This window comes from Bartonella bovis 91-4, assembly GCF_000384965.1.
Taxonomy (GTDB): Bacteria; Pseudomonadota; Alphaproteobacteria; order Rhizobiales; family Rhizobiaceae; genus Bartonella; species Bartonella bovis.
The window spans coordinates 970,042-1,085,384 of the sequence record NZ_CM001844.1; the positions used below are offsets into that span (position 1 = coordinate 970,042).

General features: G+C 37.4%; 100 protein-coding genes, 2 tRNA genes, 2 other RNA genes and 5 pseudogenes (1 of these 109 running past the window's edge). 57 read left to right on the forward strand and 52 right to left on the reverse strand.

The features are described 5' to 3' along the window. From BBBE_RS04210 to BBBE_RS04225, 4 genes and pseudogenes are all read right to left on the reverse strand, one after another. Positions 1 to 271, reverse strand: a pseudogene (locus BBBE_RS04210) (antA/AntB antirepressor family protein); the annotation flags it as partial. A gap of 67 nt (positions 272 to 338) precedes the next feature. Next, the gene (locus tag BBBE_RS04215; RefSeq protein WP_022708680.1) at positions 339 to 650 is read right to left on the reverse strand and encodes an antA/AntB antirepressor family protein; all 312 of its coding nucleotides are present in this window, start codon (positions 648 to 650) and stop codon (positions 339 to 341) included. Further along, on the reverse strand, positions 650 to 1,045 hold the full coding sequence (locus tag BBBE_RS04220) for a hypothetical protein (protein ID WP_010701350.1): 396 nt from the start codon (positions 1,043 to 1,045) through the stop codon (positions 650 to 652). The genes BBBE_RS04215 and BBBE_RS04220 overlap by 1 nt, the downstream gene beginning before the upstream one ends. Positions 1,046 to 1,321: 276 nt before the next feature. Next, positions 1,322 to 1,939, reverse strand: coding sequence for a LexA family transcriptional regulator (locus BBBE_RS04225; protein ID WP_010701351.1), 618 nt, complete (start codon positions 1,937 to 1,939; stop codon positions 1,322 to 1,324). Positions 1,940 to 2,022: 83 nt separating this feature from the next. Here BBBE_RS04225 and BBBE_RS04230 point away from each other — a divergent pair, with 83 nt between their 5' ends. The 7 genes from BBBE_RS04230 (at position 2,023) to BBBE_RS04260 (ending at position 6,295) form a co-directional block, all read left to right on the forward strand. Continuing rightward, positions 2,023 to 2,412 (forward strand): hypothetical protein, encoded by a 390-nt coding sequence (locus BBBE_RS04230; RefSeq protein ID WP_010701352.1) that lies wholly within the window; start codon positions 2,023 to 2,025, stop codon positions 2,410 to 2,412. Then, on the forward strand, positions 2,409 to 2,930 hold the full coding sequence (locus tag BBBE_RS04235; protein ID WP_010701353.1) for a hypothetical protein: 522 nt from the start codon (positions 2,409 to 2,411) through the stop codon (positions 2,928 to 2,930). The genes BBBE_RS04230 and BBBE_RS04235 overlap by 4 nt, the downstream gene beginning before the upstream one ends. A gap of 212 nt (positions 2,931 to 3,142) precedes the next feature. After that, on the forward strand, positions 3,143 to 3,625 hold the full coding sequence (locus BBBE_RS04240) for a hypothetical protein (RefSeq protein ID WP_244428345.1): 483 nt from the start codon (positions 3,143 to 3,145) through the stop codon (positions 3,623 to 3,625). A 172-nt stretch (positions 3,626 to 3,797) separates the two neighbouring features. Next, a complete protein-coding gene (locus BBBE_RS04245; protein ID WP_010701355.1) occupies positions 3,798 to 4,145 on the forward strand; it encodes a DUF1376 domain-containing protein in 348 nt (115 codons plus the stop codon). Then, a complete protein-coding gene (locus BBBE_RS04250) occupies positions 4,135 to 5,256 on the forward strand; it encodes a DUF1376 domain-containing protein (protein WP_010701356.1) in 1,122 nt (373 codons plus the stop codon). Before BBBE_RS04245 ends, BBBE_RS04250 begins: the two co-directional genes overlap by 11 nt. Beyond that, positions 5,240 to 5,593, forward strand: coding sequence for a hypothetical protein (locus BBBE_RS04255; protein WP_051093574.1), 354 nt, complete (start codon positions 5,240 to 5,242; stop codon positions 5,591 to 5,593). Before BBBE_RS04250 ends, BBBE_RS04255 begins: the two co-directional genes overlap by 17 nt. A gap of 177 nt (positions 5,594 to 5,770) precedes the next feature. Next, positions 5,771 to 6,295 carry a hypothetical protein gene (locus BBBE_RS04260; protein ID WP_022708682.1) on the forward strand — a complete coding sequence of 175 codons (525 nt, stop codon included), beginning with the start codon at positions 5,771 to 5,773 and terminating at the stop codon, positions 6,293 to 6,295. A 275-nt stretch (positions 6,296 to 6,570) separates the two neighbouring features. On the opposite strand, the gene BBBE_RS04265 is transcribed toward BBBE_RS04260, so the two are convergent. Further along, entirely contained in the window at positions 6,571 to 7,392 is an 822-nt protein-coding gene (locus BBBE_RS04265) for a hypothetical protein (RefSeq protein WP_010701359.1), read from the reverse strand. A gap of 383 nt (positions 7,393 to 7,775) precedes the next feature. On the opposite strand from BBBE_RS04265, the gene BBBE_RS04275 reads away from it, so the two are divergent. The 3 genes from BBBE_RS04275 to hisS all read left to right on the forward strand — a co-directional run bounded on the left by BBBE_RS04275 (position 7,776) and on the right by hisS (position 10,348). Next, entirely contained in the window at positions 7,776 to 8,507 is a 732-nt protein-coding gene (locus tag BBBE_RS04275; protein ID WP_010701360.1) for an antA/AntB antirepressor family protein, read from the forward strand. Continuing rightward, a complete protein-coding gene (locus BBBE_RS04280; protein WP_010701361.1) occupies positions 8,504 to 8,779 on the forward strand; it encodes a hypothetical protein in 276 nt (91 codons plus the stop codon). Before BBBE_RS04275 ends, BBBE_RS04280 begins: the two co-directional genes overlap by 4 nt. A gap of 102 nt (positions 8,780 to 8,881) precedes the next feature. Next, on the forward strand, positions 8,882 to 10,348 hold the full coding sequence (gene hisS, locus BBBE_RS04285; protein WP_010701362.1) for a histidine--tRNA ligase: 1,467 nt from the start codon (positions 8,882 to 8,884) through the stop codon (positions 10,346 to 10,348). 87 nt (positions 10,349 to 10,435) lie between these two features. Here the strand turns inward: hisS and BBBE_RS04290 are convergent, their stop codons facing one another. Continuing rightward, on the reverse strand, positions 10,436 to 10,741 hold the full coding sequence (locus tag BBBE_RS04290) for a BrnA antitoxin family protein (RefSeq protein ID WP_010701363.1): 306 nt from the start codon (positions 10,739 to 10,741) through the stop codon (positions 10,436 to 10,438). Further along, complete coding sequence (locus tag BBBE_RS04295; protein ID WP_010701364.1) at positions 10,719 to 11,018, reverse strand: BrnT family toxin; 300 nt, start codon at positions 11,016 to 11,018, stop codon at positions 10,719 to 10,721. The genes BBBE_RS04290 and BBBE_RS04295 overlap by 23 nt, the downstream gene beginning before the upstream one ends. A 551-nt stretch (positions 11,019 to 11,569) precedes the next feature. On the opposite strand from BBBE_RS04295, the gene ssb reads away from it, so the two are divergent. Together ssb and BBBE_RS04305 are read left to right on the forward strand one after the other, a co-directional pair. Continuing rightward, positions 11,570 to 12,019, forward strand: coding sequence for a single-stranded DNA-binding protein (gene ssb / locus BBBE_RS04300; protein WP_010701365.1), 450 nt, complete (start codon positions 11,570 to 11,572; stop codon positions 12,017 to 12,019). Between the two features lie 14 nt (positions 12,020 to 12,033). Further along, entirely contained in the window at positions 12,034 to 12,579 is a 546-nt protein-coding gene (locus tag BBBE_RS04305; protein ID WP_010701366.1) for a hypothetical protein, read from the forward strand. A gap of 21 nt (positions 12,580 to 12,600) precedes the next feature. On the opposite strand, the gene BBBE_RS04310 is transcribed toward BBBE_RS04305, so the two are convergent. Both BBBE_RS04310 and BBBE_RS04315 read right to left on the reverse strand, forming a co-directional pair. Further along, a complete protein-coding gene (locus BBBE_RS04310) occupies positions 12,601 to 12,909 on the reverse strand; it encodes a HigA family addiction module antitoxin (protein WP_010701367.1) in 309 nt (102 codons plus the stop codon). Positions 12,910 to 12,919: 10 nt separating this feature from the next. Further along, entirely contained in the window at positions 12,920 to 13,198 is a 279-nt protein-coding gene (locus BBBE_RS04315; protein WP_010700799.1) for a type II toxin-antitoxin system RelE/ParE family toxin, read from the reverse strand. A 346-nt stretch (positions 13,199 to 13,544) separates the two neighbouring features. On the opposite strand from BBBE_RS04315, the gene BBBE_RS04320 reads away from it, so the two are divergent. The 11 genes and pseudogenes from BBBE_RS04320 to BBBE_RS04370 all read left to right on the forward strand — a co-directional run bounded on the left by BBBE_RS04320 (position 13,545) and on the right by BBBE_RS04370 (position 22,137). Further along, on the forward strand, positions 13,545 to 13,892 hold the full coding sequence (locus BBBE_RS04320; RefSeq protein ID WP_010701368.1) for a hypothetical protein: 348 nt from the start codon (positions 13,545 to 13,547) through the stop codon (positions 13,890 to 13,892). A 3-nt stretch (positions 13,893 to 13,895) separates the two neighbouring features. Next, the gene (locus BBBE_RS04325) at positions 13,896 to 14,483 is read left to right on the forward strand and encodes a phage tail protein (RefSeq protein WP_010701369.1); all 588 of its coding nucleotides are present in this window, start codon (positions 13,896 to 13,898) and stop codon (positions 14,481 to 14,483) included. Between the two features lie 257 nt (positions 14,484 to 14,740). Further along, positions 14,741 to 15,309 (forward strand): annotated as a pseudogene (locus BBBE_RS04330) (hypothetical protein). After that, a complete protein-coding gene (locus BBBE_RS04335; RefSeq protein ID WP_010700791.1) occupies positions 15,302 to 17,200 on the forward strand; it encodes a phage terminase large subunit family protein in 1,899 nt (632 codons plus the stop codon). Before BBBE_RS04330 ends, BBBE_RS04335 begins: the two are co-directional and overlap by 8 nt. Before the next feature lie 3 nt (positions 17,201 to 17,203). Beyond that, positions 17,204 to 17,452 carry a phage head-tail joining protein gene (locus BBBE_RS04340; protein ID WP_010700790.1) on the forward strand — a complete coding sequence of 83 codons (249 nt, stop codon included), beginning with the start codon at positions 17,204 to 17,206 and terminating at the stop codon, positions 17,450 to 17,452. Further along, positions 17,452 to 18,967, forward strand: a pseudogene (locus BBBE_RS04345) (phage portal protein). Before BBBE_RS04340 ends, BBBE_RS04345 begins: the two are co-directional and overlap by 1 nt. After that, positions 18,957 to 19,811 (forward strand): annotated as a pseudogene (locus BBBE_RS04350) (S49 family peptidase); the annotation flags it as partial. The pseudogenes BBBE_RS04345 and BBBE_RS04350, both read left to right, overlap by 11 nt. A gap of 42 nt (positions 19,812 to 19,853) precedes the next feature. After that, on the forward strand, positions 19,854 to 20,306 hold the full coding sequence (locus tag BBBE_RS07535; protein WP_010700787.1) for a hypothetical protein: 453 nt from the start codon (positions 19,854 to 19,856) through the stop codon (positions 20,304 to 20,306). After that, positions 20,303 to 20,668 carry a head decoration protein gene (locus tag BBBE_RS04360; protein WP_010701370.1) on the forward strand — a complete coding sequence of 122 codons (366 nt, stop codon included), beginning with the start codon at positions 20,303 to 20,305 and terminating at the stop codon, positions 20,666 to 20,668. Before BBBE_RS07535 ends, BBBE_RS04360 begins: the two co-directional genes overlap by 4 nt. 13 nt (positions 20,669 to 20,681) lie before the next feature. After that, entirely contained in the window at positions 20,682 to 21,758 is a 1,077-nt protein-coding gene (locus BBBE_RS04365; RefSeq protein WP_010700786.1) for a major capsid protein, read from the forward strand. Position 21,759: 1 nt separating this feature from the next. Beyond that, the gene (locus tag BBBE_RS04370; protein WP_010700785.1) at positions 21,760 to 22,137 is read left to right on the forward strand and encodes a head-tail joining protein; all 378 of its coding nucleotides are present in this window, start codon (positions 21,760 to 21,762) and stop codon (positions 22,135 to 22,137) included. Positions 22,138 to 22,216: 79 nt separating this feature from the next. On the opposite strand, the gene BBBE_RS04375 is transcribed toward BBBE_RS04370, so the two are convergent. The 4 genes from BBBE_RS04375 to BBBE_RS04390 form a co-directional block, all read right to left on the reverse strand. Beyond that, complete coding sequence (locus BBBE_RS04375; protein WP_010700784.1) at positions 22,217 to 22,522, reverse strand: BrnA antitoxin family protein; 306 nt, start codon at positions 22,520 to 22,522, stop codon at positions 22,217 to 22,219. Beyond that, complete coding sequence (locus tag BBBE_RS04380; protein ID WP_010700783.1) at positions 22,500 to 22,766, reverse strand: BrnT family toxin; 267 nt, start codon at positions 22,764 to 22,766, stop codon at positions 22,500 to 22,502. Before BBBE_RS04380 ends, BBBE_RS04375 begins: the two co-directional genes overlap by 23 nt. A gap of 78 nt (positions 22,767 to 22,844) precedes the next feature. Continuing rightward, a complete protein-coding gene (locus tag BBBE_RS04385) occupies positions 22,845 to 23,162 on the reverse strand; it encodes a type II toxin-antitoxin system HicB family antitoxin (protein ID WP_010700782.1) in 318 nt (105 codons plus the stop codon). Continuing rightward, on the reverse strand, positions 23,152 to 23,430 hold the full coding sequence (locus BBBE_RS04390; RefSeq protein ID WP_010700781.1) for a hypothetical protein: 279 nt from the start codon (positions 23,428 to 23,430) through the stop codon (positions 23,152 to 23,154). Before BBBE_RS04390 ends, BBBE_RS04385 begins: the two co-directional genes overlap by 11 nt. A 35-nt stretch (positions 23,431 to 23,465) precedes the next feature. Here BBBE_RS04390 and BBBE_RS04395 point away from each other — a divergent pair, with 35 nt between their 5' ends. The 19 genes from BBBE_RS04395 (at position 23,466) to BBBE_RS04485 (ending at position 41,216) form a co-directional block, all read left to right on the forward strand. Beyond that, a complete protein-coding gene (locus tag BBBE_RS04395) occupies positions 23,466 to 23,996 on the forward strand; it encodes a hypothetical protein (protein WP_010700780.1) in 531 nt (176 codons plus the stop codon). Beyond that, positions 23,980 to 24,765 (forward strand): phage baseplate assembly protein V, encoded by a 786-nt coding sequence (locus BBBE_RS04400; RefSeq protein WP_010700779.1) that lies wholly within the window; start codon positions 23,980 to 23,982, stop codon positions 24,763 to 24,765. The genes BBBE_RS04395 and BBBE_RS04400 overlap by 17 nt, the downstream gene beginning before the upstream one ends. Before the next feature lie 8 nt (positions 24,766 to 24,773). Beyond that, entirely contained in the window at positions 24,774 to 25,103 is a 330-nt protein-coding gene (locus tag BBBE_RS04405; protein ID WP_192812757.1) for a GPW/gp25 family protein, read from the forward strand. Then, complete coding sequence (locus tag BBBE_RS04410; protein ID WP_010700777.1) at positions 25,100 to 25,924, forward strand: baseplate J/gp47 family protein; 825 nt, start codon at positions 25,100 to 25,102, stop codon at positions 25,922 to 25,924. The genes BBBE_RS04405 and BBBE_RS04410 overlap by 4 nt, the downstream gene beginning before the upstream one ends. 3 nt (positions 25,925 to 25,927) lie before the next feature. Beyond that, complete coding sequence (locus BBBE_RS07540) at positions 25,928 to 27,139, forward strand: phage tail protein (RefSeq protein ID WP_010700776.1); 1,212 nt, start codon at positions 25,928 to 25,930, stop codon at positions 27,137 to 27,139. A 1-nt stretch (position 27,140) separates the two neighbouring features. Then, the gene (locus tag BBBE_RS04425) at positions 27,141 to 30,299 is read left to right on the forward strand and encodes a DUF4815 domain-containing protein (protein WP_010700775.1); all 3,159 of its coding nucleotides are present in this window, start codon (positions 27,141 to 27,143) and stop codon (positions 30,297 to 30,299) included. A 13-nt stretch (positions 30,300 to 30,312) separates the two neighbouring features. Then, positions 30,313 to 31,707 carry a Bgr_08870 family protein gene (locus tag BBBE_RS04430; RefSeq protein WP_010700774.1) on the forward strand — a complete coding sequence of 465 codons (1,395 nt, stop codon included), beginning with the start codon at positions 30,313 to 30,315 and terminating at the stop codon, positions 31,705 to 31,707. 48 nt (positions 31,708 to 31,755) lie between these two features. Beyond that, positions 31,756 to 33,102, forward strand: a complete 1,347-nt coding sequence (locus BBBE_RS04435; protein WP_010700773.1) for a Bgr_08870 family protein — start codon at positions 31,756 to 31,758, stop codon at positions 33,100 to 33,102. Positions 33,103 to 33,132: 30 nt separating this feature from the next. Beyond that, positions 33,133 to 33,354, forward strand: coding sequence for a hypothetical protein (locus BBBE_RS04440; RefSeq protein WP_010700772.1), 222 nt, complete (start codon positions 33,133 to 33,135; stop codon positions 33,352 to 33,354). A gap of 116 nt (positions 33,355 to 33,470) precedes the next feature. Then, positions 33,471 to 34,862 (forward strand): phage tail sheath C-terminal domain-containing protein, encoded by a 1,392-nt coding sequence (locus BBBE_RS04445; protein WP_010700771.1) that lies wholly within the window; start codon positions 33,471 to 33,473, stop codon positions 34,860 to 34,862. Next, a complete protein-coding gene (locus BBBE_RS04450; RefSeq protein WP_010700770.1) occupies positions 34,862 to 35,368 on the forward strand; it encodes a phage major tail tube protein in 507 nt (168 codons plus the stop codon). The genes BBBE_RS04445 and BBBE_RS04450 overlap by 1 nt, the downstream gene beginning before the upstream one ends. 1 nt (position 35,369) lies before the next feature. After that, on the forward strand, positions 35,370 to 35,630 hold the full coding sequence (locus BBBE_RS04455) for a phage tail assembly protein (protein ID WP_010700769.1): 261 nt from the start codon (positions 35,370 to 35,372) through the stop codon (positions 35,628 to 35,630). A gap of 23 nt (positions 35,631 to 35,653) precedes the next feature. Beyond that, complete coding sequence (locus tag BBBE_RS07230) at positions 35,654 to 35,767, forward strand: GpE family phage tail protein (RefSeq protein ID WP_022708604.1); 114 nt, start codon at positions 35,654 to 35,656, stop codon at positions 35,765 to 35,767. After that, positions 35,764 to 37,851 (forward strand): phage tail tape measure protein, encoded by a 2,088-nt coding sequence (locus BBBE_RS04460; RefSeq protein WP_010700768.1) that lies wholly within the window; start codon positions 35,764 to 35,766, stop codon positions 37,849 to 37,851. Before BBBE_RS07230 ends, BBBE_RS04460 begins: the two co-directional genes overlap by 4 nt. A gap of 5 nt (positions 37,852 to 37,856) precedes the next feature. After that, positions 37,857 to 38,246, forward strand: coding sequence for a phage tail protein (locus BBBE_RS04465; protein WP_010700767.1), 390 nt, complete (start codon positions 37,857 to 37,859; stop codon positions 38,244 to 38,246). Further along, positions 38,243 to 38,467, forward strand: a complete 225-nt coding sequence (locus BBBE_RS04470) for a tail protein X (protein WP_010700766.1) — start codon at positions 38,243 to 38,245, stop codon at positions 38,465 to 38,467. The genes BBBE_RS04465 and BBBE_RS04470 overlap by 4 nt, the downstream gene beginning before the upstream one ends. After that, entirely contained in the window at positions 38,464 to 39,783 is a 1,320-nt protein-coding gene (locus BBBE_RS04475; RefSeq protein ID WP_010700765.1) for a contractile injection system protein, VgrG/Pvc8 family, read from the forward strand. Before BBBE_RS04470 ends, BBBE_RS04475 begins: the two co-directional genes overlap by 4 nt. Then, complete coding sequence (locus tag BBBE_RS04480) at positions 39,780 to 40,967, forward strand: N-acetylmuramidase domain-containing protein (protein ID WP_010700764.1); 1,188 nt, start codon at positions 39,780 to 39,782, stop codon at positions 40,965 to 40,967. The genes BBBE_RS04475 and BBBE_RS04480 overlap by 4 nt, the downstream gene beginning before the upstream one ends. 33 nt (positions 40,968 to 41,000) lie before the next feature. Further along, entirely contained in the window at positions 41,001 to 41,216 is a 216-nt protein-coding gene (locus BBBE_RS04485; protein WP_010700763.1) for a hypothetical protein, read from the forward strand. Between the two features lie 402 nt (positions 41,217 to 41,618). Here BBBE_RS04485 and BBBE_RS04490 read toward each other — a convergent pair whose 3' ends face one another. The 5 genes and pseudogenes from BBBE_RS04490 to BBBE_RS04510 form a co-directional block, all read right to left on the reverse strand. Beyond that, complete coding sequence (locus tag BBBE_RS04490; RefSeq protein ID WP_010701371.1) at positions 41,619 to 42,494, reverse strand: DNA adenine methylase; 876 nt, start codon at positions 42,492 to 42,494, stop codon at positions 41,619 to 41,621. A gap of 37 nt (positions 42,495 to 42,531) precedes the next feature. Continuing rightward, positions 42,532 to 43,893 (reverse strand): ParB/Srx family N-terminal domain-containing protein, encoded by a 1,362-nt coding sequence (locus BBBE_RS04495; RefSeq protein ID WP_010701372.1) that lies wholly within the window; start codon positions 43,891 to 43,893, stop codon positions 42,532 to 42,534. 223 nt (positions 43,894 to 44,116) lie between these two features. After that, complete coding sequence (locus BBBE_RS04500) at positions 44,117 to 45,268, reverse strand: tyrosine-type recombinase/integrase (RefSeq protein ID WP_010701373.1); 1,152 nt, start codon at positions 45,266 to 45,268, stop codon at positions 44,117 to 44,119. A 747-nt stretch (positions 45,269 to 46,015) separates the two neighbouring features. Beyond that, positions 46,016 to 46,288 (reverse strand): hypothetical protein, encoded by a 273-nt coding sequence (locus tag BBBE_RS04505; RefSeq protein ID WP_010701374.1) that lies wholly within the window; start codon positions 46,286 to 46,288, stop codon positions 46,016 to 46,018. Then, positions 46,282 to 48,653, reverse strand: a pseudogene (locus BBBE_RS04510) (mechanosensitive ion channel family protein). Before BBBE_RS04510 ends, BBBE_RS04505 begins: the two are co-directional and overlap by 7 nt. Positions 48,654 to 49,249: 596 nt before the next feature. Between BBBE_RS04510 and secD the strand changes: the two are divergent. Together secD and BBBE_RS04520 are read left to right on the forward strand one after the other, a co-directional pair. After that, positions 49,250 to 51,751, forward strand: coding sequence for a protein translocase subunit SecD (gene secD, locus BBBE_RS04515; protein ID WP_010701376.1), 2,502 nt, complete (start codon positions 49,250 to 49,252; stop codon positions 51,749 to 51,751). Between the two features lie 834 nt (positions 51,752 to 52,585). Continuing rightward, the gene (locus BBBE_RS04520; RefSeq protein ID WP_010701377.1) at positions 52,586 to 53,539 is read left to right on the forward strand and encodes a lysylphosphatidylglycerol synthase transmembrane domain-containing protein; all 954 of its coding nucleotides are present in this window, start codon (positions 52,586 to 52,588) and stop codon (positions 53,537 to 53,539) included. Positions 53,540 to 53,940: 401 nt separating this feature from the next. Here the strand turns inward: BBBE_RS04520 and BBBE_RS04525 are convergent, their stop codons facing one another. Next, positions 53,941 to 55,518 carry a TerC family protein gene (locus BBBE_RS04525; protein WP_010701378.1) on the reverse strand — a complete coding sequence of 526 codons (1,578 nt, stop codon included), beginning with the start codon at positions 55,516 to 55,518 and terminating at the stop codon, positions 53,941 to 53,943. A gap of 474 nt (positions 55,519 to 55,992) precedes the next feature. Between BBBE_RS04525 and BBBE_RS04530 the strand changes: the two genes are divergently transcribed. Next, positions 55,993 to 56,068 (forward strand) — tRNA-Lys (locus tag BBBE_RS04530). Positions 56,069 to 56,809: 741 nt separating this feature from the next. After that, positions 56,810 to 58,210, forward strand: a complete 1,401-nt coding sequence (locus BBBE_RS04535) for an amino acid permease (RefSeq protein ID WP_010701379.1) — start codon at positions 56,810 to 56,812, stop codon at positions 58,208 to 58,210. Between the two features lie 85 nt (positions 58,211 to 58,295). On the opposite strand, the gene ilvC is transcribed toward BBBE_RS04535, so the two are convergent. The 10 genes from ilvC to BBBE_RS04585 all read right to left on the reverse strand — a co-directional run bounded on the left by ilvC (position 58,296) and on the right by BBBE_RS04585 (position 71,006). Further along, positions 58,296 to 59,315, reverse strand: a complete 1,020-nt coding sequence (ilvC, locus tag BBBE_RS04540; RefSeq protein ID WP_010701380.1) for a ketol-acid reductoisomerase — start codon at positions 59,313 to 59,315, stop codon at positions 58,296 to 58,298. Between the two features lie 705 nt (positions 59,316 to 60,020). Continuing rightward, positions 60,021 to 60,755 (reverse strand): pyridoxine 5'-phosphate synthase, encoded by a 735-nt coding sequence (locus BBBE_RS04545; RefSeq protein ID WP_010701381.1) that lies wholly within the window; start codon positions 60,753 to 60,755, stop codon positions 60,021 to 60,023. A gap of 84 nt (positions 60,756 to 60,839) precedes the next feature. Next, complete coding sequence (locus tag BBBE_RS04550) at positions 60,840 to 61,961, reverse strand: ATP-dependent DNA helicase (protein ID WP_010701382.1); 1,122 nt, start codon at positions 61,959 to 61,961, stop codon at positions 60,840 to 60,842. A gap of 524 nt (positions 61,962 to 62,485) precedes the next feature. Beyond that, complete coding sequence (locus BBBE_RS04555; protein ID WP_010701383.1) at positions 62,486 to 64,285, reverse strand: acetolactate synthase 3 large subunit; 1,800 nt, start codon at positions 64,283 to 64,285, stop codon at positions 62,486 to 62,488. A gap of 249 nt (positions 64,286 to 64,534) precedes the next feature. Further along, positions 64,535 to 65,410: a tRNA (adenosine(37)-N6)-dimethylallyltransferase MiaA gene (miaA, locus tag BBBE_RS04560; protein ID WP_010701384.1), complete on the reverse strand. Its 876-nt coding sequence runs from the start codon at positions 65,408 to 65,410 to the stop codon at positions 64,535 to 64,537. A 453-nt stretch (positions 65,411 to 65,863) separates the two neighbouring features. Beyond that, positions 65,864 to 67,348, reverse strand: coding sequence for a Do family serine endopeptidase (locus BBBE_RS04565; protein ID WP_035464670.1), 1,485 nt, complete (start codon positions 67,346 to 67,348; stop codon positions 65,864 to 65,866). Between the two features lie 197 nt (positions 67,349 to 67,545). Continuing rightward, a complete protein-coding gene (gene hflC / locus BBBE_RS04570) occupies positions 67,546 to 68,439 on the reverse strand; it encodes a protease modulator HflC (RefSeq protein WP_010701386.1) in 894 nt (297 codons plus the stop codon). A 2-nt stretch (positions 68,440 to 68,441) separates the two neighbouring features. Further along, positions 68,442 to 69,581 carry an FtsH protease activity modulator HflK gene (gene hflK / locus BBBE_RS04575; protein ID WP_010701387.1) on the reverse strand — a complete coding sequence of 380 codons (1,140 nt, stop codon included), beginning with the start codon at positions 69,579 to 69,581 and terminating at the stop codon, positions 68,442 to 68,444. Between the two features lie 124 nt (positions 69,582 to 69,705). Next, positions 69,706 to 70,215, reverse strand: coding sequence for a dihydrofolate reductase (locus tag BBBE_RS04580; protein ID WP_010701388.1), 510 nt, complete (start codon positions 70,213 to 70,215; stop codon positions 69,706 to 69,708). Continuing rightward, on the reverse strand, positions 70,212 to 71,006 hold the full coding sequence (locus BBBE_RS04585) for a thymidylate synthase (RefSeq protein WP_010701389.1): 795 nt from the start codon (positions 71,004 to 71,006) through the stop codon (positions 70,212 to 70,214). The genes BBBE_RS04580 and BBBE_RS04585 overlap by 4 nt, the downstream gene beginning before the upstream one ends. Positions 71,007 to 71,192: 186 nt before the next feature. Here BBBE_RS04585 and BBBE_RS04590 point away from each other — a divergent pair, with 186 nt between their 5' ends. The 8 genes from BBBE_RS04590 (at position 71,193) to BBBE_RS04620 (ending at position 80,752) form a co-directional block, all read left to right on the forward strand. Next, positions 71,193 to 72,500, forward strand: coding sequence for an MFS family transporter (locus tag BBBE_RS04590; protein ID WP_010701390.1), 1,308 nt, complete (start codon positions 71,193 to 71,195; stop codon positions 72,498 to 72,500). A gap of 442 nt (positions 72,501 to 72,942) precedes the next feature. Next, positions 72,943 to 73,298: a transfer-messenger RNA gene (gene ssrA, locus BBBE_RS07240) on the forward strand. 144 nt (positions 73,299 to 73,442) lie between these two features. Continuing rightward, positions 73,443 to 73,991 (forward strand): SspB family protein, encoded by a 549-nt coding sequence (locus BBBE_RS04595; RefSeq protein WP_010701391.1) that lies wholly within the window; start codon positions 73,443 to 73,445, stop codon positions 73,989 to 73,991. 9 nt (positions 73,992 to 74,000) lie between these two features. After that, positions 74,001 to 74,183, forward strand: coding sequence for a DUF4169 family protein (locus BBBE_RS04600; protein ID WP_010701392.1), 183 nt, complete (start codon positions 74,001 to 74,003; stop codon positions 74,181 to 74,183). 357 nt (positions 74,184 to 74,540) lie between these two features. Further along, a complete protein-coding gene (locus tag BBBE_RS04605) occupies positions 74,541 to 76,958 on the forward strand; it encodes an ATP-dependent helicase (RefSeq protein WP_010701393.1) in 2,418 nt (805 codons plus the stop codon). 471 nt (positions 76,959 to 77,429) lie between these two features. Continuing rightward, on the forward strand, positions 77,430 to 78,011 hold the full coding sequence (locus BBBE_RS04610) for an SCO family protein (RefSeq protein WP_010701394.1): 582 nt from the start codon (positions 77,430 to 77,432) through the stop codon (positions 78,009 to 78,011). Between the two features lie 27 nt (positions 78,012 to 78,038). Continuing rightward, the gene (locus tag BBBE_RS04615) at positions 78,039 to 78,908 is read left to right on the forward strand and encodes a 50S ribosomal protein L11 methyltransferase (protein ID WP_010701395.1); all 870 of its coding nucleotides are present in this window, start codon (positions 78,039 to 78,041) and stop codon (positions 78,906 to 78,908) included. Positions 78,909 to 78,925: 17 nt separating this feature from the next. Then, positions 78,926 to 80,752 (forward strand): aminopeptidase P family protein, encoded by a 1,827-nt coding sequence (locus BBBE_RS04620; protein WP_010701396.1) that lies wholly within the window; start codon positions 78,926 to 78,928, stop codon positions 80,750 to 80,752. A 160-nt stretch (positions 80,753 to 80,912) separates the two neighbouring features. Here BBBE_RS04620 and ligA read toward each other — a convergent pair whose 3' ends face one another. The 21 genes from ligA to ettA all read right to left on the reverse strand — a co-directional run bounded on the left by ligA (position 80,913) and on the right by ettA (position 110,201). Next, a complete protein-coding gene (ligA, locus tag BBBE_RS04625; protein WP_010701397.1) occupies positions 80,913 to 83,069 on the reverse strand; it encodes an NAD-dependent DNA ligase LigA in 2,157 nt (718 codons plus the stop codon). 107 nt (positions 83,070 to 83,176) lie between these two features. Next, a complete protein-coding gene (gene recN / locus BBBE_RS04630) occupies positions 83,177 to 84,844 on the reverse strand; it encodes a DNA repair protein RecN (protein ID WP_010701398.1) in 1,668 nt (555 codons plus the stop codon). Between the two features lie 6 nt (positions 84,845 to 84,850). Continuing rightward, positions 84,851 to 85,744, reverse strand: coding sequence for an outer membrane protein assembly factor BamD (locus BBBE_RS04635; protein ID WP_022708686.1), 894 nt, complete (start codon positions 85,742 to 85,744; stop codon positions 84,851 to 84,853). 162 nt (positions 85,745 to 85,906) lie between these two features. After that, a complete protein-coding gene (lpxC, locus tag BBBE_RS04640; RefSeq protein ID WP_010701400.1) occupies positions 85,907 to 86,779 on the reverse strand; it encodes a UDP-3-O-acyl-N-acetylglucosamine deacetylase in 873 nt (290 codons plus the stop codon). A gap of 196 nt (positions 86,780 to 86,975) precedes the next feature. After that, the gene (ftsZ, locus tag BBBE_RS04645) at positions 86,976 to 88,721 is read right to left on the reverse strand and encodes a cell division protein FtsZ (protein WP_010701401.1); all 1,746 of its coding nucleotides are present in this window, start codon (positions 88,719 to 88,721) and stop codon (positions 86,976 to 86,978) included. Positions 88,722 to 88,784: 63 nt separating this feature from the next. Further along, positions 88,785 to 90,083, reverse strand: a complete 1,299-nt coding sequence (gene ftsA, locus BBBE_RS04650; RefSeq protein WP_010701402.1) for a cell division protein FtsA — start codon at positions 90,081 to 90,083, stop codon at positions 88,785 to 88,787. Then, a complete protein-coding gene (locus tag BBBE_RS04655; RefSeq protein WP_244428346.1) occupies positions 90,083 to 91,000 on the reverse strand; it encodes a cell division protein FtsQ/DivIB in 918 nt (305 codons plus the stop codon). The genes ftsA and BBBE_RS04655 overlap by 1 nt, the downstream gene beginning before the upstream one ends. Next, a complete protein-coding gene (locus BBBE_RS04660; RefSeq protein WP_010701404.1) occupies positions 90,967 to 91,887 on the reverse strand; it encodes a D-alanine--D-alanine ligase in 921 nt (306 codons plus the stop codon). Before BBBE_RS04660 ends, BBBE_RS04655 begins: the two co-directional genes overlap by 34 nt. A gap of 227 nt (positions 91,888 to 92,114) precedes the next feature. Next, entirely contained in the window at positions 92,115 to 93,092 is a 978-nt protein-coding gene (gene murB, locus BBBE_RS04665; RefSeq protein ID WP_010701405.1) for a UDP-N-acetylmuramate dehydrogenase, read from the reverse strand. Then, complete coding sequence (gene murC / locus BBBE_RS04670; RefSeq protein ID WP_010701406.1) at positions 93,070 to 94,497, reverse strand: UDP-N-acetylmuramate--L-alanine ligase; 1,428 nt, start codon at positions 94,495 to 94,497, stop codon at positions 93,070 to 93,072. Before murC ends, murB begins: the two co-directional genes overlap by 23 nt. After that, positions 94,481 to 95,620, reverse strand: coding sequence for an undecaprenyldiphospho-muramoylpentapeptide beta-N-acetylglucosaminyltransferase (gene murG / locus BBBE_RS04675; protein WP_010701407.1), 1,140 nt, complete (start codon positions 95,618 to 95,620; stop codon positions 94,481 to 94,483). Before murG ends, murC begins: the two co-directional genes overlap by 17 nt. An 11-nt stretch (positions 95,621 to 95,631) precedes the next feature. Continuing rightward, positions 95,632 to 96,771, reverse strand: coding sequence for an FtsW/RodA/SpoVE family cell cycle protein (locus tag BBBE_RS04680; protein WP_010701408.1), 1,140 nt, complete (start codon positions 96,769 to 96,771; stop codon positions 95,632 to 95,634). A 125-nt stretch (positions 96,772 to 96,896) separates the two neighbouring features. After that, positions 96,897 to 98,303 (reverse strand): UDP-N-acetylmuramoyl-L-alanine--D-glutamate ligase, encoded by a 1,407-nt coding sequence (murD, locus tag BBBE_RS04685; protein ID WP_010701409.1) that lies wholly within the window; start codon positions 98,301 to 98,303, stop codon positions 96,897 to 96,899. Between the two features lie 4 nt (positions 98,304 to 98,307). Next, positions 98,308 to 99,378, reverse strand: coding sequence for a phospho-N-acetylmuramoyl-pentapeptide-transferase (gene mraY / locus BBBE_RS04690; RefSeq protein ID WP_010701410.1), 1,071 nt, complete (start codon positions 99,376 to 99,378; stop codon positions 98,308 to 98,310). 21 nt (positions 99,379 to 99,399) lie between these two features. Continuing rightward, the gene (locus BBBE_RS04695; RefSeq protein ID WP_010701411.1) at positions 99,400 to 100,821 is read right to left on the reverse strand and encodes a UDP-N-acetylmuramoyl-tripeptide--D-alanyl-D-alanine ligase; all 1,422 of its coding nucleotides are present in this window, start codon (positions 100,819 to 100,821) and stop codon (positions 99,400 to 99,402) included. Then, on the reverse strand, positions 100,818 to 102,269 hold the full coding sequence (locus tag BBBE_RS04700; RefSeq protein ID WP_010701412.1) for a UDP-N-acetylmuramoyl-L-alanyl-D-glutamate--2,6-diaminopimelate ligase: 1,452 nt from the start codon (positions 102,267 to 102,269) through the stop codon (positions 100,818 to 100,820). Before BBBE_RS04700 ends, BBBE_RS04695 begins: the two co-directional genes overlap by 4 nt. Before the next feature lie 17 nt (positions 102,270 to 102,286). Continuing rightward, a complete protein-coding gene (locus BBBE_RS04705) occupies positions 102,287 to 104,038 on the reverse strand; it encodes a peptidoglycan D,D-transpeptidase FtsI family protein (RefSeq protein ID WP_010701413.1) in 1,752 nt (583 codons plus the stop codon). Continuing rightward, positions 104,038 to 104,442: a cell division protein FtsL gene (gene ftsL / locus BBBE_RS04710; RefSeq protein ID WP_010701414.1), complete on the reverse strand. Its 405-nt coding sequence runs from the start codon at positions 104,440 to 104,442 to the stop codon at positions 104,038 to 104,040. Before ftsL ends, BBBE_RS04705 begins: the two co-directional genes overlap by 1 nt. Next, on the reverse strand, positions 104,439 to 105,437 hold the full coding sequence (gene rsmH / locus BBBE_RS04715) for a 16S rRNA (cytosine(1402)-N(4))-methyltransferase RsmH (RefSeq protein WP_420806248.1): 999 nt from the start codon (positions 105,435 to 105,437) through the stop codon (positions 104,439 to 104,441). Before rsmH ends, ftsL begins: the two co-directional genes overlap by 4 nt. Before the next feature lie 239 nt (positions 105,438 to 105,676). Beyond that, positions 105,677 to 106,067: RNase P RNA component class A (gene rnpB, locus BBBE_RS07145), an RNA gene on the reverse strand. Between the two features lie 2,484 nt (positions 106,068 to 108,551). Beyond that, the gene (gene ettA, locus BBBE_RS04730) at positions 108,552 to 110,201 is read right to left on the reverse strand and encodes an energy-dependent translational throttle protein EttA (RefSeq protein ID WP_010701416.1); all 1,650 of its coding nucleotides are present in this window, start codon (positions 110,199 to 110,201) and stop codon (positions 108,552 to 108,554) included. 739 nt (positions 110,202 to 110,940) lie between these two features. Between ettA and pncA the strand changes: the two genes are divergently transcribed. Then, entirely contained in the window at positions 110,941 to 111,549 is a 609-nt protein-coding gene (pncA, locus tag BBBE_RS04735) for a bifunctional nicotinamidase/pyrazinamidase (RefSeq protein ID WP_010701417.1), read from the forward strand. A 70-nt stretch (positions 111,550 to 111,619) separates the two neighbouring features. On the opposite strand, the gene BBBE_RS04740 is transcribed toward pncA, so the two are convergent. Next, on the reverse strand, positions 111,620 to 112,660 hold the full coding sequence (locus BBBE_RS04740) for a DUF475 domain-containing protein (protein ID WP_010701418.1): 1,041 nt from the start codon (positions 112,658 to 112,660) through the stop codon (positions 111,620 to 111,622). 364 nt (positions 112,661 to 113,024) lie between these two features. Between BBBE_RS04740 and BBBE_RS04745 the strand changes: the two genes are divergently transcribed. Beyond that, positions 113,025 to 113,561, forward strand: coding sequence for a helix-turn-helix domain-containing protein (locus tag BBBE_RS04745; protein ID WP_010701419.1), 537 nt, complete (start codon positions 113,025 to 113,027; stop codon positions 113,559 to 113,561). A gap of 1,417 nt (positions 113,562 to 114,978) precedes the next feature. On the opposite strand, the gene BBBE_RS04750 is transcribed toward BBBE_RS04745, so the two are convergent. Further along, positions 114,979 to 115,055 (reverse strand) — tRNA-Ile (locus BBBE_RS04750). Between the two features lie 171 nt (positions 115,056 to 115,226). On the opposite strand from BBBE_RS04750, the gene BBBE_RS04755 reads away from it, so the two are divergent. Beyond that, positions 115,227 to 115,343, forward strand: the start of a protein-coding gene (locus BBBE_RS04755) for an SIMPL domain-containing protein (protein WP_035464673.1). Its footprint extends 624 nt past the window's final position; the window shows 117 of its 741 coding nt (coding positions 1-117); it begins with the start codon at positions 115,227 to 115,229; its stop codon lies off the right edge, out of view.

The window sequence follows — 115,343 nt, forward strand, 5'->3', positions numbered from 1 at the left end:
GACCATAGCAAGTTCTTTCGCCATGTCTAAGGTGAGATGATATTTATTGCAAGACCACCCTAGATTTTGCGCTCCCCAATTTTGGGGACCGCAAATCTTGTGTTTTGATAAAGTCTTTTCCTTCTTCAAATTCATATTGATTAATACGATCTTTAATCCAAGTAGAAAAATCTTTTCCTACTTCCAAGAATGCATGCAACTCACGTGCATTGACTGTTTGTACAGTTTCTTGATTAATTGTATTGTTATGAATAGCGATAAGCGCTTCCATTGCAGACCTCATATTGCTTGGATTGATTTTTAGATGTGTTGGGAAGAAAGTGTTATTGCTTTATCTGTCAAACGCAAAACGCGAGGTGTTGATAGACTATTCTGGCTGCACCACTTTTCTCAGCTTGGGCAAGCTTTTTTGCCATGTCTACGGTAAGGTAGTATTTCTTTTTTGAATGGTCATTTGAATCTTCAAAAGGCAATATACGAAAGTCCTCCCCTTCCTCAAATTCATATTCTTGGATGCGTTTAGTAATCCAATCATTAAAGTTGGTTTTTATTTTCAAACGCTCATGTAATATATGAGCCTTCACCATTTTCACCATTCGCACGGTTTCTTGATCAGTTTTATTATTCTGATGAGTAATAGGAGCTTCCATTATTGCATCCTCCGATAATTCATGTTTAAAACATCGCAAGGACGTAAACGGTGTTGCTCTTCATAAGTACCGTAGACTTTATCAGCATATATCTGTTCTTCTACATCTTCTTTCAGAATATGATATGCATTACTATCAACTATAAAGGGATGTGTATTACGCTCTAAAAGAGAGGAGTCGCTATCCTTTACATAAATTTCAGCGATTTTTTCAGAAATATCATCATAGTGGTCTGAGTGAAGATCAATACGAAGAATTCTTACAACATCATCTACACCGTCAACAATGTTCATGATTTCAGTTCTATCCAGTGGTCCCGATCGAGCATCGTGATAACCATCATCACATATAACTAACAGAATCTCATGATCATCTACAAAAATCTGTTCGTTCATTTTTCATCCCCTCTAATCCGCGTTGGCAAATGGTTGTTTGTAGTGCATAGACACAATAAGTACGTTATGTACCAAATATAGTCAAGTACATAATGTACTTATTTGTAAAAAATGATAAAAAAGAGGAAATAATCTGTGTCTTCTTGTCGCTATAAGAATCACTTTATTATATAGAATGTAAAAAATGCTCAGGCTTGTTATTAGGAATCAACAAAATGCAACTGCGATTCCACTGATAGCATTTAATTTTAAGTAGACGAAAGATGATTGCAATATTTACATTTCAAGAATAGTACGCCGTACACGGCCTATTATTGAGATGGCGCCTTCGAGTTTTGGGGCTTTTATTGTTCTGTCATATGAAGCCGGTTGAAAAGGAGGGTTATCATTTGGTCTGTACCGCTTATATGTTGCTCTTCCAGTTTCATCTGCAATAACATAACAAGCATTTGGCACAAGTTTTTTATCGCGCATATTTACAAATATTATAGAATCTGGAGGGCTAATTTTATTCATAGACGAACCATCTACGCGTAAAGCAATCCACTCACCCGCTGGAAGGTTGACAGCTTCGATCATAGAACAATCTAAAAAATTCGTTATACCTTCTTGCTCACTTAATTCTCCAGCACTAACCCACGAAATTAAAGGAATGCTCTCATTGAGACTAGGATTATCCTGAGAAGACTCGCCATACAAAATCCATCCAGGATCTACATTAAATACCTCTCCATATCGCTTAGCCATTTTACGCGAGATATCACGATTTCCATTTTCATGACTAGTTAATGTATTAACATTGAGAATTGATAAAGCACGCGCGGCTTTGCTCGGTGTTGGATATCCAGCGCGCTTACGTGCCATTTTAAGTCTATCTTTTGGTAAAAGAATCATTTGTACATTATCCACTATTTTTTCTGTTCATTGTGTACGATTTTATCTTGATTTTAAATTGTACATAACGTACTGTAGCTATCATGGTTAATGATTTTTCTGTTAAAAATTTAATTGAGTCTTGGGGATCTATCCGCCAATTTGCGGAAGAAATTGGATGTAGTTATGAAGCCGCGCGTAAAATGCGCGATCGTAATAGTATTTCTCCAAAATATTGGAACATAATTATTCAATTGTCTAAATCTAAAGGGTTATCTTGGGTTACAATGAATTGGTTTCTTCATACATATGAGAATAAATCTCGTAAAGTCTACTTTCCAATGACAAAACACCATAAAGATGCTGTTTATTCCGAGAAAAATCTTACTGCACCAGATGGATCACAGTTAACAACATCTGCGTTTTTGGAAAGTTCCACAGATACTGAACATCAGCGAGATAATTCGCCTTGTCAAATAGAAGAAAGAATATGAAAGCAAAAGAGATGATAAAAGAAATTTATACACGATTTTACAGATTAGTAAGTCGTAACAAAAGAATTGAGAATGCCAGTAAGTTAATAGAAGGATACACAGATGCAACGTCATCTGAGGATAGTGCAGACGAGCTTATCATACAATCTTCTACGCAAGAAAATATTCGCTCACTACAAGAAAGTGCCCCTTCATTAAAAGAGAGGCTGCATAAGTTAAAAGTGAATAGTTGTCTAGAGCGCTATGAAGAAACTCTTGTAGAAGAAGATCAGTTGATTGAGGAAGAAAAAAGTGCACTTAAAACTCTATCCACTTTAATTGAGCAAAAAAATAAAGCATTACAAATGAGAAAGAAAAAATTAGCTTTAAATGTGAAGTTGTTTGATATTCTCAGTCAAAGCAATGGTAAAAGCAACATAGCAAAATCAGTTAAACCGATAGAGATTTCCCCACCAATAAAAGTCATTCCTTTTGAACAAAAGAAAAATCTGCAGACAAACAAACGTCTTCAAGCTTAACATCGTACTCCATTTAAACGTGGCCCTCTTATTATTTAGCGTTCAGAGTTTTTAGAAGGCTACTTTCAAAAACATTTTTTCAATAAAGCTACGCGCTAGACATTCTGTCATAGCGTGTATAGCCACGTATTACCTAAACTGAGGGGACAATTATGAAGATAAAATACGAGCTTACGGAAGAAAGTAAGCAAGTTCATATATTAAGATTTAGAATGGAGTACACCCACACTCTTTATCGAATTAGAGCATTAAGAAACTTTAGTAATGTTAAAGCTGGTGATTTGGGTGGTTTCATAAAAAAAGAAAACAATCTTTCTCACGAGGGTGATTGTTGGGTTGATGATGAAGCGCAGGTGTATGGTGATGCACGCATTTACGACAATGCTTTGGTTTCCGGTAAAGCAGAAGTTTACGACGATGTACGCGTTTACGAAAATGCACTCATTGGCGACCGTGCACAGATTTACGGTAATGCAGAGATTTTTGGTGATGCACGCGTTTACGACAATGCCTGGGTTTCCGGCAGTGCAGATGTTTTTGATAATGCACAGGTTTATGGTGATGCTTGGGTTCATGGCTTTGCAGAAGTTTCCGGCAAAGCGCGGGTGCACGGTGATGTTTTAGTTTACGACAATGCGCGAATTTCAGGCAATACAGAAATTTCTAAAGGTGCATATGGCTATGTGTACGGTTAACAACACCACAGAAACTGACACGAGTGCCTCTACTCAATGTGAGCACAACAGATAGGGTGTGATAATCGTCCCCATCAAAAAAGAAATTTAATTCACAAACCATTCCTTGTTTTGATCTAGGTGCGAAGACAGGCTTGGCAATTTTACATTTAAAGAAACAAGGAGGTATGTGATGTCAACGAAATCACCCTGGGTGAAATTTTATCCTAGTCAATTTTTAAAAGAGCTTATGGGTTTGAAGCCAGCAGAGACTGCTGTTTACACAATGTTGGTATTACTCATGATTGATAAGGGCACACCTATTTTTAACAATGCTTCTCATTTATCAAATTTGTGTGGCTGTTCAGTACAGACGTTTAACAAGATATTAGAAACTTTAATAAGCTGTGATCATATCACTCGTTTAGAGAATGGCCGTTTGTGGCACACATCATCAGCATTTGATCTTGATATCAACAGTGAAAATTCAAACACCGTAAAACGAAGTGAGAAAAAAGAGGAGGAAAATTATGGCAACTAAATTACCTTGGGTTCGAAATTTCTATGAAGAATGGATCATGGATTTTTCTGGTACGAGTGCAGCAGAGAAAGCTACTTATATGACACTCACTGCTCTCATGTATCGAGCACAAGAACCAATTTGGGAAGAAATTTCTACATTAGCACGTTGTATTGGCTGTTCAGTAAATACTTTGAATAAGGCATTAGATGTTTTGTTGCGTAAGAAAAAAATCACCCGTTTAGAAGATGGCCGTTTATGGAGTTTGCAAGTTGAAGAAGAACTAAAGAATTGCAATGACAATTTAAATAAGCTTTCAGAAAAAGCTATCAAAGCTGCAAATACCAGGAGAAATAAGCATCAAGATAACTCATCAAAAGATCACGATGACATAACAATGAAGTCATCACAAAGTCATGATGAGGTCATGATGAGTTCATCACGACAACACATTAACAATAACATATATAAAAAAACTAACACTATCGTGTTATCAAAAAAAGAAAATGTTTCAGAAGATTTAGCAACTGAAGTTTCGGTTCAGAGTGAAACAACCGATGAGATGGTTGAGAAGCATTTGGATCACGATACGTCCTCATCAGAAAATCAATCACCCGTTTCACAGCAAAAAAGCACTGAAAAGAAAACCAAGCGGTCTAGGAGTGAACGAGGTTGTCGCTTGCCTGAGGATTTCGAACCTGATCTGCAATACGCAATCGACAGAGGCTTAACGCATGATGAGGCGTTGTTAGAGTTTGAGAGGTTTAAAAACTACTGGCTAGCAAGACCAAAAAAATGTGCAGAGATCAAGGATTGGCAGCTGACATGGTACAACTGGGTTACTTCTGACTATGGAATTTTAGCTAAGAAAAAAGCGAAATTGGAAAAGGAAAAACAAAATGGTAGGGATGGAAATTATTCTCAGCGACAAAAAAGTTTCACCGAACGTCTTACAGAAAGTTTCGAAAGCTCCAGACATGATTTTTCATCTGGAGATGATCATGAAGAGGATCAGCCGAGGGTATCCATCGACCTTCAAGAGTGGGAGCGAATTGACGAAGCAGGAGGAGATGACAGCATTAGAAGCTTGCAACCGTCTGCAGAGACTGTTCAGTGTGAAAGCTTCGGATGAGCAGATTAAGAAAGCAGGTTTTTTTCTCTCAAGTTTGAGAGTTCCAGCCAACACAGATCCCAATGCAGTTGCTTCGTCTTACAAGCTAACACTCAAGCATGTTTCAGCATACGCTCTTGCAAAAGCCGTTGAAAATATTCTCACTGGTCAAGTTGAAGAGATGTCAAAGGTATTCATGCCCACATGTGCAGAACTTGTTTCTTACTGTCAGAAGCTAGAAAGTGATGTGCTTGCAAGAGCTTGGTATGTGCACAGAGCGATTGAAAATACACAAGCAAAGGCTCTGAAAGAGCAAGAGAGACGAGAGAACGTCATTCCATTCACAAAAACAGGTTGATGATTTTAAGAACAGCAAAGTAGAGAAAAGTGCTGATCATTTTTGGATTAGATATGCGTTTAAATCAACAGAAAGGTACCGTAGAGAAAGATTGAGAAGTTTTTTGATGGAATTCTCACAAACACATCTGAAACATAAAACGTTCTGTACGAAGTTAATTTAAGAAAAATAGAACAGATGCAAAAATTAGGGCAATTGGATATGTTTAAAAAAATTAGAACTGTAGTAATATACAGCGTAGGATTTGCGGTGTTACAGTTTTTGCAAATAGAAAAAAACACCGAATTTATTCAAGCTGTTTTAATATTTTCATCTCTTGCTATTTTGGTAACCATGGTTTTCATAGCAGCTTTCTTTAGATCTCGAGTTTCTTCAGAGTTGCATCACAATCCTCAACATCAACATAAAACAACAACAGATCTGAATATCCTAACAGTTTATTTGCGCGAATATTTGTATAGTTTTTTGCATATAGTCTTTATAGCACTTTTGTTGTTACTTTTACCAAGCAATCTCAGACAAGACATTGTTTTACCTTTTTTCTCTTGGGATTCAAAATGGGAGTTTCATTTTTATTGGGATGTCTTGTTATGGTACTTTTTTCTAATTTTTGTGTCTGATATTGCCTTGCAAATGCGTGGTTTCATAAACAGTCTTGTACATTTGTTTAACTTAAATGCTGTCTACTCTCCTTTAGAGTAAATGGTATTATGTTTGAAGGATTATACCCTGCAAGCACTGACCTCAAATTTGAGGGCACCTATATTTAGACAAGCAAAGAAAGACGCAAAACTGCTTTAATCTTTCCAAACGTGAATGTTAATTAATGAAAAAAAAGACTTTATAACCGCGGTAAATTTTTACCGGGGTGGAGAAATAAAAACTACTACCTTACTTACCTAACTATTTATACAGTGCGTCAATATTTCATTGAATGCGAACGACGTGCAAAACAGCCTTTAGACCTCTTTTTAGAATTAATGATATCTTTCAAGAATTCGAACCACTGCAGCAAATCTGGGGATTGCATTGAATTCATAATTCCATGCTATACCAGAACGGCGATTGATCTGACATCCTTGGTATGTAATACTAGCTGATGCAATTTGTGTCCAAGTAATTCGTTCATTCTTTTCAGGGCTTTCAAATACAATAGCTTGATTTGTTACTAGGAGACGACCAAAAGGCTTGGTCTTTTTACTGCTAATGAAGGTAACGTATTCTTGAATACCCAACAATTTTTCATTGCGCATTAAACGGTAATCATATTCATACGCGTCAAGTTCAGGAAACATCTCACTAGCTTCGGAAAAATTAGAAGGAGAGACGTTTGAGAGTAACATTGAAACTTGTTCTTCAAAATGTTTTTTGCGTTTATATTGTCTGTAATGATATAAAGTGGACAATGTAAAAAGCGTGAGTATTACTAGTAAAAACCATCCTAAAAAACCTATTCCATCATTATTTTTTGATTCCTCGATTTGAGGTTTGGTGACTTGATCATTAGTATCCTCAGTTGGTGTATGAATAGCGTTTTCGTCTTGATTGTTGATGTCTATTAATGCTGTTAACGATGAAGCGGTAATTTCATTATTGTGGGTAATTTGATCTGATTTAATTTTATCTACAAGAGCCACACCTGCTATTAAAGAGCTTAAAAACAAAAAAATACCGAGCCCAAGAGTTTTTAATCCGTTTTTTCTGTGTTTTTTTATGCACACTAGAACCAATCCGGTAATCATTACCGGTAAAGATAATAACCATATAATCATCATAATTATGTTAAGTGTGGTGTACATCGCCTCTCCCTTCGCTACAAATAAGAAAGCGGACTAACAGATTCACAGTGGGCTGGCAAACAAAAGTGCCGATTATCTACTTAAAAATGTATTTTTTACCTATTGACAATATAACAGGAATACGTCTATATGCGAATCAGGTGCTTAAGAAACACCTTAAAACATCTAGCGGATTGGTTGCCGAAATAATCAGTTTTCCGCACATATTAAAGACTTTGACTCATTGTATGCGTGTAGCGTATAGTGCTTTTGTCGGGTGTAGTTATGCGATACAATACCCTTTATGGGGAAAGCATAACGACGGACTAGATGCCGTGTTTCTTAACACCCGGCGCTCTTTTTGAGTGTCATTAAGAAACGCTAATTACATCTAGGAGTTCATCATGAACAATCTTATAACAATATCAGAACAAACTGTTGGGCAGGAAACTGTTCAAACAGTCAACGCACGTGACTTACATTCTTTTTTGGAGATTACATCAAAGTTTGCAGACTGGATTAAAAATCGTATTAAAGAATGTAACTTTCGAGAAAATATCGATTTTGTAACGCTTTCTAAAAATTTAGAAAACGGTGGGAAAGTAAAAGAATACCACGTTACACTAGATATGGGCAAACACCTCGCTATGATCGAGCGTAATGAAAAGGGACATCAAGCCCGTCAATATTTCATCGAGTGCGAACGAAAAGCAAAACAGCCTTTGGACCTCGTAAGTGCTTTGCAGAATCCTCTTACAATTAGACAACTACTTTTAGAGAGCATTACACAATTGGAAGATTTGAGAACTGAAGTTAACACGCTTAAACCAAAAGCAGAAGCGCTTGAACATTTAAAACGGTCTGATGGTCTGTTTGGTATATATGAAGCTGCAAAGGATTTAAAAGTAAAACCCAAAGAGTTTGTTAAATACCTACAAGGCAATGATTGGGCTTATCGTCGTTTTTCAAGTGGACCTTTGTTACCTTATCAGGACAAAATCAAAAAAGGATTGATGGATTGTGTAACCAAAACCATTCAAAGACCAGACGGGACGGAAAAAAGCGTTTCCAGTGCAAAAATCACATCCAAAGGATTGGCATACCTGAGTGAAGAATTCCATGGAGGTGTGCAATGAGTAATAGTATCGACTTTTTATGTGATTTGTGGATGGCTTTGTTTCAGTTTGCTACTCGTGAGAATATTGAAATGGAGGACTGTAATACTCTGGTTGAAATTATGGACGTGGTAGAAAAAGCTTTAATTGCAAAGCTTCAAAGTGAGACTCCAGATACTCTCAAGATTCTGGCAATTCTTACAGGTTTTGGCAATTCAGAACTTCCAAAAATGTTGGATCCTTTGTTGAAAGCTTATAGTCCGTGTTCGGATGGAGTATCTTATCAAGTGTAAAGTAAACAACATTCCCCTTCCCATCTTTTAAAGGTGGGGAGAGGTTAAGTTTTATATTTGTATGCTTAACAGGCTCCTTACATTTCTGAATAGAGAAACATCATGTCTACAAAACAAAAGAAAACCAAGGCCTATTTACCACGGGGGTTTGTTGATCGCACGAGTGTAGAGTTACAAGCGCTTGAAACAATGATTGCACAGATACGTGAAGTTTATGAACTTTACGGTTTTGAAGCACTTGAAACACCGATTTTTGAATATACAAATGTGCTTGGAAAGTCTTTGCCTGATGTAGACCGCCCGAATGCAGGTGTGTTTTCTTTACAAGATGATGATGAACAATGGATGTCTTTGCGTTATGATCTCACAGCACCTCTTGCTCGCTATGTTGCTGAGAATTTTGAAGCTTTGCCAAAACCTTATCGCAGTTACCGTTTTGGACCTGTTTTTAGTAATGACAAGCCAGGGCCAGGGCGCTTTCGTCAATTTATGCAGTTGGATGCCGATATTGTAGGAGCATCAACAGTAGCTGCTGATGCAGAAGTCTGCATGATGGCAGCAGATAGTTTAGAAAAATTAGGAATTAAGCGTGATGAGTATGTCATTCGTTTAAGTAATCGGAAAATTTTGGATGCTGTTTTGGAAAATCTTGGTTTAGGGGAAGATAAACAGGCAAACAAACGCTTAACTGTTTTTAGGGCAATTGATAAGCTTGATAGACTTGGTTTGGAAGGAGTGCGTTTACTTTTAGGAAAAGGTCGTTTGGATGAAAGCGGTGATTTCACGAAAGGAGCGGAACTGACTGATGACCAGATTGAATATATCATTAGCTTACTGAATGCGAGGGGCGAAACTGCAGAGGGAACAATTGATAATCTCAAAAACATAGTTGGCCATAATACTTGTGGGGTTGAAGGAGTTCGTGAACTTGAAGAAATACAGGAGATTTTTGTCGCTAGTGATTATAAGGACTGTATGAAAACTGACCCATCAGTTGTACGTGGGCTGGATTATTATACGGGGCCTGTTTTTGAAGCTGAATTACGTGACATGTGCGGACAAAAGCTTACTTTTGGATCTATTGGTGGGGGTGGACGCTATGATGGTTTGATTGCACGTTTTCGTAATGACAACGTCCCCACAACGGGTTTTTCAATTGGTTTATCACGCTTAATAGTAATTTTACAAAACACTGAAAAATTGCGTGTGATAGAAAAAACAGGCCCGGTTGTGGTGTTGATGATGGATAAAGAACCAGGCAACGTTGCACGTTATCAGAACATGGTGATGCAATTGCGCAATGAAGGCATTCGTTCTGAAGTATATTTAGGGGAGTCAGGTATTAAAGCACAAATGAAATATGCAGATCGACGCCGTGCACCTTGTGTGGTGATACAAGGGTCACAAGAATGTGAGCGTGGAGTAGTTCAGATTAAAGATTTGGTAGAAGGTGCGCGTTTAGCCAATGAAATTAAGGATAATCAAACATGGCGTGAAAGCCGCCCAGCGCAAATAACTGTTAAAGAAAATCAATTGGTTCAAACGGTGCAGGATATTTTGAGAAAATAAAAACAGCACAAATTCCTATGTGAGTGGAAGCTGAACACCCAATCTATGTTTACGCATAACTCTGTTTTTGCGAACGATTATGTCAGCCTATCGTATCGAGCGGAGCATAGCATCGCGTAAAATAGCATTAATTCGCGTCTGATAACCTTTACCTTGACTTTTAAGCCATGCCAACACATCGGAATCTACACGCACAGTCGTTACAGTTTTAGTTGGCTTGTAAAATGGATTACGGACAACGTTTTTCCAAAATGCGCTATCTAGTGGTGGAATATCGCTATAATCAATTTCATTGTCGGACATTTTAGCCAATTTATTAATTTCAACTTTCTGCTCATCAGTCAAAGGCGGTAGATTATTCACATCAACCTCATAACGAATTTTCTTCTTCATAACGTTTTCTCTCTTTCAAACTGGCACGTCGTGCCGAAATAATACGAATTACCTCTTTCCCATCTTTATCGTCATAGATAGTATGAGCTACCAGTAGTAATAAAAAGCCATTTACAAGTCCCAAAGTTTGCCAACGATATTCTCCATTTTCAATACGATCCTGTCTAGTCATAGCAAATGGATCTGCAAAGACACGAACAGCTACCTCAAAACTTATACGGTGCTTTCGGAGATTGCTTTCCGCTTTAGTTTTATCCCACTCAAATCTTATTTTCATACTTTATTGTTAATACATTTATGTATATACGTCAAGAGTTTTAATTTTGATATATTTTATACTCTATGTACTTTGCACTGAGCTTTTATTATTTTGTCTTGCTAATGGGTTTCCACTCACACGAACGTTTTTCGTATTCATTATGCTTTAAAATATCTCTTGCTAAGTTTGAACTGATCTCATTGTAATGAGGCATCTTCATTATTAGATATGTTTTATGTTATAATTCCAGTGATATAATTTAGAGAGCGCGTGTGCAATTTGTCCCCTATGACACATGCATACATGTACTTCAAAACAAGTAATTGCAATGCGTTTTTTTATCTAAAAACAGCTGATTGCACTGGTTTATAATTTGCTTAACATCAAGCAATGAAATTATAGCACACAAAACATCATTTATGCACTAATAAAATAAACAATAAACTGTTTATTTTCAATAATTTATACCATTTTTTCTTTGGAAAATGCACTATATTATGATAGTGTAAAAATAGCTTTTCATATCCTCATTTCGTTTCAATTATTTTCCTTAGAAAAGATATAAAAACATGATCAATAAAGTAATTTTAGTCGGCTATCTGGGTGCCGATCCAGAAAGCAGAATAATGCCATCTGGAGTAGAAGTGGCAAATTTTCGTATAGGCACGTCTCAAAAGTATTTAGACAAAGCAACGGGGCAAAAAGTAGAAAAAACAGAATGGCATTCTGTCGTTGTTTTTAATCCACATCTTGCAAAGGTTGCACTTCAGTATCTGAGTAAAGGTTCCAAGGTTTATGTTGAAGGTCAATTACAGACGCGTAAATGGCAAGATAAAAGCGGGCAAACACACTACACAACAGAAATTGTCTTGTCTCAATATAAGGGTGAATTGAAAATCCTTAATAATGTTCAAAAAGATAATGTTGATATGGCCGTTCAAGAGCAAACAATGGCGTGGGAGAACAGTAGACAACAACAGTATTCAGAAACGACTTTGAATGACAAAATCCCGTTTTAATCAGGAGAGTTATCATGAAAAAACGCAAGAAACGGGGAAGACCTAGAATAGTCGGTCAAAGAAGAGAACCCAATGGACGTATCTCGCGTGCAAAAACACCTCGTGAGCCTGTTGATCAGTTAACTCTTGAAATGCGTGCCAAGCGTTATGGGGTGAGTGTTCAAGAGGCAAAAAACCCGCTTATGGGCACTTATGTAGGGCGGTTATATTTATTGGAAAAAAAGATTAATCAAGATCAGTATGATGCGTCACAACAGTATATTCAGGTGTTAAACGATTATCGGTGTGCGAAAGGATTGCCCGGAGCAATATATAATGAAATGCCAACATCTTCTGATGATAGAGAAAGGGACAAGTGGGTTGAAATAGCAACCGACCGCTATAAAGCTATGCAAGAGGTTATCAGAGAAACACAGGGGATATATCGTCAATATAATCTTCATGCTGCATTGCAGTATATCGTTATTGAAGACCAACAACTGGAATATCTTGTCAATTCTCTACGCATCGCTCTAAACGCTCTTCAGAAATACTGTCCGGAAAAGAAAAAAACTTTGTAAGTTCCAGCTTTAATGTGGTTTTCAAATAATATGAATAGTTGGAACTTTACTAACATCTGTTTCACGCTCAGCATGCCAAGCATCATAAGCTGCTTGCATACGCAACCAGACAGCAGCACCATCCCCAAACAATTTACCTAGACGAGCTGAAACGGAAGGAGAAACTGGTTTTTTTGTTTTCAAAATATCATAAAGATGCTGGCGTGATATCCCAAGCATTTGTGCAATTTCTAATTTTGTTTTGCCAGTTGCTGGAATAATTTCTGCCAGTAAATCACCTGGATGAGAAGGACAGCGGTTTCTTTTGCATTGTACAGGAATATCATTCATAATTTTACTCCTAGTGATATTGTTCAAGATTAACACGATAAGCATTACATGAGTCAAATTCAAATGTGATACACCATGGCCCATTCACATGTACGGTGTAACGAGTGGGGTGAAATCCAATCAAAGCGTGAAAATTAAATCCTGGAAGATTCATGTCTTCGGGTTTTTCAGCAACATCTAAACGGTCAAGACGGACAATGATCCGTTTAAAAAGTCTCTTGTCAATTTTGGATGAATTTCCCGTCGCAAATAATTCAGCCAGTGTTTTGCTTTTAAACGTTTTAATCATGTCATATTTTATAGTATAAAAAAAATAGAAACGTCAACAGAAAGCTTACATTTATACTTAGAAAGTACCAGATTTAGGTTTGTGAAAATAAAAAATACCAGATTATGATTTTTTTAATTGACAGGGGGATAAAAATCGTATTTAATGACATTGCTGCACTAGTTTTATTGCGTCCAAAATTGAGTATTCATGTAAGTTCTTCTTGCCGTTAACGTCTTTGAAAGCCCTGCAAATGCAGGGTTTTTTGTTAAACAAATCAAATTCAGTCACTCCTATTTATTGACCTCCTCTCTTCCTCCCGAGAGTGAGGTCTTTTTTATATCTTAATTTCTCAAAAGGAATAATTATGGAAAAAGTACAAGCAGTCATCACAAGACCTATGTGCGTCCTTGGTGACAACAAAGCCACTGTCCGTTTTGAACCTTCCACACCAAGTAATCCATTCGTTGAGATTTCCTCGCAAGTCTATGATCGTCTTAAACGTGCTGGTGCTGCTAAGCTTTATCAAGAATGGCTATCACAAACTGTTGAGGAAAAACCAAAGCCTAATGAGCAAGAGGTCTCTACAGACGTAGATACGCAAGAAGTTACACAGGTTGTTGAAGAAACTGAACAAACGTCTATAGAAACCGACGAACAGTCTAAAAAAACGAAAGCTTCTAAATCATCAACGCGTGGAACAAAAAAGGTTTAGATTTTGGCGTTAAAGATCCATGCCAAGTGGTATCTGCAACAAGCAGAAAATACTTTTACAAGTCTTCAAGCCCCACGTCTTCATTGGGCTTTGCGTAATGCTATTAATACCACAGCCAAACAGGTTAAGCGTTTTGCTGAAAAGAAGGTTGCAGAGGATGCTTCAATTCCACCAAAACGCGTTAAAAAAGGTGTCTACATTAACGGCAAAGCCACAGCAAAATTTCTTGAAGCCGATATCATTGGTTCAGCTTCTCCCCTCCCTCTTAAGATCTTTAAGGCAAGGGAAACCAAGCGTGGCGTCATTTACAAAATCTTTGGCAAAAGAGAAGTCATACCTCATGGTTTCATTCGAGGGGGAAAGTTTCCAGAGCGTGTTAATCTAAAGATGGGAGGACACGTGTTTGCGAGAACAAGTGGAGATAAGTTTCCAATCGCAAAACAAGAAGGCACCTCGATTGCCTATGTCATGTCTAAACCAAAGGTCTCAAGTTCTATTGAACACCATGCTCGTGAGAGGCTAACTAAAAATATACAGAGCCAAATTGCTCGGCAAGAATATATGGTCAATCAAAAGGCCACACACTCTTAAACCATACCAATTTATAGACAAGAATATGATGATTTTAATGTTTCAAATCAAATTATTGAGAGAAAAGTTTTTAAAAGGTACTTTCCAGTGGGATGGGGGGGTGCGGGGCAATCAAGCGCGACATATCGCTAGCGACAAATTTTTTAAATGACTGTACATTGTACACATAAATTATTGATAAATAACGTATTATTATGCGCCACCTTCCTTCCATGGTGAGGTAGCTTTTAAGCCATAATATTCAATCACGGAAAATTATGAACAAAAAGACCAGAGAAGGCCTATCAGCTCGAGCGTTTGCAAAGAAGATGGGTGTTTATCCTAATGCGGTTATTGCTCGTTTTAAGACGGGAAAGTTTAATGAAGCCCTTTATGATGATGGTTCTATCAATGAAGAATTAGCAACAGCTTTATGGAATGAGAATCCCACCAAGCAAGCCTATGTTGTAGGCGAAGATGGAAAGCCTCGCACAAAGACAAAGCAAACTTCTATAGAAGGAGCTAATGAACACAAGATAAAACTCCAAAGAATGCAAGTTGCTCTTGAAAGTGAGACAATTGACCTTGAGCAAAAAAAGAAACAACACTTGACCGTGAAGAAGTAAAGAGGGCAGCACGTAATTTTGGAAGAGCTTATCGTGATATCATGCTGCATTTTCCTCATCGCTTTGGTGCACGTATTGCAGCTCAGGTTGAGTGTGATGGCGCAAGCCTGATTGGTGCCATTGATCATTATATCCGAGAAGCTTTACAGGAAATAAATAAAATTCCCGTTCCTTTCCATGATCAGGATACTCAAGGTCATAAGGAAGAGAAGAGTGACTGATACAGGAGAAGGTTTTTTTTATTTTCATGCCTGTCAAGCGTGTCAACCAGACCCTCCTTACACAGTTTCACAATGGGCAGATAAAAACCGTTATTTAAGCACAGTATCCAGTGCTGAACCTGGATTATGGAGAACTAAACGTACCCCTTATCTACGGGAAATCATGGATAATCTTTCCTCTTACGTCCCAATTGAAAAAACAGTTGTAATGAAAGGTGCACAGATTGGTATGTCAGAGGCTGGCTTGAATTTTTGTGGTTATGCCATTCATCATAGTCCTGGCCCTGCTCTTTATGTGATGCCCACAGTTGAAATGGCAAAGAAAGTGTCTAAAACGCGTCTTGATCCGATGATTAAGGCCAGTCCTGCATTAAACGAACGTATCGCCCCTGCCCGCGCTAGAGACAGTGGAAATACAATGTTTTCGAAAGAATTTGATGGTGGGGTGTTGATGCTTACAGGAGCCAATAGTGCTGCTGGCTTGCGATCGATGCCTATTCGTTATTTGGTCCTTGATGAAGTTGATGGCTATCCATTGAATGTTGATGGAGAAGGAGATCCTGTCAATCTTGCTGAAGCACGTAGTGCAACTTTTATTCAACGAAAGATTTTTAAATTATCAACACCAACTCATCGTGACACAAGTCGTATCGCTAAAGATTTTGTCTTAGGAGATCAGAGATATTACAATGTGCCTTGTGATGAGTGTGGCACACTTCAACCTATTGTCTGGTCGCAAATTAAATGGCCTAAAGGAGCTCCTGAACAGGCTGTGTTTGTTTGTGCCCATTGTGGTCATGAGCATGCTGAGCACCGTAAAGAAGATTTGTTGTCTGAAGAAAAAGGTGCTTGTTGGATACCAACAAAAGAGCCAATTAGACCTCGTTTGCGCTCTTACCATATTTCAGCACTCTATTCACCTTGGATGACATGGGGAGAGTGTGCCCTTAAATTCTTAGAAGCTAAAAATGATCCTGCGCTTTTACAGACTTTTGTTAACATCGTTCTAGGTGAGCCATGGGAAGATAAATCAGGAGAAGTCATTGATCCAGACGGCCTTTATGCACAACGTGAAGACTATCCCCTTGCCCCTGCTCAAGCAGTTCTCCTCACTGCAGGTATTGACGTACAAAATGATCGTTTAGAGCTTGAAGTTGTAGGCTGGGGACGTGGTGAAGAAAGTTGGAACATTGATTATCAAGTCTTTCCAGGAGATCCCTCTTCTCTAGACATTTGGGATCAGCTGGATGAGTATCTTCAAAAACGATGGCCCCATCCTGGTTTCAAAGATGGAATAAAAATAGCAGCAACTTGTATTGATACAGGAGGCAGTCATACACAAGACGTTTACAACTATGTGCGTCCTCGTGAAGGAAAGCGTATCTGGGGCATTAAAGGACAAGCAGGATCGCGCCCTGTATGGCCACATCGCCCCAGTAAAAACAACAAAGGACAAATTAATTTATATATCGTTGGTGTTGATTCAGCAAAAGATACCATCACAAGGCGCTTTAAGAAATCAGGTCCTGACGCCTCAGGATCTGGTGCAACGCACTTTCATAAAAGCCTTGATCGAGAATATTTTGAGCAGCTCACTGCTGAAAAAAAGGTCATCAAATATTTCAAAGGCCATCAGCGGATAGAATGGCATAAAAGTGAAACAGCAAGAAACGAGGCTCTCGATTGTAGGGTTTATGCTTACGCTGCCTTACAGGGTCTGATTTTAGCAGGCCTCAATCTCAATAAAGAAGTCGACATCTTAGAAGAGCGTTTGAAAAACATTGAAACCTCTTCAACAGCCCCACAGTACCCAAAAAGACTGAGACCAGAACCTGAAAAGAAACAAACCGCAATAAAAATCAACCCTTATGTGCAAGGAGGTTGGAGATAATCTATGTATGAAAAATCAAAGCAAGTGAACAGCAAATACGAAAGACTTGCAGAGCTTAAAAAACAACGAAAACAATTAGAAAATGCACTTTATTCAGGGGCACAATCTGTGCGTCACGGTGATAAGCAAGTCAATCATCGTTCTACTGAAGACATACGCAAAGCCCTTACAATGCTGAGAGAGGAAATAGCCCTTCTTGAAGGATACAAGCCTTCATATGTTTACTATCTTACCACATCACGGGGATATTAATGGCAAGTACTGTTATGCATCAAGTCAATCATAATCCCCATTTTGAAGCAGCAAGTCGTAGCCGTCGATTGAGTGGGTTTGATCCTGCCAAAAAACACATCAATAAAGCCATCGAAGAATGTGGTGATACAATTGTCGCTCGTTCAAGATGGCTCTATGACAATGAATCCCTTTATGGATCTGCAACAGATGAATGGGTTTCAGCAGCAGTCAGTGATGGAATTAAGCCCTACCCTAAGATTGAAGGCTTTCAGGAAGAAAAGAAAAAGCTTCTTGATCTTTGGTGGCAATGGGTCGATGAGGCTGATTATGATGAAGATGCTAGCTTTTATGGTCTTCAAGAAATGATTGCTCGTGAGGTTTTTTTAACTGGTGAGTGTTTTGTAAGATTGCACTATATCGACTTTTATGAACGCTCGCGTATACCGCTTCAATTGCAAATTTACCCCTCAGAAATGCTGGACTTAACCTATAACGGACCAGCAGCAATTAAAGGCAACACCATTCGTATGGGAATTGAATTCAATGCAAGGGGCAAGCGTGTCGCTTATCATTTTTGGAAGCGTCACCCTTACGATGATCATCATGTAACTCCGGTATTTACAGATCAAGAGCGGGTTAGAGTGCCTGCTGAAATGGTTATTCATATCAAAGAACCCCGCATTGCAAAACAATTGCGAGGATGCCCCAAAGCCACACGCTGTATGACAAAGATCTTCCAGCTTGAATGCTATGACGATGCAGAAATTGATAGAAAAAGAACTGCCGCTCTTTTTGCTGTCTTTATCACAGGATCAAAATCCTGGTGATATAGCAGCACCAGGCAATCATGATGAAAACAAATCCGCAACATCTCCACAGGCACCACCAGATCTTCCTATAACTGAACCTGGTGCAACACTTTATATGGGAGAGAATAGAGACATTAAATTCTCCAGTCCTGTGGAAGTTGGAGGTTCTTATGAAGCCTTTCAATATCGCAATACTTTAAAAATTGCATCAGCTTTAGGTATTCCTTATTCTGTTCTTACAGGTGATGTGACGCGGGGTAACTTTTCTAATGTGCGCACATCCATTATCCAATTTAGACGCCAAGTCAAAAAATGGCGTGAACACATCATTGCCTTTCAGTTCAATCGCGTCGTTTGGGAACGCTTTGTTCAACTGGCCGTGCTTGCTGGGTGTGTTGAATTACCAGGATGGGAAGAAAACCCCTTACCATGGACCCAATGTGAAAGCTTTGCAGCCCCTCTTGAGATGATTGACCCCAATAGAGACATCGCAGCTGAGAAAGAAGAAATCCGGGCAGGTCTAAAAACACGACGCATGGCACTGGCTGAGCGTGGTTTTGATATTGATACCATTAATGCAGAGTTGGCAGAAGAGCAAAAATGCGCGCAGGCACTTGGATTATCATTCGACACAGATGGTGACAACCTTTCTGCTGATTTGAGGAACACTGACGAAGGGGGTGAAAATGATCACAACAATGAGGTGCATGAAGATGATGAATAATGTTGATATGCCCTTTTTGGTTTCACGACTTTTTAATGTACCGCATATGCTTGCCCCTGCAAAGTTTGATGTCATTCTTAATTTCATGACACCACGCCTTTTTGAGGGGAATAAATTTCCCCCTGGAGCATTTTCTAAAGAGGATCCTCTCTCTCAAATTCCCCCTGAGACTTATGTGGTGAAAAACCATGTGGCTATTCTCCCGGTTCATGGCACACTTGTACGCCGTGGCGCGTGGCTTAGTGCTGCGTCAGGATTAACATCTTACGATGGTCTACGAGACGCTTTCCAAGAAGCCATTGAGCAACCTGATGTTGGTGCAATTTTATTAGATATCGATAGTGGTGGTGGCGAAGCAGGTGGTGTTTTTGATTTGGTTGACGCGTTTCGTGCACTTTCACAACAATACAATAAACCCATCTGGGCCCATGCCAATGAAATGGCGTGCTCAGCAGCTTATGCCATTGCTTGTGCGGCTTCTCAAATCTGGGTTGCACGCACAGGAATTGTTGGGTCAATTGGGGTTGTGTGTGCTCACCTTGATCAGTCGCGTGCTGATGAAATGGACGGATATAAATGGACATTTGTCTTTGAAGGGGATCACAAAGTTCACGGGAATCCTCATGAGCCATTGGCTGATAAAGCCCTTGAAAAGATGCAAGCAGATTGTGCGCTTCTCTACGACATGTTTGTCGATTTAGTAGCACAAAACAGACCTACGAGTGTTCAAGCTATCAAAGACATGAAAGCAGAGACATTTATAGGCGCCCAGGCTGTAGAGCTTGGGTTAGCAGATGCGCAAGGCACATTTGCACAAGCTTTGGAAGCCCTAACCGCTTCCATTCAATAATCCCTGAATATGAAATCAAACAAAGGAATTAAATATATGGTGAAATATATGTTACGGACAAAATATCGCGCCAAAGACGATGGTGAGCTTTCCGCGCAATTATCTGCAGGAGAAGAAAGCGAAAAGATTGAAACTTCTGCAGAAGTAAGCGCTGTTGACATTAGCGTTAACGCTGAAACTTTTACCAAAGACAGCAACACAAATGAAGACAAAGACACCATCATTCAAGCGACACTTGAACAAGAAAGAAAGCGTGCTCAGAGTTTTATGACTCTGGAAAAACAAGCCCAGCGTTTAGGCGTTTCTTTTAATGCAGCACAAGCTATTCAAGATGGTATGAGCTTAGAGGAAGCAAAGAGCATTATTTTGGCTAATGCTACGTCACAAAGCGAGGCTTTAGTCGTGTCGCCTTATGCACCCCATCCGGAAGGAAATACTCAGGCAAATATTTATGCAAAATGGGACAAGGTTTGGGGGACGATACAATGAGTAAAGTTTTTTATGAGGGCCCTCGTGATAGCGCTTATCTTGGGCGTTATAACCCTGACATGTCAAACGAGGAAGTAATCTTTGCAAAAGGATCTGAAGTTGCAGCAGGAACCGTCATGGGGCTCGTAACATCAACGGGCAAATATGTGCCGTTTAATCCCAATGCAGAAGATGGCAGTCAAATTCCAGCGGGCATTTCTTATGCCAATGTTGATGCATCACAAAGCGATCAACGGGCAACGATTACAGTGCGTTTATGCACGCTCAAAGCATCTGAACTGATATGGCCTGAGAAAATTGATGAAGAGAAAAAGGAAGTGGCCATTCAAACCTTAGAAAAAAACAACGTTTTATTGCGATAGGAGACATACAAATATGGATATGGATTTTTTTAATCACAATGCTTTTTCATCAACAACAATGATGAGAGCAATTGAAAATTATGAATTTAAACCTGGTTTAGTTGGTTCACTTAATCTTTTTGAAGAAGTTGAATCAAAGGCAAAAGTAGTTGGTATTGAAAGACGTGATAATACGTTATCACTTATTCAAACCAGTAAACGTGGCGCACCTTTAATAGAAGCCGATAGAGATGGCCGTAATCTTCGATTTTTCCAAACAACACGTATTGCTAAAGGGGACACTATAACATCAGAAGAAATTCAAGACCGGCGAGAATTTGGTACAGAAGATCAACTTGAAACGGCAATGAAATATATTGCTAAAAGACAAAAGAAGCTGATTGAGGAAATTGAGCTGACTTGGGAAAATATGCAGCTTGGAGCTATTCAAGGTGCTGTTCTTGATGCTGACGGATCAATGATCATTGATTGGTACAAGGAATGGGGTATCGAACAACCAAAGGCTATTGATTTTAAACTCGATGATGACACAACAGATGTTGCCAATATGGTTGATCAAGTCGTCATGAAGATGATTGAAGCATCACGCGGTGCATTTTCTGATCGGTCTTGGATTGTTGGGCTTTGTGGATATGAATTCTTTTCTAAGTTAAAAAGCCACAAAACAATTCGTGAAACCTATTTAAATACATCTCTAGCTCAGATATTAAATAGTCCAGGAGGGGTAGCAACACCTGGCGCTATAGGATCTGGAAGCTTTGGAAGTTTTGATTTTGCTGGTGTGACATTCATCAATTATCGGAGTATTTATAATTATAATGCGGGCTCTCAACAAGGTACCAAGCGAGCTTTGGGTATCAAACCTAATGAATGTCAATTCGTTCCTGTTAAAGCTCCTGGTGTATTCCAAAAAACTTTTGCTCCGGGTGAAAGCATGGAGTTTGTCAATACAGTCGGCAAACCTCTTTATACAGTTCTTGTAACTGATAAAGAACGCAACGCATGGGTGAAACCTGAGGTATACAGTTACCCGCTCTTTATTTGCACACGTCCTGAAATGCTTTTCAAAGCAGTGGTAAAGGCGCAATAAAATGCAATGGTATGGGCTGATCAGTCAAATGGTTGAAGATGTACGCGATACCTTTGGTCAGCCCATTATCTATACACGAAAGAAAACAGGGCAATCTTTTCATATCACAGCTATTTATAGTATTAAGCATGCTGAGCAAGAAGCTGGGGGAAGAGTCAAAACAACAATCCCAAGGAAAGAGCTCGATGTCTGTATCAATGATATTGGTGGCGTGCTCCCTGAACTAGGAGATTGTATTGTTATTTTACCCCCTAAAGAAATTGACACCAATAAAATGACTTCTTCCCAAGAAAATTTTACTGTCTCAAATGTACAAGCCTCGGAATCAAATATGTATAAGCTTATCCTACGTGAGGACGCTGTGGCTAACGTGAAGTAAAATATTTTGATTACTTTTCCATCGTCACAGATGGGGAGGTAGTTAACATTGTGGTTTAATCGCTTTTTTGCGTGTGGCTTTAGCAACCACTTGCTTTTGTTAAGATTTCACCCATACGTGTACGCCAGTCTTTACCTTGTTTCTTAAAAGAGGCTACAACTTTAGGGTCAAGACGTAGAGTAATTGCTTGTTTTGGAAATTTAACTGGTGGACGTCCACGCTTACGACGCTCTTGTATTACATATTTAAAAAAGGAGGTAGGTAAAATTTCTTTAGCTGGTTTTAAGCGTGCAAGCTCCTCGTCTGTAAGTGGTGGTGAATCCACGGCGTCCCAATCTTCTTTTGTGTAGCCACATCCTTCTTTAAAGGTTTCTTTGGTAGTCATTAAAAACCTCTCTTTCTTTCTTATTTGCTTGACGAAAACTGATAATAGATATTGCTTCAACACCCAGTTTTGCAAAAATAATAACTGCTGTGTTGTCAGCAAAATGTCCGATAGCTTTCATGCGGTTTGAATGTGTTGCATCAATAAAGGCACGCTCCCAGTCAAAATAAATAACATCTGCAAAATCAAGTTTATGTTTATCAATGTTCGAAACTCTTTTGGGTTCATCCCACACTATCTTCATACATTTTATGTACACCTAAAATATGATACCGTCAACAAAAAAGTGTACTTTAATTCACATAGAGCTATAAAAAAAGAACTACAATTTAGAAGAAATATATCTATTTAAACTCACACCATTTTCAGCAGCTTGAATTGCTAATTGTCTGTGGAGTTCTGGTGGTATTCTTAACTGAAATTTGCCACTATATTTTACATGTGACAAAGGTATAGGAACATCCTCTCCATTGCGTTGCATGTCCTCAACAACTTCTGTAACGAGATTCATAATACCCTTTAAAGCGTTCTCTGCTTTAACATCTAACCATGAAAGAGAAGGAAATTCAGCACATAAACCAACATATTCCTCATCTTCTTGCGACCACAGAACACGATACGTATAATGATTATTGTTCATTCTTTATCCTTTCTATCGCTTGTAAAATTTGTTTGACTTGATAAGCTTTTGCTTTGTTACCAGAACTTTTTTGAATATTTACACGAGGATCTCCAAACCACGGGGTTTTAAAAACAAAATGGCTTGAACCATTGTTCCGCGGTTCTCCAAAGAAATGTCCACATACAGCTAACAAAGGTGATGTTTTCATCAAGCTGACTATTTTTTCAATTTTATGACTCATAATTTCATGTTTAGTGTCATTATTAATACTAGTCAATGCTTTCATAGTTTTCAACTGATATCGCCTAAACAGGAATTAAGATGCATCCACGAGATACATTAAGAGAGACGTTTGTTGAGTTAATCAAAGCTGGCAAGACAGCTGCTGGTGATGAAATCTACAACATGCGAGACTTTAATTTCTCTCCTGAAGATCACCCGTTTGTTAATGTATCAACGCAAAACGAAACAATAGAAGATGGGCACGATTATGGGGTAAGACGACGTGTTTTAACAGTTGATGTTGAATGCTATGACACAAGAGAAAATGGAGCACGTTTTGTTGATCAATTAGCCTGGGAAATTGAAACTATTTTCCATAACAACCCCAATCTCAACAACACAGTTGAAAGCTGTCGCTTACAAAACATTGCCATGGCTTTTGGCGATAATGGCTCCTTAGCATTGCATGGTTCTATTTTAACCTTTGAAGTCACTTATGTAACCAATATCCCTCCTGAAGAAGAAAGCACTGTCTTTTTAAAACCTTGTGTCGGCTTTGATCCCGACACAGGGCCTAACAATGAGGATAAATATCAAACCACTGGAAATTCCCATGTTAGAGCGGCGTGACAGAGAAATTACAGATTTAAAAAGACGTGTGGCCAATATGGTTATGGTAGGTACGATTAGTCACGTTGATCATAAAAACGCACGCTATCGTGTTCAAAGCGGTAATATTGTAAGCGATTGGATTCCAGACACACAAGCTCGTGCAGGAAAAACGCGTTCCTATGAAGGACGTGATGTGGGCGAGCAAGTTATTGTCCTTTCCACATCAGGTGATTTATCGCAAGGGATGATTATTGGCTCTATTCATACAGATGCCAATCAAGCAGCTGATAAGGGCAATATTCATACAACCATATATCCTGATGGCACAACGGTTGAATATGATGATGAAACAAGCACTTATTCATTGACGATCAAATCAGAAGGCAAATTCATTTTAACGATATCCGATGGGGTTTCCATGAAAGGTGAAGGAGGTGAATTAGAAATCACCGCTCCAGATGGCATAAAGATTATTTCAGAAAGTGACATGACTTTAAAGGCAGATGGAAACATGACACTGGAGGCAGAGGGAAATGTTTCTATCAAATCAAGTGATGGGGTTTCTCTTGAATCAGGCAATGATATGTCACTCAAATCAAGTGGCAGTGCATTTCTTGAGTCAGGCAGTCATATGTCCCTTAAATCAAGTAGTGGCACCTCTCTCAAAGCGGGTGGTGAGGTGTCCGTTAAGTCGAGTGGGTTAAAGCACAACGGTGTTAACGTTGGAAGTGGCCATAAACACCCTGGTGTTACATCTGGTGGTGCTATAACGGGAGGCCCTATTTGAGCATAGGAATGAATTGTCAGACAGGCAAATCCATGTCTGGAGTTGATCACTTGCGTCAGTCCATTATGGATATTTTAATGACACGGATAGGAACACGGGTTATGCGTCGCAATTATGGTTCGCGTGTTCTTGATTTGATTGATGATCCAGTCAATGACACCTTTAAAGTAGCCATTTATGCAGCTGTTGCAGAGGCTTTAGATAGGTGGGAGCCTCGTTTTAAGCTTAAACAAGTGAATTTAACTTCTGTTGAGACAGGAAAAGTTTTCATGTCCTTTGAAGGAATTTACGCCCCTTCAGGAAAGCCCATCACGATGGAAGGATTGCAGATAGGATGAACGAGGATTTCATAAAACCAGAAATCATTCCAGAGCTTTCTATTGAAGAAATACGTGCTGCCTGTCTTGAGAATTTAAAACAACTTTTACCCAATTACACACCTCTGGAAAGTGATCCAGCAGTTAAAATTATTGAGGTTGCAAGTTACAGAGAATTTCTCTTAAGGCAGCGTATTAATGAAGCTGCACGCAACACCGTTCTTGACTTTGCAACAGGTGAATTTCTTGATGCTTTGGGTGAGTGGCATGGTGTTGAACGCTTAGAAGGTGAAAGTGATGACAGCTATCGTGAACGCATTAAGCTTCGTATACGGGCTGGTAAAGGGGGTGGAACAGAACCTTATTATAGATATTTCGCCTTATCAGCAGATAGTCGTGTGAAGGATGCAATCATTTATCGAAAAGGGAAAAACCCCACTATTCATGTGGCTATTTTTGGTGAGAATGAGCAAGCAACAGCGAGTGAGGATTTATTACAAAGAGTCAAAGAAGTGCTCACGGATAAAAGCGTAATTATGACCAATGATACAATTGAGGTTCACGCTGCAGTAACAACGGTTGTAGATTTAGAAGCAGATGTTTGGCTCTTACCTGAAATTTCTTTAGAGATCTTAACCCAAATGGAGGCAAATTTACGCACAGCTTGGAAGAAAGAGCAAGCTCTTGGTCGTGAGTTAAGTTTATCATGGTGGATTTCAAAACTGATGATCTCTGGTGTGCAGAAGGTTGTTGCTGTTACCCCTACAGATGATATTGCCGTCTCCAGTGAAGAAATTTTAGCCATTGGTAAAGTGACGCTTAACTTCAAAGGGCGTATATAGTCAATGCTTGGGCGCTTACTGCCAACAAATACAACAGAATTTGAAAAACGCCTTGCCGATGCTTGTGACTTTCATAAAAGTATTGAAAGTTCAATAGATTTTATCTCTCGTGCAAAGCTTGATATCATAGACCCAAGCTTCTTACCATGGTTGGTTGAAGAATATGGGCTTGGAGAGCTGACATCTTATGTGCCAGATCTTGCTGTTTTGCTTGAAACTGGACCACAGTGGCAGCGGGTTCGTGGATCTTTAGCGGCTATTGATAAAGGGCTTGAATGGTTAGACCTTAGTGCGTGTTTTGTAGGGGCATGGCCAGAGCGAGAATGGTGGAATTCATTTCAGCTTTATTTTGATCAATTGCCTGACACAGACAAACTTGAAGCTATTGAAGGGATCGTTAAACTTTCTAAATGTCTGCGCTCTGATCTTTGGCGTGGTGTTCATGGGTATGACGCACCCATTGCAGAGGGCAATATCTCTCGATTAGATGACAGCATGTTTGACACTCAAAGCGGTGTATGCGTGACAGAAGGCACCACAGTATTTTCCTTTGGGCGTTCTACAGAAATAAGTCTCACTTTAACCGAAGAAGATGGAAAACTGATTGGCAATTGGATTGATGAGCAAGAAGAACTCGTTTGGGAAGGTTTGAATTATCCATGGGATGTGATGAACTTTCCTTGGATGTCAGTGGAAAAAAACAAACATAACCTATTGAATTGGGATGAGGAGGAGGAAGAGCTTAGCTGGAGATGTTTAGATTATCCATGGAATGAAGCAAGTTTTCCTTGGGCATCAGAGCAAAAAAATGGGCGCGATATATTAATGGCGAATTGGTTTAAAGGTCGCACCCTTTATCTGGCTTTAAGAGATGACGATGATAAACTGATTGGTTATCGAAGATGTAACATTGTTCAGCAAGTAACAAGAGTTTCAGATGGAGTTTACAGTCATTCAGGTAATCGCTTTACACCCTTTATAAAGGGTACAAAAGTTTTGCTTGCAGCACGAACGCAATTTCATGATGTTGATGATAAACAAGCAGCATTTGTCTCCATTTTCGTTCATGCAACCCCTACAAAATACATCTCGCCTGGCAAACTGTGGTTAAAACCTGATGAGCTTATTGGTGGCGTGGAGATTCTTAAAAGCCCTATCTCTTTATCTTTACGTAAAGACGTTCGTGAACAATTCAAGATTTTATTGAGGTTTTAATATGGAGCATGAAAGCGGTTTACCGTTTGCAATTGACCGATCTGTAGGCAAAGATGAGCAACAAAGCGTTGTCTTCTATGGAGAGCGCCCTTTTATTCAAAGTGCAGAACTCAATGAAGTTCAAACCATCATTCGTGGCCGTCATGATCGTTTAGGAAGACTTGTCGCTAAAGAAGGTGACCGTATTGAACGTGCGGATGCTTTTGTTAATCAAGAAAAACAAAAAGTCACTTTGACAGAGGGGAAGATTTTTATTGCAGGGGATATTTTTCCTGTATCAGAAGCTATTTTAAACAATGTTCCCATGCTTGGACGTGTGGAGATTGGTGTGAAGCTTCAAAAAAAGTGGGTAACACATGAAGATGATCCACAATTATTAGGGCAAATTCCAGGTACATTGGCAGAAGGTGAACCAGGAGCAGCAAGGGAGACAGCAAAACTTGTATGGGCTTTGGAAAATGACAAACAAGAAGGTGCTTTCTTCCCCGTCTATGTCTTGCAAGATGGCACTTTGATTGATCAAAAACCCCCTTCATTGTTAGAGCCTGCCCTACAAGCTATTGCAACTTATGACCGTGCTCATGGGCATTATATTGTCAATGGTTGTCGGGTGACGGCTTTAGGACCAAATGATGGTAAACAAATCTTTAGTATAGAAGAAGGTGAAGCCAATATTAATGGTTTTAAACATAAACGCCTTGCTGCTTTAAGACATGAAGAGCCAGAAGATTATTCTGAAAGCATCGTGCCAAGCGAAACACATCTGTTTACATCTAAAAAAACCAAAGCAATTAAGTCAGATGAGACAAGTTTTACGTTTGAAACCTATTATTTTCCCATTGCGACTGTTCACTCTATTTTGCTCACAAAAGAAAAGACCACCAATGTTACCCGCGGTGCAGTAGCCTCAGGGCGTGATGGTGTTCCCGATAAAAGTGTTGTGAGTTTTATAAAAGTCGTGCAAGGGGATAAGGAATTTAAAGAAGGTGTAGATTTTAAAAAGACTGGTGATACGATTGACTGGTCTTTATCTGGCGATGAACCTAAACCAGGCAGCACTTATGAAGTCACCTATCACTATCGTGCAAAGGTGAATGCTGATAAGATCACAGCACGGGAAATTACTGTTTCAGATGGTACTCAGGGTGGAGACATTATTGTCAGTTACACCTATAAACTCCCCCGTATTGACCGTATAGGTTTAAATTCTCAAGGTGGAGTGGTTTACATTCAAGGGATTTCAGCAGACAATCCTATAGCTCCTAGTGTTCCTGATGATATATTATCGCTTGCAACAATCACAAATAATTGGCTTGATTATCCACGTGTAGATAATAATGGCACGCGTGTTGCTCCTTATACTGAAATGTGGCGCTATTTTAACCGTGTTCTTGAGCTTGATCGGTTGTTACAACTTGAAAGGATTAAGAGCAATGTTGACTCAAAAGAACCTGTCTCCAAAAAAGGGATGATTGCCGATCCTTTTCTTGATGACAACCTTCGAGATGAAGGAATCGAGCAAACGGGTGCAATAGGTCACGGCTTATTACGCCTTGCCATTGAACCCACATTTTACCACACCACCTTAAATGAGCCTGTTACTCTTGATTGGGACAATGAAGTGATCATTGCGCAAGAGTTGATGACTGCTTGCGAGAAAATCAATCCTTATCAAAATTTTGACCCACTACCAGGGACTCTTGCACTCACCCCTGCAACAGATTTCTGGAGTGTTCAGCGTACAGATTGGCTTTCAGGTGTGACCAATGAACTGTCTATGGGCAAACGTCCTGGCGGTGGACGTGAAACAGAAGTGAAGGATGAACTGGTCAGTACGCATCAAGAAAAAATTGATTTCTTAAGACAAATTGATCTCAACTTTAAGATTGAAGGCTTTGGTAAGGGAGAGGTTCTAGACAGCCTTACATTTGATGGCGTTAGTATTTTACCAAAGGAGACACTTACTGCCAATGCTCAAGGCGTTATTGAAGGGAAATTTAAAATTCCTAAAGATATCACAGCAGGAACAAAGAACGTTGTTGCTGTTGGTAAAGGAAAAACGATAGCTACAGGCCTTTTCACGGGGCAAGGCGTGATTGATGTACAGGTCATGCGGCGTGTCACAACAGTGCGTGTATGGAAAAAATCTGACCCGCAAGCACAAGTCTTTACACCTGATGAAACGCGGCAAATAACAGGAATTGATTTCCATATTTGCAAGATTGGCAATCGTTCTCATGATTTGATGATTGATTTAGTCACAACAGACAATGGCTATCCTACAGCCGACATTCAAGCACAAGCTCTTTATTCAATGAAAGAAGCTGAAACGGGATGGGCTGAAGCACGCTATAGTGTTCCATTAACCGTGCTTAATGACCGCTTAACGGCCTTTGTTATTAAAACAGATGATGGCGATCATTCTGTTTCTCTTGCAAAACTTGGAGATTTTGACGAAGAAAACCAAAGATATGTCTCCAGTCATCCTTATATCACAGGTCCTCGTTTTTCCTCTGTGAATGCGCAAACATGGACAGCTCATCAAGATGAGGCTTTAGCATTTCGTGTGCTTGCCGCTCGCTATACACAAACAGAAAAAACTGTTGATTTAGGTGAGTTTGATCTTAAGGAATGCTCTGATTTACAGGTGCGTGCGGCGATTGAACTGCCCTCCAGTGAGTGTTCTGTCATCTTTGAAATTGAACGCAACAATGGCACGATTTATCAACTCTTACCGTTTCAATTGCTTAGTTTAACGGAATATATCAGTGAAAAAGTCCAGTTACGAGCCATTTTAAAAGGGACAGAAAAGCTTTCGCCAGTATTGTTTGCTCCCATTGAATTGATCGCGGGCAAAATTAGAAAAGAAGCAACCTATGTTACACGTGCTTTTCCCTTTGGCGAAAAGTCGAGACTAACCAGCTATATAAAAACATTTTTACCGGGCGGTTCCACCTTCAAAATGGAGATCCAACTGGATGATGGTGATTTCACTTCCTTAAAATTAGAAGAAACAGAGCAACTCGCACAGCCACTTTGGACAGAACGCAAATTTGTCAGTGAAGACAAAACAGCTGAACAAGCGCGTTTGAAATTAACACTAACTGGTGGTCCTGCAGCACGTTCCATGGTGAGTGATTTTGGTGCGGGAATTATGTGACAGGAGTACTATCATGGCGAAAACAAAGAAGTTAGCAATGGAGTTACCATTAGAAGGCCGTTTTATCAGTGCTGAGTTTCCTATTTTACGTGAAAACCTAACAATCATTGATCAAGCAGTTTCTGATCTTGATGAAAAATTGGATAATAAAGCGCCTTCACAGCATACTCATGTAATGAGTGAAGTGAGCGAGCTTGAAGATGCGTTGAATGGCAAAATGGCAGCAGATCAGACATTTGCTCTGGTTGATTTAACTGATATTAAAGGTGCCAAAGATGCAACTGAAAATCATGTTTTATATAAATCAGGTAAGGATCGCTTTGCATTTAACAGTGTTAAATCACTCTTAGGCGAACATCAGCATACGATTGAAGATATTACAGATCTTGATGAGTATATAGCAACCATCAATGTAGATCTAAAAGATTATGGGTGTTTGTCTGGTAAAAACGAATGGAAAAATACGAATGTTTTCAAAGGAAACGTTAACATTGAAGAAGGTATTGAATTAGCTGAAACCTCTTCTTTGACTTTGAAACAAAATGATAAAGTGGTGACGAATTTAAACACAACTGGGAGCTTGCTTAAAGGCCCCCTTAAAGTTGATGATGAGCTCGTTTATACTAAGCCGGAAGCGGATAAAGCTATATCGGAAGAAATAGAAAAACTAAAACAGTCTTTGACTAATGAAAACTCGAGTTGCTCTGTTGTCATCAATAAGCTTGTTCATTGGCCTGAACGTGCTGACGCAGAATTACTTTATACCCAAAGTAGGAAGATTAAGTGGCCAGATTGGATAACAGATGAAACCATAGTTGAGATCCAAGCATGGGGTGGTGGCGGTTCTGGTGGAGGAGCTGGTAAAACATATTTTGGTGGCGGTGGCGGCGGTGGTGGCTGCTCAGTATGGTATGGACCTAAATCAAGCTTAAATGGACATGAAGATATCGTCATTGGTAAAGGTGGAGCTTCTGTGAAAGATAAAAATACCTCAGGCAATGCTGGAGGGAAAACAACTGTCGGAAAAAATCTTATTGTAGCCGGAGGCGGTGGCGGTGGTAAAGGAGCTTCTGACACGGGATCAGGACAAGGGGGGGCTGGAGGAGCTGGAAAAACCGTTACCGAGTTAATGGACGGTCGTCCAGGTATTGCCAAAGGTGGTAATGGTAGTCCTGGAACGCAAGGTTCCTCTAGATTTAAAAGTGGCTTTGGTGGTGATGCTGGAGGGGATACATCAAGGGGCGGCTGTGGAGGAACTGGCAGGGGGCACTGTATTTCAGGAAAACCAGGTCGAGGATTTGGTGGTGGCGGTGCTGGATCTCATTATCAAAATAATCCCAGTGGCAATGGAGCTAATGGTGCTGCTCTTATAAGAATATGGAAGAAACGATATGAAAACGATAAGTGAATCTAAATTATGAAGCTTTCAGTGTTTTAATGCGACAGGAGTAATATAATGGCGAAAACAAAGAAGTTAGCAATGGAGTTACCCTTAGAAGGCCGTTTTATTAGTGTTGAATTTCCTATTACACGTGAAGACTTGATAACTATTGATCAAGCAGTTTCTGATCTTGATGAAAAATTGGATAATAAAGCGTCTTCACAGCATACTCATGTAATAAACCAAATCAGTGGGCTTGAAGATGTGCTGAATAGCAAAATGGCAGCAGATAAGACATTTGCTCTGGTGGATTTAACTGATGTTAAAGGTGCCAAAGATGCAACTGAAAATCATGTTTTATATAAATCAGGTAAGGATCGCTTTGCATTTGACAGTGTTAAATCACTCTTAGGCGAACATCAGCATACGATTGAAGATATCACAGGTCTTGATGAGTATATAGCAACCATCAATGTAGATCTAAAAGATTATGGGCGTTTTTCTGGTAAAAACGAATGGGAAGATACGAATGTTTTCAAAGGAAACGTTAGCATTGAAGAAGGTATTGAATTAGCTGAAACCTCTTCTTTGACTTTGAAACAAAATGATAAAGTGGTGACGAATTTAAATGCAACTGGGAGCTTGCTCAAAGGCCCCCTTAAAGTTGATGATGAGCTCGTTTATACCAAACCGCAATTGGATGAAACTATGTCAAAAGAAATGGAAAAACTAAAACAGTCTTTACCTAATGAAAGCACAAGTTGTTCTGAGCTTGCCGATGCTGAATTATTTATTACGCAAAGTGGGAAGATTAAGTGGCCAGATTGGGTCACTAATAAAACCAAAGTTGAGATCCAAGCATGGGGCGGTGGTGGTTCTGGTGGGAGCGCAAAGAGTAACGATTATCCAGGTGGTGGTGGTGGCGGTAGCGGTTGCGTGGTATGGTATGGTTATAAAGCAAGTCTAAATGGACATGAAGATATCATCATTGGTAAAGGAGCGGAAGGTAATAAACAAGGTTCTGGCGGAAGTTCTGGAGGACATACAATTATAGGCAATAATTTTATTGCAGTTGCAGGAGGAGGTGGTGGTGGTGCAGGTACTGCACAAAATGTAGGAGTTAGTGGTTACGGAAGTAGAGGAGATAACTTTGGCTTGGTAACTGATGAATCTCCCGGTCTTGTCAGAGCTTGTAATGGTTATAGTGGAGGACATGGAGAATATAAACAAAGAAGCGGCTTCGGTGGCAATGCAGGCAACTCGATAAAAGGGAAAAATGGGGGGCAAGGAACAGGTACAGCACATCTTTCAGGAGTTGGAGGAGCAGGTTACGGTGGTGGTGGCGCTGGTGCTCGGGGAGCTAATGGTAGTGGCGGTAAAGGAGCTGATGGTGCTGTTCTTATCAGACTATGGAAAAATTAACACCCTAAAGATTTTTACAAAGGAGTTTTTATGCAATACGCAGTTGTTGAAAATGGTGTGGTAACCAACATTATTGTTGCGCCAGAGGATTATGTTTACCCGTTTGAAGGCGAGGCTATTGCCTCAAATGAAGCTCAAATTGGTTGGACTTATAAAGATGGACAGTTCTCTCCTCCCATTGAGGAGGAAGCTATTTTATCAATAGAAGACAAAGCAGAGCTAGAGTCATCTCAAGACTTCATAGAGGTGTAAAGAAGAACATTTTAGCTTCAGTTTAATCAAGCTTTTCACAAGCAATTCCCCCAAGGCCAAATAAATTTATTTGGCCTTTATTTTTAATCAGCCAATTATTTTAAGGAGCACAAAGAATGGCATCAGGTTTTTTACACGGTGTTGAAGTCATCGAAAATGACGATGGCACACGCCCTATTACACCGGTTCAATCAGCAGTTATAGGCATTGTAGGCACAGCACCTAATGCAGATGAGGACATCTTTCCTCTTAATACACCGGTTTTGATATCGGGATCTCGTTCCAAAGCAGCCAAACTTGATAGATTTGACAGAGGTGAAGGCACACTCCCCAATGCCGTTGATCTAATTTTCAAGCAAGCAGGTGCCATTGTTGTTGTGGTGCGGGTAGAAGAAGGCAAAGATGAAGACGAAACATTGGCTAATGTTCTAGGTGGTGTCAATGCAGATGGTGCTTATGAAGGTGTCCATGCTTTCATAGGAGCACAATCCATTGTTGGGCAAACACCACGCATTTTGATTGCTCCTGGTTTTACTCATAAAGGCCTTATTGGTGTAGATCGGATAATAATTACAAACAAAGGCAGTGGTTATACCAAGGCTACTGTTAAAATAGAAGGCAATGCCAAGGCAACAGCCAGTGTTAGTAACGGAGAAGTGCGAAACATTACGGTTGATGAGAGTGGAAGTGGTTATGAAAGAGTACCTCGTGTTACCATTGAAGGTGACGGAGAAGGTGCCACAGCTACAGCCACAATCAAACAAATGTCTAATCCCGTAGCAGCAGAACTGATTGGTATTGCTGAGCGTTTGCGCGCTATTGTGGTAGTTGATGGACCAAATACAACAGATGAAGAAGCTATTGAGGCAGCAAAAGATTTTGGTTCCAAACGTGTTGTCATGGTTGATCCATTTGTGAGCGTTTTGCGTAAAGGAAAGATTTCACAAGAACCAGCAAGTTCACTAGCTGCCGGTGTAATTGCTAAAACAGATTTTACCCACGGTTTTTGGCACTCTCCTTCAAACAAAGAGATCAATGGCATTAGTGGCACAGCCAGACCCATTGATTTTGCCATTGGTGACAGTTCTAGTCGCGCTAATCTGCTCAACGAGAAACATATCACAACAATCATTCGTGAAAATGGCTATCGCTTATGGGGTAATCGCACACTTTCATCAGATCCAAAATTTGCTTTTATATCCGTGGTGAGAACTGCAGATATGATCAATGATGCCATTTTGCGCGGACATATGTGGGCAGTCGATCGAAACATCACAAAAACTTATATGAGCGATGTCAGTGAAAGCGTTAATGCTTATTTGCGTGACTTAAAAACGCAAGGCGCCATCATTGGAGGGCGTTGTTATCCTGATCCAGAGCTTAATACACCAAGCGCACTTGAAAGCGGAAAAGTTTATTTCAATGTCGAATTCCAACCAACAACGCCAGCAGAACACATCACGTTTAGCTCGCGTATTGTCAATGATTACATAGAGGAGATCCTTTAATGATTGCACCCAGATTACCAAGAGCTTTGAAACATTTTAACATTTATGTTGATGGAATTCCCTATCAAGAAAAATGTGAAAGTGTTACTTTACCAAACTTAAATTTCGTCGTTGAAAGTTTCCGTGCAGGCGGCATGGATTTTCCCGTTGATATCGAGATGGGAATGGAACAACTCACACTTTCTATGACTATTGCAGATTGCTCTCCAGAACTTCTGGGGCTTTTAGGTAAACCCAATATTGATATTTGTCTGCGTGGGTCAGTTCAAGCACAAGGCGCACCAGCAGAAAAGATTGCAATCTCCATGCGTGGATTTTGCAAGGGCTATGAACCTGGACAATGGCAACCAGGTACTAAGGCCGTCACAACGATCAATTATACATTGAATTATTTCAAATACGTTCAAAATGGCGTCGAAGTTGTTGAGATTGATGGTTTCAACATGGTGAGAAAATTCAATGGCGTTGATCAATTAGCAGAACATAGAGAAAATTTAGGATTATAAAATGACTACACAACAAAACGTTACTTATCAATTGCTTTTTCCTTTTACATTAAAAGAAGAAGATTATACCGAAATCAGCCTTCGTCGCGTCAAAATGAAAGACATAAGAGCTGTCGATAAAAAGGAAAGCGCTGATCAGGTGGCCGCTATGATCACGCGTCTTTCTGGATGGACTTATGATGCTGTTGACGAACTTGATGGCAGTGACATGGCAGCTATTGGAAAAATTTTGGAGGGTTTTACCGAGCGGCTGAATACCTAACTTGGGAAACAGCCGCTGAACTCATGGCCGATATTGCTATCGTATTTCATTGGTCCCTTTCAGAGATGATGGAAATGGAACCTCAAGAGCTCTGGTTTTGGCGCCGTAAAGCTGCAGAAAGGTATAAGAAAAAGTGAGCAAAACAGTCGCAGACGCTAAGGTGCGGTTAACCCTTGAAGACAAGATAACCGCACCCATTAAGCGTATTCAAAAGCGTTTGACACACTTATCAAATAAATTAAGAGTCCCTCGCTTTATGGCAGCAACACGCAAAGTGACAGAAAGTTTAAAAGGGGTCGGCAATGCTTTGGGGGCAGTAACCAGCCGTGTTTCTGTATTGTCAGGCGCATTGGGCCTTGCTGGTGGTGGTCTTGTTGCAAGTTTAACTGCAGTGACTATGAAAACCATGCACATGGGCGATAGTCTTCATCACGCATCGCGCCATTTAGGCATGAGTGTTAAAGATCTTCAGTTATGGGGAGATGCAGCGGATAACTCAGGTTATTCTGCCGAGAAATTCCAACAATCCTTGGCTGTTTTAAACAGGCGTTCAGCACAAGCTTTGGCCGGACAAAAAAGAGGGATTATGGGGTTTCAGGCGCTGGGAATTTCTGTAAAAGATGCCTCTGGAAAACTTAAATCAAATTCAAACTTGTTGGAAGAAATAACCGACAAGATGAGTAAGATAGACAATCAAGCGCAAAGGCAACATATTGCTGCTCTTCTTTTTGGTGGTGATGGTAAAGAAATGGCTGCCATGCTCTCGCAAGGTATGGAGCCTATCAAAGAATTGTTTGAAAAGGCAAAAAAGAGTGGATGGCTGATGGGGGCTGATGTTGCCCACTATGCTGCAGATTTAAGCGATAAGCTTGGGGCTTTTAAGAAAAAACTGGGAGGTGTTGCCAATTTCATTGGGGCACAATTCATGCCAGTGATCAATGATATGATTGATGCCTTTTCAAAGCTGATTGATGAAAACCGTGATCTCATTCAAACAACTGTAGCAAATTGGGCGAGGATTGTAAGAAAAGCTATACAGGATTTATGTGATCCGACTTCTGAGTTAAGACAAAATATCACAAATGTTACAGAAAGTATTAAAGGCTGGTTTAAATGGTTAGAACCACTGACTGGCGAAATAAGCCTTTTTAAAATAGGTCTTGCAGCACTTGTTGCCTTCATTGTAGGGCCACTTATAGCCGCGATTGCTGCTCTGACTGTAGCCTTTTTTACATTTGGTACAGCCGTTATGACAACGCCTATTGGGTGGATTGCAGCAGCTATTATAGGGCTCATTGCAGCAGGAGTCGCGCTTTATGTTTATTGGGATAAAATCAAAAAATGGTTTAGTGCACTATTAGATGGGATTGCAGACGCTTTTTATAAGTTTGGAGCCATCATCATACTTCTCCCCGGCGGTTGGATTATAGGGCTTATTGCAGGGATATATAAGCTTTATAAGAATTGGGAGGCAGTCAAAGCTTGGTTTATTTCAGCTCTCAATAAGATTTGCGATGCTTTTGTTATGCTGGGTGATTTCATTATGAAATACACGCTCATTGGTTATATCGTTAATGGTATTAAGAAGCTTGTTGCAACAGCTTATTGGCTTTATGAAAATTGGGATGAAGTCATGGCCTCCTGTGGGCGGTTATGGGACTCTCTTGGGGAGGCAATTAATCAATTTTTTGAATGGTTTTCTAATCTCAGTTTATATGAAGCTGGTTCCAATCTGATTATGGGACTGTGGGATGGTATTAAAAGCAAATGGAGTGCCATGACACAATGGCTTTCTGGTGCGGTGCAACAATTAATGGGTTGGATGCCTGATTTTGTCAAAGACAAGCTAGGTTTCAGCGTTACAGTAAACAAAAGTACTACCGAGAGTTTAAAAAATCTCACACAAGAGACAAAAACATACGCACAAGAGATTATTCATTCAACTGTTGTCCCCAGCACCCTTCCAGAGAGCTATGCCTACAGACGTGGAGAGTATATTAGTAATGAGAGCAAACAGCCTTCTGTGGGAGACTTTAAAACGTTTGAACCGATTATGGCTCCTAACAAGTCCACTGAGGTTGATGCATCTATTACAATTAACAATTTGAACATCAGTGGAGCCAGTGGTTCACCGCAAGATATCAATGCTGCTGTTAACAAAGCTCTTGCAGATCAAGCTAGACAACAACGTTTAGCAGCTGCTTCCAATTTTTCGGATTAAGCGTCATGATGTTAGCGTTGGGAGACTTTATTTTTTCAGTTGAAACAGCAGCTTATCAAACATTCGACATGACTTATGATGTTCCATGGGTAGAACAAGGACGTCTGGGCAGTCAAGCAGCGTTTCAGTTGCCTGCCATTGCTAATGCCGAATATTCTTTATCAGGCGTGATTTATCCAGGTTTTAAGAGTGGTTATGGCCAGTTGGAAAGACTGCGTAGCATGGCGCATAGCGGACCGCATTTACTTGTAACTGGTAAAGGCAAGGTTGTCGGAAAATTTGTTATTCTTTCTGTCAATGAAAAACAGAGCTTTTTTGGTAAAAACGGCAATCCACGCAAACAAGAATTCACATTACAACTGAGAGAATATGGGGGAGATGGAGGGATCTGGTGAGTGATATTTACATTACCAAAGATGGCGATATGGTTGATGCCATTTGCTGGGAATACTATCCAAAAGGTCAGCAAGCACTGGCTGTTGAACGTGTTTATGCAAAAAATTATGGGCTTGCAGATCTTGGACCCATTTTAAAAGCAGGAGTGAAAATTGTTTTGCCTGCCCTACCCCACCCTCAAGCAACACCGGTCATTAGGCTCTGGGGTAGTAAACAATGAAGCCTTTTTGCAGAGTGATGTCTAATGGTGAGGATGTCACAAGAGCTTTAATGGATTATGTTTTATCAATTGAAATAACCGATGAAGCAGAAGACAAAAGTGACAGGATCACTATAGAATTGGATGATCGTGCTCGCATTAGTGATAATGGTTTTTTACAGATCCCTTTAATTGGAACAGTTCTTTCTATAACGCTGGGCTATGAAGAGGGTAAAGCACGTGACATGGGATCCTATCTGATTGATGAAATATCTGTCAGCAGTCCACCACAAAGTTTAAGTGTGACAGGACGTGCAGCTTCTATGAATACCTCTTACCGAACCCCAAAAAGCCAATCTTATCATCAGATAACACTGGGCAACATTATCCAACAGATAGCAACACGCAATGGCTATGTTCCCGAGGTTGATCCTTCTCTTGCAAAGGTTGTCGTGCGTCATATTGATCAAACCGGTGAAAGCGATATGGCTTTTGCAACACGCCTTGCTGCAGAATATGATGCTGTAGCAAAACCTATGGATGGCAGGCTTGTCCTTGCTAAACGTGGGGAAGGTAAGGCCATTACTGGAGAGATGCTCCCTGTGGTTACTATTCATGAAAAGATGTGTAGTGCTTGGGATTTTAAATATAGTGCACGCGATGAAGCAGGTGAGGCCCAGGGCTTAACACCAGGTGGAGGGGATGATCAAAAAGCCGCGTCAGCAGCACAAAACCCGGAAACAATTGAACAGTATGATGATGAAGCATCTATTCATATGGATGAGACCCCTCTGCGCTCATTAGCTCGATCAAAAAAAACACTTGGAAAACAAGACAAAGTTGAAAAACAAGAGGAAGAAAAGAAAGGAGGTGTGATAGCAACCTATCATGATTTACGCAGTGGTGAAAAGAAAGAGGTCAAAACCGGTCAGGCACCTTTTCATGAATTAAAATATACCTACCACAATCAATCAGAAGCCGTTGCAGCTATTGCAGCTTATCGTAATAAATCATCTCGTGGGAAAGCCACCTTTTCGTGTGATATGGGCGGAGATGCGTTCATTCAAGCTGAAATGAAGCTTATCCAAGCACCACCTTTCCGCCCTTACATTCCACAGCAATGGCGCATTAAAAGTGTCAAACATCGGTTGGATACAGCAGGCGGTTATACAACAAGTATCGAGTGTGAATTGTTTAATGAAGCGCAAGAAGATACAGCGCAAAACGTCATAAACACCACACCAGACAAAGATGACACAATAGATGATAACGCCCCACCTCAGGCATCTTATGATGAAGGTGAAGGTGTTATTGATATGGAAGGGGAAAATTCATGACACAGATTATCCAAAAATTACTCAGTGGTAACTGCAAAGCGCGTACACAAGGTTTGGTTAAATCCTTAGCACAAGAGATCGGGTGTGAAGAAGCTGTGGTTGCTGCGATTATTTCTGTTGAGTCAGATGGTAAAGGTTTTGATGATGAAGGGCGTGTAAAAGTCCTTTTTGAAAAACATCAGTTTTATAAAAATTTGCCCTTTCATAAGCGTCAACAAGCAATCAAAGAAGATCTTGCTAGAGAGGAGTGGATTAGCCCTAAAAAAGGAGGATACAAAGAACAAAAGACCAACACTCAAGCTTTAAAGTTACTCATTGCTGCTATAACACTTGATGAAGAAGCTGCTTTAAAATCTGCTTCTTATGGTGCAGGTCAAATTATGGGAAATAACTATGGTATTCTTAATTGGAACACTGTTCAAGACTTTGTCACTAGCATGTGTTCGTGTGAAGATGAACAAATAAAAGCGATGTTTACTTTTTTCAAAGTTCGTGGTCTTGCTTCAAGTTTGCGAGACAAGGATTTTGATGCCATTGCACGCGTTTACAATGGCACTGGTATGGTCAAAGAATATGGCCAACGCATGCGCAATGCTTACTTTGCCCTCACAAAAAAATCAGCAGCAGTCAGTAATCCTATTCGTGCCAATGGTTTGCGACTAGGATCCAAAGGCTACCGTGTTGAAGCACTGCAAAAACGTCTCAATGATCTTGGTTATCCCCTTGCGATTGATAGTGATTATGGACCAGATACACGCAGTGCAATCTTTTCTTTTCAAGCTGACCATAATTTAGAAGTTGATGGTGTTGTTGGTGCGAAAACTCAAGAAGCCCTCGATGTAGCAACTCCAATGATTAGTCCTCGCCGTTCTGGTGTAAGTATGGCCGATTTGAGAAAAAACGGTACAAACATTATTAAAGATGCAGATAAAACCCAAATGGTGGGAGGGGCTGTTGTTGCTGGTTCAACTCTCATAGAAGCAAACAAAATGGGAGCATTTGATAATCTCAAACTCTCTATAGGAAAAATGAGTGCTCTTGTAGAGCCACTTGCTCATATTGGTAAAGCAATTTCTGATCATTGGTGGATTGGGGCCATTTTTGTAGGTTGGATTATTGTACTCGTGTCAGATCGTGTCAAAAGAACTTATCTAAAAGCCTACAAGAGAGGCAGAGCAATTTAGAAAGCTATTGTAAAGTGCACAGGAGATCTGCGGATGAAAAAATATCTTGAGATTATACTTGATGCATCTGCTGCTCTTTTAGAAATTTTCGCGAATGTTTGTCAGATTGGAAAGAAAGTTGAACAACACAAACAAACAGAGGATCCTTTAAAGGCAACGACAACAAGACTGGAAATAGAAAATGAGATTAACAAGAAACATGATGATGATGTGCACTCTGATCTCTCTAACTGGGTGCGCGATAAATGAAAATTCTTCTTGTCTCGGGTGGATGCCAATCTATTTAGATCAAAAAGATTACAACGCTATCAGTTCAAACTTAGCACGAGATATTTTAAAACATAATCAGCACGGAAAACAGCTATGTGGGTGGAAACATGTTAGCAGGACAAAATGAACAACATACTGTACTTACAGAAACAAAAGAAATGACCATTACCTACCAAAGCGTAAAAATGATGTCTTATTTTTCAAGTAAATAGTTATGATCTTTTTATTGATGATTGATTTTGTACGTTTGATAGATGCAATGATAATATTTTCTCACATTTGAAATAGTGGTTCTCAAAAAATTAGAACCACCACGTCCCTCCTTTAAAATAACCAAACTTGTAAAAAATTTTGAGGATTCGGATTTGCTTATGAAAACAGTTAAGCCGCGTTGCAAAGTGATGGTATATTCTGTTCTAGTGATTGTGGAATTTTGATTTTGGGTGAGAAAATCATCAGTTCTTGAGCTTGTCTCTTATTTTGTAGAGAATAGCGTATATCAAATTCTATTTTAGGATATTGATCATACAAGAATTTAACTTCTTCTACGTTGTCATAAGTAATTAACCAAAGAGCATTTACATGTTCAGAAATGATATTTTCTAAATAATGATGATCTTTAGTTTTATAAAATGAAGTATACAGCCCTTTACCCTTTTTAAAATATGGAGGATCTATATAAAGGAAAATGTTTTTATCTTTATCTGTACTTCCATAACGTAGTAAAAACTCCTGTGCATCTAGCTGTGTTAAATATATCCTATCTTTTTTTGCGCTTATATTTCTAATTCTGCCAATTAAATTTTCTTTATTGAATCTACAGTCTATTTTGTAATTTCCAGTTTGCTCTTTTCCTCCAATGGGACCAGCATTTTTAATAATTCCTGATCTGTTTGTTCGATTCAAAAAGAGGGCAGCAAATCCTACGGCAAGCACATCTGCTTTTTCAGGAGAAATTTCCTTTTGTTTGTACCATTCTTCTAAGTTAATAGTCGTCGTGTTAATCTTTTCTATTAATTCTTCTGTTTTGTACAAAACACAATGCCAAAAACTCCAAATGAACGGGTCAATATCGTTAATGTAAATATCTTTCACATCGTCATTTAAAAGAAGTTTTAGAGCCAATCCGCCGCCACCAGCAAAAGGCTCACGATAAGAACACCCATTTAATTCATTTGTCTCAAAGATTTCTTTGATTTTTCCATAGAGTGCAGTCTTGCCGCCCGGATACCTTAATGGAGAATAACTAAAAGCCATCTCTCTAACCCCTACACTATTAGTCAAAATCACGTTATCATGTTTTGTTTGTATTGGCCAGTAGTGATTGAACCATTTTCTTGTTTCTCTTTTTTTCTTTCTCATATACTTCAGCGATTAATTGCATTAACAATGGCTTTAACGTTTGCATATCACTGATAATTTGTGTGTAACTTAAAGGTGCTGCAAAGCAAGCATGTTTAGCTGCATTGGCTTCTTCTCTAATCTTTGTTAGAGTCTTTAAAATATCTTTTGTATTATCTTGTATATACGATTTATTGCTAAAGGTGGCTGTTAATAACGGATGCTTCTTTAAAAAAAAGTCGAAAGATTCTCTATCTGAGCGCTCTAATGAGCGCGTAAGTCCTTCGAATAAACAACTAAATGCTATATACAAAAGAGGTGTATCCATGTCAGCATTTAATTTTTTCACTGAATAATATATACTAATAGGTTTTATATAACCTAATTTATTCAATTGACTTGCAATTTCTTCATCATAGCAAGATAATTTTTGTTTTTCATATTTTTCAGCTTTATTCGTGTCATTTATAAATAGGTCACATTGTTTTTCAGAATGCTTTGTTTCTTTTTTATTCTTGCTTTTTCTAATATCATTTTTTGAATAAACCTCAATCAGCTTGAATTTTTCAAATAATTCTTCAAAATATTGTTCAATACTTTCTTTATTATTATAAGAACGGGAATCTAATTCCCTTTCAAGTATATCTCGTACAAATTGTTTCAGAAAATTATCAAGCGCAGAATTTTCTTCATATGGGGATAGAAAGACAAGCTTATCTTCCTCCTTGTCATAATAAATTCCAGTATGTTTAAAAAAAATTGGCTTAGAAATAAAACGCGTCACAGTGCTAATATTATAGTCTTGTGAAACATCCTCCAGCAGACGATTAAATAATAGATACGCAAATCTATTCACATTTAATGGGAAATAACGTGCTTTTTGTATAGCATCCCATGGCTTCACGCCTTTTCCTTTGTTTTGACCTGAATGTTTTGTCTCTATCCAGTGATTAGCCTCTTTTCTATTAGAAACAATCACGCATTCTACAGAGCTTATTAGAACTTTACGGCTTGCACTATACTTACTAAATTTTTTGGAAAGGCGTTCTGGAGCTAAATTCGGATTATCAAGAAATTTGAGTGCAATTAGCCGACGGTTACCTTCTACAACAATATACTTTTCTCTATCTTGCAATACTATAAATTTTTCACATGGAGATATCCCGTTTTCGGCAATATCTTCGGCTAATTCCAAAATTTGTTCTTTATTGCAGAGAAAATTTATAGCATCTTTTTCATTTGAGAATCTAGGAATTCTAGGATTTTCTGGATCAAATTCAAGTTTTTTCAAAGAAACTTTTGCGGTTTTTACCATTACCCCTCCAGAAAGCACAAATATCGAATCATAAAACTAACATGATAAATTAATAAACATCCTATATTATTGTAAAATCCATTTATTATATATAAATAACACTTTTGAAAGCTTTCTTTGAAACTCTTTGACTTAAAGGAGAGCGATGTTGTGTAAACATTACTTAACTGTTTCTTCTCCTTTTAAATGAAGAAAAAGACTCATCATTTGGAATCTCGTCAAACTATTTTGACATAAATGCAGCCCACTGTTCTAAGAGAGCATGTCGTTGTTCTAAAAAATCTGTTCGCATGTAAGCTTTTGTTACTGAACTGCCAACTGAGTGAGCAAGGACAGTTTCTGCAATCTCAAATGGTGTTGACGTTGTTTCTGCTATCCAGTCTCGCAAACTTGAGCGAAAACCATGAGGACGATACTTTAAACCACAAGAGGCCATATACTTTGACATACTTACATCAGAAATCGGAGTGCCTTTAAGACCGGAAAATAGAAAACCATTTTTTTCAAAGGGGAGAGATTTTTCAATCACTCTTAAAGCTTCACCACTTAATGGCACACGAAAGTCTGAAACTTTTCCTACAATACCCTTCATATTTTCTTTTGGTATCGTCCATATATTTTTATCAATTTGCTCAAGGCGCAAATATCGCAAGGGATATGACCGTACCCCAGTCAAAATCAGTAATTTCAGTGCCAAATTTGAAAGAAGATCATCCTTTAAGTTTTGATAAAAAGCAGGAACTTCTCGCCATGGCATAGCAGGAATATTGGTTGATATAGCACGTGACTTTCCTAAAAGGGCTCGCGCTTTCATACAAGCTTGTAAATCAACATCTAAACCAAGAGCAGCAGCATATTTTAAGCAAATATTGATACGGTTAAGGGCTTTTTGTGCTGTATCTCCTTTTTTATGCCAAAGTGGAGCAAGAACATTGCGAATGACATTGGCTGTTAATTTTTCTATAGGAAGATTACCTATATGTGGAATGACGTGTAATTCTAGGGGAGAAAACCAACGACCGTTTTTACCTTCATTTTTTAACTCAGCTTTTTTACTTTCAAAAGCCGCTTGAGCAATTTCTTGAAAAACATTACTTTGCTGTTTTAAAATGCTTTGTTCTCTAAATACAATAGGATCATTGCCACTTTTAAGAATATCGCTATAATGTTTAACAAGCTCGCGTGCTTCTTTTAAAGAAATTTTGGTAACAGAACCAAGCCCCATTTCACGGCGTTTATTGCGGTATGTATAACGAAAAAACCAAGAGCGTGTATTGTCTTTTCGAACATTCAACCATAAACCTCCTCCATCACAATACTTACCCTGAGGAGAGACCTTTACAAACGATGCTGATAACCTATGAATTGCTCTCACTTAATTCCCCTTCTCGTCCACCTTTTTACACGTTACCCGTCCACCTTTGTCGGTCCACCTTTTAGACCACCTTGAATTTTTGATATCAGATTTTTTATTTAATAATTAATTTTCTTACTGAATCATAAAAAGCTATATATAGCAACACGTCTTGGCACTATTTTATACAATTGGATTCTACTTGCTAAAACATGCTTCGCCCGCCGTCCGCACCATTATATAAAATCTTTTCTTATTTCAGTCTTATTGAAAATGATAAAAAATCGCTTTTTAAATTATCTTATGTAAAGAACTATAGCATTATCAATGCGGCACAGTAATTACTAAAATTGTAAATTAAGAGTCCTATGAAAACATCTTTTAGTTTTACCCTCTTGGGTAATTTACTAATAATGCTCCGCTAAACAGCTAAAACTGCCACCATGCAGCAAGTATAATACACCCAAAACTTAAAAAGGTAATTTCAAGTTCTACAATTTGAACATTTTTTCGTATTTAATGAAATTTTAAGATCTGTATAGATTTTTTAAGTAACTGATTTCACACATCTAAATTGAGCATAATAAATGCGTATCAGTCTTTTCTTATTTTCTCTTTGATCTTTTTTAAACATTGATAAATCCTTTTATAAAGAAGTATCAAAATTTTCACAAATATATCAGCAACTTCATAACTAAATAGATCAGAAAGCTTTATTAGAAAACTCTTCCAATAAGCACCTATAACAAAAGAATCGTAAACTATTTACTACTTAAAAACTACCCTACCTTCATCTATCTCTATGGTATCGTTTGCTTTTATTGCAAAATTATCCTTATTGGAAAAAGTAATAAAACAGCCCTTCGTACAAACTGTAATCACCTGGTCAGTATTTAGCGAAATATTCGAACGTGTACTTCCTTCAGCAATAATAAGCAACTGTACCGTTAAATCATTATTTTTTACAGTTGCTGCAAAAACTTTCATAGAAAAAACACTTAACAGCATCACTGTAATAAAAATATAAAAATATTTTAACACTCCAAAATCCCTTCTTCAAAAAAACGTTTATAAAGCATAAAGCGAAGAGCATTATTTACCTTAGAAGTAGAGGTAATATTAGGTACATAAATAGCCAAGGTAAATGAAAAGTTTTGTTTATCAAATCCAGTAAAATTCACCTGCGGTGCAGGGTTTTTCAAAACCCCTTCTGTCGCAGAAGCGATTTCTAGCAACATTTTAACGACGTATTCTGGATCAACATTAGTTGAAACAGTCAAAGGTATATCAATTCGTCCCATTTTACTACGACGGGTCCAATTATTTACGTTGTTATTAATGAGATTTGAGTTAGGAATAATGATTGTCTGACGCTGAAATGTTTCGAGTTCAGTTGCACGCACACTAATACGTTTGACAATACCACGAACTGATCCTGATTCTACATAATCACCTAATTTAAATGGCCGCCCGATTAAAATAATAAGCCCAGATACAAAATTTTGGACAATATTTTGCAAACCAAAACCAATACCAAGCGAAAGTCCCCCAGCAACAAGCGCCAAACTACTAAGATTAAAGCCTGCTGTTGATACTCCTAATAAAACCGACAAAGCAATACCCCCATAGCTTATGACTGTTTTAATAGAATTACGTACACCCAGATCGAGTTCTCCACGCTCCATTACTGTGTTGTCTAACCAACCAATAAATAGACGAATAAGGAACAAACAAACAAAAAAAACAACTATTCCCATGACAATGGAAATCAAAGAAATAGATATATTTCCAATTTGAAAACCAGTCATTAATTGCCAAAACACTGTCCCTATCTCAGAATACGAAACCCCAAACTGTCCAATAATTGGTACCGCACAAAATACAAACACGATTAAATTAAGAAGAATACTAACAACAATCCCCAATTGATCCATTGTTGTCTCCTCGAAATGAAACCATTTCATCAAGGTGTGACCAATTCGTGTTTTGATAAATTTCCCTTTAGATGCGATAGCACGTGTACTTTGTATTCCCAAGTACATCAAAATCAAAAATGCACTACTGACAACAATTAGTTGCACAACGAAACGCACCAAACCAATATAACCTAAAAAATCCATCACAATAAGAAACAATCCCAATGCTAAGAGAGGAATACGTATATAAAGTGGCCAAGGTAGCGGTTTTATCTCTTTTTGAAAACGCCCACGTCTAAACTGCAAAGGTATAAATGAAATAATAAACAGCAAAACTCCTACGAGAAAAACAGCAATAAAGCTTTTAGCAATTGTCAAAGAAAGAGATGCTGAAACCACCCAATAAATACTATCAAAAATAGCATCAAGCGCTAAAACTCCACCTAACAGAGTAAGCAAAACTATTAATTGATATGCTGCCGATGGTGCAATATTCAAAAGGCGGATAGGTGCCATTTTGGGTGATAAAAGAGCAACTGCTATACGATTTATCAAAAAAACCATAATAATTTGATGCCCAATTGTATGAAATACTTCTGTAAGCTTTCCCAAAGTTAAACTAAAATAATTCAATAGGAAAAACGTCAAATAAATGCAAAGAACACATACAAATGAAGGTAAAAGAATTGAAATAAAAGCAACCAATAAACGCTGTAAATAAGGAACTTCGTCATTGCCTTTGATAACGCGACGTCTTACGTGCGCAATACTTCTGTGCGAAAGATAAGAAAGGCCTAAAACAATAACAAGTGGGATAAAAAAGGCAGAAAATAATTGTAATGACTTGAAATAATATACAAATTTCCACCAAGAATTAAACAACGAAATAAAATCAAATGAAGCTTCTTTGGTTTTTGTAATAATATCTTCAAGCATTGATATTGAAAATTCAAATTTGTATGTAAGCGCGCGTGTAAACAGTGCTCGAGATTGAGAAATAGCGCGTTCCGTCATCTTATTTGCAGTCAAAAATATCTCTTCAAACTGACATACTATACTATTAATTTTAGCCTTTTGCTCTACCAGACTAGAGTGCTCCTTACTCTGACTTTCTAAGTTTGTTTGATCATCTTGTAACTCAGCCAACTGACTAAGAAGTATATTAATATTATTAAGAGGAGCACGTAAAACAAATGCTGCTTCTAAAGCACGCTTACTGATATCTTGTGCCTGCAACCGCCATTCTTTTAAAACGTGCTCATCTTCTGATTCGCTTTCAAAGTTTTTTTGTAAAGATTCAATGTCTTGTTTCAGAGTCTCAAGAATTGGCTGTTGTTGGTGAACAATTTCTTCAACCAATTGTGAAGTTATTGATTGTCCATTTACTGCAGTTGAAGATGCTAAATTTCCCCATGAAAAAGCACTAAATAAAACACTAATCGTAATGATCGAGAAAAAAACGTATAATTTTTTTTAAAAAATGAATACATATCCGCCCTAAAAATAAGTAAAAAGAGTAATTTCTTTTTAAATATGGCATAAGATAATATTTCCAACTCTTACTAAAATAATCCCAAAAGCTTTTCCTCATCTATGCTAATAAAGGAGGCTAATAGGCCAAAATCAATAAGATAAAAAATATTTTAGCATGTTTTTTCTTTTATATTGCAAAAAATTTTCTCTTTTTTACAATTTGTTTTTTTATTCAACTTGAGTATGTAGCTGATAGTAGCTTAGAAATGCGCGCGTACTTGATCAAAGCACGACATACTGATAATATAATCAGTAATTAATATTCTTCATATAAAAATAACTATAATCAATTAATTTCACGACGATTACAAACAAAAATGTATAATAGCTTATACTCATTATGATTTACCTGTTGCAACTTTCCAAAACAGGCATTGAATATATCTTTATATCCTATAATTATTTCTCGTATAAGGTGTTATAGTCTTCAAAAATAATACTTTTTAAATTAATATGCTCCTTCCATTGCTTGAGCTGCAAAACTATCATTTTAATTTTACTTTACGCGCTTAACTTTAATAATTCTTACAGTGTCTATTAGTTGGAATATATCATGCGTACACCTGGCTGGCTAATTATTCTTTATTGTCTTATCCTTTTAAGCGGCATTTACGTTGCATTACCTAATTTGTTTTCCCAAGAACAAATTAAAGATTCTAAATTCTTGCCTAATACCCATGTGACGCTTGGACTTGATCTCCAGGGAGGATCTTCTCTCTTACTCGAAGTTGACGTAAAAACATTAAAGCGTGACCAGTTACGCACAATTTTAGATAATGTACGCACAAAATTGCGTGAACAAAAAATTCGTACATCAAATATTCGTATCATCGAAGATGACATTATTATTGTTGTCTCCGATCCTACACAAAATCAAAAAGCCGTCACTGCTTTAGAAACATTGGTCATGCCGATACAAAATAGCTTTGGTACTACAACCAATGATATTGCTATTAACACTGAAAATGAGAATATCCGTGTAACATTAACTGAATCTGGTATTAAGGATCGTATTAAAAACACTGTCGAACAAAGCTTAGAAATCATTCGCCGCCGTATTGATCAGATAGGTGTAGCAGAACCTGCTATCCAAAAAGTGGGAACTAATCGTATTATGGTTCAATTGCCTGGTCTTCAAGATCCGAAACAATTACGTGATCTTCTAGGAACAACCGCAAAAATGACCTTCCACCTTGTTCCTTCCAATGTAGATGTAAACACCCCACCTATAGGTGTTTCAATTCTTCCTGGATATACTGATGAAAATCAACATTATGCAATTTATGATCAAATTGCTTTGGATGGAAATGTATTAAAAGATGCACGTGCAGGTTTCGACCCACAAATGCCAGGACGTGCTATTATTTCATTCACCATGAATTCAATTGGCTCTAAAATATTTGCGGAAATAACACGCAAAAACATCAATCGCCCCTTTGCAATTGTTCTTGATAACAAAGTCTTAACCGCTCCTGTCATTAATGGCGTTATCCCCAATGGACAAGGTCAAATTACAGGAAACTTTGATATAAAAGAAGCATCAACCCTTGCTGCTCTACTCCGAGCTGGCTCTTTGCCCGCACCATTAATTGTTATTGAAGAAAGAACCGTCGGACCTGATCTTGGTGCAGACGCTATTAAAATGGGACTTTATACAGGAATTATAGGCTTTATTCTTGTAGCCATTTTCATGTTCCTTCTATACGGTATTTGGGGCATTATCACTGATATAGCTTTAGCATTGCATACTATTTTAACTCTTGCAGCGTTAAGTCTTCTCGGTGCTACACTCACCCTACCAGGTATTGCTGGTATTATTTTGGGTATTGGCATTGCTGTTGATGCTAATATTTTGATTAATGAACGTATTAAAGAAGAAAGCCGAAAAGGTGTCAGTGCTTTTGCCGCCTTAGATCGTGGATTTAAACAAGCTTTTGCAACCATTGTTGATGCCAATGTTACTGCGATTATTGCAACCATTTTACTCTTTTGGTTTGGTAACGGTCCTGTTCGCGGTTTTGCAATTACAATGTTGCTTGGAATTATTATCTCTATGTTCACTGATATCACTATGGTACGTATCATCATGGTGTGGGTTGTTCGTAAATGGAAAATAAAGACATTGCGTATTCAACCCTTTTTTGACTTTACCTTACACAATACAACTTTCCACTTTATGAAAGCCCGTTTTATAGGTATTGGTATTTCAATTATTTTATCACTTTCTTCAATTTTTCTGTTCTTTAAACCTGGTTTAAATTTCGGTATTGATTTTATTGGGGGCAGCCAAATGAGTATAACAACAAAGGTGCCAGCAAATTTGGCCACTTTGCGCTCAACGCTTTCCACTCTTAATATTGGTGAAGTAAAATTGCAAAATATTGACAATGAACGTACAGTTTTAATTCGTATCCAGAAACAAAACGGTGATGAAATACAACAAACCATTGCTATGGATAAGGTTAAGGAAGCCATACAGAATATCTACCCAGATGCTATATTTGATCAAATAGAAATTGTTGGCCCTAAAATTTCAGAGGAATTTGTCACAGCTAGTGTTATTGCTGTTATCCTAGCAGCAATTGCTATGTCGCTCTATATTTGGTGGCGTTTTGAATGGTTTTTTGCAGTTGGAGCAATTGTTACACTTATTCTTGACATCACAAAAATGATTGGTCTTTTTGCTTTATTTCAATTTGATTTTAATTTAACCGCTATTGCCGCTCTTTTAACGATTGTTGGTTATTCGATTAACGATAAAGTAGTTGTCTATGATCGAATGCGTGAAAATATGCGTCTTTATAAAAAAATGCCGATGTATCAATTGATTGACCTCTCAATTAACCAAGTTTTTACACGCTGTATCTTCACATCAACCACTACAATATTAGCTATGCTGCCTATGGCATTGTGGGGTGGAAGTGCTGTTTATAATTTTGCATTGCCTATGGTCTTTGGAATTATTATTGCGACATTATCTTCTATCTTTATTGCAGCACCTATTTTATTATTGTTAAGTAATTTGGGTATAAGCAAAATAAAAGAGAACGTATAAATCATACAATTCTATAAATAACAAACTAAAACAAAATGGTGCATCAATTTATATGGCGTATCATTTTTCTCTTTTTATTTTCACACAATGGTTGATTTAAGATTTAGGGCATTATTAGTCTACCCCTCTTAACAGTCATTGCACTACGCAAGAATCCTTATCATTGCGCAAATGTCTTTTGTATTTTCTTTTTTATCTCTGCAAGCATATTATTTATTTTAGTAAAGAGAATCTTGTCAACTTTCTACCGCTTTTAGAGACATGATTAATGATCATGCTAAGCAAATTTATTATTGCTTTTTTCATTATTAAATATGCAAATAATTCTCAATATTAATGGAAATTCTAATCTAAAATTTGTATTTACTATTTTTAAAAATCAATCACGTTGTGATGAGTGCTTACAGTTATATTTGCAAATACGTTGCGTTTTTCCTTAATAAAAAAGATAAACTTGTAATTGTAGTGGAAAATTAATGTATTTTGTCAATAAAATAATAGCAGATAAAATCAAAACGATTAGCAGCAAATACCATAAAGCAAAAAATTATTGATGCAACCAATTCTAAAAAGACAATCAAAGATGTTATTTTACTATCGAAGTAGAATAGTGCATAACCAATATACTCAACCTTAAAGCTTATGCACTACTTAAAACAAAAACAGCCTATTTTACTAATTGATGTGTAGCCATTGTAATGATAATGACAAAAAGCACTTGATATATATTATGGAAAATGTAGCGAGATAGCAATTTTGCAATCGAGATGAGTAAAGTCATAAAATTAAATTTATAAAAACTATGAATAAAAACCCACAAATGGATAAAGAAGTGTGAAATTAAAAAAATTTATATGGCCATTTATCGGCATCCTAACAATGCTGATATCGATCCGCATTCTTTATATAAAGCTATCAACTATTTTTCTTGTTGATGTCCTGGATCGTTTAGTCGATTTAAAGATGCATCAGTGGTTACTGGCCTTTTTTTGCTCACTTGTCGCTTACGCAGCTCTTGCTGGATATGACCGAATTGCCTTACAACATCTTGGTCGTAAAATTTCTTGGGTATTCATCGCTATTTGTTCATTTACCACTTATGCACTTTCACATAATATCGGCGCTTCAGTTTTTTCTGGTGCTGTTGTTCGCTATCGTGCTTATAAAATGAAAGGACTAAGTGGAACAGAAGTCGCAATATTAGTTGGCTTTTGTTCCTTTACTTTTGCAATTGGAACAATTCTGCTCTTCGGCGTCGTTTTAATTCTGCAGCCTGAAATTATTACACTTATTTACGAAGATCTTCCCGTATGGCTCGGTACAATAATTGGCGTAATTTTACTTGCCTTTATAGCGTTATACACTTTCGGCAGCTGGTTTCAGTTAAAGCCTTTACACATAAGCAAAAAAATTCAACTTTCTTATCCTCAGCTTAAAATTGTCATCCAACAGCTTCTAATTAGCCCATTAGAACTTTTAGGAGCGGCGGGAATTATATATGCTGTACTGCCTCATAATGCTGATATTTGTTTTATTTCTGTGCTCGGCGTTTTCCTTGCATCTTTTACCATTACCCTGCTTTCCAATGCCCCCGCAGGAGGAGTAGGTGTACTTGAAGCTTTATTCATGGCAGGTATGCCTCAAATAGATCCTACTAACGTTATTGCAGCACTTATTGTATTTAGAATGTTCTATTTGATTATACCACTTATCATTTCACTGTTCTTTGTAGCAATTTTTGAGATTCACCAATATCGGAAACGAATGCAGCATATTTCGCCTGAATAAAAAAGCTAACCCCACTTTACTTTTTTTGTGCTTAAAAACAAAACAAGAATTATACTAAATTTAACTAACACTGAAACCAATATATTTACTCAATTTTATAGATGCACAACATAACAACACACTAAAATAAAAGTGTATTTTTTACGGTTACAGGTACAAATTTCAATTTAAAAATAATATTTTGTACAATGTACTGACAGATCTCATTTTTTACATAAATATGCAAAAAATCACAGAATGAATACTGTCTTTTTAAGGTAAAAGCTTTTTTACAATTTTATATATTCGTCAATTTTCATTTAAGAACTTATTAAAGCCATAGTATTAGTATAAACAATAAATTATCTCTCTATTTCTTGACTATTGATAATAAGAGAAAACTTGGCTATCCCTTCGTTTTCCTAAATCATCACTTCATTTTCTATAAAATTAAGTGGAGAAATGAGTACTTTAGAAATATTTCGACGATCCATTTCAATCACTTTAAAACACAAACCTTCAGTTTCAAAACTTTCACCCTCATTTGGTAAATGACCAAAATGCCAAAGCATAAATCCTGCAAGCGTAGTATAACGATCTGCCTCATCAACAAAATCACGCTCAAGATAACCACTCAAATGACGAATGTCCACACACCCCTCAACAAGAAAACTTCCACCTTCAAGTCGTTCTACTACAACAGGTTCTTCATCATCATCAGGAAAATCACCAGCAATCGCCTCAAGAATATCTGTCGGTGTTGCAATACCTTCAAAAGATCCATGCTCATCAACAATAATCGCAAGCTGGATCGAAGAATGGCGTAATTGTTCCATCAATCGTAAAACACTTGTATTTTCGTGAACAACAAGTGGTTCGCGCATAGCTCTTTGCCAATTAATCTTTTTATCTTCAGCCCAATTTAAAATCAGATCCTTAGTTAAAGCAACTCCAACAAATTCATCTACTTTTTCGCGTGCAAGAATTAAACGACTATGTTTAACTTTTTGCAATTCCTCACGCATCTCATTTTCATCACCATTCAAGTCCAACCATTCAATCTCATTACGGGGCGACATAATAGAGCGCACAGGGCGATCAGCTAAATCTAGAACACCGCGTATCATTTCTTTTTCTTCCGGTCGAAAAAGCTCAGAAGTAGCTGCTTGTTCAGCAATGACATCTACAGTCTCACTAAGATTACCGTCTTTTTTTCCGCCTCCTAAAAGCCTTAACACAGCATCGGCTGTCCGCTCACGCAAATCATTTGTTGTAATCATCTTTTCACGATTATGACGCCCAATTTGATTCAAAACTTCAATGAGAACCGAAAAACCTATAGCTGCATATAAATAACCTTTTGGAATATGAAAGCCCAATCCTTCAACAATGAGAGTAAAGCCAATCATCATCAAAAAACCAAGACAAAGAATGACAACAGTAGGATAACGACTAATTAAGCGTACAATGGTGCCAGATCCCCACATCATCACACCCATTGCAACGACAACCGCTATGTACATAACCACTGCCTGATCTCTGGCGATCATACCTGTTGCAGTAATAATACTATCAAGAGAAAACACTGCATCAAGTACAACAATTTGGACAATCACTTGCCAAAAAACAGCATAAATAACGCTAGTTTTCCTTTCATGTGCTGCCCCCTCCAACCTTTCATGTAACTCCAGCGTTCCTTTTGCTAACAAAAAAGCTCCACCACTAATTAAAATGAGGCTATGCCAGCTAAAACCAAAGGATGCGATAGAAAAAATTACTTTATCAAGGCTTATTACCCAGCCAATGACCATGAGAAGGCAAAGCCGCATAATTAATGCTAAAGTTAAACCTACCAAACGCGCACGATTACGCAAATGTAATGGCAATTTTTCTGCTAAGATTGCAATGAAAACGAGGTTATCTATTCCCAAAACAATTTCGAGAAAAATTAACGTAACCAAACCAAACCATACATGGAGATCAATGATCCATTCCATCATAGTTCATCCTTTGAAAAGGTTATAAAAAACTTAAACGCGCATCGTTGATGAAACAAATTCATAAGCTTTCATTTGCACAATTGATCGATAGCATTGAATGCAAATAAGCACCCAAAAGCAGGAAGCTACAAGGCATTACTTAAACTCATATGGTTGTTGATAAGATTCATAGAATGAAAGAAAAGCTTACACCGCTTAATATTATAAGAAAATTCTTCTGAATTTTGCTCGGGCATTACGCTCGACAATCCTTTAGCTATCGTCCTACATAGATAATTAAAACATTTATTAGTAAAACCTCTTATAATGGATATTTTTGTACAAGATCAAGAGGAAATACTCTATAAAACTTATATACCTTACCTGTTTAGCTATATAGACTTTATCATCTTACGCAAAAAACAATAAAACCATCTAGACATCCTCCTCTAGGAACGTTATAGAACCGCTCATTCTCTTCTTTTAAAGAAGAGTGGGTGATTAGCTCAGTCGGTAGAGCAGCTGACTCTTAATCAGCGGGTCGTGGGTTCGATTCCCTCATCACCCACCAGTTGTTCTATATGAATTTATCATCAAATCTGGTGATAATATCACGATATTTATTTCTATTAAAAATCGAAATTCTTCCCTATTTTAACCAACAACTTTCAATATTCATTATGCTTGTTCTCTTATAATTTTTATAGCAAAAATGCATTATAAGATTCATCATATTTAAATAATAAAGCAAACTGGATATTATGACAAAACTACGAATACAATAACCTTCTCAATAAAAATAAACTAATAATGAAAACATATTTATGAATGTTTAAATAGACTATATTAATTCTTATTAAGGTTTGCTGATCATAACTCATTTCAGCATATATTCATTTTGCCAATAAACTTTACTCATAAAAATATAGCAAGTAAAATAGTTATAATTAAATTTCCTTTGTGTAGAGAATATAATTATAGCTATCACTTGAATAATAAATTTTCACGCTATCTACCAGTTATCAGTTTACTTTACAAAACTAATTGGTAATTTGTCATATTACAATTGCCAATTAACTTATTAAGAATGATAGCTTAAAGTTCATAGTTTAACTTCTATTATTCCATTTGAACAAAATAATGCAGCCTTACCAATCTTATATTCACTTTTTTTCTCTATGAGCCATTTGATCTTCAAAGTCATTAAAAATATCTTTCTACTTTACGACTCACTTGTATCATGCTTCCATATGAGAAATTGTCTTTTCGTTAGCGTAACTTAGTCTTAAATAATAAAGGGGATCTCCTAAAAATGGATTATAAACCAAATTTAGATGAAGATTATCAAAAGGAACTACAACGTGGACTAGATAATCGTCATGTGCAACTTATTGCTATTGGTGGTGCTATCGGAACAGGTCTCTTTATGGGATCAGGAAAAACAATCAGCGTTGCAGGTCCTTCAATTATACTAGTTTACGCTATTATTGGTTGCATTCTCTATTTTGTAATGCGAGCTATGGGAGAATTGTTACTTTCCAATACACAATATCGATCCTTTATGGACTTTTCATCTGAGTTACTGGGACCAACTATTGGTTTTTTTATAGGGTGGACTTATTGGTTATGTTGGATTGTAACCGGAGTTGCAGATATTATTGCTATTATCAGTTATGCACAATTTTGGTGGCCTACACTCAATCCATGGATTCCCGTTCCTATTTGTATCATTTTCTTCTTAATGTTTAACCTTGTAGCAGTAAAGTTATTTGGTGAACTTGAATTTTGGTTTGGTCTTATCAAAATCATAGCAATTCTGGTGTTAATTATTGTTGGATTTTATATGATCTCTATCGGTTTTACCTCCCCAAATGGCACTGTTTCCTCTCTTGGTAACGTATGGAATGATGGAAATATTTTCCCTCGGGGGATTACTGGATTTTTTGCTGGATTTCAAATTGCTATTTTTTCTTTTACTGGTATTGAACTGGCAGGAACAACCGCAGCTGAAGTTAAAGAACCTGAAAAAATATTACCAAAAGCAATCAACTCAATACCTATTCGTATTGTACTCTTTTACATCTTCTCTCTTGTTGTGATTATGTCGGTCATACCTTGGAATCAAGTTGTTCCAGATAAAAGTCCATTTGTAGAAATGTTTTTACTTGCTGGTATTCCAATCTCTGCTGGTATAGTCAATTTTGTTGTTCTCACATCAGCAGCATCTTCCGCAAATAGCGGTATTTTTTCTACTAGCCGTATGATATATGGCCTTGCCACTAAACAGGGAGCTCCTGCTCTTTTAGGAAAACTTTCCAACAACCACGTCCCAGCTAATGCATTAGTCTTCTCTTGCCTATGCATTTTATTAGGCTACACTTTTTCATCATTATCTCCAACAGCTATAGGTGCTTTCACAATCGTTACAACCATTTCAGCAATTTTATTTATATTTGTATGGTCCGTGATTTTAATCAGTTATATTACTTACCGTCGCAATTATCCTACGCAACATGCTACATCCACCTATAAAATGCCAGGAGGCGTTTTTATGTGCTGGATCACTCTAGCTTTCTTTGCTTTTATTATTTTCTTATTGACGTTAGAATCCGATACCTTAGCAGCTTTAAAATACACATCATTTTGGTTTGTTTTCTTAAGCTTTATGTACTTTATATTTGGAAAGAAGAATTTTATCAGACACAAAAAATAAAGTTTATGCGTAAAAAGGACATCGCAAAAAAGAATTTTTTGCTACCCAGTTTATATTTATCTTTTTACATATAACCCAACAAAACTCAGTTACGCTTCTTATCAACCAAAGCATTAGAGCTAATCCAAGGCATCATAGCGCGCAGCTTTTTACCAACCTCTTCAATAGGATGTGCATCATTTAAACGTCGAATACTTTTAAAACGGGCCGCACCAGCTTTATATTCTTGCATCCAATCTGATGTAAATTTACCTGTTTGAATATCTTTTAAAATACGTTTCATCTCTACTTTAGTTTTATCCGTGATCACGCGTGGACCAGACATATATTCCCCCCACTCAGCTGTATTGGAAATTGAATAATTCATGTTCGCAATACCGCCTTCATAAATGAGATCAACAATCAATTTAACCTCATGCAAACACTCAAAATAAGCCATTTCAGGCGCATAACCTGCCTCTGTCAATGTTTCAAAACCTGCACGAATAAGCTCAACAAGCCCACCACAAAGAACAGCTTGTTCGCCAAAAAGATCTGTTTCACATTCTTCTCTAAAAGTTGTTTCAATCACACCGGTACGTCCACCACCAATACCGCAAGCATAAGACAACGCCACACCATGCGCATTACCCGAAGCATCCTGTGCAATCGCAATTAAGCAAGGAACACCCCCACCGCGTTGATATTCGCTACGCACTGTATGACCTGGACCTTTGGGAGCAACCATAACAACATCAATAGTTTTTTTAACCTCAATCAAGCCAAAATGAATATTCAAGCCATGGGCAAAAGCAATCGTTGCTCCATCACGTAAATAATCATGAACATGCTCTTTATAAATATCAGCCTGCAATTCATCAGGTGTTGCCATCATAATAAGATCGGCCCATCGTGCTGCTTCAGAAACATCAACAACTTTAAAACCATCAGTTTTAGCTTTTTTAGCTGTTTCCGATCCTGGGCGTAAAGCAATTTGTATATTTTGAATACCAGAATCCTTTAGATTTAACGCGTGTGCACGCCCTTGTGAACCATAACCGATAATTGCTACTTTTTTTTCTTTAATTAAATTAACGTTGGCATCACAATCATAATAAACACGCATAAAAATATTCCTTTATATCTATATTTAAACTGAAGCTTAAATTTCTTTCACTCACATAAACAACCAGTAAAAAATACTCTACGTATTTTGCACCTTACAAAGGCTAAACTTTCACTCATAATAGGACAGTAATTGAATAATTTTTAAATTCGTATATTGCAAACAACAAAGCTTTAAATCTGGAGAACTTTTTTAAAATATACTCAGATTTCAAAATAAATAGCAAAACATCATAATAAACATAATAGCCTAGTCATATTTGGCATTAAAACCAATCTCATCTACCCTATGATAAAATACAACTGCTCTAAAATAATTGATAACCATTTGTATAGTTCCACTTAGTTAATAAAAATAATTTTTAAAATCTTATTCTTATCTTTATTTTCAGATTAAATAGTAAAATATCATGTCAAACACCTGATAACAATTACAAAAACACTGGCTATACAATAAAATATTTTCCTCTACCATAAATTGGTACATTTGGCACATTGTAACATTTTGATTCCGCACTTATTAAAAGTCTATTTCAAACTGAAATCAAACATTCAATTCACTACTTGAAATAGAATTATTAAAGGGAAATAATACCAATCGAGATTTTTCAATGACTATGATTTTGAATAAGTCATAAAAATAAATAACTTTTCTAATTTACAGAAAATTTCACTCCACATAAATAAAGTAAATATAAGTAAAAATTTATACTAACAAACGGGTGAATCGCTGAACAGTCTCATGTATTCCATATTCTAATGCATCAGCGATCAGCCCATGGCCAATGGAAACCTCATCAAGCCAAGGTATTCGGTCAACAAGAGCAGAAAGATTAAAAACTGTCAGATCATGTCCTGCATTGACACCTAATTGCAACTCTCTAGCTTTTTTAGCCGCTAATACAAGTTTATCTAACTCCTGCTCCTGTTTCTTCTTATCTTTAAATGCTCCACCATAAGCTCCAGTATAAAATTCTACACGATCGGCACCAATCGTTTTAACAATGTCAAGGTCATCTACAACTGGATTAGCAAACAATGATACACGAATTTTTTTTTCTTTTAAGCGTTGTACAATAGGTGTTAAAAATTCCGCATCATTAGAAAAATCCCAACCATGATCAGATGTCGACTGATCTGGATCATCAGGCACAAGTGTAATTTGATCAGCATATTTTTCTGCTATATCTAAAAACATATCACTTGGATAGCCTTCAATATTAAATTCAGCAGTGGGAAAATTATTGTTAATTAAAAAACGTATATCTGGCAAATCGGAAAAACAAATGTGTCTTTCATCCGGTCGTGGATGAACAGTTAACCCTACTGCACCAGCTGTAAGTGCTTTATACCCAATATCTGTAACACTCGGCCATGGCAGATGACGGCGATTACGCAAAACAGCAACAGCATTGAGATTAACTGAAAGTTTTACTGCCATGCACGCTTCCATTTCTATTAAATTTTAAAGATAAAGAAAAATATAATCCCCTATAAGATCAAGCAATAAAAATTATTTCTTATTTTATCGAACAATTGTTAACTGTTTTGCTGCGCGCGTAATCCCTGTATAAAGCCAACATGCAGTCATATCACGAAATGCAAAACTTTCATCAAATAAAACCACATTATCCCATTGAGATCCTTGAGCTTTATGAACAGTCAATGCATACCCATAATCAAAGTCGTCGTATCTCTTTTTTATTTGCCATGAAATTTCACCTTCAGGATTTTCAAAAATTGCTTTGAGAAGTTTAATTTTTACAACTCCCCATTCGCTTTCTTCCGAATTAACAAGAAGATGAATACTTGGCTTAACAAGTTCCTTCTTTGAAGTCATAACTGTCCACAAAGAGCCATTTAACAAACCTTTTGTTGAATCATTGCGCAAACACACAAGCCTGTCTCCAATCTGCGGATATTGCTCTATAAATCCCTTTAATTCACGCAAACGTTTATTATAAAGATAGCGCGTTCGATTCATCCCTACCAAAAGTTGATCAGCATCTAATACTAACTGTTGATCAAGCTCTTTACGCTTAACAACACGCGCCAGCCCATAATCACCATAAGCAATATCACGCCCCTCACGTACATCCATAGCTAAGCGAATAATTGGATTATCATACGCTTGTCGATGAATTTCTGATAAAAGAAAATCTGGTGTACCACCAGAAAAAAAACCACCTCCCGATATGGGAGGCAACTGACCTGGATCACCAAGGACAAGAATTGGAGTGCGAAAGCTCATCAAATCGCGTGCTAATTGTTCATCTACCATCGAACATTCATCGACAACAACGAGCTTAGCTTGCGCGATTGGACTTTGTCGGTTTAATGAAAATGTTGGTGTTATAGATGTTTTACCTGTTACCTCATCTGAAATTTCTTGCTCACCACGAGGACAATAAATCAATGAGTGAATAGTACGAGCATTACTCGCCCCTTTAGAACGCAAAACTTGCGCTGCTTTACCTGTAAACGCAGCAAACTGAACAGAACCATCTATTGTTTCTGCAAAATAGCGAGCAAGTGTCGTTTTTCCCGTTCCTGCATAGCCAAAAAGGCGAAAAACAGGAGAGTTCCCGTCTTTCAACCATGCGGCTACAGCCTTCAGCGCATTATCTTGTTCTGATGAAAACTGCATAGTTTATCAAGACAAGATTCGCACAAAAAGAGCAAGCATTTTGAAAATAAAAACTATTATCAAAGATAAGCCTATTCCTATAGTGTTCCTAAAACCTCAGCTCATTTTTGGAGTCACCCATTTGGTATATTTCAACAACGTAGAATATTACCAAATTGATTAATGTTAGATAGCCTTCTAATAATTTAAAAAATTAAAATAGTCTATCGTCATACTAACAACTTTTGCACAAAATATTTTCACCACTTTACAAAGCCTGTACCTACCCACCGCCTATTACCTCTTTTACTTAAAACTTATTCTTGCTGAAGAAAAATACTCCTATTGACCAACAAATAACCAAATCAACACATAGTATAAACGGCAACAATTTTTATATTCTAAAAATAACTCAATGATATATTTTAAATACCTGACTCATCATCAACTCAAAACCGATATGCCAATTCCTATTAAATCATGATTAGGAATAGTGAAATAAGCTAAAATAAATTCTCAATTGAGTATAATAGATTTCAAACTCCTTACACAAATAATTGTCCTGTAACAGGAACAGCATTAGAAACTACTTCATCACTGGCCTCATCAGGCAACAGCATATCATTATGTGCACACCCAGACGGGATCATAGGGAGACAATTTTCTAAATTATCAACACGGCAATCAAATAAAACCGGCTTATCGCAATCAATCATTTGCTGAATTTTATCATCAAGCTCATCTGGTTTTGAGCAACAAATACCAACTGCTCCATAAGCTTGCGCTAATTTAACAAAATCAGGCATCGATTCCATATAAGAATTAGAAAGACGATTACCGTGTAACAATTGCTGCCACTGGCGGACCATACCCATATACTGATTGTTCAAAATAAAAACCTTTACAGGTGTATTATGCTGAACTGCTGTTGCAAGCTCTTGAATATTCATCTGAATTGAAGCATCACCAGAAACACATATAACAAGCGCATCAGGATGTGCAATCTGAACACCAATAGCAGAAGGAAAACCATACCCCATTGTTCCAAGACCACCAGACGTCATCCAACGATTTGGTTTATCAAAACGGCAATATTGTGCAGCCCACATTTGATGTTGACCAACATCAGTTGTAATATAAGTATTGACATCTTTGGTAAGGGCATGAAGCCGTTCAAGAGCATATTGTGGCATAATAACATCTTTTTTTTCGACGTATATTAATGAATTACGTGCACGCCATTGATTAATTTGTGTCCACCACTCATCTCGAGTTCTCTTATTAAATACAGGTTGTAGTGCACGCAAACATTGTATTATATCTTTTAAAACATAGGCAGCATCCCCAATAATAGGAACGTCTACTTTAACTATTTTATTGATAGAAGAAGGATCAATATCAACATGTATAATGCGTGCATATGGTGCAAATGCATCAAGTCGCCCAGTAACACGATCATCAAACCGTGCACCAAGAGCTAACATTACATCACAATGGTGCATAGTCATATTAGCTTCATAAGTTCCGTGCATCCCGAGCATTCCAAGCCAATTTTTTCCTGAAGCAGGATAAGCACCAAGACCCATTAATGTTGAAGTAATCGGAAAATCCCCCAGTTGAACTAAATCACGCAAGAGTCCTACAGCTTCAAGTCCTGATGAAATAACGCCACCACCAGAATAAATAACAGGTCGTTTAGCTTCTGCTAAAAGATAAACGGCACGCTCAATAGCTTTTGCGTCCTCTTTTGGCCGAGAATGACAATGTATAGATATTTTAGCTTGAGGCGCCTTATAAACACCTGAAGCACATTGAATATCTTTAGGAATATCAACTAAAACTGGCCCTGGACGCCCCGATTGAGCAATATGAAATGCTTCATGAATAATTTGTGCAAGATCATCCACATCTCTAACTAAGCAATTATGTTTAGTACAAGGCCGCGTAATACTAACTGTATCTGCTTCTTGAAAACCATTCGTTCCAATCAAAGTTGTAGGTACCTGACCAGAAAAACAAACAATAGGAATAGAATCCATCAATGCATCTTGCAAAGGAGTTACAGCATTGGTTGCTCCCGGACCAGAAGTCACAAGCATAACGCCAACTTTTCCAGTACTGCGTGCATAACCTTCCGCTGCATGACCTGCCGCTTGTTCATGACGCACCAAAATATGCTGAAATAAATTTTGTCTATAAATTGCATCAAAAATAGGAAGAACAGCTCCACCAGGATAACCAAAAATATGTTTAACTCCCTGATCAATGAGGGCCTGAACGACCATTTCAGCTCCCGACATTATTTTCTCATCTGCTCTTTTTTTTGTTCTTGGATGATCCGTCATTTTTTCTACTCGCCTATTCTACAGCATAACAAAAAAGGCTCCAAAGGGGAGCCCATAGCATATAAGGAGAAAATATAATAAATCGAACTGCTTATCTTTACATACAACCACGATAAAAGCACTTCTATAGGCAAAAGTTTTAATTTCATTAATGTTATTCGTCAATTGAAAATTGCTTTTTGAAAAATTTTTCATTCAAAATACTCTCTTCTCCTTAAACAATTTTGATATTTTTCTCTACCCTTTGTTTTATGAATAAATAAGATTCCATTGGTCATCAAATTGGTTATTAAACCACGTCATTTGCCTTTTTGCATATCTCCTAGTTTGCATTTTTGCTTCCTCAATAGCATCTTTAAAACTTTTATATCCATCTAAATAAGCCATAAGCTCACGTACCCCTATAGCTTTCATCGCTGGCAGTAAAGGAGAAAGCATGAGTTTTTTCATAACAACTATTTCTTCTAACACTCCTCTTTCAACCATATGGTTAAACCGCTCATTAATGCGTTCATAAAGTAAGTGCCGCGGGGGAATAAGAAGAATTTTTTCTAAACAATCTTGAGCAATTAAGGATTTCGTTTTTTGCTTTTGCCACCAACTTAATCTTTTACCTGTTGATTCATAAACTTCCAAAGCACGAATAATTCGTTGTCCATCTTGTGGAGCAATTTTTTCACAAAGAACAGCATCAACCTGCAACAACTCATGATAAAGACTTTTAGCTCCTTCTTTACAAAGTCGAATTCGCCATTTTTTTCGTATAGCATCTGGAATAGAAGGGATTTCTGAAATCCCTTCTAAAAGTGCACGAAAATAAAGCCCTGTTCCACCGACAAAAATAAGAGGTTTTAGTGGGAATGCACTTAAAAGTTTGTCAACATCGCTCAACCATTGCCCTACCGAATAACTAAAAGCAGGACTCACATAACCATAAAGATAGTGTGAAGCGATCATGCTATCAGCTTTTGTCGGTCTTGCTGTCAAAATATTCAACACATCATAAATCTGCATCGAATCAGTATTAATAATAATAGCATTTTTTTCTTGAGCTATTTTTAATGCAAGTTCTGACTTTCCGCTTGCCGTTGGACCAGCTATCAATGTAACCATTCTTTGTATCATGAATGGAAGCCTTTTACATGCATTAATCAATCACTTAATTGTGATTGCTCATCACTAATATCAAATCCGGTATTTGCCTATGATGTTGTAAATAGAATTTTTCAAAATGTGAATACAAGAAACATTGATACATTTAAATAAAGAAAAAAAGCTAACGGTATTTATTCTTTAAAAAGGTAAAAACAAACAATACGATAGCTTTAGCAGATTAAAGTATTATGATTAATAGGTAAATTAAAATATTCTCTATAAAAACTTTTTCTTGTACATATGAACTTTAACTACAATAAAATATACTCTAAATGAACTAAACGTGAGAATTCACATACAGATACTGTTAACATCGTTGCATTATCTATAAATGATAACAGTTCTTTTAAATCAGCATTATGCACAAAAGCACTGCCTTATAAAAATTATCTCTTACAACAAAAACAAAGGTATCGCAAAATATCAATCCATTTGGATTGTTACAAATCGCAATTCTCCATCAGAACGAGCAACAATAAATAAAGCGTTTTTGCGCCCTGCTTCACGTAATTTATGAAAACGTTTTTTAGCATCATCAATTGTTGTGACCGCACTTTGATTGATATCAACTATTACTTCACCAACACCAATACGTTTTTTATCAGCCGCACTATCTTGTGCTACAGATGTCACAACTAACCCATTAAGCTTATCAGCAATCGAATAGCGTTGGCGTAAATCAGCATTAAGCACCGATAATGTCATACCCATAAATTGCATTGTAGTAGGATTTGCGCTACTTTTTTTCTTATCAGATTTTTCTGCTTTATTTTCATCTGAATCAGTTTCAACTAAACGACCAAGTTTAACTTTTACTGTTTTTTCCTGTCCATCACGTAAAACCGTAATATTCACCACTTTTCCTATAGGACTTTCTGCTGCTAAACGCGGTAAATCACGTGCATTTTTTATTTTAGTATTTTCAAAATAAAGGATAATATCACCAACGTGTAATTGGCTATTATCTACGTTTGCATCTTCGATTTTACCAGCAACTAATGCCCCAACAGCCTGGTCCAGTTTCAAACTTTCTGCAATATCATCTGTCACAGGTTGAATACGAATAGCCAACCAACCGCGTCTTACTTCTCCAAAATCACGTAATTGATTGATAATAGAAATGGCCATATCAGATGGTATAGCAAAACCAATCCCTATCGATCCTCCAGAAGGAGAAACAATTGCTGTATTAATCCCTATCACTTCACCATTTCTATCAAATAATGGACCTCCAGAATTTCCTCGGTTAATTGCTGCATCTGTTTGAATAAAATTATCATAAGGACCAGCATTAAGATCACGATTACGTGCAGAAATAATTCCAACCGTTACACTACCACCAAAACCAAAAGGGTTACCGATAGCCATAACCCAATCACCAATACGTACTTTTTCTGAATTGCCAAAACGTACAGCTGTTAATTTTTTGCTTCCTGGTGTTACCTGAAGTAAAGCTAAATCCGTCTTACTATCTTTTCCAAGTAATTTTGCTTTTAGCTTTGTACCATCAGTAAAATTCACCTCAATATCATCAGCATCCATGATAACGTGGTAATTTGTAACAATAAGCCCTTTTTGTGCATCAATTACAAAACCTGATCCCAGAGAACGTACTTTTTGAAACTGACTCCCCTCTTGACCGTCTTTTGGTGTAAAAAAATCATCAAAATATTCCTGTAGCAACGAATCTTTCGAAATAACAGGATCAGGAGTATGTTCATCTTGCTCAGTCCCATCAACTATTTGCGTTGTGGAAATATTTACGACTGTTTCTAAAAGGGTAGAAGCTAAATCAGGAACTGATAGTGATGTATCTTTCTGTAAGATAACATTAGACCAACTTACTGATCTTAATAAAAACAAAACCACACAGATAATGATTACCGTGACAAAGCGCTTTAGTAACATATTTTTACCTATAACACGCATTTGCTCAATGCTGAAAAAAGCATTATTAAATTCATTTCTGCAAAACCAACATATCCGTTACAATACCATACAAACTTCACCATACAAGAAAATAGCCACACAAGCTTTTAATGAAAAAACAAAGTCTATAACTGCGATCTATTCCTTCATTTTCTTATCAGTTTTATTACCCCATATCAACCATCAGTGCTAATATTTGATTTTGTTTGCGGTAAATTGCGGAAATAGAAAAAGAAATCTTCTTTTGGTGAAATTACCATCGAAGTTTGCTCCAAATTCTTATATTGCTCCATCGCCAACCAAAAATCGTAAAACGATGGGTTGATTTCTCTGGCATTTAATAAAAGACGAATACTTTCAGCCTGCCCCTCACCACGTGTAATTTCAGCATCACGTTTTGCTGCCGCTACAATTTCTTCATATTCACGGTTAGCTTCCGCCACAATACGATCTTTTTCCTGTTGACCACGAGCACGAATATTTTCCGCAGCCGCCTCACGTTCAGCCGCCATTTGCCGATATACATCTTCAGAAACAGCATCAGTCAAATCAGTTTTGCGAATACGCACATCAACAATGGTAATACCCAACGAACCTGCATCCACAGAAAATTGTCGCTGTACTTCAGCCATCATTGCTCCACGTTCGTCTGATAAAGCCGCTTTGAATTCGCGCTTACCATAAACAGCACGCAAAGCATCAATAAAACGTGGTGCAAGATTTTCACGCGCAGCAATTTGCGGCCGACCTGATGCAATACGCTGTAAGAATAATTTAGGGTCTGTAATACAATAGATAAAGAATGCATCTACTTCATAATAGGCGCCACCACGAACTTGTACAGATTGTGTAGGCAAATCATAACGCAACAGTCGGTTATCAATAATGACCGTCTGATCTAAAAAAGGGACTTTAAAATAAATACCAGGATCAGACTCTACTTTAACGATCTGTCCAAAGCGTTTAATTGCCATTTGCTGACGAGGATAAACAACAAAAATAGATGCCCATAAAGTAACAAGAGCAAACACTACAATACCAAAAATAAAAAAGAAACGAGATTGCTGCATAATTAACGTCCTCCAGAAACACTAGGCCCCAATAATGAGGAATGTGTTGATGTTGTCGCTGTTTTTTCTGATGAATTACGCAACAATTCATTCAGTGGTAAATAAGGTATTGCCGAAGAATCCGTCTGATTCAAAACTAATTTATTGGGTGAAGAAAGAATACGCCCCATTGTTTCCATATAAAAACGGTAGCGAACAGCCTCTGGCGCAACTGCAGCCTCACGAGCTATAGCCTGAAAACGTTTAGCGCGTCCCGTTGCTTCTTCAATCATCCATGCCTTTTCACCTTTTGCAATTTCTCGTGTGCGTGAAGCTTCACCATTAGCTAAACCAATCTTAGTGAAACGCACGCGATTACCCTCCTCAATCATCCGCCCACGTTCCTGCTCTGCTTGTTGGACAGAGTTAAACGCAGCAGCAACTTTAGTAGGGGGAGCAGCCTCACTAATTGACACACGGTTTATTTCAACACCAAGTTGATATTTATTTGCAGTTAACTGGATAATCTTTTTGACATCATTAGCCACTTCTTCTTTCTTATTGCGCAAAACATCATCAACAGGTCGTGAACCAATCACTTCACGCATTGCACTCTCAGCAACTTGACGCACTGTTCCTTCTTGATCGTTCACATTAAATAAAAATTGGCTAGGATTTGAAATTCTATAATATACAGAAAAATTTACATTAACAATATTTTGGTCACTTGAAAGCATCAAACCTTCACTTTGTTGTGCCTGATTAGATTGGCTACCAATTGCAATTGTTTTTTCCGTTAAAGGCACTTTCATATAGGTTTCAATTGGCCAAAAATGAAAATGCAAACCATCACCAATGATACCTGCTTTAGGAACACCAAAGCGCAATTCTACTGCTTGTTCATTTTGCTGTACAATATAAATAGACTGGAATAACCAAAAAAGAACAGCAAGAAAAAATAACACAATGAAAATACCGCTCTCACCAAACTGCTTAAGCTGATGCTGACCCTTACGTAGAATATCATCAACATTAGAGCCATTATCACCACTGCTATTGCCACCAGAACCAAAAGGATTCTTAGGTGGTAATTTTTTATCACCACTAAGTTTATTTTTATCACCACCCCATGGGCCATTACCATTTTGATTTGTCCAGGGCATCATCACCTCTTTAACTAGTAGCTATCAATCTAAAACCAACTATTTGCAAAACTTAATCACTCACATCTTATAGAAGATCTATGATCTGTTTACAATCAATTGGCAAATTCTTTTATCTAAATAGCTATTGCCGTTCATAAATTACAAAACGCGTCGGATAATTGTCTTTGTCTCCTTGTGGAATATATTGTGTTTCAATAATAGTCCACTTTTCTTTATCAAAAATGGGAAAAAAACTATCACCTTCAATAGATGCTAAAATTTCTGTTAAGAATATTTTATGAGCAATCATTAATCCTTGTTGAAAAATTTCCCCACCCCCAATAATAAAAACTGCGTCTGCACCATCTTGAGTAGCCACTTCTTCTGCTATATCACAAGCTTGAAACAAAGAATGAGCAACAACAGCACCTTCAGCTACAAAAGTACGATTGCGAGTAATTACAATATTTGTGCGCCCTGGTAAGGGATGTCCGAGAGAATCCCAAGTTTTGCGCCCCATAATAATGGGCTTACCCAAAGTTAAAGCCTTAAAACGCTGTAAATCTGTTAATAAACGCCAAGGCATCGTGCCTTCACAACCGATAACACCATTTTGAGCAACAGCCGCAATTAAATAAATTGGAACCTTCATACTGCCACCGGTGCCTTGATATGAGGCTGAGCTTCATAATTAAGCAAATTAAAATCCTCAAATTTAAAAGAAAAAAGATCTGTTACTTCTGGATTTATCAACATCACAGGTAAAGCACCCGGTGTACGGGATAATTGCTGTTTTGCCTGTTCAAAATGGTTGGCATAAAGATGAGCATCACCAAAAGTGTGAATAAAATCTCCCACTTTCAATCCAGTAACTTGTGCAATCATCATCGTTAATAACGCATAAGAAGCAATATTGAATGGGACCCCTAAAAAAATATCTGCCGAACGCTGATAAAGCTGGCATGACAATTTGTCATCAGAAACATAAAATTGGAATAAACAATGGCAAGGCGGCAAAGCCATTTCGTCTATTAATGCAGGATTCCACGCTGATACAATCAAACGGCGCGAATCAGGATTTGTGTTAATCATATCTAAAAGATTGCTGATTTGATCAATATAACGCCCATCAGGTGCAGGCCAAGAACGCCACTGAAAACCATAAACAGGGCCAAGATCTCCATCTTTATCAGCCCATTCATCCCAAATAGATACGCCATGTTCCTTTAACCATGCAATATTTGTGTCACCTTTAAGAAACCACAAAAGCTCATAAATAATTGAACGCAAATGTAACTTTTTTGTTGTTAACAGTGGAAATCCTGCTTGCAAATTAAATCGCATCTGATATCCAAAAACTGATCGTGTCCCTACACCAGTCCTATCTGAACGATCAACACCACTATTTAAAACATGGGATAAAAAATCAAGATAAATTTTCATAAAGATATTATGGCTGATTCTACTTATTACAAGAAATTGAAATTTGAAAATTAATAAAAACACAATTCAAGCAAACAAAAAACACCTTTTACAGAAAATTAATTATAATGCGATTTAAATTTTGATGACGCAAAAGGTAAAATATTGTAGAAGGAAATAAGCCAATATGAACTCAAGAGGGATAATATGGAAAATAATGTAACTTTAGCAGCACATGATACAAAAAAGCGTATCATGTCTATCATGTCTAGTGCATCAGGTAATCTAGTAGAATGGTATGACTTTTATGTTTACTCCTTTGCATCTATCTACTTTGCGTCACAATTTTTTCCCTCAGATGGTAATGTTGTTGCCCAACTTTTAAAAGCTGCCGCAGTCTTTTTTATTGGTTTTCTTATGCGCCCAATCGGTGGATGGCTTTTTGGTTATATAGCTGACCGTTATGGCCGCAAACGTTCAATGCTTATTTCTGTTTTTATGATGTGCGGAGGTTCATTCTTAATCGCTATACTTCCCACCTACGAAACTATCGGAGTAACAGCAGCAATTCTTCTTCTTTTACTTCGTATGCTTCAAGGGCTTTCTGTCGGTGGTGAATATGGCACGACAGCAACTTATATGAGTGAAGTCGCTCTTAAAAATCACCGAGGCTTTTTTAGTTCTTTCCAATATACTACACTGATTGGTGGTCAGCTTCTAGCTAGCCTTGTTATATTCATTCTAGCATTTTATCTCACAGAAGATCAGTTAAAAGCGTGGGGTTGGCGTATTCCATTTGCCATCGGTGGACTAGCAGCAATTGTTGCAATTTTTCTACGTAGCTCTCTCCATGAAACAACCACTAAAGAAAGTCGTTCTAAAAAACAAGCAGGTAGCCTTATGGAACTTCTGCGCAACCATCGAAGAGCTTTTTTTCTGGTCATTGGTTTTACAGCTGGAGGATCGCTCACATTTTATACCTACACAACGTATATGCAAAAGTATTTGATCACTACCAGCGGATTTGATAAACACACAGCTACAACTATAATGACAATAGCTCTTTTTATTTTTATGTTATTCCAGCCAGCATTTGGTGCTTTAGCTGATAAAATTGGAACAAAAGCTTCACTTTTTATGTGGAGTCTTTTATCTATTATCTTTACAATCCCAGGACTTAAAATAATTGGTAGTACCGATAACATGTGGTTTGCCTTATTAATCATTATCGGAATGTTATGTATTCTAAGCTTCTACACATCCATTTCTGGTATTATAAAGGCAGATATGTTCCCCTCTTCTGTACGTGCAATAGGGGTGGGGTTATCTTATGCCATCGCTAACGCGCTATTTGGTGGTTCTGCTGAATCTGTAGCGCTTGGATTAAAAGATATGGGATATGAATCTATTTTCTATTTTTACATAACCGGTATGATGATAATTGCATTCATCGCAATTATCTTAATGCCAGATCCTCGAAAGAATGGATATCTTCAAAAAGAAGAAAATCATTAAACCTTTATTTTTAAAAAGCCCGAGAAAATCGGGCTTTTATTTTATAAGAGCTTGATATTAAAACTAAAATTTATCAGGCGTACTTACTTTTAGTGACTACAATAAAAAGCTGTATAACTTTTTTACGATTTTTCAATATACATAACCACTTTTGAAATAACTATTTCAGTATTTTATTTTTATCATTCCAATAAATTTTAAATTCACTTTACACTCTCTTTGATCCAACAGAAAACAAGCCTATTTAGTCACTCTAGGCAAAGCTACGCTACGGTATAAGCTATTTTTAGTCTATTCCATCAAAATTACTTTATATAAGTTATTCTACTAAATTATATGTCATTTAATAAAGTAAGACAAAAACGAATAATTATCGCTTTACTAGCACATTAAAAATCTTGAACTTATCAATAATGAAAAGATTTAAAATATTAACAATTCCCCTCTTTCCCAAAGACTGTTCTTCATCTATATTTAAAAGGCTGGTTTATCAGCTATGGTAATAAATGGACAATGGAATAAGCCCATTGGACCCGGGGGCGGTACCCGGCGCCTCCACCAAAATATAATCAATAAAGCTTATACTTTGGTGGGGGCGAAATAGGATCGACAAGGGTGTAAAGATTGCTCTTTTACTCGGCATTGTACCACCGTCATCGGACTAAATTAGTAGTTGCAAACGACAACTATGCGGAAGCACGTCTCGCTGCTTAAGCAGTGCGAAGGCTTCAAATCAAGCCTTAAACCGTCGCAGGTTTAAGCGGGGTCCGGAGGCACCTGGCAACAGAAGCCTTCACTTTTATAAGTAATTTATTTTGACCGACCAGATACAAATTGTTATGAAATGAGTGGTAGAAAAAATATTGCGAGCTTAAAGAAACATTTCATCGCGCTATGTTGTTTGACTTCAACAGCTGCATAAATTAAAAGGAATAAACTTCGATGGTTCAAGATCAAATCCGTTACGATATTCTCGTTCAGGATGCGCTCCGTGGAGTTATCCGTAAAGTTTTGCTAGAAGTCGCTAAAGCAGGTCTTCCAGGTAATCACCATTTCTTTATTACCTTTTCAACAAAAGCGCCAGCAGTAAAAATCTCTTCTCGACTCAAAAGTCGCTATCCTGATCAAATGACAATCGTATTACAACATCAATTTAGAGACTTGAACGTATCAGAAAATGCTTTTGAAGTCACTTTATCCTTTGGAGAAATTATTGAAAAATTAATTATTCCTTTTACCTCCATTCAAGTTTTTTATGACCCTATAGCGGCATTTGAAGCGGCATTTGATTTGCCCGCTAATCTCACCTCCGAAGAGAATGAAAATCCAGGAAATGCTTCATGTACACCCGAAGTTTCTTCAAACAAACAAAAAAAAGAAAGTGAGCTCATAAAAGCACAGAATCTCAAAATGGATAAAGAAGCTTCAAACAATGATATTAAACGTAGTGCTGATGTTGTTTCTTTAGACTCTTTTCGAAAAAATAAATGAACCGTGCCTATGACTAAAGTGATCAACCTTCGCCAATTTCAGAAACAGCAGAAACGTATCGAGCAAACTATTCATGCAGAGGAAAATCGTTATCGTTTTGGGCGAACAAAACTTGAAAAACTTTTTGATAAAAAAGAACTTTTAAAAGCTCAAAAATTTCTTGATCAAAATCGTTTATCTAACAATGAATGAGAAAAAATGAAAATAAATATTTAGCTAAAAATGCTCGTAAAAAACTATTAGTTTGCATTGATGCTCCCTTTACAAGTACATTTTAAAATAACCATTTTGGGATTAAAAAATAGTTCATAAAAAAATAATTTTTATTTTTAATAATCATTGATATTGACAGTAAAAGAATTAAAAAATTAATCTTTCAGTTTTATTATGTGTTTACGTATTTTATAATCTCTCACCTAATAGTTTTAATACTGCTTTTGTCTCTTTTTTATTATTTTTAAAATTTATTCATCTGAAAATGTTGCGATTTTTTCTGAGAAGATTTTTTTAAACTAGCGTTTCAATCAAAAAATAATACATAAAAATACAATGAATGACCTTTCTAATCACATACCATTTTTTGAAGATGAAGAGCTCCCCCATAAGCCTGAAAATAATTCTGAATTAACTGTTAGCGCTACAGTAGCAAAAGAAAAAGTACAATATAAACCCGACTATTTGGAAAAACTTAACCCAGAACAACGAGAAGCTGTCATAAACACAGAAGGACCTCTGTTAGTTCTTGCTGGGGCTGGCACGGGAAAAACACGTGTTCTTACTACTCGCATTTTTCATATTTTGCACCTTGGGCTCGCTCACCCTAAGCAAATATTAGCGATTACCTTTACAAATAAAGCAGCACGCGAAATGAAAACCCGTATTGCTGAACTTGTTGGTGAAACTATTGAAGGTATGCCATGGCTTGGAACATTTCATTCCATTGGCGCAAAAATTTTACGCCGCCATGCAGAGCTTATCAACTTAAAAAGCAATTTCACCATTCTTGACACTGACGATGTTGTTCGTCTTTTAAAACAGCTCATTCAAGCAGCAGGTTTAGATGACAAGCGCTGGTCAGCACGTAGTTTGGCAACAATGATTGATGCTTGGAAAAACCAAGGACTCTTACCAGACCATATTTCAGAAAGTGATTCCTATGCCTTTGCTAAAGGTATGGGGCGTGAACTCTACCACAGCTATCAGGATCGGCTAAAAAGCCTCAATGCTTGTGATTTTGGTGACCTATTGCTTCATTCCATTAATATTTTCCAACATAACCCAGATATTCTTCATGAATACCATGCTAAATTTCGCTATATTCTTGTAGATGAATATCAAGATACGAATACAGCGCAATATCTTTGGCTTCGTCTTTTGGCACAACAATCTGCAAGACGGGAGGTCAATCTTTGTTGTGTCGGCGATGATGATCAATCTATTTACGGATGGCGTGGTGCTAAAGTTGATAATATATTACGCTTTGAAAAAGACTTTCCTCCTGCAAAAATCATTCGTTTAGAACGCAACTACCGTTCTACATCACATATTCTTAAAACAGCTTCTCACTTCATTTCTCACAACCAGGGAAGACTTGGAAAAACACTTTTTTCAGATAAAATAAACAATAAAGAAAAAAAAGTAAAAGTCCATGCCGCATGGGATTCAGAAGAAGAAGCGCGTGCCATCGCGAAAGAAATTGAACAAGCACAACAATCTGGGCATTTATTAAATGATATGGCTATATTAGTGCGAGCATCATTTCAAATGCGTGCATTTGAAGAGCGTTTTATAACACTTGGTCTTAACTATCGTGTCATTGGAGGACCACGTTTTTATGAACGAATGGAAATACGTGATGCCTTGGCTTACTTGCGTGTTGTTGCTCAACCTTCTGATGATTTAGCCTTTGAACGCATTATCAATACACCCAAACGTGGCTTAGGAGAGACAACGCTACGCCATCTTCATAATAATGCACGTACACGCACTATTTCTCTTTTTTCTGCTGCTATTAAAATAATCGAAACAGATGAACTAAAACCTAAAGCACGAAATGCTTTACGCAATATTATTGAAGACTTTCATCGTTGGCAAAACCTATCACCACGCACACCACTTACAGAGCTTACTGAAATGATCCTTAATGATTCAGGCTATATGGAAATGTGGCAAGAAGATCGTTCACCAGAAGCACCAACACGTCTAGAAAATCTTAAAGAAATGATTCGTTCTATGGAACAATTTGAAAATCTTCACAGTTTTTTAGAACATGTTTCATTGGTTATGGATGTCGAACATAACGAAAATATGGATGCAGTTAATATTATGACCCTTCATTCAGCTAAAGGGCTTGAATTTAAAACAGTTTTCCTTCCTGGTTGGGAAGAAGGACTCTTTCCCAATCAACGCTCACTAGATGAAGGTGGCCGTGCAGGACTAGAAGAAGAACGCAGGCTTGCTTATGTAGGTCTAACAAGAGCACAACAAAATCTGCATATATGGTTTGTCTCTAATCGACGAATTCATGGACTTTGGCAGTCCACCATTCCCTCCCGTTTTTTGAATGAATTACCAGAAGAACATATAGAAGTTCTAGAAAATGAAACATCTTATGGTGGTTATGGCCAGTATTCAAAGCCAGGGTGGAAAAATGCGCACAAAAATCAAACAGAAGCAAGACACAATAATTGGAGCTCACAATCATCCAGTTATATTCAAAAAATTGGTTATGAAGATAGTGATTTAGATTTTAGCCCTATCCAATTTCATCAGAAAAAAAATATTGAAAGAAAAATTATCTCTCAATCCGCATCTGATACACCATCAGCTTTTTCAATTAATGATCGTGTTTTTCATATTAAATTCGGTTATGGTCATATTTCAGCAATAGGCGGTAATAAATTGACTATTTTGTTTGATAAAGCTGGAGAAAAACGTGTTCTCGATAATTTTGTAACTAAAGCTTAACACATAAAATATAGTACAGCTATTTCAAGTAACAAACCGTTTTCTTTTGCTACATTATTTTATAATCAAAATAAAAAAATAACCACCAGTTCCATTAGGCAAAGCTATTAGCGTACTCATTTCAAAATAGCCGTATTTTACACAATTGTATTGTCGTTTAATATGAGAATCGTTTTTACAGCATCAAAAATCTTTTAAAAATTCATTCATTCCATATCAATTGTTTTTGTATTACAAAACAATGGCAAAATATTACTGATTTTTGGATAGCAAAATTATTCCTAAAATAGAAAATACAATACTTTATTGCTCATCTGTGATGCGATACTTTGTAACTCATATTCTTTATGAAACTTGCAGTATAAATCACGCTTCGTAATGTTGAAACAAAGATTGCAAAACTAATTCGTCAGGATTATAGCATTTTCGATACTTTAAAAAGTTAAGCTATAAAATCAAAAAGGTTAAGCTATGAAAAATGTAATATACATCTTTGGGCTAACAGTCATATTTCTCGCTGGTGTTTTTACTTATGACGCGTGGAAAAATAAGCCCTTAGGTGATAATTTTACACTCATTGCTTCCACTGGCCAAACGGTTACTGAAGCTGATATTAGAAATAAACCTTCAGCAATTTTTTTTGGTTTTACCATGTGCCCTGAAAGTTGCCCTACTACACTGACAGATCTTGATCGATGGCTTACAGAAATTGGCCCTAACGCTGATAAATTAGGTATATGGTTCGTAACTGTTGATCCTGAACGTGATACACCAGAAGTACTACGTGATTATCTAAGCAATTTTACCAATAATATTATTGGTATAAGTGGAGATCCTGAAAAAGTTCACAAAATGGTATCCTCTTTCAACATTGTTGCAGAAAAAGTGCCTGGAACAGATGGTAACTATACTTACGATCATACAGCTGCCATTTTCTTACTTAAAAAAGGCGGAAAACTAGCTGGTATTATTCCTTATAATACTGCAGAAAATGAGAATCAATTAAAAGATGATATTGCCATTAAACAGCTTAAAAAGCTCACCTCAAACTAAATAAAAAGCATTTAATAAGAAGAAAATATGTCTCAGCAAATTCGTCTATTCTGTACAGCCTTCAAAAACGAGGCAGAACAGTTCTACACCCTTATGGAAACAGCCTTTGAGGAAGAAGGATATCCTCTTGCTCTGGTAGAAATAGATGAGAAAAATGCCATTTATGAGTTATCACTTTATGTCGACAAAGAAAATCAAAACAGTGCGCACAAACGCTTTGCAGATATTCTTGCTCTGCCCCCTAATAAAATTAACATAGAAATTTTGCCTGATATTGATTGGGTTCAACAAAGCCTTAAAGAGCTAAAACCTGTATATGCAGGCCCTTTCTTTCTTTATGGAAGTCATGATCGAAAAAACATCCCGCCTAACGTTTTACCAATTGAAATTGAAGCTAATCAGGCTTTTGGTACAGGCCACCATGAAACAACATCCAGTTGTTTAGAAATGATCACCAAAATTATGCAAACTGAAAACCCGCAAAATGCCCTCGATCTTGGCACAGGTAGTGGCGTATTAGCCATTGGTATGGCAATGCTTAAGCCCATTTCTATACTTGCATCTGATAGTGACCCAATTGCTGTTCAAATTGCACAACACAATATTAAACTCAATGGTGTTAAAAGATATATCACAACTATTACAGCAACAGGCCTTAATCATGATACAATTGCATCACATGCACCTTTTGACCTCATTGTTGCTAATATCCTCGCCGGCCCTCTCATTGAACTTGCACAAGAAATGGCCCAAGCTTTGCAAAAAAATGGATCTATTATATTATCGGGCATTCTTGAAGAACAGCACGACCATGTCCTAAAAGCTTATATAAAACAAGGCCTACAACACATTGAAACACACCATCGCCAAGGATGGGTTACTTTACATCTCAAATAAAAAGAAAAGGATATTGTGTGTATCAATCTTTTGAGGTTATAACAAATCCAATCCATGCTGCAGAGCGTATTTTTGCCCTTCGTCAAGAACTTGATCGTATAGGACTGGATGGTTTTCTGGTGCCAAGAGCAGATGAACATCAAGGAGAATATATTCCACCCCACGCTCAGCGCCTTAGCTGGCTAACTGGTTTCACTGGCTCAGCTGGTATGGCTTTAATTTTAAAAAATAAAGCCATCATATTCACAGATGGGCGTTATACACTTCAAGTTCGTCAGCAAACTGATCCTCAAATTTTTGATTATGAAGATCTAATGACTTGCTCACCCTCGCAATGGTTGGAAGAAAATGGGCACAAACTTTCTATTGGTTTTGACCCATGGCTTCATACTATTACTGCTACCGCTACATTGAGAAAAGCTTTAGAATTTAAAGCAGAAGGAAAGCTTGTAGCAACAAAAACCAATCCTATTGATCTTATTTGGCAGGATCAACCACAATTACCGCAAGCTACTTTATCGATTCATCCTCTCGAATATGCCGGATGTAAAACAGACGAAAAATTAGCATTGATTTATGAAAATATACAGCAAGCCGGAGCGAATGCTTTTATTTTTACAGATCCTGCATCTATTGCGTGGACATTCAATATACGGGGCAATGATGTCTCCAACACACCCTTTGCCCTTTGTTTTGCTCTCATTTCAACAAAAGAAACACCCTCCTTATTTATTGATAGCAAAAAACTTAGTCTAGAACAGAAAAACTATCTGGAACAATATGTAAAATTATATGAACCGGAAAAACTCATTCCAAAGATCAAAAATCATGTTCAAAAAGGAATGGTTTTTGCTTTAGATCCACTGCGAACATGCGAGAAATTGCGTACTATTATTGAAAACGAAAATAATTCTTTCATTACGCTTACCGACCCAGCTGCTTTGCCACGTGCTATTAAAAATATCACAGAATTAGAAGGTGCACGCAAAGCTCATCTGTGCGATGGTGTATCACTTACCCGATTTTTGGCTTGGTTGGATAAACAAACACCAGGTACAATTAGTGAAATTTTTGCTGCCCAAAAATTAGAAGAATTTCGTATAATAACAGCAAAAAAAATGGGAACAAAACTCGAAGACCTTTCCTTTGATACGATTTCAGCAGCAGGTGCGAATGGTGCAATTGTTCATTATCGTGTAACCACTGAAACAAACAAACTACTTAATGCCGGTGAGCTTTATCTTGTTGATTCAGGCGGACAATATCGCAACGGCACAACAGATGTCACACGTACAATAGCAATCGGCCCTATTGGAGAAGAAGAAAAACGTTGTTTTACCCTTGTTCTTAAAGGTATGATTGCTCTTTCAACCGCACGATTCCCAAAAGGTACACGCGGACAAGATATTGATGTTCTAGCGCGTATCTCTTTATGGAAAGCCGGTTTTGATTATGCGCATAGTACTGGCCATGGAGTTGGCTCTTACCTCTCTGTTCATGAAGGACCACAAAATCTTTCACGTTATGGAAGCCAAGAACTTATTCCCGGCATGATTATTTCTAATGAACCCGGGTATTACCGTGAAGGAGCTTTTGGTATTCGTATTGAAAATTTGATGATTGTGAAACCTGCACAAAAAATTACTTCTGGCGATATAGATATGCTATCATTTGAAACACTCACAAATTGTCCTATTGATCGACGGCTAATCCTACCAGAGCTTTTAACAACTCAAGAGCGACAATGGCTCAATGACTATCATGCGCATGTTTATCAAATGAATGCACCTTATCTTAGCGCAGAAGAAAAAAAATGGACAAAAGAAGCCACAATGCCTATTTAATTGAATAAAAATGCACATTTATTATTCCTCTTTCTAAAGCACATCTTTTTGATGTTCTGGAAAATAAATTGTGTATTTCTCATAAGCAGACATAAATAAACTCATACATCATAACTTGTACAAAGGAGTAAATAATTAAAACACATCATCAAAAATAAAACTAAATATAATACTCCTTAATCAATTGGGACCAGCTATCTTCATCAATAACCTCAACGCCTAACTCTTTTGCTTTGGTCAATTTTGATCCTGCTCCAAGCCCTGCAACAAGAAGATCAGTCTTTTTAGAAATAGAACCAGATGTTTTAGCACCTAAACGCTCTGCTAATGCTTTTGCTTCATCTCGCGACATAGACATTAAAGTCCCCGTAAAAACAATTATTTTTCCTGCTATTGGTGAATAATCTGTTGCAATAGCTTCTTCAGGAAGAGGTGTTACTTCTTTAAGCAAAGCTGATAACACATCACGGTTATGTGCTTCTTGATAAAAATCAATAATTGCCCTGCCAACACGAACTCCAATTCCCTCAATACTGATCAGATCTGCCCATTCTTCATTACCTTCATCTGCCTTATCATGTGGTGCAATAGCTGACATTATTGCAGACTCAAAAGCAATATAATTTCGATAAACACGTGCGAGACGTTGTGCATTAACTTCACCAACATGGCGAATACCTAATGCAAACAAAAAACGACTTAAAGGAATCTTTCGGCGTGCATTAATAGCATCAAAAAGCTTGCGGACAGAAAGACTGCCAAAACCCTCTATATTTTCCAAACGTGTCAAAGCTTTTTTTTGACGCTGTTCTAAAGTAAAAATATCAACCGGCGAATGGATACAAAGCGTTTCATCTTGAATATGAAAGAAAAATTCCACCTGTTTTTTACCAAGCCCTTCAATATCAAAAGCATTGCGTGAAATAAAATGACGAATACGCTCAATCGCTTGTGCTGAACAAATAAGCCCACCTGTACATCGACGCACTGCTTCACCCACTTCACGAACAGCGCGGCTGCCACAAGCAGGACAATGATGAGGAAAAACAAAAGGAATTGCATCCTTTGGACGCTTTTTAGAAATAATATCAACAATTTGAGGTATCACATCACCAGCACGCTGTACAATCACTGTATCACCTACGCGGATATCACGTCCCTCACGAACTGACTCACCTTTACGGCCAATTCCTTTAATATAATCCTCGTTATGCAAAGTTGCATTAGTAACCACAACCCCACCTACAGTAATAGGTGTAAGGCGTGCAACTGGCGTTAATGCTCCAGTTCGACCCACTTGAATATCAATACCTTCTAAAAGTGCTGCAGCTTTTTCTGCTGGAAATTTATGTGCAATTGCCCAACGTGGTGAACGAGATACAAACCCCAAGCGCATTTGCAGTCCCAAATCATTAACCTTATAAACAACACCATCAATGTCATAGCTTAAAGATTGCCGCTGTTCTTCAATAAAATGATAATATGAAATAAGATCTTCTACTTTTTCGAAAACTTTTGTAAATGGATTAACAACAAAGCCATATTCTTTTAGCTTATTCATCATCTCCATTTGGCTTCTAGCCGGCATTTTACTCACCTCCCCCCAAGCATAAGCAAAAAACTTAAGTTTTCTGTTGGCAGTTATTCGTGAATCAAGCTGGCGTAAAGAACCAGCCGCTGCATTTCTAGGATTTGCAAAAGCTAACTTTCCTTCTTTTTGCTGGTTAGTATTGAGTACTTGAAAATCCTCTTGCCTTATATAAACTTCACCACGAACTTCGATAATATCTGGAAATTCCCCCTGTAAAACCTTTGGAATATCAGAAATTGTCCGTGCATTTGCAGTTACATTCTCACCTGTATACCCATCACCACGCGTTGCAGCGCGTACAAGCTTCCCTTTCTCATAACGCAAAGATAAAGATAAGCCATCAATCTTCGGTTCAGCTGTCATTTCTAATGTCTGTGTTGATGGAAGTCGTAAAAAACGGCGAACACGCTCAACAAATTCACTAACATCTTCAACACTAAACGCATTATCAAGAGAAAGCATCGCTTGTGTATGAACAGACTTTTCAAATTTTTCTGAAACTGGCGCACCAATTTTATACGAAGGGGAATCTGCTCGAATTAATTCAGGAAATAAAGTTTCAATTTCCATATTGCGACGACGAAGAGCATCATATTGTGCATCAGAAATCTCAGGTTGATCATTATTATTATAAAGAACATCATGACGTGCGATTTCTTTTGCTAACCACTCTAACTCACTTGCCGCTTCAAGGGCAGTCAGATTTTTAACCGCATTTTTGTCCATATACTTTATTCCGAGTCGTACAATTGATAATTATATGAATCTAAACTCTTTTATATCAATAGAACCCAAACGAATATATTGTCGTCTGTGTTCCTATCATCAATCAATTATATCTGTGCTAAAAGTTTTTGGGCCGCCGCACGCGCCTCTTCAGTAATCTGTTCCCCTGCTAACATACGTGCAATTTCTTCAGCACGTTCACATTCTTCCATTTTATGGATACGCGTAACAAAATGCCCTTTATCACCACTTTCAACTTTTGAAACAAGAAAATGACTATGAGCTTTGGACGCAACTTGGGGGGCATGTGTGATAGCAAAAACTTGAACACTTTTTGATAAACACAGTAATCTCTGCCCAATCGCAGCAGCTACAGCCCCACCAATTCCTGTGTCAATTTCATCAAAGATTAGTGTGGGAGCTGATCCACGATCAGCCAAGACAACCTTTAATGCTAATAAAAAACGAGACAATTCACCACCAGAAACTACATTCAACATTGGCCCAGCTCGTGATCCAGGGTTTGTTCTTACCCAATACTCAACCCGGTCTATACCATCTACATTACGCTTTTCAGAATCACTTTGCACATTAACAGTAAATTCTGCCTTTTCTAACTTCAATGCTGGTAACTCAGCCATAACGCTTGTAGATAAATGCTGTGCTACTTCTTGACGTTTCATGGAAAGAGCTTGTGCACATGTATCATAATTTTTTTGTGCCTCCTGTGCTTGTGCTTCTAAATGCTCCAACGTAGTCTGAGCAGAATCAAAATCAGAAAGTTCAGCTTTCATTTTATCACATAACTGAGGTAATTCAGTTACAGAAACATGGTATTTGCGCGCCAATCCCCGAAGTGTAAAAAGGCGCTCTTCTATTCGTTCCAATTCATCAGCGTCAAAATTCAATGCTTGCATTGCCGTTTCAATACCATCTTGCGTTATTGAAAGTGCCTGCAATGCATCGTCAATGGACTTAACCACAGGTGTAATGAGTGTCTGTGCTTCAGGGATTTTTCGCTCCAAACGTCTCACTAAACTGGACAAAACAGAAATTGGTGATTTAGGACCATTGAAGAGATCATCAGCTTCTTTAATATCGGTCGCTATTTTATCTAGTTTCAACATATCTGCACGACGAAGAGACAGTGTATTTTCCTCATCACTCTTGAAATCAAACTTTTCAAGTTCTTCCACACTTGCACGAAGATAACAAGCCTCACGTACAGCAGCCTCTACTTTGATACGCTGTTGTTGCACGTGTTCTTCTAATTCATGCCATATTCGATAACATTTGCGTACATTTTCTGCGTCACTCTCAAGCCCACCAAAAGCATCTAACAACCGGCGATGCGTATCAATATCAACAAGTGCACGATCATCATGCTGGCCATGAATTTCAACTAACATACGGCCAACATTGCGCATCAATGCAATACTAGCCACCTGATCATTAATAAAACCACGGCTACGACCATCACTTGATTGCACCCGTCGTAAAATGATATCACCTTCATTATCAAAACCATTCTCATGTATAAGCTGGCGTGCAGGATGTGAAATCGGCACATCAAAAACAGCTGTCACTTGCCCTTGCGCTGCACCATGACGTACAAGTGAAGCATCCCCACGTCCCCCAAGAGCTAATGACAAAGAATCAAGCAATATAGATTTCCCAGCACCCGTTTCCCCGGTTAAAACCAATAAACCTGCGGGAAAACTCATATCGAGCTTCTCGATCAAAACAATATCATTAATCGAAAGCTGTACCAGCATATGAAATCAACGCGCCTCATTTTTATCACCACTTAAAGTACGTGAAATCCAAGAAGACTTATGCTCTTGTGGTGACATACTATTCTTCTGTAACAAATCATAAGAGAATTTATACCATTTACTTTCTGGATAATTGCGCCCTAAAATAGCCGCTGCTGTTTGCGCTTCTGCAATTAAACCAAGAGCAAGATTAACTTCAGTCAAACGGAAAAGCGCTTCTTCAATCTGGTTTGTATCCGAATACTCTTCAACTACCGCACGAAATCTTCTGCTCGCTGCTAGATATTGCCGACCTTCTTCATAATAACGGCCAATCTGCATTTCTTTACCAGCCAATTGTTCTCGACCAAAGCGTATTTTATCTTTAGCATCTTTTACATACTCAGATTCTGGGTAGCGCTCTACTAAAAGCTGCATAGCAGCAATAGCACGTTTGGTATCTCGTTGGTCACGTGTAATATCGCGAATTTGATGAAAAGAAGAAAGACCAACAATATAATAAGCATAGGCAGAATCGCTTGCATTTGGATAAAGAGTAATATAGCGCTGGGCCATACTAATTGCATCATCATACTTACCCAGCCGATAACTTACAAAAGCACCCATAACTAAAGATTTACGCCCCCATTCACTATAAGCGTATTGCTTTTCAATAATAGAAAACTTCTTCAATGCCTCATCAAGCCGTCCTAGATCAAGGTTAGCAAGTGCTTGATTATACAATACATCTGGTGGATCCATTATTAAAACATGCATAGCTGGATTAAAAGTATCTTTATCTTTGCTTAAACAACCCGCTAATAAACACAGCCCCCCTCCTAAGATCCCAATCAATACTTTGCGTACAATGTTAGATTGTCTATGTGCCACATTTTTAATATACATATTAGACCTTTTCATAGTGTTTCTAGCCTCCCGAAAATGCCATCTCGGAGTAAAAGCTATTTATAAAATATGCCATATCATTTTAAAACTCACTAACTAATTTAGCAGTTTTAGGTCAATCATCCCCTAAAAACCAAAGAAGCTTAAGTAAAATTTTTCAAATTCTTTTTATTCCGACTACAAAATACTTTTCTCGTAACACGACTCATCTGTCAAAACAGCCTTAACTAATTGTGAATTAAGCGCATGCCCACTACAGTGTGAACGAAATAATCCAATGAAAGGCGCACCAAGCAAAGCAGTGTCACCAACTGCATCAAGAGTTTTATGCCTAACAAATTCATTTTCAAAATAAGGGCCACCTGAATTAATAATTTGGTTATTAAGACCAATAATAAGAGAATTTTCTAAAGAAGCGCCTAATCCTTTTCCAGAAGTCCATAATTTTTCTACATCTTTAACAAAACCAAAAGTACGCGCACGTGATAAATCATCTCGAAATCCCTGGGGCGTAAGATCAAAACTTAACTGCTGCTTGCCAATAGCAGACGAAGCAAAATCAATTGTAACATCAAACCGACGCCCATCAAATGGCAAAAATTCTGCAAACCCCTTAGTTGTTTCAACTCGCATTGGTTTTTTTATAATAAAATAAGGACGCAACACTGCCTGCTGTACAATGCCTACTTTTTCAAAAAGTTGACAATACTGCCACGAAGCACCATCCAAAATAGGTATCTCATTACTTGATACTTCAATGATAAGATTATCTAAATCATAAGCAGCAATTGCCGCCATCAAATGTTCAATTGTTTCAACTCTTACATCTCCATGCCCAAGCACTGTTGATAATTCAGTCTTTCCTGTTTGCGATACATGTGCCTGAAAAGTTTGTTCTTTTCCATCCTCCCCAAAACGCCTAAAGATAATACCACACCCAACATCAGCTGGACAAACTCTCACTACAGATAGACACCCACTATGCACACCATATCCTTTAAATGTCACTGCATTCTTAAGAGTCGATTGATACCTTTTCACCAAACGCATAAATACCACTTCTTAATTTTCTTGATGATTTTTAAAGGTCTTAACAAAATCCTCAACAAATTATTTCTACGTAAAATAATAAACCCGCTCATTATAAGCGGGCTTATTAAAAATATAGAATTTTATATAAAAACTCAATATGTCTTACTTATAATTTATCACGATAAAAAGTCTTCTCTTCCTACCCTTTTATCTATCAATGCGCTTGACGACGCAAAAATGCAGGTATCTCCAACTGATCCTCTTCACTTACCAAAGTACGTTGATCTTGTAATACGCGTGAGCGTGATTCAGTAGAACAACGCGGAATATAAACAGAAGCATCTTGAGAGAAAATTTGACTGTTTTTATTAGAAGTTTGAGCTTCCTTATCCTGAGAAGGTCTTACAGCAGGCTCCAATCGGGCTTCTGGCTCAGCTTCCTCACGATATGTCAAGCTCTGCTTCAGGCGCTGCCAAAGATTGCGTGGCCCGTGATCAGAAACAGAATGCACATCCTGCCCGAGAGAAATGGAAGGAAAATCTTTTAACTCAGGAATATGTGCCGACGTTGAACGAGGCTGCATTTGCGCTTTCTTTTCCTTCTGTTCTACAATTTCAGTCATTTCATCAAGAACATGCGCGGTTGCTTCCATACTAATTGCTGCAGCTACAGGCTGTGGAGAAACACGACCAACCTGCACACGCGGTGTATTTGATATCTGCCCATGAGGCATACTTTGCACATAAGGAGAAGTATTTGTACTTCGTGTAGCAATTGTATCTGTAGGTTGCGTAAAAATTTGACTTTTAGGGCGGAATGGTTCCTCAACCGATTGATTTATTTCTAACTCAAGTGCTTCCATTGCATCCACCATTGATTCAGAACGCGATGGTGATGGTTGAGAAGTAGTTTGTTCTGGTGCACCATCACCCCTACGCATTGAAACTGCAGGTCGTTGAAATTTAGAGCTAGAAGGCTGCACAACATCGTTAACCATACGGTCAATACCTGTTGCAACCACCGATACACGAATAAGACCTTCAAGTGAATCATCATCAATGGCGCCAAAAATGACATTCGCATCAACATCAACTTCTTCACGAATACGATTAGCAGCCTCATCTACTTCAAACAAAGTCATATCACGCCCCCCCGTAATGGAAATCAAAAGACCACGAGCCCCACACATAGAGGTTTCATCTAATAACGGATTGGCAATAGCAGCTTCAGCAGCTTTTAAAGCACGTCCTTCACCAGATGCCTCACCTGTTCCCATCATCGCACGACCCATTTCATGCATAACAGAACGAACATCAGCAAAGTCAAGATTAATCAATCCTTCTTTAATCATTAAGTCTGTAATGGAAGCAACACCAGAGTAAAGCACCTGATCAGCCATAGCAAAAGCGTCAGCAAATGTTGTCTTTTCATCTGCAATACGGAACAGATTTTGGTTAGGAATGACAATTAATGTATCAACACATTTTTGCAATTCTTCTATACCAGCTTCTGCCGTTTTCATACGGCGTGCACCTTCAAAGTGAAATGGCTTTGTTACAACACCCACAGTTAAGATACCTTTATCACGTGCTGCACGAGCAACAACAGGTGCTGCTCCTGTTCCAGTGCCTCCACCCATACCTGCCGTAATGAAAACCATATGGGAATTTGCAAGATGATCCATAATTTCATCAATACATTCATTTGCAGCTGCGTGTCCAACTTCTGGTAAAGCGCCAGCACCCAAACCTTCTGTAACTTCTGCACCAAGCTGGATCACACGTTCAGCCTTTGACATAGCTAAAGCTTGTGCATCTGTATTGGCAACAACAAAATCAACTCCTTGAAGACCAGCGTTAATCATATTATTAACGGCATTTCCACCACCACCACCAACACCAAAAACGGTAATGCGTGGTTTCAATTCCGCGATATCTGGTCGGTGCAGATTAATCGTCATTTTCTTTTCCTTCTCATAAAACACCGCAAATTAAAACGGTGAAAATTAATCCCTATAAATTTACTAAAAACTCTCACGCAACCACTGACCAACACGCTGAAAATATCCACCCGTGTTTGTCGATAAATAATTCACTGCAGTTTGGACTGTTTTTTCTTCAAACCCCGCCAATTGAGGATAAATTAACAATCCAACAGCAGATGAAAATGCCGCCCCTTTAGCAAAGGAAGGAAGCCTGGAAATCCCTAAAGGCCGCCCTACACGAACATTTCTCCCCAATATACTACGTGCTATTTCTGGCAAACCCGTTAATTGGCTTGCTCCTCCGGTTAAAATAACACGCTTACCAATGATGTGACCAAAACCTGAACGGTTCAAACAATCACGCATCATTTCTAATATTTCTTCAACACGCGCACGAATAATACGACCAAGAACAGCACATGGATACTGAACTTCATGACGCTCATTTCCAATTTCCGGCACATTAATCACCTTACGCTCATCACAATCTGCTGAAAACATTGAGCCATATACAACTTTTAAACGCTCAGCCTCTTCAATAGACATAGATAATCCCCGAGCAACATCGAGAGTTACATGATGCCCCCCAATTGCAAGTGCATCTGCATGAACAAATTTTCCTTCAGAAAACACAGAAAATGTCGTTGTTCCACCACCAAAATCAATACATGCCGCTCCTAAACGCGCCTCATCATCGACTAAAACCGAAAGACCGCTAGCAAAAGGTGTTGCTACCATTGCCTCAACACTTAAATGAGCACGGTTAATGCAGGCTTCTAAATTACGCAAAGGTGCTGTTTCCGCTGTCACAACATGTACATCCACACCAAATAACTCTCCCATCATCCCAACAGGATCAGAAATTCCTCTATCTCCATCCAATGCATAAGACACTGGAACTGAATGCATAATATGACGTTCAGCCTTAAAAGCTTTACGCGAAACATCTGCTAATACCATACGCATATCACGTGTAGTAACTTTACGCCCACCCAAACGCACAACACCATTAATAAAAGCACTTTTCAACCGGCTCGAAGAAAAATTCACAATTACCGAATCTACCACCAAACCAGCCATTTTTTCTGCCGCATCAACAGCCAAACGTATAGACTGTTCTGCCGCATACATATCCATCACAACACCAGATTTAATACCACGTGAACGTTGCACACCAAAACCTAAAACTTCCATAGAGTGTGTACGAGCATGTAAATGGTGTGTATGCTTTAAAGGATGTAAACAAGCAATAAGACACACGACCTTACTTGAACCAACATCAAGAACCGTTAGAAAACGTGCTTTGCGCCCTGCGTTATGATGTGACCCAAGCAACATTATACACCCCCCGCCTTTAAAACGCGCTCTTTTTCTGCCACAACAGCACGATGATGCACCAACGCTTCATCCGATAAAGAAACTGTTATCCGATCAGAAAGACGCAAATCAATACTTAAAACATCACGTGCAAAAAGATCTTCTGCCATACCTGTTTTAATAAGAGAAGAAAGGCTTTCAATAGCTCCCTTTTCAGGTAGCATAATACGCACCCCATTATTTAGAATAATATCCCAACGCCGATCGCCCACACGCACATAAGCACTGATACGATTGCGCAACTGTGGATATACCCAAAGTTCTTGAATAAATAATTTTGCTGCATTTTGCGCACCTTGACCAACCACAAGAGGCAAATTCTGAACTAAACCCACCTGAAATGGAGCAATCACATATCCTGTATGATCAATAATATCCATTACCCCATCATGTTGCCAAATGGCATATGGTTCACGCTCTATCACTGAAATACTCACCTGATTAGGATAAATCTTCTGAACATTAGCCGATTGAATCCAAGCTTGCTGCTCTAAAATAAAACGCGCTTTATTAACATCAAAACTAATAATTGATGGATAAGCATCAAGCCCTAAAATCTTCAAAATATCTTGTTTCGCTACACGCTTATTGCCATTCATATCGACATCAGTCACTATAAAACCAAAATTTAATGGCGCAGCTTTTATAATACCATCCATCTGACCATTAGATGAAATTCCATAAAGCGCAGAAAGAGAGAAAAAAAACAAAACAGCAAAAGAACCAAAATGACGAGGCACATAAATATTGACAATAAACTGAAATATAAACCGACGAAACCGACGATAAAGACGCGGAAAAAATGGTGCTGACTGCACCATCAGAACATTTATTCTATCAACATTCAACGCATACACGACGCGTCCTCCGCTATCCATTTAACAATATCACCGTAAGTACGACCACTCGCTTTTGCTATATCAGGAACAAGAGAAACCGATGTCATACCAGGCTGCGTATTAATTTCGAGCCAAACCAGCTCCTCTGTCTCTTCAACAAAACGAAAATCTGAACGGCTAACACCTCGACAACCTATAGCTTGATGTGCCGCTAAAGACATTCTTTGCACTTTTTGGTAAATATTTGATGAAAGTTGTGCAGGACAAATATGAAAAGAACCTCCAGGTTTATATTTTGAATCATAATCATAAAATTGAAAATGTTTATCAGGCACAATTTCACAAACATCCAAAGCCTCATCCCCTAAAATTGCGCAAGTAAGTTCACGCCCAGGAATATACTTTTCGACAATCACCTCATCTCCATAAACCCACGCAGCGCTCGTAATATTATGTAATGGCAAAGTCTCATTATCACTTACAATCACCACACCAAAACTTGACCCTTCACGCACCGGTTTAATGACATACGGCGGTTCCATAGGGTGCTCTTGCCCTATAGCAAAACGATTCATCACATAAGAAGGAGCAACATGCACACCAGCGTTAGCAGCAATGACTTTCGCACGTCCTTTATCCATTGCCAAAGCTGATGCCATAACTCCAGAGTGAGTATAAGGAATTTTTAAATATTCAAGAATACCTTGGATACAACCATCTTCACCAAATGGTCCATGCAATGCATTAAAAGCGATATCTGGCTGTAACTGCTCAAGAACAGAAATAATTTGTTCATCAACATCCACACGAATTACATTATAACCCTGTTTCTCAAGAGCATCAGCACAAGCAGTACCTGAAGATAAGCTTACAGAGCGCTCAGATGAAAATCCGCCCATCAACACAGCTATATGCTTATCTTTCATAACAATTTATTCCTCTTTATATACTAGATATAGACTCTACTAAAACAACTCATACTATACATAAGAAAAAACTAGATTTATCCTTGCGAATCAACATCCTAGCATTTTCTATAATGAATCAGAATCACGAGCATGAAGCAAGAACTTTTCTGTTAATTTATTGATTTTTAATAGAAAATTTTTCTTATCTCTTTGAAATGACTCAGTTTTTTAGCTATTTAAATAAATCAATAAAACTGATCAAAAGAAGGAACGATATGGTCTTGTTCAAATTGACCAATGCGCTGTATTTCCCATTCTAAATAATGAGCCGAATGAGCAAAAACCCGAGCACGGACAGTTTCACCCAACTTTTCAAGATCATAGCCTGTAGCCTGACCTGTGTTAATCATAAAGTTACAATGCATCTTACTCATTTGAGCACCACCGATCTGTAAACCACGGCACCCTGCTTCATCAATGACGCGCCATGCAGATGTACCTTTAGGGTTGCGAAAAGTGGAGCCACCTGTTTTTTCGCGAACAGGTTGCACTTTTTCTCGATGCAGAACAACTTCATTCATAGCAGCATGAATATTATCTTTATTTCCTGACTTTCCTTCCAACACAGCAGCAGTAAAAATAAACTCTTCAGAAACATTACAATGACGATACGAATAATGCATATCGTTCAAACTCAAAACATAGCGCTCACCCTTACGATCAAGTGCATAAACCTCAACAACACGTTCAGCTGTTTCAATACCATTAGCCCCCGCATTCATTTTTAATGCCCCACCCAAATTACCAGGAATACCATAATAAAAATGGAAACCAGCAAGCTCAGCCTCTAAAGCCGCTGCCGCTAAATGTTTATCCGCCGTAGCAGCACCAACCAGGAGGCGTTTTGGAGAAATCTGCTCTAATTGTCCAAAACCTTTTGCTGAAAGACGAATAACAACCCCAGGGATCCCCCCATCACGCACAAGAAGATTAGAACCAATCCCTACAATCGTTATAGGAATAGCTTCCGGTAGCACTTGAAGAAACAAAGCTAAATCTGCTTCATCAGAAGGTTGATAAAAAAGTTCCGCTAATCCACCAGTACGAAACCATGTTACCTTACGCATCTCAACATTGGGAATAAATTTACCCCGTATGTTCTTTAACGCCGGCTGTAATTGTGCCAACAGTGCTTCACCATCAATTGGCTGAAAATTCACCATTTCTATTAAGTTCCGCTAATTGTTTAGGCAGCGCATAAGCCCATTGTGTAATGTTACCTGCACCGAGAAAAACCACATAATCACCAGGCTTAGCTAATGCAGCTATAATTAAAGTAATATCTTCAAAAGTATTCACCAAGCGCACATCACGATGGCTTGCCATTTGAATATGTTCAACCAATTCTTTAGAACCAAAACCAGCAATTGGTTCTTCACCAGCCGCATAAACTGGTGTAATCATCACGGTATCAGCATCATTAAAACAAGTGATAAAATCGTCAAATAAATCGTGCAAACGTGAATAACGATGCGGTTGTACAATCGCAATAACTCGCCCTTTTGCACTTTCACGAGCTGCACTTAAAACAGCTTTTATTTCAACTGGATGATGTCCATAATCATCAAATATCTCAACACCACACCAATTTCCCGTTTGTGTAAAACGCCGTTTTACCCCACAAAATTTTTCTAACCCTTTTCTAATAGATTCATTTGAAATACCAAGCTCATGCGCAATAGCAATCGCCGCAGTAGCATTGGAAATATTGTGTTGCCCTGACATTGGTAAAACCAAATTTTTCAGTTCAGTTTTTTCATTTGTCTTCCGGGATCGAATGAGAACATCAAAATGCGCTTTTTGACCTTCCATCGAAAGATTAAGAAAACGTACATCAGCTTGTGGATTAGCACCATAAGTCACAACCCAACGATCATCAATACGACTGGCCAATGTTTGAACTTCTGGGTGATCAAGACACATAACGGCAAAACCATAAAAAGGCACATTTTCTACAAATTGTCGAAAAGCCTCACGTACAGCATCAAAACTACCATAATAATTCAGGTGTTCAGAGTCGATATTGGTAACAACAACAATATCAGCAGGCAATTTTAAAAATGTACCATCACTTTCATCGGCCTCAACCACCATCCAATCTCCCTCCCCCATACGCGCATTGGTCCCATAAGCATTGATAATACCACCATTAATCACCATCGGATCAAAATCACTGGCATCAAGAAGCGCTGCTACCATTGATGTAGTGGTTGTCTTGCCATGTGTACCACCAACAGCTATTGCCCGGCGAAAACGCATCAACTCTGCTAACATTTCTGCACGCCTAACAACCGGTAAATGCCTTTCTTTAGCAGCAATATATTCAGGATTTGTGTTTTTTATAGCAGTGGAAATAACAACAACTTTTGCAGCCCCTAAATTTTCAGCCCGATGACCTATATGAATGTTAATTCCTTTACCCCGTAAACGCTCCACATTTGCATTATCTGCTTGATCGGATCCTTGAACTTTATAACCAAGGTTATAAAGAACCTCAGCAATTCCACTCATACCAATACCACCAATACCTATAAAGTGGATAAGGCCAATATCAAATGGCATTTTCATTAAAAAGCTCCTTTCTAATATCTGATAATGACCATCCTGCAATCAACGCTTCAGCCATATCCGCAAGAACTCTGGTTGCATGAGGTTGCCCAACCTTTTTTGCAGCAAGCGCCTGTTTTTCTAATAAGTGTGGTTTATGACAAGCTTTCGTTAAAAGAGAAGCGAGTATTTGCGCATTTAAATCCTTTTCTACTATAATTTGAGCAGCTCCCGTTGCAGCAAGCATTGCCGCATTTTCCGCTTGATCGTGATCTAAAGCATGGGGATAGGGAATCAATAAAGCTGGTCTCCCAATGACAGCTATTTCACAAACCGTTGAAGCACCAGAACGTGACATAATAAAATGAGACCAAGCAATATGTTCAGCCATGTTATCAAAAAAAGGAGAAACTTTTGCTTCTACCCCCATATTGCGATAAATTTGTACCAAATCCATTACTTCATCACGAACCTGCTGAATAATACGTAAACGTTTACGGATATTATTATCAAGTAAAGCAATCGCTTCAGGAACAATTTTTGAAAAAACAGAAGCTCCCTGGCTTCCACCAAAAACCAAAAAATGAAATGGCTTTTTCTCAGTGGAAGTACAATAAGGAATTTCTGCCGCTTTTAAAATAGCCTCACGAACAGGATTACCTGTAAGAAACGTCTTATGCGCATAAACTCCATTAGCTGACAATAAACCACCTGCTATTGCATTGACCCTACCTGCTAAAATCCTATTAGCACGGCCCATAACAGCATTTTGCTCATGAACAAATGTTACACGTCTTGTTAAGGCAGCAATCAAAACCGGTGGAAAGGTAGGATAACCACCAAATCCACCCACAAGAACAGGACGCAATTTATAAAAAAGCACCCACGACTGAACTATTCCCTTCAACAAATGCCAAAATGTTTTTATAAGTGTAAAAGGATGATATCGTGTCAATGTTGCTGATGAAATAATATGAATATGCTTTTCATCAAAATGACGTACAAAATACTTACCTCTTTCATCTGTTGCCAAATGAACATCGTATCCACGCTGCCTTAATTCAATAGAAAGTGCCTCTGCAGGAAAAAGATGCCCACCTGTACCACCAGCAACCAAAATAATAACCTTTTTCTTATGCGTCATTAGGTGATATCCTAAATAATAGGTGGAGGAAAAGCTGAAAACCGTGTTTCTGGCCAACGGCGTGTCAAACTGAGCAAAATACCCATCGAAATAGCAATTGCCACCATAGATGAACCGCCATAAGAAATAAAAGGTAATGTCATACCTTTTGGAGGTATTAAATGAAGATTAACCGCCATATTAATCCCTGATTGCAGACCAATCATTATTGCCATGCCAGTAATACCAAAACACGTAAATGAATCACGTGTATTCAACGCTATATAAAGTGAACGTATAACGACAAAACCAAAAAGGGCCATAATCAATAAACAGAAGATAATGCCATATTCTTCAGCTGCAACAGAAAACACAAAATCTGTATGACTATCGGGAATAATGCGTTTAATTGTACCCTCACCTGGCCCTTGACCAAACCACCCACCATTTAAAATAGCTTCACGTCCCACATCCACCTGGAATGTATCGCCTTCACCTGTCAAAAAACCATTAATACGTTCGCGTACATGGTGAACAAAAAAATAAGCTAAAAAACCTCCTACAACAGCTAAAATAACAAAGAACAAAATAATAGTAAGAGGTACACCTGTAACAAAAAACAAACCACCCCATGTTGCACTAATCAAAAGTGTTTGACCAATATCAGGTTGTAAAACAAGAAGCGTGCAACAAAGAGCATAAAGTGCAATAGACAGAATATAGCGAAACCTACCATAATGTTTCATTTGATCTGAAAACAACCAAGCTGACACAACCACAAACGCTGGTTTCATAAATTCTGAAGCTTGTAAAGAAATACCAAACAAAGAAATCCAACGCCGCGCTCCTTTTAATTCAGAACCAAATAATAAAGTCGCGACCATAAGAATAAGTGCCGCAAATAATAAAAGAATGCATAAACGGCGAATATTACGAGGTGAAAAAAAAGAAATAGTAACCATAGTAAAAAACGCAAGGATACTAAAAATGATATGCCAGCGAACAAAATAAAAACTATCCGCAATTCCTATTTTTTTCGCAACAGCGGGACTAGCAGCAAAAGACAACATAACGCCAATCCCCATCAAAATTAAGCAAGCAGCAAAAATAAAGCGATCAACCGTCCACCACCAATTAGCAATTGGATCTTGATTTGCACGAGTAACCATCATTTTCACTTTATCCTTTTTATCATTTCACTCAAAGCGATATGATATTTCTATCTTTTATGACAAGTATTTCAAAAACTGAATTACACTTAAAAAGATTCTGGATCGTTAATGGCAGAATAAATTTCTTATAATTCGTTTTCCTTCAACCGTCTAACCAAAGAAATAAAAGTCTCTCCGCGTACTTCATAATTTTTGAATTGATCATAACTTGCACAAGCTGGTGAAAATAAAACTACAGCCTCTTTTGCCTTATCATAAGTTGCATCAATAGCCGCTTCACGTACTGCATTTTCCAAAGTTAAGCTCATTGAAAAAGGAAAAGCAGAACCAATCGTGTAGGCAAAATCCTCCGCAGCAGTACCAATCAAATAAGCTTTACGAATTTTATTAAAAAATCTTTTTAAAGGAGCAATTCCACCTTCCTTTGCCTGCCCTCCAACAATCCAAAAAATATCATCAAAAGTAGCAAGTGCGCAAGCTGATGCATCCGCATTAGTAGCTTTACTATCATTGATAAACAAAACCGATCCAATCTCGCATACCTGCTGCATACGATGCGCAAGCCCCATATAACTTGCTAAATGCTTCTCTATATGCAAATCAGCAATTTTTAACACCTGCAATGCCGCTAAAACCATAAGAGCATTTTGCACATTATGGACACCGCGTAACGAAGTTATTGTACCAAGATCCGCAAGCAAACAACGCTGCCCATGGCTAATAGAAAAGAGTTTTGTTCCTTCTGCATAAAAACCATCATCAATACAGCGTTCTTTAGAAATTGCTTTAACTTGACGCCCCTCATTTATAAGTCGTTGATATAAAACCTGACAAGCGGGATCATCCACTGAAACAAGAGCATGAGAAGCTTTAGAAACTAAACGCCCTTTGACTTGCACATAATGAGCAAAACTGCCATGTCGGTCAATGTGATCAGGTGTTAAATTTAACAAAATGCCAACTGTAGGTTGAAGAGAAGGACTTAGCTCAATCTGAAACGATGAACATTCAATAACATAAATACGTTTTTTAACAAACGGTTTAAGAGTTAATATCGCAGTTCCAATATTTCCTCCCATTTGTACATCATAACCCATTTTATCTAAAAGATGAGCAAGCAAAGTAGTAGTGGTCGATTTACCATTCGTACCTGTAATAGCAATAAATGGAACATCCTGATCACAAAAACCATGTTGATGTAAAAAATGGTTCCGTGCGCGAACAAATAGTTCAATATCACCAATAACTTCTATACCTGCTTGACGTGCTTTATCGACCGTCCAATGAGGTTTCGGATGAGTTAAAGGTATCCCAGGTGCCAAAATCAGCGCAACAAATTCTGACCAATCCTCATAACGAAGATCTTTTGTCAGAATATTTTCTCTACAAGCCGCTTCTACGCTAGAAGGATTGTCATCCCACCCAATCACTTTAGCTCCACCAGTAATCAGTGCTTGCGCCGTAGCTAATCCTGACTGTCCTAATCCAAATAAAGCGACTTTTTGACCTTTATAACATTCAACTGGAATCACAATTTTATCTCAACTTAAGTGTTGAAAGACCAATCAACGCCAAAACAATTGAAATAATCCAAAAGCGTACCACAACCTGACTTTCAGTCCACCCCTTTTTCTCAAAATGATGATGAATTGGAGCCATAAGGAATACACGCTTTTTTGTCAATTTAAACCAACCTACCTGAATGATAACCGACAGCGTTTCTAAAACAAAAAGCCCACCGATAACAGCTAAAACAATTTCATGCTTGGTCGCCACAGCAACAACACCCAACAACCCTCCAAGAGCCAACGAACCGGTATCACCCATAAAAATAGCCGCTGGAGGTGCATTAAACCATAAAAAGCCAAGGCCAGCACCAACAACTGTTCCTAATAAAACGGTTAACTCTCCAGTTCCAGGCACATAGTGAATTTGTAAATAATCAGCAAAATTTATATTACCAGAAAGATAAGCGATTAACGCAAACGATAAAGCAGCAACCATCACAGGAACAATAGCAAGCCCATCAAGACCATCCGTTAAATTAACTGCATTACCGGTCCCTACTATAACACAAGCAGTAAAAGGAATGAAAAACCAGCCTAAATTAATAAAATAGTCTTTTACAAAAGGTAAAGCCAATCCTGGTGAACTGGCCTTTACAATAATTAAAGAAGCAATTGTCGCAATCAAAAACTCTAAACCCAACCGTGCTTTACCAGAAAACCCTTTGTCTGTTTGCTTTGTCACTTTCAGATAATCATCATAAAAACCAATCATCCCAAAAGAAAGCATAACTAATAATGATACCCAAAGATAAATATTCGATAAATTACACCATAAAAGCGCCGACACCACAATGCCGCTCAAAATCATTAATCCACCCATAGTAGGTGTTCCAGCTTTTTTAAAATGGGTTTGAGGACCATCAGCTCGAATTGGTTGCCCCCTTCCTTGCCGCACTTTAAGAGAGGCAATAATGCTAGGACCAAACAAAAAAACAATTAAACCTGATGTCAGCATAGCTAGCACAGTACGGAAAGTAATATAACGAAAAACATTAACTCCTGGAAGCCAATCACTCAACGAAGAAAGCAACAAAATCATAGTGCAAAAAACCTGCTAAAATTATAAAGACACTTTTTTATAGTGATCAAGAAGAGCAATTACAATACGCGATAAACCAACACTATGAGATGATTTAATCATAATAAGATCACCTTCTGAAATTTCTTTTAAAATAAGCGGTAAAAGTTCCTCAACATGCTCAAAGTAATGAACTTTGACATAAGTAGAAAGCTCATTAGCCAAAAATTTCATCGCTTTTCCAACTAAAAAAACCGGATTGGCACCAGAAATGCATATTGGTTTCACCAAATCACAATGAAGCTTTTCACTATAAACTCCTAACTCAAGCATATCACCCAGAACTGCTATTTTCCGACCACAGGTGCCGACTGGTCCCGCAGCAAGAAGATCAAGGGCAGCACACATAGAAGCAGGATTAGCATTATAACTTTCATCAATTAAATGAAATTCTCCTCCTTTCGGTAAAGATAATCTATAGCGGTTACCTCTGCCTTTTGGAAGAGAAAAACAACTCAAAGCAAGTGAAACACGTGCTAAATCAGCACCAACCACATCACAAGTTCCTAGAACACCTAAAATATTTTGTGCAATATGTCGCCCAGGAGCGCCAATTTTAATCGTCATATCTTGATCAGAAAAATGCATGGTCATATAAGAACAATCTGTTAAAAGATGAATCTCTTTTGCTTGATAATCAGCACCTGTTGATTCCCCAAAACTCAAGATTTTTTTTACACCACATTGTTCTGCTTTTTGAACCAAACGAGAAAAAAAATGACTGTCCGCGTTTAAAAGAGCTACACTTTCATCGCCCAGTCCTTCAAAAATTTCAGCTTTTGCATCTGCAATTTCTTCAAGATTTTTAAAAAAACCTATATGTCCAGCAGCAATATGAGTAATCAAAGCTACATGCGGACGAACCAATTTTACTAAAGGACGAATTTCATCCTTATGATTCATACCAATTTCAAATATACCATAATCACTATCTGCAGGCATACGCGCCAAAGTTAGGGGAACACCCCAACAATTGTTAAAAGAACCAAGATTGGCATAAACCCTTCCAACAGTTTCAAGTGCTTGTTTAAGAGCTTCTTTTGTTGTTGTTTTTCCAACAGAACCTGTGACAGCTATAATTTTAGCTTTTGAACGCTCACGTGCTGCTTGTGCAAGTTTTTCTAACGCTTTTAAAACATCGGGAACCACAATCAATGGAGCAGCTAACTTTTTCATTTCAGCCAAACGATTTTGCGCAACTACAAGAACTCCAGCACCTTTTGCATAAGCTTGTGCAGCAAAATCATGACCGTCTAAACTATTACCTTTAATACAGAAAAAAATATCGCCCTCTATAAGAGATCTACTATCAATAGAAATCCCAGAAAAAGTTTCTGGCAAACACCCAATTGATAAACCATTCATAACAGAAAGAAGTGTCTGTCTATCCCATAAAACTGTCATCTATTTCGTTCTTTCAAAGCAGAAACTGCTCTCAAATGATCTGAAAAAGGATACGTTGTCTTTCCTATAATTTGACCATTTTCATGACCTTTTCCAGCAATAATTAATGTATCTCCAGATTTAAGTAATTTCACTGCATAATCAATAGCTTCACCACGATCCGCTATTTCCATTGCTCCTGATGCCGCCTGCAAAATATCTTTTCGAATTTTTGCAGGATCTTCAGTACGAGGATTATCATCAGTAACAATAACAATATCAGCTTTGCTTACTGCAATTTTTCCCATCAAAGGTCTTTTACCTTGATCACGATCACCCCCACAACCAAAAACAAGAATCAAACGCCCCAATGTAAAGGGGCGAACACAAAGTAATACCTGCTCTAAAGCCTCTGGTTTATGAGCATAATCCACGTAAACAAATGCATTATCCTTCGTATTTCCAACTAATTCTAATCGGCCAGGTGCTCCTTGTAATTTTTTCAAAGAGCGAAAAACACTATCCGCAGGTACATTTGTCGCAATTGCTAAACCTGCAGCTATAAGTGCATTAGTCACTTGAAATTCCCCTGCAAGAGGTAAATCGAATGTGTAAATATCGTTTCCCATACGACACTCAACACATTGTCTCAAACGCTGATGCTCAATACGATTAATTGTAATAAACTTCCCCTTACGTCCAACCGTTAATACTGAACGCCCTGTTCGGGTAACATGATCAATCACCTTTTGTGAATAAACATCATCTGCAAAAATAATAGCGGGTGCATCACATGGTAAAAGCGTATCAAACAATCTCATTTTAGCACGCAGATAATCTTCCATACACGTGTGATAATCCATATGATCACGCCCTAAATTGGTGAAAGCTGCAGCTGCTAAACGCACTCCATCAAGTCGACCCTGATCAAGACCATGCGAAGAAGCTTCAAGTGCCGCATGTGTAACACCTTCACCAGCAATTTCAGATAACAAACGCTGTAACATTACCGGATCAGGTGTCGTTAGGGAGCCATAATCATTACGCTTAGGTGAAACAACACCAACTGTCCCTATGCTAGCTGCACAAAGCCCAACATGCTTCCAAATTTGCCTAACAAAAGACACAACCGATGTTTTACCGCTTGTTCCTGTAACAGCTGTCACAATTTCAGGCTGAGCACCATAAAAACGTGCAGCTGCAATGGCTAAACTATGGCGTACATCTACAACACGCAAAACTGGAACACATAACTCCTCAAGAATACAATCATAATTTGTAACTATTACCCGTGCACCACGCTTTATAGCATCATTCACATATTGCCTGCCATCACCTTTATTTCCTTGAAGAGCCACAAAAACATAGCCAGGCAACACTTGTCGAGAATCTGAACTTATTCCCGTAATTTCAATTGAGGAAAGACAATTATCTTCAATACATTCTGTAAATAATGTGCCAAGAAACATGATCGCTTATCTTTATGTTAATTTTTTACTGTTGTCTTAGATAATTTAGCATTATCACTTGCACTTAAAGCCATCTCATATTCTTTTTTAAAATCCGATTTTATTCCAAGAAAACTAGCTGAACGGCGAATAATATTCGCAAGCATCGGTGCTGCATTCAGTGCTGCTACTGCTGAATGTTTGCCATCTTCAGGTTGAGGTTCATCAACAATTGTTAAAACAACATAAGAAGGATTATCCATAGGGAAAGCAGCAAGAAAACTGTTGAAATTCTTCATCTTAGAATATTTTCCATTTTCAACTTTTTCAGCTGTTCCTGTCTTCCCGCCAACACGATAACCTTCCACCTTTGCATTACGCCCAGAACCAATAGTACTATTTAACTTATAAAGGTAGCGCATATTCTGGCTAGTTTGAGGATGCAATACTTGTTTAGCATGTTGCAAAGCTTTCTCCTCAGTCCGCTTTAAAAATGTGGGTTCAATCAACAAGCCACCATTCATTAACGCAGCCGTCCCCACCGCTGTTTGTAATGGTGTTGTTGCCATACCATGACCAAAGGAAATCGTCATAGAATCTATATCCCGCCAACGACGTGGCAAAACAGGGGTAGCAACCTCAGGTAATTCTATTTCCATACGATCAAGTAAACCAAGTTTTTTTAAAAAATCACGATGTCCATCAACTCCTATTTCTAATGCTTCTCGAGCAGAGCCAATATTAGAAGAATAAATAAACACCTCCCATAGTTTTAATAAACGATTTTTTCCATGAAAATCACGAATAAAACGGCCGTGACCTACTTGAATTGGTTTTGAAGCATCAATGATACTATTTAAATGAAAAACCTCTGAATCAAGTGCCATCGCAGTAGTAAAGCTTTTGATAATTGATCCCATTTCAAAAGTTCCAGCTGTCATCCGGTTGAGGCGGTCACCTTTAAGAGCATCAATAGGATTCCTAGGATCAAAATCAGGCACAGATACCATAGCAACAACTTCACCAGTATGGATGTTCAAAATAACAGCCCCTGCAGCAAGTGCTTTATAGCGCTTCATTCCCTTCATAAGCTCATCACGCACAATTGCCTGAATACGTATATCAATCGAAAGCTGAACTGGCTTTAATAATGCTTCAGTTGCAAGACCAGCATTTCGAAGAACACTCAAACCCGTATCATCGATATATTTTTCTATGCCTGCTATGCCTTGATTATCAACATTAACCATACCAAGAATATGCGAAGCTATAGGCCCATCTGGATAAAAACGACGTATTTCAGTACGAAAACCAATACCTGGAATACCAAGTGCCATAATTTGCGCTTTTTGCGTTGGAGTTAACCCACGTTGAACCCAAGAAAAACGGGATTTTTTTTTCAAACGTTTATAAGTTTCTTGCCAATTGAGCTGAGGTAAAACTGTTGAAATCAATTCAATTGTTTCATCTATATCAATAATGCGGCGTGGTTCAGCAAAAAGTGAGTAAGTTTCAATATCTGTCGCCAATAAACGCCCATTACGATCAATAATATCAGGACGAGCTGCCAGTTGTACTGTTCTTGGCCCTTTTGCTTCTTCAATCTGTCCACCTTGAAACCCATAAGAAATAAGACATTTCCCCATAATGCCGTACAGAATAAGAAAACTCAGTAGAGAAAAAATCAATCGTGAACGGCTAAAATATGGGCGATAAATAGGCAGATCTGGATTACTTAATTGGTCATTTAAATATTTCTTTTTCCGCGAAAACAGGAGCAATAATCGCATTACTGCACACCCTTTTGAATAACATCACCATTCTGAGAAATATGATTTTTAGCAAGAAAAGCCTTATCTCCTTCAAAGGTATTCTTCTTAATCAATTCATCAATTTGATCATATAAACGTATCGGAATATCTTTCAATTCTACAATCTGACGAGGTTGTATTATTTTCAAGCCTAATTCTTTTTGATAATATTCTGCAAGTCTTTGCATACGTAATGGTTCTATCATCGTAGCCCACTCAGCATGCAAAAGCCTTACCATATTTTTTTCTGCTGTAATTTCCCGTTCAAGACGGTACACTTCGCTAATTTGTTTTTGAACATCATATTTTACCCTATAAGTAATAGCTGCCATACAAATCATAATAGTCACTAAAACTATATCCAGTGTACGAAAAACTGTCATTTCTTACTACCTTTAAAACTGGTAATTTCTGCCAAACTAAACAATTCTATATCCGTTTCAATGGCATCTTCTTGAGTACGTACGCCTACACGTAACTTTGCAGAACGTGCACGAGGATTTTTTTGTAATTCTTCCTCATTTGCAGTTTTCACACCTTTAAACAAAGGCAAAAATGTTACTGGACTAGATTGTTTTTCAGGAAGATAACGTGATCTCCCCCTCTCTCCTGAACGAGCAGAAAAAAATCTTTTTACTATGCGATCCTCAAGGGAATGAAAACTAACAACTCCTAAACGCCCCCCTGCTTTCAAAATTTTTTCAGCAGCAAATAAACCTCGTGCGAGTTCACCAAGCTCATCATTAACGTAAATACGAAGCGCCTGAAATACCCGTGTTGCAGGATGAACACGATCATCTGGTTTACGACCCACTAAAACCTCAACAGCATTGGCAAGATCACATGTACGCAAAAAAGGACGAATACAACGACGCTTTTCAATCATTCGTGCAATTCGATCCGCATGACGTTCTTCACCTAATATCTTAAATATACGTGACAGCTCATTGACTCTTAAACAATTAATAACATCACTTGCTGTAAAACCAGTCTGTGCCATTCGCATATCTAGCGGACCATCTTTTTGAAAAGAAAATCCTCGTTCAGCTTCATCCAGCTGCATTGAAGATACACCAATATCAAGAATAATCGCATCCACCTTTTCTTCAACTATACAATCTAAGCGTGAAAACTCCGTTTGCACCAAACGAAGACGTGGAAAAAATTGATCGACAAGTGATTGTCCCTCACGGATTGCCTGAGGATCACGATCAAGAGCAATAACATCTGCACCTGCAGCAAGCAAAGCGCGCGTATAACCACCAGCACCAAAGGTGCCATCAATTACTTTTGCCCCAGCTAATGGTGTAAGCGCAGCTAAAACTGGCTGCAACAATACTGGAATATGGCGTTCAGTTTTGTTACCCTGCCCTGTCAAAATAACCCATCTTGATTTATATTTTTCCACATCAATAACCATCAATGGCAAATGATGTCATCATAACCACAACTTTAACTCTCACACTTATCTCGACAAAAGAAAATGAAGTTAAAGTTATCCTAATGCACACATTAATTTATTATATTTAAAGAAATGTTATAATTTAAAAAAACATTTTTAAGTGTGCAATTAAAACACAAATTTCTCTGAAAACTGATATCAACATTATACACAAAAATATCAGTCGGCCTGTAAGCCGGGTTCTGTATGGTAAAGTTTACACTCTACATGGCAACCATTCATCTGGGACGGATGTTACCATCCGCCTCGTGCAACCTACCCAAATGACTCACCTGGAAACTGGCTGCAAGTTAAGCCTTGCGCGTCATTTCTATTCGGTCTTGCTCCCGGTGGGGTTTACCTTGCCACACTCATTACTGAGTGCGCGGTGGGCTCTTACCCCACCCTTTCACCCTTACCTATAAAAATAGGCGGTTTACTTTCTGTGGCACTTTCCCTAGGGTCACCCCCGCCGGGTGTTACCCGGCACCGTTTTTCCATGGAGCCCGGACTTTCCTCACCTGCCATTTTTTAACACTAGACAAGCGCGGCTGCCCAGCCGACTGACCCAATAATTTATAAAACATTTTTCACAAAGTGAAAATAGCCCTTAAAAATATTTTACATATCCTACTAAAATCATTTATTACCATTAAAATGTAAAATTATTTTACTGATGCCAAAAATAGACTGTATAACTTTTGAGTAATATTTTGAACTAAAATAGACCTCATTTTCGCAGCATGATTGGCATTATATTTAAAAATTGCACAGCTACTGTTACTACTTAATTTGCGTGTTGGTATCAAATAACGTATACTGTATTCAAAACTGCTTTAAGCATGATAAAGCTTTTTATACACAGCTATTGAAACTATTCCTCACTGGTAAATTTACTGTACAAAAAAATTTTTTTGTACGCGTATTGTCATTACTTTTAATACTAACAACAACCTATACCCAATTAACCGGAACCTTATATTGAATTGCAACATTTTGAATTAAAACTTCATAAAAACGAACAAATACCTTAAAAGAAATAACTAACCATTGAACTACTATTTAAGCTTAAACTTTCAATATCAGTATAGATACTTTTCGTACAAAACACAAAAATACAACAAATAGCGCATTTAAGAAGATTTTTGAAAATTGCATTCTTTCTCTTTTCATTAAAATACGCTTAATCACAATTATAAAGTTTTAAAGTGTATTTCATCTAGAAAAGAACTAAAAAAGTGAGGCAACATATTTATCGGATAGATCTACAATAAAATTCTATGCAAACGGAAATAATGCTAAAAAATTCCACCACTTATTGCTTACAGATATCAAAAACTCCATCATTACCAAATCTGCTATCATAAAATACCAATATATACTTAGGAACGTTTCTAACGAATACTCTTTTCATTAATTATATAACATCCTTAGAGAGGATCATCATTTTACTTAAAGCCAACATCAATCAGCAAAAGCTCACGCGATAAACTGTTCTCCAGAGCCAATTCCCTTATAAAAACTATACTTAAAATACATTAATAAGTCAGTTTTCGATCGTATATTGTAAATGTTTTCAAGCACAATTTGATGACCAGATTCTATCTATTTTCCAAATAATTTTACTAAAAACCAACATTGATAATTTCAATACCGATTAATAAGCAATTTATATTGCTGACACCATCCTTAATAAACATTTTCACTTACATTTATACAATACACTACCCTCATGCAGCTAAAATGGATAAACAACTAAAATTTTATAAAAAACATTTTAGCAGTTTACCTATCATTCATCCCCGACAATGCATGACAAATAATTTGGGATATATTTTTCCCACGCTTTTTTATATTCTGAAAAAGAATGCAATAAAGCACTCTAAACACAAGCTTCAAACGTATTATTCTTCAATCATTATAAATAAACCAACATCAACGACAGGAAGACGAGAAATTATTTCTAATGCAGCTGCAGTTGAAATTTTTCCAAATTATTGCGCCTATTTATCACTCTGACCACTCGCAAGGGTAGAAACAATCGCATCTTGACGTACCTGCTTACAACGTTTCTTTCTTGATGAAGACTTATCTTTAAAACATTCATTAAAACATCCAGCAAAGACGCTGCCACCCTTCTAGTCCACCTGGTGCGAAGAATTGGATTTACTAAATACAAATTGATAAACAAAAAAACTAGTTACCACGACGAATAATAAAAACAAAATGAAAATAAAAAGACAATACCAATGAAATTTTATCATCTTTGATTCTAACTATAATGCACTATAATTGCATTATTCATATATTCACTTTTTAACTTAAAACAATTGTATCATTTTAAAAATAATACACAAATATCTATAAATAAAAATATTTTCAACATTTCTGTATCAAACACCGCACTACAGTGGCTATGTAAATTTTCTAAAATGATAGATGTACTAATGTAATGCTGAATGCAAATTTAACTTAAAATAAAAATAAAACCCGACTGAAGAACTCTTCAGTCGGGTCAGACAATCTAGGGATCCACGCGGGGGAGGGGGGAGAGGTTCCCTGATTGCCTTATTACATCAACCATTATAATCGCTAATGCAATGACTTCATTATGAAATAAAATATTTTAAACAACAAGAAATTCTTATCATCTCACCTAAAAAAGAGCAAAAAAATAACCATAAGCTTTGCAAAAATGGAAAAATTTAGGCAAAAAACATTTAAAACGATCCAATTTGAAGCAGTTTTACTCCAAAATGTGTTAATTAAATTCTTCTTAAAAATCTTAATCTTTAATATAAAATTACGGGAAACAATTTATTGCGACAAAAGTTTTAAAATAACAAATAGTTTTTATGGATCACATCCTAATAAACGGGCAAATTTTATCAATTAATTAAGAAACTTATTACAATCAAAATCCTTAATACCCCGCTCTATTAGCTCAAGTACCTATATTGCTCAAAATGGAAAGCACAAGTCTTAGACATTTTCTAAAAACTATTATACTGATAAATTAGGAGTATAAATGCTCATATAAGAAATGCTGTGTTAACGGGTGAGAGGTTTATAATTGACACGTCTAAGATTGATAGCATCTGGACCAAGGCGACGAAGTTTATCAGCCTCATATTCAGCAAAATTGCCTTCAAACCATTCCACATGACCATTACCTTCAAACGCTAAAATATGGGTAGCCAACCGATCAAGAAACATACGATCATGTGATATCACAACTGCACAACCAGCAAAATTCTCCAGCGCATCTTCTAACGCACCTAATGTTTCTGTATCAAGATCGTTTGTAGGTTCGTCAAGAAGAAGAACATTGCCTCCACTTTTTAAAAGTTTAGCTAAATGAACACGGTTGCGCTGCCCTCCCGATAAATTCACCACCTTTTGTTGCTGATCTGCGCCTTTAAAGTTAAATGCACCACAATAAGCACGGCTATTCATCTCATATTTGCCTAACTTAATAATGTCATCTCCACCAGAGATTTCCTCCCAAACAGTCTTATTTCCTGCTAATGTATCACGATTCTGATCAATATAGCTCATCTGAACCGTTTCTCCAATACGTACTGTACCTGAATCCGGCTGTTCCTGTCCTGTTAACATTTTAAATAAAGTAGACTTCCCCGCACCATTAGCACCAATAACCCCCACAATTCCACCGGCAGGAAGCTTGAAAGAAAGAGAATTGATTAATGTACGATCACCATATGCTTTTGACAAATTATCAACTTCAATCACAACCTGTCCCAATCTTTCGCCAACTGGTATAATAATTTGCGCATCCCCAGGACGGCGTTCACGCGCAGCCTGAACTAATTCATCATAAGCCCTGATACGAGCTTTTGATTTTGTTTGACGTGCCTTCGGACTAGAAGCTATCCATTCCTTTTCACGTGCCAATGCACGTTGACGAGCAGCTTCTTCACGGCCCTCTTGTGCCATACGTTTAGCTTTAGCACTCAAATAAGCAGAATAATTTCCTTCATAAGGGATACCTTTACCGCGATCTAATTCTAATATCCAACCCGTTACATTATCGAGAAAATAACGGTCATGCGTAATCAGAAGTACTGCACCTGGATATTCACGTAAATGTCTTTCAAGCCAAGCTGTAGTTTCAGCATCTAAATGGTTTGTCGGTTCATCTAGAAGCAATAAATCAGGTTTTGACAAAAGCAATTTACAAAGCGCAACACGCCGCCTTTCACCACCTGAAAGTTTTGTTACATCCTCTTCCCCCGGCGGGCAACTAAGAGCGGCCATAGCCATTTCTACTTGATTGTCTAAATCCCAAAGATTCTGGCTATCAATAATATCTTGAAGTTTAGCACTCTCATCGGCTGTTTCATCACTGTAATTCATCATCAGTTCATTATAGCGATCTAAAATTGCCTGCTTATCTGCAATCCCTTCCATCACATTACCCCTCACATCCTTACTTGGATCAAGAACAGGTTCTTGTGGGAGATAACCACAACGTGCTCCTTCAGCAAGCCATGCTTCTCCTGTATATTCCTTATCTAACCCACTCATAATACGTAAAATCGTCGACTTACCTGCACCATTCGGCCCTAAAATACCAATCTTAGCATCTGGATAAAAAGATAAATGAATATTTTCCAAAATTTTCTTATTACCGTAAATCTTATTGACCCCAGCCATATGATAGATAAATTGACGTGCCATGAATTTCTCTTTGATATTATGCAAGATTAAAAGTGAGAATTTCGAAAGTATTATTTTCGCTTTTCTTAAGTTTCACAATTAGCAACACTTAAATAATGTTTTAACAGCTTTACACTTTATATTGATACATTTTTTCTAATCTCACAAGCCCCACTCCATATCCTAAATGCAGAAAAACACTACTCCAAAGCACAAAAAGCAAATATTCTTAAATTATATTTAAATTATGCTGTGAGCTATCTCCCCTCTTTTCCAATGCCAGATACAAAGCTATGCTTTTATCATATTAAACCAATCTATTAGCGCAACAAACATCACAAGCAAAGCCAATTTTGCACCATTTTCCCACCTTAAGATTTTACATCACACCACCCTCCTCTACCCCTTTTCATTATTTTGATGTCACCAAAACATAATAATCCTACTATGGTCATTTTATGTGATTAAAATTGCATAAAAAACGAGAACATCTTTATAGAATCTAATGCTGCCAGTCCTATTATCATCAAAGCTTTGCACCAACACATAGACTATTGTTAAATAGTGTACTGCTTATATTGATCCATAGTTATAAATTAGCACAAAATTATAAAAATTATCGTAACAACTGATCTATTCATCTCTTTTGGCTTAAATCTTAAAATAGCACAAACATTGACCAAATTATCTCAAAACTTTAAGACGAAATGCAATCTTTAAAGGGTCACGACAAAAACAAATCACCTACAGGAATAAATTTATGGAAAAAAAAGCCTTAATCGTTATCGATGTACAAAATGATTTCTTACCCGGCGGAGCACTTGCAATTCCACAAAGCGATATTATTATACCTACCGTTAATAACCTTATAAACCGTTTTGATCATGTCATTTTAACCCAAGATTGGCATCCCAAAGGTCATTGTAGTTTTGCTTCTTCCTACCCTCATAAATCTCCTCATGATACAGTTAAGCTTGACTACGGGGTTCAAACACTTTGGCCCGATCATTGTATACAAGAAACACAAGGAGCAGAATTTCATACATCTCTCATGGTTGGTAAAGCACAACTTATCCTTCGAAAAGGTTATCATCAGAAAATTGACAGCTGTTCTGCCTTTTTTGAAAATGACCAAAAAACACCAACAGGCTTACAAAGCTACCTCAAAGAACGTGGTTTTACACAATTGATTATATGTGGTTTGGCTACTGATTTCTGTGTGGGATTTTCCGCACTTCATGCTGTAAAATGTGGCTTTAAAGTGAGTGTTTCATTGAGTGCTTGTGCCGGTATTGATCTAAATGGATCATTAAATACAATGCTTAAAACTCTGAACGAAACTGGTATAGAACTCTTAATGACGCTTTAAATCGCTTCTCTACCCTATTGTGGTGATAAATAGAAGAGTTTTTATAGAATATATATAATCAAAAAACAGATTATTTGGGAGATAATGTTTTATGTTTAAAGCGAACGGAGGAATAAAATGCCGCCCCAAGAATACATATGCCAATAAGCCCTGTTAATGCTTCAGGCACTGGCATAATAGTTTGTATATACATAATCACTGCAAGTATCAAAATTGCGTAAAAAGCACCATGTTCCAAATAGCGGTAATGTAACAATGTTCCCGTTTCAACCAACATGATCGTTATAGCACGTACATAAAAAGCACCGATACCAAGACCAATTGCAATAATAAAAAGATTATGTGAAAAAGCAAAAGCACTCACAACACCATCAAAAGAAAAGCTAGCATCCAGAATTTCTAAATAAAGAAATGAGCCTACTCCTCCCTTAGTAATGGTGACTAAAGCATTTTTGGGAGAATCTAAAAGTGAACTAACCGCTTCAACCACTAAAAATGTCAAAAGTCCATAAAGCATAGCAAGTAAAACAGTTAGCTTATTTTCTGTTGTAATTTGCCCTGAGAAGAATAACATCAAAATCAAAACAATAGTAATATCAACTCCAACAAATGAACCAAACTTCTGAACTGGTTTCTCTATAAAAGCTAGCCAATGCACCTCTTTTTTAGGATCAAAAAAATATTTTAAACCAACCATAATAAGGAAAGTTCCCCCAAAAGCTGCAATACTCACATGAGCATTTGTTAAAATTGCAGCATATTGATGTGGTTCCCATAGTGCTAATTTAACTGCTGCAATTGGATTAATCCAAGCTGCAAAAGCAACAATCAACAATGGAAAAATAACTCTCATACCAAATACTGCTACTAAAATACCCCATGTCAAAAAACGACGGGACCATAGCTGATCCATCTTTCCAAGAATACGTGCATTAATAATAGAATTATCAAAAGATAAAGAAATTTCTAAAATCCCTAAAACACAGCAAATGAAAAAATATTTAAGAAAACCAACAAGACTACCCGTCTCAAACCAACCAATGAATCCACCCCAAGAGACACCAATAATTGTGAAGAAAAAAGCCCATCTAAAATAGCCTAATAGAGCCATGATCATGCCTCAAAATTCATCTCTTTAACTTATCTCAGTACTCACACTATTGAAAGATTATAAGATTAAAAGATTACATCTATCTATAGTACAACGAATGCACACTGAAAAATTCATATGGAAATCTCTCCAAGAAAAAACAAGAGAAGAATCAAAAATTCTATATTTCTTCCAATAAAAAGGTGATTTTTATAATAATAAAATACAAAAAATTAAAATTTAATCCAATATTTATTAAATATTAAAAAAAATAAGAGGAATAAAAGTTAATAAATATTGACATTAGGTAATGAGATATTCATACATTGTGTGCTTTTATCAGCATAAAGCTTATACCATGATGATTTACTGAGGGAGATAATTCGTGGCACGTCCTGAAACTGAAGCAAAAACTGTATTTGGAAAACGTTTACGTCATGTACGCCTCGCTTTAGGTGATCCATCACGTGAAACATTAGCAAAAAACTTTAGCATGACAAAAAACTCCATCGCCTTTTATGAACGTGGAGAAAGAGAACCTAATCTTAGCGTATTGCAAGCATATCGCACATTGTATGGAGTCAACATTAATTGGCTTTTAACTGGACAAGGAAAAATGTTTGACACCGAATGCACTAGAAGTGAATTCGATTGGAATTATTTTATTAAAAAAGTTGAAACAATTGAAGATATTCTTACCAAGAATGACCATAATGATACAGTAAATCAAAAAAAGATTGAAAATTCTTATGAAAAGTTACAAAAATACCTTCTAACACAAGGCGTACCTAATGACCTCAACCCAAAAGCGCTTACTTCTTTGGTCAATATGAAAGCAAATATGGCTAATTCTTATGCCCTTAGCTTGTTTATTGATTTACTCATTCGAAGCATATCGCACAAAGAAACAACTACTAATTAACAATATTTACTTCAAATAAAACTACCTTGAGCTTTATCAACGTGAAAAATAGCCTTTTGCTTTTTGCCATATTGATAAAGTTTAATGTGCTTTTTTAACTTTTCCTTTGCAGTAAAATGGTCATTACAAGTTCTGATCGTAGTAATAATTTTTTTAAATTTAACATAGGCATTTTCAGAGTTTAAAATAGCTTCTTGTTAAAATAATGGCTATTTTTATTGTTTTCGTAAAGCTAATTGTTTCTAACCAAAAAAATTTTAAATAAACATGTACTAAATTTGTGTTACAAGAACATGCTTAATGTTCAATTCGTTAAATTGATATTCATCTTAAAATTAGCAATTATTTTTTAGTTTAAAGTATATATTTTGGCGCTTTAAGGAGTATATAATCAATAGTACTAGGGTTCAATTTCAAAAGATAAGCAAAAAATTGTTTTTTCCAATAAAGGTCACTCAATAAAATGAAACATTTTTATAAAAATTGAATATATACTATTCCTAATACCTTTGTTAAAGAATTACAATTTCAACATTTTCCATTATTAAAATAAAATTCTCATTTCAAATATATTAAACTTGTACTGTACTCTAATGATAAAAAAACCATTGGTCTTTCTCAAAAAAAGAAGGATATTCAATGTTTTTCGTGTCGCCAACGTAATTATAATAGCCTCATCCACGCATCTTTATAAGCAATACACTTTTTGCCAAACCAATCATTAAATAACCATTAAAACTTATCATCATCCTGCAAATAATACCGATTATTCCTAACTGAAAAGAAATAACCAGCTTCATCTTTTGAAAAAGTAATTCTTTTCATTTGACACTTTTATAATAGTAGTTCCCAACTCATATTCTAAAAAAATTATTGTTCCCAAATATGTTGTTTTCATATCCACTAAATGAATAGCCATGAATTTTTCAGTTTTTTTCATTGATGTCATAACCATTCATGTAATTTATTTTACAGATTCGGTAACAAAATCTTACTTTGATTTTTTATAATATATAAAAATACATATATTATGGATGGTAAAGAAAAACTTAGTTACTGGATGTGAACACTTTTAAAAATTAACAGTTTTATTTAAATAGCTCCTTTTCCCTCAAAGAACTTTTGAAGCTTAATAAAATTCTATATTTTTATGCGAAAATATTAGAGGAATATATTGGGTATAATATTGCAATCAACTAATAATATACGACAAACACCTTATACCAAAGCTCTAACCAGAAAACTTAATTAAATTAATCATACAGCCACAAACATGTGCTCGATAGTAACAAAAATCAACAAAACCAGTAATTACGCAAATCTTCATTCTAAAAGGTACTTTGTTACAATGACTGGTGGTCCCTGAGCAGGTTATTAATATAATAAAATCAATGTATTATAAAAACAAAAAAGGGACTGGTGGGCCCGGAGGGACTCGAACCCCCAACCAAGCGGTTATGAGCCGCTGGCTCTAACCAATTGAGCTACAGGCCCTACAGACTATTTTTTTCTAAACTAAAATGCTTTATGATACAAGAGATTGCTTAAATTATAATTCATTTTTTTAGTTTCTCTCGTTTTTTACCCTTCAGCGTCTTAATACTTTACAATGATTCCCAAAAATGGAAAAGTGAAAATCTATAAATCAAAGGAGTGAAAATGAATATGACACAAACAATCTTCCAGCTACAAAATATTAACAAAATTAAAGTTGCTCTGTTAGCAGCATTAACACTACTAACCACTTCATTTTCTATACACGCAGAAGAATGTGCAATGAAC

Bases quoted from the DNA above. Each gene is read 5' to 3' on its own strand.
- BBBE_RS04465 (WP_010700767.1), top strand. From the start codon at position 37,857: ATGATGTTAGCGTTGGGAGACTTTATTTTTTCAGTTGAAACAGCAGCT.
- BBBE_RS04430 (WP_010700774.1), top strand. From the start codon at position 30,313: ATGGCGAAAACAAAGAAGTTAGCAATGGAGTTACCATTAGAAGGCCGT.
- BBBE_RS04705 (WP_010701413.1), bottom strand. From the start codon at position 104,038: ATGCGATTATTGCTCCTGTTTTCGCGGAAAAAGAAATATTTAAATGAC.
- BBBE_RS04410 (WP_010700777.1), top strand. From the start codon at position 25,100: ATGAACGAGGATTTCATAAAACCAGAAATCATTCCAGAGCTTTCTATT.
- BBBE_RS04680 (WP_010701408.1), bottom strand. From the start codon at position 96,771: ATGATGGTTACTCGTGCAAATCAAGATCCAATTGCTAATTGGTGGTGG.
- BBBE_RS04310 (WP_010701367.1), bottom strand. From the start codon at position 12,909: ATGAATGATATTCCTGTACAATGCAAAAGAAACCGCTGTCCTTCTCAT.
- BBBE_RS04600 (WP_010701392.1), top strand. From the start codon at position 74,001: ATGACTAAAGTGATCAACCTTCGCCAATTTCAGAAACAGCAGAAACGT.
- BBBE_RS04450 (WP_010700770.1), top strand. From the start codon at position 34,862: ATGATTGCACCCAGATTACCAAGAGCTTTGAAACATTTTAACATTTAT.
- BBBE_RS04405 (WP_192812757.1), top strand. From the start codon at position 24,774: ATGAATTGTCAGACAGGCAAATCCATGTCTGGAGTTGATCACTTGCGT.
- BBBE_RS04555 (WP_010701383.1), bottom strand. From the start codon at position 64,285: ATGACGGATCATCCAAGAACAAAAAAAAGAGCAGATGAGAAAATAATG.
- BBBE_RS04585 (WP_010701389.1), bottom strand. From the start codon at position 71,006: ATGAAAATTTATCTTGATTTTTTATCCCATGTTTTAAATAGTGGTGTT.
- BBBE_RS04230 (WP_010701352.1), top strand. From the start codon at position 2,023: ATGGTTAATGATTTTTCTGTTAAAAATTTAATTGAGTCTTGGGGATCT.
- BBBE_RS04580 (WP_010701388.1), bottom strand. From the start codon at position 70,215: ATGAAGGTTCCAATTTATTTAATTGCGGCTGTTGCTCAAAATGGTGTT.
- ettA (WP_010701416.1), bottom strand. From the start codon at position 110,201: ATGGCACGTCAATTTATCTATCATATGGCTGGGGTCAATAAGATTTAC.
- ftsA (WP_010701402.1), bottom strand. From the start codon at position 90,083: ATGTTGCTTGGGTCACATCATAACGCAGGGCGCAAAGCACGTTTTCTA.
- BBBE_RS04610 (WP_010701394.1), top strand. From the start codon at position 77,430: ATGAAAAATGTAATATACATCTTTGGGCTAACAGTCATATTTCTCGCT.
- ssb (WP_010701365.1), top strand. From the start codon at position 11,570: ATGATCAATAAAGTAATTTTAGTCGGCTATCTGGGTGCCGATCCAGAA.
- BBBE_RS04390 (WP_010700781.1), bottom strand. From the start codon at position 23,430: ATGAAAGCATTGACTAGTATTAATAATGACACTAAACATGAAATTATG.
- BBBE_RS04250 (WP_010701356.1), top strand. From the start codon at position 4,135: ATGGCAACTAAATTACCTTGGGTTCGAAATTTCTATGAAGAATGGATC.
- BBBE_RS04495 (WP_010701372.1), bottom strand. From the start codon at position 43,893: ATGGTAAAAACCGCAAAAGTTTCTTTGAAAAAACTTGAATTTGATCCA.
- BBBE_RS04385 (WP_010700782.1), bottom strand. From the start codon at position 23,162: ATGAACAATAATCATTATACGTATCGTGTTCTGTGGTCGCAAGAAGAT.
- BBBE_RS04615 (WP_010701395.1), top strand. From the start codon at position 78,039: ATGTCTCAGCAAATTCGTCTATTCTGTACAGCCTTCAAAAACGAGGCA.
- BBBE_RS04635 (WP_022708686.1), bottom strand. From the start codon at position 85,744: ATGAAAAGGTCTAATATGTATATTAAAAATGTGGCACATAGACAATCT.
- BBBE_RS04595 (WP_010701391.1), top strand. From the start codon at position 73,443: ATGGTTCAAGATCAAATCCGTTACGATATTCTCGTTCAGGATGCGCTC.
- BBBE_RS07230 (WP_022708604.1), top strand. From the start codon at position 35,654: ATGGCCGATATTGCTATCGTATTTCATTGGTCCCTTTCAGAGATGATG.
- BBBE_RS04695 (WP_010701411.1), bottom strand. From the start codon at position 100,821: ATGACAGTTTTATGGGATAGACAGACACTTCTTTCTGTTATGAATGGT.
- miaA (WP_010701384.1), bottom strand. From the start codon at position 65,410: ATGATACAAAGAATGGTTACATTGATAGCTGGTCCAACGGCAAGCGGA.
- BBBE_RS04245 (WP_010701355.1), top strand. From the start codon at position 3,798: ATGTCAACGAAATCACCCTGGGTGAAATTTTATCCTAGTCAATTTTTA.
- BBBE_RS04440 (WP_010700772.1), top strand. From the start codon at position 33,133: ATGCAATACGCAGTTGTTGAAAATGGTGTGGTAACCAACATTATTGTT.
- BBBE_RS04340 (WP_010700790.1), top strand. From the start codon at position 17,204: ATGTATGAAAAATCAAAGCAAGTGAACAGCAAATACGAAAGACTTGCA.
- hisS (WP_010701362.1), top strand. From the start codon at position 8,882: ATGTCTACAAAACAAAAGAAAACCAAGGCCTATTTACCACGGGGGTTT.
- BBBE_RS04395 (WP_010700780.1), top strand. From the start codon at position 23,466: ATGCATCCACGAGATACATTAAGAGAGACGTTTGTTGAGTTAATCAAA.
- ftsZ (WP_010701401.1), bottom strand. From the start codon at position 88,721: ATGACGATTAATCTGCACCGACCAGATATCGCGGAATTGAAACCACGC.
- BBBE_RS04370 (WP_010700785.1), top strand. From the start codon at position 21,760: ATGCAATGGTATGGGCTGATCAGTCAAATGGTTGAAGATGTACGCGAT.
- BBBE_RS04240 (WP_244428345.1), top strand. From the start codon at position 3,143: ATGGAGTACACCCACACTCTTTATCGAATTAGAGCATTAAGAAACTTT.
- mraY (WP_010701410.1), bottom strand. From the start codon at position 99,378: ATGATTTTGTTGCTTTCTTCGTTGAGTGATTGGCTTCCAGGAGTTAAT.
- ligA (WP_010701397.1), bottom strand. From the start codon at position 83,069: ATGGACAAAAATGCGGTTAAAAATCTGACTGCCCTTGAAGCGGCAAGT.
- BBBE_RS04365 (WP_010700786.1), top strand. From the start codon at position 20,682: ATGGATATGGATTTTTTTAATCACAATGCTTTTTCATCAACAACAATG.
- murG (WP_010701407.1), bottom strand. From the start codon at position 95,620: ATGACGCATAAGAAAAAGGTTATTATTTTGGTTGCTGGTGGTACAGGT.
- BBBE_RS04400 (WP_010700779.1), top strand. From the start codon at position 23,980: ATGTTAGAGCGGCGTGACAGAGAAATTACAGATTTAAAAAGACGTGTG.
- BBBE_RS04425 (WP_010700775.1), top strand. From the start codon at position 27,141: ATGGAGCATGAAAGCGGTTTACCGTTTGCAATTGACCGATCTGTAGGC.
- BBBE_RS04225 (WP_010701351.1), bottom strand. From the start codon at position 1,939: ATGATTCTTTTACCAAAAGATAGACTTAAAATGGCACGTAAGCGCGCT.
- BBBE_RS04455 (WP_010700769.1), top strand. From the start codon at position 35,370: ATGACTACACAACAAAACGTTACTTATCAATTGCTTTTTCCTTTTACA.
- BBBE_RS04235 (WP_010701353.1), top strand. From the start codon at position 2,409: ATGAAAGCAAAAGAGATGATAAAAGAAATTTATACACGATTTTACAGA.
- BBBE_RS04220 (WP_010701350.1), bottom strand. From the start codon at position 1,045: ATGAACGAACAGATTTTTGTAGATGATCATGAGATTCTGTTAGTTATA.
- BBBE_RS07540 (WP_010700776.1), top strand. From the start codon at position 25,928: ATGCTTGGGCGCTTACTGCCAACAAATACAACAGAATTTGAAAAACGC.
- BBBE_RS04260 (WP_022708682.1), top strand. From the start codon at position 5,771: ATGCAAAAATTAGGGCAATTGGATATGTTTAAAAAAATTAGAACTGTA.
- hflC (WP_010701386.1), bottom strand. From the start codon at position 68,439: ATGCAGCAATCTCGTTTCTTTTTTATTTTTGGTATTGTAGTGTTTGCT.
- BBBE_RS04435 (WP_010700773.1), top strand. From the start codon at position 31,756: ATGGCGAAAACAAAGAAGTTAGCAATGGAGTTACCCTTAGAAGGCCGT.
- recN (WP_010701398.1), bottom strand. From the start codon at position 84,844: ATGCTGGTACAGCTTTCGATTAATGATATTGTTTTGATCGAGAAGCTC.
- BBBE_RS04485 (WP_010700763.1), top strand. From the start codon at position 41,001: ATGAAAAAATATCTTGAGATTATACTTGATGCATCTGCTGCTCTTTTA.
- pncA (WP_010701417.1), top strand. From the start codon at position 110,941: ATGGAAAAAAAAGCCTTAATCGTTATCGATGTACAAAATGATTTCTTA.
- ftsL (WP_010701414.1), bottom strand. From the start codon at position 104,442: ATGACAGTTTTTCGTACACTGGATATAGTTTTAGTGACTATTATGATT.
- BBBE_RS04490 (WP_010701371.1), bottom strand. From the start codon at position 42,494: ATGGCTTTTAGTTATTCTCCATTAAGGTATCCGGGCGGCAAGACTGCA.
- BBBE_RS04535 (WP_010701379.1), top strand. From the start codon at position 56,810: ATGGATTATAAACCAAATTTAGATGAAGATTATCAAAAGGAACTACAA.
- lpxC (WP_010701400.1), bottom strand. From the start codon at position 86,779: ATGCGTTTGGTGAAAAGGTATCAATCGACTCTTAAGAATGCAGTGACA.
- BBBE_RS04280 (WP_010701361.1), top strand. From the start codon at position 8,504: ATGAGTAATAGTATCGACTTTTTATGTGATTTGTGGATGGCTTTGTTT.
- BBBE_RS04295 (WP_010701364.1), bottom strand. From the start codon at position 11,018: ATGAAAATAAGATTTGAGTGGGATAAAACTAAAGCGGAAAGCAATCTC.
- BBBE_RS04290 (WP_010701363.1), bottom strand. From the start codon at position 10,741: ATGAAGAAGAAAATTCGTTATGAGGTTGATGTGAATAATCTACCGCCT.
- BBBE_RS04525 (WP_010701378.1), bottom strand. From the start codon at position 55,518: ATGATGGAATGGATCATTGATCTCCATGTATGGTTTGGTTTGGTTACG.
- BBBE_RS04545 (WP_010701381.1), bottom strand. From the start codon at position 60,755: ATGGCAGTAAAACTTTCAGTTAATCTCAATGCTGTTGCTGTTTTGCGT.
- BBBE_RS04700 (WP_010701412.1), bottom strand. From the start codon at position 102,269: ATGTTTCTTGGCACATTATTTACAGAATGTATTGAAGATAATTGTCTT.
- BBBE_RS04275 (WP_010701360.1), top strand. From the start codon at position 7,776: ATGAACAATCTTATAACAATATCAGAACAAACTGTTGGGCAGGAAACT.
- murC (WP_010701406.1), bottom strand. From the start codon at position 94,497: ATGAAAATGCCATTTGATATTGGCCTTATCCACTTTATAGGTATTGGT.
- ilvC (WP_010701380.1), bottom strand. From the start codon at position 59,315: ATGCGTGTTTATTATGATTGTGATGCCAACGTTAATTTAATTAAAGAA.
- hflK (WP_010701387.1), bottom strand. From the start codon at position 69,581: ATGCCCTGGACAAATCAAAATGGTAATGGCCCATGGGGTGGTGATAAA.
- BBBE_RS04320 (WP_010701368.1), top strand. From the start codon at position 13,545: ATGGAAAAAGTACAAGCAGTCATCACAAGACCTATGTGCGTCCTTGGT.
- secD (WP_010701376.1), top strand. From the start codon at position 49,250: ATGCGTACACCTGGCTGGCTAATTATTCTTTATTGTCTTATCCTTTTA.
- BBBE_RS04375 (WP_010700784.1), bottom strand. From the start codon at position 22,522: ATGACTACCAAAGAAACCTTTAAAGAAGGATGTGGCTACACAAAAGAA.
- BBBE_RS04215 (WP_022708680.1), bottom strand. From the start codon at position 650: ATGGAAGCTCCTATTACTCATCAGAATAATAAAACTGATCAAGAAACC.
- BBBE_RS04605 (WP_010701393.1), top strand. From the start codon at position 74,541: ATGAATGACCTTTCTAATCACATACCATTTTTTGAAGATGAAGAGCTC.
- BBBE_RS04445 (WP_010700771.1), top strand. From the start codon at position 33,471: ATGGCATCAGGTTTTTTACACGGTGTTGAAGTCATCGAAAATGACGAT.
- BBBE_RS04740 (WP_010701418.1), bottom strand. From the start codon at position 112,660: ATGGCTCTATTAGGCTATTTTAGATGGGCTTTTTTCTTCACAATTATT.
- BBBE_RS04265 (WP_010701359.1), bottom strand. From the start codon at position 7,392: ATGTACACCACACTTAACATAATTATGATGATTATATGGTTATTATCT.
- BBBE_RS04360 (WP_010701370.1), top strand. From the start codon at position 20,303: ATGAGTAAAGTTTTTTATGAGGGCCCTCGTGATAGCGCTTATCTTGGG.
- BBBE_RS04660 (WP_010701404.1), bottom strand. From the start codon at position 91,887: ATGAAAGATAAGCATATAGCTGTGTTGATGGGCGGATTTTCATCTGAG.
- BBBE_RS07535 (WP_010700787.1), top strand. From the start codon at position 19,854: ATGGTGAAATATATGTTACGGACAAAATATCGCGCCAAAGACGATGGT.
- BBBE_RS04480 (WP_010700764.1), top strand. From the start codon at position 39,780: ATGACACAGATTATCCAAAAATTACTCAGTGGTAACTGCAAAGCGCGT.
- BBBE_RS04550 (WP_010701382.1), bottom strand. From the start codon at position 61,961: ATGCAGTTTTCATCAGAACAAGATAATGCGCTGAAGGCTGTAGCCGCA.
- murB (WP_010701405.1), bottom strand. From the start codon at position 93,092: ATGGTGAATTTTCAGCCAATTGATGGTGAAGCACTGTTGGCACAATTA.
- BBBE_RS04305 (WP_010701366.1), top strand. From the start codon at position 12,034: ATGAAAAAACGCAAGAAACGGGGAAGACCTAGAATAGTCGGTCAAAGA.
- BBBE_RS04565 (WP_035464670.1), bottom strand. From the start codon at position 67,348: ATGTTACTAAAGCGCTTTGTCACGGTAATCATTATCTGTGTGGTTTTG.
- BBBE_RS04475 (WP_010700765.1), top strand. From the start codon at position 38,464: ATGAAGCCTTTTTGCAGAGTGATGTCTAATGGTGAGGATGTCACAAGA.
- BBBE_RS04315 (WP_010700799.1), bottom strand. From the start codon at position 13,198: ATGATTAAAACGTTTAAAAGCAAAACACTGGCTGAATTATTTGCGACG.
- BBBE_RS04380 (WP_010700783.1), bottom strand. From the start codon at position 22,766: ATGAAGATAGTGTGGGATGAACCCAAAAGAGTTTCGAACATTGATAAA.
- BBBE_RS04655 (WP_244428346.1), bottom strand. From the start codon at position 91,000: ATGGATAGCGGAGGACGCGTCGTGTATGCGTTGAATGTTGATAGAATA.
- BBBE_RS04590 (WP_010701390.1), top strand. From the start codon at position 71,193: ATGGAAAATAATGTAACTTTAGCAGCACATGATACAAAAAAGCGTATC.